The 115,343-nt window shown below is 68.5% G+C and carries 91 protein-coding genes (1 of these 91 running past the window's edge); 57 read left to right on the top strand and 34 right to left on the bottom strand.

Going from position 1 to position 115,343, the window contains the following annotated elements; translation table 11 throughout:
* A protein-coding gene (locus ACN469_RS24760; RefSeq protein WP_498771385.1) for a hypothetical protein crosses the window boundary here: on the bottom strand, nucleotides 1-1,087 show its 5' portion. Its footprint begins 224 nt before the window's first position; the window shows 1,087 of its 1,311 coding nt (coding positions 1-1,087); the start codon lies at nucleotides 1,085-1,087; its stop codon lies off the left edge, out of view.
* A gap of 636 nt (nucleotides 1,088-1,723) precedes the next feature.
* Here ACN469_RS24760 and ACN469_RS24755 point away from each other — a divergent pair.
* Nucleotides 1,724-3,526 carry an acyl-CoA dehydrogenase FadE gene (locus tag ACN469_RS24755; RefSeq protein WP_498771383.1) on the top strand — a complete coding sequence of 601 codons (1,803 nt, stop codon included), beginning with the start codon at nucleotides 1,724-1,726 and terminating at the stop codon, nucleotides 3,524-3,526.
* A 10-nt stretch (nucleotides 3,527-3,536) separates the two neighbouring features.
* Here ACN469_RS24755 and ACN469_RS24750 read toward each other — a convergent pair whose 3' ends face one another.
* Entirely contained in the window at nucleotides 3,537-4,244 is a 708-nt protein-coding gene (locus tag ACN469_RS24750; RefSeq protein ID WP_498771381.1) for a PilZ domain-containing protein, read from the bottom strand.
* Nucleotides 4,245-4,508: 264 nt separating this feature from the next.
* On the opposite strand from ACN469_RS24750, the gene mraZ reads away from it, so the two are divergent.
* The 18 genes from mraZ (at nucleotide 4,509) to ftsZ (ending at nucleotide 32,366) form a co-directional block, all read left to right on the top strand.
* Nucleotides 4,509-4,961: a division/cell wall cluster transcriptional repressor MraZ gene (mraZ, locus tag ACN469_RS24745; protein WP_498771379.1), complete on the top strand. Its 453-nt coding sequence runs from the start codon at nucleotides 4,509-4,511 to the stop codon at nucleotides 4,959-4,961.
* A gap of 46 nt (nucleotides 4,962-5,007) precedes the next feature.
* Nucleotides 5,008-5,394 carry an STAS domain-containing protein gene (locus tag ACN469_RS24740; RefSeq protein WP_498771377.1) on the top strand — a complete coding sequence of 129 codons (387 nt, stop codon included), beginning with the start codon at nucleotides 5,008-5,010 and terminating at the stop codon, nucleotides 5,392-5,394.
* Nucleotides 5,395-5,398: 4 nt separating this feature from the next.
* Nucleotides 5,399-6,313 (top strand): 16S rRNA (cytosine(1402)-N(4))-methyltransferase RsmH, encoded by a 915-nt coding sequence (gene rsmH, locus ACN469_RS24735; RefSeq protein ID WP_498771376.1) that lies wholly within the window; start codon nucleotides 5,399-5,401, stop codon nucleotides 6,311-6,313.
* Nucleotides 6,310-6,723, top strand: coding sequence for a cell division protein FtsL (ftsL, locus tag ACN469_RS24730; RefSeq protein ID WP_498771374.1), 414 nt, complete (start codon nucleotides 6,310-6,312; stop codon nucleotides 6,721-6,723). The genes rsmH and ftsL overlap by 4 nt, the downstream gene beginning before the upstream one ends.
* The gene (locus ACN469_RS24725; protein WP_498771372.1) at nucleotides 6,720-8,738 is read left to right on the top strand and encodes a penicillin-binding protein; all 2,019 of its coding nucleotides are present in this window, start codon (nucleotides 6,720-6,722) and stop codon (nucleotides 8,736-8,738) included. The genes ftsL and ACN469_RS24725 overlap by 4 nt, the downstream gene beginning before the upstream one ends.
* 51 nt (nucleotides 8,739-8,789) lie before the next feature.
* Entirely contained in the window at nucleotides 8,790-10,313 is a 1,524-nt protein-coding gene (locus ACN469_RS24720) for a UDP-N-acetylmuramoyl-L-alanyl-D-glutamate--2,6-diaminopimelate ligase (protein ID WP_498771370.1), read from the top strand.
* Nucleotides 10,314-10,345: 32 nt separating this feature from the next.
* Nucleotides 10,346-11,749, top strand: coding sequence for a UDP-N-acetylmuramoyl-tripeptide--D-alanyl-D-alanine ligase (locus ACN469_RS24715; RefSeq protein WP_498771368.1), 1,404 nt, complete (start codon nucleotides 10,346-10,348; stop codon nucleotides 11,747-11,749).
* Nucleotides 11,749-12,927 carry a phospho-N-acetylmuramoyl-pentapeptide-transferase gene (gene mraY, locus ACN469_RS24710; RefSeq protein WP_498771366.1) on the top strand — a complete coding sequence of 393 codons (1,179 nt, stop codon included), beginning with the start codon at nucleotides 11,749-11,751 and terminating at the stop codon, nucleotides 12,925-12,927. The genes ACN469_RS24715 and mraY overlap by 1 nt, the downstream gene beginning before the upstream one ends.
* A gap of 23 nt (nucleotides 12,928-12,950) precedes the next feature.
* Entirely contained in the window at nucleotides 12,951-14,318 is a 1,368-nt protein-coding gene (gene murD, locus ACN469_RS24705; RefSeq protein ID WP_498771364.1) for a UDP-N-acetylmuramoyl-L-alanine--D-glutamate ligase, read from the top strand.
* 4 nt (nucleotides 14,319-14,322) lie between these two features.
* Nucleotides 14,323-15,486, top strand: a complete 1,164-nt coding sequence (gene ftsW / locus ACN469_RS24700; RefSeq protein WP_498771362.1) for a putative lipid II flippase FtsW — start codon at nucleotides 14,323-14,325, stop codon at nucleotides 15,484-15,486.
* The gene (murG, locus tag ACN469_RS24695; RefSeq protein WP_498771361.1) at nucleotides 15,483-16,628 is read left to right on the top strand and encodes an undecaprenyldiphospho-muramoylpentapeptide beta-N-acetylglucosaminyltransferase; all 1,146 of its coding nucleotides are present in this window, start codon (nucleotides 15,483-15,485) and stop codon (nucleotides 16,626-16,628) included. The genes ftsW and murG overlap by 4 nt, the downstream gene beginning before the upstream one ends.
* A complete protein-coding gene (murC, locus tag ACN469_RS24690; protein ID WP_498771359.1) occupies nucleotides 16,625-18,043 on the top strand; it encodes a UDP-N-acetylmuramate--L-alanine ligase in 1,419 nt (472 codons plus the stop codon). Before murG ends, murC begins: the two co-directional genes overlap by 4 nt.
* Before the next feature lie 5 nt (nucleotides 18,044-18,048).
* The gene (gene murB, locus ACN469_RS24685) at nucleotides 18,049-18,984 is read left to right on the top strand and encodes a UDP-N-acetylmuramate dehydrogenase (RefSeq protein WP_498771357.1); all 936 of its coding nucleotides are present in this window, start codon (nucleotides 18,049-18,051) and stop codon (nucleotides 18,982-18,984) included.
* Nucleotides 18,981-19,937: a D-alanine--D-alanine ligase gene (locus tag ACN469_RS24680; RefSeq protein WP_253992829.1), complete on the top strand. Its 957-nt coding sequence runs from the start codon at nucleotides 18,981-18,983 to the stop codon at nucleotides 19,935-19,937. Before murB ends, ACN469_RS24680 begins: the two co-directional genes overlap by 4 nt.
* Nucleotides 19,938-20,075: 138 nt before the next feature.
* Nucleotides 20,076-20,930 carry a cell division protein FtsQ/DivIB gene (locus ACN469_RS24675; RefSeq protein ID WP_498771355.1) on the top strand — a complete coding sequence of 285 codons (855 nt, stop codon included), beginning with the start codon at nucleotides 20,076-20,078 and terminating at the stop codon, nucleotides 20,928-20,930.
* Nucleotides 20,931-20,974: 44 nt separating this feature from the next.
* The gene (ftsA, locus tag ACN469_RS24670; protein WP_141648320.1) at nucleotides 20,975-22,207 is read left to right on the top strand and encodes a cell division protein FtsA; all 1,233 of its coding nucleotides are present in this window, start codon (nucleotides 20,975-20,977) and stop codon (nucleotides 22,205-22,207) included.
* A 433-nt stretch (nucleotides 22,208-22,640) separates the two neighbouring features.
* On the top strand, nucleotides 22,641-30,704 hold the full coding sequence (gene agmC / locus ACN469_RS24665; RefSeq protein ID WP_498771353.1) for an adventurous gliding motility protein AgmC: 8,064 nt from the start codon (nucleotides 22,641-22,643) through the stop codon (nucleotides 30,702-30,704).
* Nucleotides 30,705-31,139: 435 nt separating this feature from the next.
* Complete coding sequence (gene ftsZ / locus ACN469_RS24660; RefSeq protein WP_498771351.1) at nucleotides 31,140-32,366, top strand: cell division protein FtsZ; 1,227 nt, start codon at nucleotides 31,140-31,142, stop codon at nucleotides 32,364-32,366.
* Nucleotides 32,367-32,390: 24 nt separating this feature from the next.
* Here ftsZ and ACN469_RS24655 read toward each other — a convergent pair whose 3' ends face one another.
* The gene (locus tag ACN469_RS24655) at nucleotides 32,391-32,738 is read right to left on the bottom strand and encodes a hypothetical protein (RefSeq protein ID WP_498771349.1); all 348 of its coding nucleotides are present in this window, start codon (nucleotides 32,736-32,738) and stop codon (nucleotides 32,391-32,393) included.
* 177 nt (nucleotides 32,739-32,915) lie between these two features.
* Between ACN469_RS24655 and ACN469_RS24650 the strand changes: the two genes are divergently transcribed.
* The 3 genes from ACN469_RS24650 to ACN469_RS24640 are packed head-to-tail and all read left to right on the top strand — an operon-like array spanning nucleotide 32,916 to nucleotide 35,293.
* A complete protein-coding gene (locus ACN469_RS24650; protein WP_498771347.1) occupies nucleotides 32,916-34,268 on the top strand; it encodes an acetyl-CoA carboxylase biotin carboxylase subunit in 1,353 nt (450 codons plus the stop codon).
* Nucleotides 34,269-34,310: 42 nt separating this feature from the next.
* A complete protein-coding gene (locus ACN469_RS24645) occupies nucleotides 34,311-34,523 on the top strand; it encodes a biotin/lipoyl-binding carrier protein (protein ID WP_141648351.1) in 213 nt (70 codons plus the stop codon).
* 5 nt (nucleotides 34,524-34,528) lie between these two features.
* Complete coding sequence (locus ACN469_RS24640) at nucleotides 34,529-35,293, top strand: enoyl-CoA hydratase/isomerase family protein (RefSeq protein WP_498771393.1); 765 nt, start codon at nucleotides 34,529-34,531, stop codon at nucleotides 35,291-35,293.
* A 30-nt stretch (nucleotides 35,294-35,323) separates the two neighbouring features.
* Here the strand turns inward: ACN469_RS24640 and ACN469_RS24635 are convergent, their stop codons facing one another.
* Entirely contained in the window at nucleotides 35,324-35,917 is a 594-nt protein-coding gene (locus ACN469_RS24635) for a response regulator (RefSeq protein WP_141648350.1), read from the bottom strand.
* Nucleotides 35,918-35,999: 82 nt separating this feature from the next.
* On the bottom strand, nucleotides 36,000-37,841 hold the full coding sequence (locus ACN469_RS24630; RefSeq protein ID WP_498771345.1) for an FHA domain-containing protein: 1,842 nt from the start codon (nucleotides 37,839-37,841) through the stop codon (nucleotides 36,000-36,002).
* 147 nt (nucleotides 37,842-37,988) lie between these two features.
* Here ACN469_RS24630 and ACN469_RS24625 point away from each other — a divergent pair, with 147 nt between their 5' ends.
* Complete coding sequence (locus tag ACN469_RS24625; protein WP_498771343.1) at nucleotides 37,989-39,551, top strand: rhomboid family intramembrane serine protease; 1,563 nt, start codon at nucleotides 37,989-37,991, stop codon at nucleotides 39,549-39,551.
* Nucleotides 39,552-39,610: 59 nt separating this feature from the next.
* Here ACN469_RS24625 and ACN469_RS24620 read toward each other — a convergent pair whose 3' ends face one another.
* The 3 genes from ACN469_RS24620 to ACN469_RS24610 form a co-directional block, all read right to left on the bottom strand.
* Entirely contained in the window at nucleotides 39,611-40,609 is a 999-nt protein-coding gene (locus ACN469_RS24620; protein WP_498771341.1) for an RNA ligase family protein, read from the bottom strand.
* A 120-nt stretch (nucleotides 40,610-40,729) separates the two neighbouring features.
* On the bottom strand, nucleotides 40,730-41,605 hold the full coding sequence (locus ACN469_RS24615; RefSeq protein WP_498771339.1) for a hypothetical protein: 876 nt from the start codon (nucleotides 41,603-41,605) through the stop codon (nucleotides 40,730-40,732).
* A 2-nt stretch (nucleotides 41,606-41,607) separates the two neighbouring features.
* Nucleotides 41,608-42,867, bottom strand: a complete 1,260-nt coding sequence (locus tag ACN469_RS24610) for a hypothetical protein (protein ID WP_498771337.1) — start codon at nucleotides 42,865-42,867, stop codon at nucleotides 41,608-41,610.
* Between the two features lie 237 nt (nucleotides 42,868-43,104).
* Between ACN469_RS24610 and ACN469_RS24605 the strand changes: the two genes are divergently transcribed.
* The 4 genes from ACN469_RS24605 (at nucleotide 43,105) to ACN469_RS24590 (ending at nucleotide 48,409) form a co-directional block, all read left to right on the top strand.
* Entirely contained in the window at nucleotides 43,105-45,414 is a 2,310-nt protein-coding gene (locus ACN469_RS24605) for an ArnT family glycosyltransferase (RefSeq protein ID WP_498771335.1), read from the top strand.
* Nucleotides 45,411-46,328 (top strand): ABC transporter ATP-binding protein, encoded by a 918-nt coding sequence (locus tag ACN469_RS24600; RefSeq protein WP_498771333.1) that lies wholly within the window; start codon nucleotides 45,411-45,413, stop codon nucleotides 46,326-46,328. The genes ACN469_RS24605 and ACN469_RS24600 overlap by 4 nt, the downstream gene beginning before the upstream one ends.
* 2 nt (nucleotides 46,329-46,330) lie before the next feature.
* The gene (locus ACN469_RS24595; protein ID WP_498771331.1) at nucleotides 46,331-47,131 is read left to right on the top strand and encodes an ABC transporter permease subunit; all 801 of its coding nucleotides are present in this window, start codon (nucleotides 46,331-46,333) and stop codon (nucleotides 47,129-47,131) included.
* Between the two features lie 228 nt (nucleotides 47,132-47,359).
* Nucleotides 47,360-48,409, top strand: a complete 1,050-nt coding sequence (locus tag ACN469_RS24590) for an SPFH domain-containing protein (RefSeq protein WP_498771329.1) — start codon at nucleotides 47,360-47,362, stop codon at nucleotides 48,407-48,409.
* 79 nt (nucleotides 48,410-48,488) lie between these two features.
* Here the strand turns inward: ACN469_RS24590 and ACN469_RS24585 are convergent, their stop codons facing one another.
* Complete coding sequence (locus tag ACN469_RS24585; RefSeq protein WP_498771327.1) at nucleotides 48,489-50,264, bottom strand: chromosome segregation protein SMC; 1,776 nt, start codon at nucleotides 50,262-50,264, stop codon at nucleotides 48,489-48,491.
* A gap of 30 nt (nucleotides 50,265-50,294) precedes the next feature.
* On the opposite strand from ACN469_RS24585, the gene epmA reads away from it, so the two are divergent.
* The 3 genes from epmA to ACN469_RS24570 are packed head-to-tail and all read left to right on the top strand — an operon-like array spanning nucleotide 50,295 to nucleotide 52,725.
* A complete protein-coding gene (gene epmA, locus ACN469_RS24580) occupies nucleotides 50,295-51,299 on the top strand; it encodes an EF-P lysine aminoacylase EpmA (protein ID WP_498771325.1) in 1,005 nt (334 codons plus the stop codon).
* A complete protein-coding gene (locus tag ACN469_RS24575; RefSeq protein WP_498771323.1) occupies nucleotides 51,296-52,039 on the top strand; it encodes a lysophospholipid acyltransferase family protein in 744 nt (247 codons plus the stop codon). Before epmA ends, ACN469_RS24575 begins: the two co-directional genes overlap by 4 nt.
* Nucleotides 52,036-52,725, top strand: coding sequence for an inorganic pyrophosphatase (locus ACN469_RS24570; RefSeq protein WP_498771321.1), 690 nt, complete (start codon nucleotides 52,036-52,038; stop codon nucleotides 52,723-52,725). The genes ACN469_RS24575 and ACN469_RS24570 overlap by 4 nt, the downstream gene beginning before the upstream one ends.
* 59 nt (nucleotides 52,726-52,784) lie before the next feature.
* Here ACN469_RS24570 and ACN469_RS24565 read toward each other — a convergent pair whose 3' ends face one another.
* Entirely contained in the window at nucleotides 52,785-53,855 is a 1,071-nt protein-coding gene (locus ACN469_RS24565) for a hypothetical protein (RefSeq protein ID WP_498771319.1), read from the bottom strand.
* 123 nt (nucleotides 53,856-53,978) lie between these two features.
* Here ACN469_RS24565 and ACN469_RS24560 point away from each other — a divergent pair, with 123 nt between their 5' ends.
* Nucleotides 53,979-54,491 carry a hypothetical protein gene (locus tag ACN469_RS24560; RefSeq protein WP_498771317.1) on the top strand — a complete coding sequence of 171 codons (513 nt, stop codon included), beginning with the start codon at nucleotides 53,979-53,981 and terminating at the stop codon, nucleotides 54,489-54,491.
* A gap of 12 nt (nucleotides 54,492-54,503) precedes the next feature.
* On the opposite strand, the gene ACN469_RS24555 is transcribed toward ACN469_RS24560, so the two are convergent.
* A complete protein-coding gene (locus ACN469_RS24555; RefSeq protein WP_498771315.1) occupies nucleotides 54,504-55,340 on the bottom strand; it encodes a TonB C-terminal domain-containing protein in 837 nt (278 codons plus the stop codon).
* 986 nt (nucleotides 55,341-56,326) lie between these two features.
* Between ACN469_RS24555 and ACN469_RS24550 the strand changes: the two genes are divergently transcribed.
* The 4 genes from ACN469_RS24550 to ACN469_RS24535 all read left to right on the top strand — a co-directional run bounded on the left by ACN469_RS24550 (nucleotide 56,327) and on the right by ACN469_RS24535 (nucleotide 64,038).
* Entirely contained in the window at nucleotides 56,327-57,772 is a 1,446-nt protein-coding gene (locus tag ACN469_RS24550; RefSeq protein ID WP_498771313.1) for a nicotinate phosphoribosyltransferase, read from the top strand.
* A gap of 24 nt (nucleotides 57,773-57,796) precedes the next feature.
* Nucleotides 57,797-58,768 carry a nicotinamidase gene (locus ACN469_RS24545; RefSeq protein WP_498771312.1) on the top strand — a complete coding sequence of 324 codons (972 nt, stop codon included), beginning with the start codon at nucleotides 57,797-57,799 and terminating at the stop codon, nucleotides 58,766-58,768.
* Nucleotides 58,769-58,875: 107 nt separating this feature from the next.
* The gene (locus tag ACN469_RS24540) at nucleotides 58,876-61,356 is read left to right on the top strand and encodes a type VI secretion system Vgr family protein (protein ID WP_498771310.1); all 2,481 of its coding nucleotides are present in this window, start codon (nucleotides 58,876-58,878) and stop codon (nucleotides 61,354-61,356) included.
* A gap of 24 nt (nucleotides 61,357-61,380) precedes the next feature.
* Nucleotides 61,381-64,038 carry a peptidoglycan-binding protein gene (locus tag ACN469_RS24535; RefSeq protein WP_498771308.1) on the top strand — a complete coding sequence of 886 codons (2,658 nt, stop codon included), beginning with the start codon at nucleotides 61,381-61,383 and terminating at the stop codon, nucleotides 64,036-64,038.
* A 24-nt stretch (nucleotides 64,039-64,062) separates the two neighbouring features.
* Here ACN469_RS24535 and ACN469_RS24530 read toward each other — a convergent pair whose 3' ends face one another.
* From ACN469_RS24530 to ACN469_RS24515, 4 genes are all read right to left on the bottom strand, one after another.
* Nucleotides 64,063-64,710: a hypothetical protein gene (locus tag ACN469_RS24530; RefSeq protein WP_498771306.1), complete on the bottom strand. Its 648-nt coding sequence runs from the start codon at nucleotides 64,708-64,710 to the stop codon at nucleotides 64,063-64,065.
* Between the two features lie 63 nt (nucleotides 64,711-64,773).
* Entirely contained in the window at nucleotides 64,774-65,892 is a 1,119-nt protein-coding gene (locus tag ACN469_RS24525) for a glycerate kinase (RefSeq protein WP_498771304.1), read from the bottom strand.
* Between the two features lie 238 nt (nucleotides 65,893-66,130).
* The gene (locus ACN469_RS24520; protein ID WP_498771302.1) at nucleotides 66,131-66,628 is read right to left on the bottom strand and encodes a YkgJ family cysteine cluster protein; all 498 of its coding nucleotides are present in this window, start codon (nucleotides 66,626-66,628) and stop codon (nucleotides 66,131-66,133) included.
* A 51-nt stretch (nucleotides 66,629-66,679) separates the two neighbouring features.
* The gene (locus ACN469_RS24515; protein ID WP_498771300.1) at nucleotides 66,680-67,987 is read right to left on the bottom strand and encodes a class I SAM-dependent rRNA methyltransferase; all 1,308 of its coding nucleotides are present in this window, start codon (nucleotides 67,985-67,987) and stop codon (nucleotides 66,680-66,682) included.
* Nucleotides 67,988-68,017: 30 nt separating this feature from the next.
* Here ACN469_RS24515 and ACN469_RS24510 point away from each other — a divergent pair, with 30 nt between their 5' ends.
* Both ACN469_RS24510 and ACN469_RS24505 read left to right on the top strand, forming a co-directional pair.
* Nucleotides 68,018-68,551 (top strand): hypothetical protein, encoded by a 534-nt coding sequence (locus tag ACN469_RS24510; protein ID WP_498771298.1) that lies wholly within the window; start codon nucleotides 68,018-68,020, stop codon nucleotides 68,549-68,551.
* A gap of 77 nt (nucleotides 68,552-68,628) precedes the next feature.
* Nucleotides 68,629-69,180: an FxsA family protein gene (locus ACN469_RS24505; protein WP_498771296.1), complete on the top strand. Its 552-nt coding sequence runs from the start codon at nucleotides 68,629-68,631 to the stop codon at nucleotides 69,178-69,180.
* 24 nt (nucleotides 69,181-69,204) lie between these two features.
* Here the strand turns inward: ACN469_RS24505 and ACN469_RS24500 are convergent, their stop codons facing one another.
* Nucleotides 69,205-70,311, bottom strand: coding sequence for an acyltransferase family protein (locus ACN469_RS24500; RefSeq protein WP_498771294.1), 1,107 nt, complete (start codon nucleotides 70,309-70,311; stop codon nucleotides 69,205-69,207).
* 119 nt (nucleotides 70,312-70,430) lie between these two features.
* Here ACN469_RS24500 and ACN469_RS24495 point away from each other — a divergent pair, with 119 nt between their 5' ends.
* The 11 genes from ACN469_RS24495 to ACN469_RS24445 all read left to right on the top strand — a co-directional run bounded on the left by ACN469_RS24495 (nucleotide 70,431) and on the right by ACN469_RS24445 (nucleotide 82,340).
* Nucleotides 70,431-71,300 (top strand): YfiM family protein, encoded by an 870-nt coding sequence (locus tag ACN469_RS24495; protein WP_498771292.1) that lies wholly within the window; start codon nucleotides 70,431-70,433, stop codon nucleotides 71,298-71,300.
* A 238-nt stretch (nucleotides 71,301-71,538) separates the two neighbouring features.
* Nucleotides 71,539-72,657 carry a cytochrome-c peroxidase gene (locus ACN469_RS24490; RefSeq protein WP_498771290.1) on the top strand — a complete coding sequence of 373 codons (1,119 nt, stop codon included), beginning with the start codon at nucleotides 71,539-71,541 and terminating at the stop codon, nucleotides 72,655-72,657.
* Nucleotides 72,658-72,698: 41 nt separating this feature from the next.
* Nucleotides 72,699-73,097: a hypothetical protein gene (locus ACN469_RS24485; protein WP_498771288.1), complete on the top strand. Its 399-nt coding sequence runs from the start codon at nucleotides 72,699-72,701 to the stop codon at nucleotides 73,095-73,097.
* A 402-nt stretch (nucleotides 73,098-73,499) separates the two neighbouring features.
* On the top strand, nucleotides 73,500-74,342 hold the full coding sequence (locus tag ACN469_RS24480) for a c-type cytochrome (protein WP_498771286.1): 843 nt from the start codon (nucleotides 73,500-73,502) through the stop codon (nucleotides 74,340-74,342).
* Nucleotides 74,339-74,971, top strand: a complete 633-nt coding sequence (locus ACN469_RS24475; protein WP_498771284.1) for a respiratory nitrate reductase subunit gamma — start codon at nucleotides 74,339-74,341, stop codon at nucleotides 74,969-74,971. Before ACN469_RS24480 ends, ACN469_RS24475 begins: the two co-directional genes overlap by 4 nt.
* Nucleotides 74,968-75,591, top strand: coding sequence for a cytochrome c3 family protein (locus tag ACN469_RS24470; RefSeq protein WP_498771282.1), 624 nt, complete (start codon nucleotides 74,968-74,970; stop codon nucleotides 75,589-75,591). Before ACN469_RS24475 ends, ACN469_RS24470 begins: the two co-directional genes overlap by 4 nt.
* Nucleotides 75,592-75,603: 12 nt before the next feature.
* Nucleotides 75,604-78,585 carry a TAT-variant-translocated molybdopterin oxidoreductase gene (locus tag ACN469_RS24465; RefSeq protein ID WP_498771280.1) on the top strand — a complete coding sequence of 994 codons (2,982 nt, stop codon included), beginning with the start codon at nucleotides 75,604-75,606 and terminating at the stop codon, nucleotides 78,583-78,585.
* On the top strand, nucleotides 78,582-80,063 hold the full coding sequence (gene nrfD, locus ACN469_RS24460; protein ID WP_498771278.1) for an NrfD/PsrC family molybdoenzyme membrane anchor subunit: 1,482 nt from the start codon (nucleotides 78,582-78,584) through the stop codon (nucleotides 80,061-80,063). The genes ACN469_RS24465 and nrfD overlap by 4 nt, the downstream gene beginning before the upstream one ends.
* Entirely contained in the window at nucleotides 80,060-80,581 is a 522-nt protein-coding gene (locus tag ACN469_RS24455; RefSeq protein ID WP_498771276.1) for a DUF3341 domain-containing protein, read from the top strand. Before nrfD ends, ACN469_RS24455 begins: the two co-directional genes overlap by 4 nt.
* The gene (locus ACN469_RS24450; protein WP_498771275.1) at nucleotides 80,578-81,147 is read left to right on the top strand and encodes a c-type cytochrome; all 570 of its coding nucleotides are present in this window, start codon (nucleotides 80,578-80,580) and stop codon (nucleotides 81,145-81,147) included. The genes ACN469_RS24455 and ACN469_RS24450 overlap by 4 nt, the downstream gene beginning before the upstream one ends.
* Nucleotides 81,144-82,340, top strand: coding sequence for a hypothetical protein (locus ACN469_RS24445; protein ID WP_498771273.1), 1,197 nt, complete (start codon nucleotides 81,144-81,146; stop codon nucleotides 82,338-82,340). Before ACN469_RS24450 ends, ACN469_RS24445 begins: the two co-directional genes overlap by 4 nt.
* 393 nt (nucleotides 82,341-82,733) lie before the next feature.
* On the opposite strand, the gene ACN469_RS24440 is transcribed toward ACN469_RS24445, so the two are convergent.
* From ACN469_RS24440 to ACN469_RS24415, 6 genes are all read right to left on the bottom strand, one after another.
* Entirely contained in the window at nucleotides 82,734-83,456 is a 723-nt protein-coding gene (locus ACN469_RS24440) for an immunity 52 family protein (protein ID WP_498771271.1), read from the bottom strand.
* 30 nt (nucleotides 83,457-83,486) lie between these two features.
* The gene (locus tag ACN469_RS24435) at nucleotides 83,487-84,746 is read right to left on the bottom strand and encodes a Tox-REase-5 domain-containing protein (protein WP_498771269.1); all 1,260 of its coding nucleotides are present in this window, start codon (nucleotides 84,744-84,746) and stop codon (nucleotides 83,487-83,489) included.
* A gap of 886 nt (nucleotides 84,747-85,632) precedes the next feature.
* Entirely contained in the window at nucleotides 85,633-86,556 is a 924-nt protein-coding gene (locus ACN469_RS24430) for a hypothetical protein (protein WP_498771267.1), read from the bottom strand.
* Between the two features lie 689 nt (nucleotides 86,557-87,245).
* Entirely contained in the window at nucleotides 87,246-88,616 is a 1,371-nt protein-coding gene (locus ACN469_RS24425) for a leucine-rich repeat domain-containing protein (RefSeq protein ID WP_498771265.1), read from the bottom strand.
* A 107-nt stretch (nucleotides 88,617-88,723) separates the two neighbouring features.
* Nucleotides 88,724-90,979, bottom strand: coding sequence for a di-heme oxidoredictase family protein (locus ACN469_RS24420; RefSeq protein WP_498771263.1), 2,256 nt, complete (start codon nucleotides 90,977-90,979; stop codon nucleotides 88,724-88,726).
* Between the two features lie 140 nt (nucleotides 90,980-91,119).
* Nucleotides 91,120-91,980, bottom strand: coding sequence for an SDR family NAD(P)-dependent oxidoreductase (locus tag ACN469_RS24415; protein WP_498771261.1), 861 nt, complete (start codon nucleotides 91,978-91,980; stop codon nucleotides 91,120-91,122).
* Nucleotides 91,981-92,034: 54 nt separating this feature from the next.
* Between ACN469_RS24415 and ACN469_RS24410 the strand changes: the two genes are divergently transcribed.
* Nucleotides 92,035-92,451, top strand: a complete 417-nt coding sequence (locus ACN469_RS24410; RefSeq protein WP_498771259.1) for a winged helix-turn-helix transcriptional regulator — start codon at nucleotides 92,035-92,037, stop codon at nucleotides 92,449-92,451.
* Nucleotides 92,452-92,485: 34 nt separating this feature from the next.
* On the opposite strand, the gene ACN469_RS24405 is transcribed toward ACN469_RS24410, so the two are convergent.
* A complete protein-coding gene (locus ACN469_RS24405; protein WP_498771257.1) occupies nucleotides 92,486-92,938 on the bottom strand; it encodes a GNAT family N-acetyltransferase in 453 nt (150 codons plus the stop codon).
* Nucleotides 92,939-93,173: 235 nt separating this feature from the next.
* The gene (locus ACN469_RS24400; RefSeq protein ID WP_498771255.1) at nucleotides 93,174-94,862 is read right to left on the bottom strand and encodes an FG-GAP-like repeat-containing protein; all 1,689 of its coding nucleotides are present in this window, start codon (nucleotides 94,860-94,862) and stop codon (nucleotides 93,174-93,176) included.
* Nucleotides 94,863-95,134: 272 nt separating this feature from the next.
* Between ACN469_RS24400 and ACN469_RS24395 the strand changes: the two genes are divergently transcribed.
* On the top strand, nucleotides 95,135-96,556 hold the full coding sequence (locus ACN469_RS24395; protein WP_498771253.1) for a right-handed parallel beta-helix repeat-containing protein: 1,422 nt from the start codon (nucleotides 95,135-95,137) through the stop codon (nucleotides 96,554-96,556).
* A gap of 159 nt (nucleotides 96,557-96,715) precedes the next feature.
* Entirely contained in the window at nucleotides 96,716-96,895 is a 180-nt protein-coding gene (locus ACN469_RS24390; RefSeq protein WP_498771251.1) for a hypothetical protein, read from the top strand.
* 90 nt (nucleotides 96,896-96,985) lie between these two features.
* Here the strand turns inward: ACN469_RS24390 and ACN469_RS24385 are convergent, their stop codons facing one another.
* The 3 genes from ACN469_RS24385 to ACN469_RS24375 all read right to left on the bottom strand — a co-directional run bounded on the left by ACN469_RS24385 (nucleotide 96,986) and on the right by ACN469_RS24375 (nucleotide 101,432).
* Nucleotides 96,986-97,513, bottom strand: a complete 528-nt coding sequence (locus ACN469_RS24385) for a hypothetical protein (RefSeq protein ID WP_498771249.1) — start codon at nucleotides 97,511-97,513, stop codon at nucleotides 96,986-96,988.
* Between the two features lie 424 nt (nucleotides 97,514-97,937).
* Nucleotides 97,938-100,820, bottom strand: coding sequence for an endo-1,C4-beta-glucanase (locus ACN469_RS24380; protein WP_498771247.1), 2,883 nt, complete (start codon nucleotides 100,818-100,820; stop codon nucleotides 97,938-97,940).
* Between the two features lie 183 nt (nucleotides 100,821-101,003).
* Nucleotides 101,004-101,432: a hypothetical protein gene (locus tag ACN469_RS24375; RefSeq protein ID WP_498771245.1), complete on the bottom strand. Its 429-nt coding sequence runs from the start codon at nucleotides 101,430-101,432 to the stop codon at nucleotides 101,004-101,006.
* Between the two features lie 790 nt (nucleotides 101,433-102,222).
* Here ACN469_RS24375 and ACN469_RS24370 point away from each other — a divergent pair.
* Together ACN469_RS24370 and ACN469_RS24365 are read left to right on the top strand one after the other, a co-directional pair.
* Nucleotides 102,223-103,974, top strand: coding sequence for a hypothetical protein (locus tag ACN469_RS24370; protein WP_498771243.1), 1,752 nt, complete (start codon nucleotides 102,223-102,225; stop codon nucleotides 103,972-103,974).
* 4 nt (nucleotides 103,975-103,978) lie between these two features.
* Nucleotides 103,979-104,212: a hypothetical protein gene (locus ACN469_RS24365; RefSeq protein ID WP_498771241.1), complete on the top strand. Its 234-nt coding sequence runs from the start codon at nucleotides 103,979-103,981 to the stop codon at nucleotides 104,210-104,212.
* 178 nt (nucleotides 104,213-104,390) lie between these two features.
* Here ACN469_RS24365 and ACN469_RS24360 read toward each other — a convergent pair whose 3' ends face one another.
* The 5 genes from ACN469_RS24360 to ACN469_RS24340 form a co-directional block, all read right to left on the bottom strand.
* Nucleotides 104,391-105,017, bottom strand: coding sequence for a hypothetical protein (locus ACN469_RS24360; RefSeq protein ID WP_498771239.1), 627 nt, complete (start codon nucleotides 105,015-105,017; stop codon nucleotides 104,391-104,393).
* Nucleotides 105,018-105,904: 887 nt separating this feature from the next.
* Complete coding sequence (locus ACN469_RS24355; RefSeq protein ID WP_498771238.1) at nucleotides 105,905-107,059, bottom strand: serine/threonine protein kinase; 1,155 nt, start codon at nucleotides 107,057-107,059, stop codon at nucleotides 105,905-105,907.
* A gap of 158 nt (nucleotides 107,060-107,217) precedes the next feature.
* Nucleotides 107,218-109,011 (bottom strand): serine/threonine protein kinase, encoded by a 1,794-nt coding sequence (locus ACN469_RS24350; RefSeq protein WP_498771236.1) that lies wholly within the window; start codon nucleotides 109,009-109,011, stop codon nucleotides 107,218-107,220.
* The gene (locus tag ACN469_RS24345) at nucleotides 109,008-109,883 is read right to left on the bottom strand and encodes a DUF2381 family protein (protein ID WP_498771235.1); all 876 of its coding nucleotides are present in this window, start codon (nucleotides 109,881-109,883) and stop codon (nucleotides 109,008-109,010) included. Before ACN469_RS24345 ends, ACN469_RS24350 begins: the two co-directional genes overlap by 4 nt.
* A 261-nt stretch (nucleotides 109,884-110,144) precedes the next feature.
* Complete coding sequence (locus tag ACN469_RS24340) at nucleotides 110,145-110,525, bottom strand: hypothetical protein (RefSeq protein WP_498771233.1); 381 nt, start codon at nucleotides 110,523-110,525, stop codon at nucleotides 110,145-110,147.
* Nucleotides 110,526-110,578: 53 nt separating this feature from the next.
* Between ACN469_RS24340 and ACN469_RS24335 the strand changes: the two genes are divergently transcribed.
* A complete protein-coding gene (locus ACN469_RS24335) occupies nucleotides 110,579-110,986 on the top strand; it encodes a helix-turn-helix domain-containing protein (protein ID WP_498771231.1) in 408 nt (135 codons plus the stop codon).
* A gap of 74 nt (nucleotides 110,987-111,060) precedes the next feature.
* On the opposite strand, the gene ACN469_RS24330 is transcribed toward ACN469_RS24335, so the two are convergent.
* Complete coding sequence (locus ACN469_RS24330; protein WP_498771229.1) at nucleotides 111,061-111,480, bottom strand: M91 family zinc metallopeptidase; 420 nt, start codon at nucleotides 111,478-111,480, stop codon at nucleotides 111,061-111,063.
* On the opposite strand from ACN469_RS24330, the gene ACN469_RS24325 reads away from it, so the two are divergent.
* Nucleotides 111,397-112,224: a DUF4328 domain-containing protein gene (locus tag ACN469_RS24325; RefSeq protein WP_498771227.1), complete on the top strand. Its 828-nt coding sequence runs from the start codon at nucleotides 111,397-111,399 to the stop codon at nucleotides 112,222-112,224. The two genes, ACN469_RS24330 and ACN469_RS24325, sit on opposite strands and share 84 nt — an antisense overlap.
* Nucleotides 112,225-112,372: 148 nt before the next feature.
* Here ACN469_RS24325 and ACN469_RS24320 read toward each other — a convergent pair whose 3' ends face one another.
* Nucleotides 112,373-113,059, bottom strand: a complete 687-nt coding sequence (locus ACN469_RS24320; RefSeq protein ID WP_498771225.1) for a DUF1906 domain-containing protein — start codon at nucleotides 113,057-113,059, stop codon at nucleotides 112,373-112,375.
* 732 nt (nucleotides 113,060-113,791) lie between these two features.
* Here ACN469_RS24320 and ACN469_RS24315 point away from each other — a divergent pair.
* Complete coding sequence (locus tag ACN469_RS24315; protein WP_498771223.1) at nucleotides 113,792-114,898, top strand: oxidoreductase; 1,107 nt, start codon at nucleotides 113,792-113,794, stop codon at nucleotides 114,896-114,898.
* 201 nt (nucleotides 114,899-115,099) lie between these two features.
* Nucleotides 115,100-115,343: SEC-C metal-binding domain-containing protein (locus tag ACN469_RS24310; protein ID WP_498771221.1), on the top strand; the 244-nt coding region annotated here is incomplete at its 3' end.

Genomic DNA, 115,343 nt, shown 5'->3' with positions numbered 1-115,343 from the left:
AGACGTTGGCGGCGCTCGACGGGTTGCCGGGCAGTGGGCCCAGGATGCCCAGGTCGGAGCTGCCCGCCTGATAGCCGCCGACGACGGTGACGCCGTCGTGCTCGTCCATGGCGACGCTGTCGATGTCGAAGCCGAAGTCATGCGCCCATCGCTCCTCGCCATCCAGCGTCCAGGCGGCGATGAACGCGTCCTGGTTGATGCCGAGGTTGCCGCTGGACGTGTGGCTCTGTCCGGCGAAGGTGAAGGTGAAGGCGTACGTGCCGACCATCACCACGCGGTTGCCATGGGTGGCGATGCCGAGGCCGAAGCCCAGCGCGCCGACCAGTCGCCGGCGCCAGAGCGGCTGTCCTCCGGGTGAGAGCTTGACGAGGTAGGGCTCCGAGGAAACCGTGGGACCCTGGGCATCGCCCGCCACGTAGAAGTTGCCGTCGCTGTCGGCGATGGCCGTCCGGCTGAAGCTCTGGGGGGTGTTCGCGTCGACGAAGCGCCACAGCCGGGTGCCCTCGGAGTTGTGCTTGAGAAAGGTGAGCCTGGGGCTGCCTTGTGACGTCACGGTGTAGCCAGCGATGCCGATGTTGCCATCGCGGTCAATCGCGAGCCCCTGGACGAAGATGTCCGTGGTGGGGATGGGACGCAGCCAGAGCAGGGTGCCGGTGGAGTCGAGCTTCACCAACTGGAATCCGTCGCTGAACAGACTGCCAGGACCGACGCCGAAGGTCGTGACGAGGATGACGATGTTGCCCTGGGCATCCACGACGTGACGAAAGCCGTAGAACCCGCTGATGACGCGGAGGACGGTCGGCGTGCCCAGAGCGTCATACCGGACGAGCGCGAGTGCCTGGGCTGTCGGACCCCCCGGTGCCTGGATGGGGCCCGCACCGACGTTGATGCTTCCGGTGAAGTTGATGAAGGAGACGACGCTTCCGTCCCTGCCGGAGGCAATCTGTCCGGCCTCTTCTCCGGGGCCGCTGAGCTGACGGGACCACGACAACTCTCCCACGAGAGGCTCGGCGGCGGTCGACCTCGCGCTCCCCGCGATGACGCCCACGACGCACAGCCACGACAACACCCGTGTTCCCATTCGCATGAACTCCCCCATTCACAGGAGCGGAAGAGGGCTCCTGATTGAAGTGAGGACGCATGGGTAGGCATTGTGAAAGGCGAGGGCCCGAGCCGGCGCGAGCGACTGTTCCTGGCGGCACAAACACGCGGGCTCGATAGCGGGGCAGACGTTTCCCCGCAGGGTTCTTCGCGAGGAGATGTGCTTGTGAGTGTGCTCTTTCTCCTCTGTCCCCGTGGCCAATGGAGACCGTGAGGCGGCGTCCCGAACATGGAACTGCCCTCAATCCAGAGGGCTCTCACCAAGGCACGTCCATGTTCACGAACTGGCTGCGAAACGCATATCCAGGTCTCCGCTGAGTCCAGTCCCTGTTGCTCGTCATGGCGGTGCCGTCGGACCGACGTCGACGCGCACCGCGAAGGTCTCGGGAGCCGAGGGCATGAGGCGAGTGTGCCCTCGGCGCTCGACAGCGACGGTTCCGCCCAGCGGAACGGTCGTGTGCCACCTCGGTCCCGCCTGGCGAAACCGCCGCGCTGAACCCGAGAGAAAAGGGCTGGCCTGCTCGCCACTCCTCCTATGATGCGGCGCTTCATAGCTTGCCAGGGATGGGCCGCGTGTCCGCTCGACGGAAGCGAGGCCCTCCGCACATCTGGGAGATCATCGATGGCCGCAGTCAACGAGCCCGCCGCGTCGAAGGAAATTCCCACCGGAGGGGCCTTTCTCTTCCAGGAGGTCGGCACCTCCCGCTTCGTCACGCCGGAGACCTTCACCGAGGAGCAACGCCTCTTCTTCCGGACGGCGCTCCAGTTCAGCCGGGAGCAGGTGCTGCCCCAGGCCGCTCGAATCGAACACAAGGACAACGCGCTCTTGCGCGAGCTGCTGCGCCACGCGGGCGAGCTGGGGCTGCTCAGCGTGGACATCCCCGAGGCCTACGGCGGCACCGGCCTGGACAAGACCACGTCGCTGCTGCTCGCGGAGGCGATGAGCCTCAACGGCTCCTGGTCCGTGACGTTCGGCGCGCACACGGGCATCGGCTCGCTGCCCATCGTCTGGTTTGGCAACGCCGCGCAGAAGGCGAAGTACCTGCCGAAGCTGGGCACCGGCGAGTGGGTGGCGGCGTACGCCCTCACGGAGCAGGGCAGCGGCAGTGACGCGCTGGGCGCGAAGACGAAGGCGGTGCGCTCGCCGGACGGCAAGCACTGGATTCTCAACGGCTCCAAGCTCTACATCACCAACGCGGCCTTCGCGGACGTCTTCATCGTCTTCGCCAAGGTGGATGGCGACAAGTTCACCGGCTTCATCGTGGAGAAGGACACCCCGGGCCTCACGGTGGGACCGGAGGAGCACAAGATGGGCATCCGTGGCTCGTCCACATGCCCGCTCTACTTCGAGGACGCGCGCGTCCCCGCGGAGAACCTGCTGGGCGAGGTGGGCAAGGGCCACAAGATTGCCTTCAACATCCTCAACTACGGCCGGTTGAAGCTGGGCGCGGGCGTGCTCGGGGGCATGAAGCTCCAACTGGGCAACGCGCTGCGCTTCGTGCAGGAGCGCAAGCAGTTCGGCACGCCCATCGTCCGCTTCCCGCTGTCGCGCGAGAAGCTGGCGCGCATGGCCGCGCTCGTCTACGCGCTGGAGAGCATGACCTACCGCACGACGGGGCTCGTCGACGCGCGCCTCGCCGCCCGCGACAAGTCCGCCCCCGGCTACGAGGGGCATCTCCTGGCCGCCGTGGAGGAGTACGCCATCGAGTCCTCCATCATGAAGGTCTACGGCTCGGAGGCCCTGGGCCACGTGGTGGACGACGCGGTGCAGCTGCACGGCGGAGCGGGCTACATCGAGGAGTACCCCGTCGAGCGCGCCTACCGCGACGCGCGCATCAACCGCATCTTCGAAGGCACCAACGAAATCAACCGCATGCTCATCACCGGCATGCTCCTCAAGCGCGCGGTGAAGGGCGACCTGCCGCTGTTCGCCATGGCGGGCAACGTGGCGGAGGAGCTGGCGCGAGGCGAGAAGCCCCAGGCCCGGACCCACGACGCGCTGGCCCCGCAGGAGGTGGCCGCCGAGGTCGCCAAGCGCCTGGCGCTCCACGGCCTGCGCGTGGCGGCGGAGAAGTTCGGCCCGGAGCTGGAGCAGCACCAGGAGGTGCTCGCCGCGCTCTCCGACGTGGTGATGGACGCCTTCGCCCTGGACTCGCTGGTGACGCGCACCCGGCAGGCCGCGGCGGGTGGAACGTTGGATCCGGTGCGGCTGGCGCTGGTGCGCCTGTTCGCGTTCGACAGCATCCCCCGCTCCTACGACAGGACGCGCCGCGCGCTGTGCGCGACGCTCCAGGGGGACGCGCTGGACAAGGAGCTGAAGCGGCTGGCCACGCTGGACGTCTTCACGCCCTACAACCCCGCGGAGCTGCGCGAGACGGTGGTGGCCGCCATCGAGTCCGCCGGCGGCTACCCCTTCACGGAGTAGCGAAGCGCCGTCACGGCATCCGCGTCACGGCGTCCATTCCAAAGCTCACCCGCGCCTTCCAGGGCGCGGGGGGCAGTGACTCCAGCGCGAGCAGCGCGTCCAGCCGCTGCTGCATGGGCGCCCGCAGCCGGCCGAAGGTCGCGCCGAAGCCCGGCGTCGCCTCGGTGGCGTTCTTCCGGGGCACCGACGACGTCCACACCACCTCGCCGTGCAAGAGCAGCGACCCTTCCGTCAGGTCCATCTCCAGCAGGAAGGGCGTGCCCACCCGGACATGGCGGGGCAGGGTGGGCGCCAGCACCTCCAGCCCCACGCCGCCGCGAGAGATATCCCGGACGAGGAACGTCGGCGACAGGGGCGTGGCCTCCACCGCGCGCAGGTGCAGCGGGAGCCGGGGGAAGCGCCGCAGCCCCTCCTGCTCCTGGGCGGCGAAGATCCGCTGGAGCACGGCGTCCAGCGCGGTGCGGTCCTCGCTGGCCCCGTAGCGCACGGTGACCAGGTAGTTGCGCTCCTCGCGGGGCTCCACCTGCACCACCTCGCCCAGCACCTCCACGGGCCGTGGCACACCTCCGGCATGCAGCTCGAAAGTGAAGCGGGTTCCCAACGGGAGACTGCGACGCGTCTGGAGCGTGGCGCCACCTTGACCCACGCTGCGCGTGTATTCCCCCACCAGGGACTGCGGGCTCTTGTAGGCCACCTTCAGTCGCACGTTCGTGTTCACGCACCCGTCACTCTGCGCCCTTCCAGGAGGGAGCTCAAGTTTGCCCCCTCCCCACGGGTAGGGCGCCGCGACGCGCCAAACACCTGACCTTCCAGGTGTGACGGGTTGTCTGGATGTCGGGAACCCACTGGCGGCGTGTTCCAACCTGTTGCGCTTTCTTGACCCCCCCTGGGGGGCCGCGTATGAATGCCGCCCGGTAGTGGCAAGAAGTGGGAAGGAGTGGAGCTTCATCCCCTGAAGGGCTGAAAAGGTGGATCGTCCCCCGTGTTCCGAGGCGTCTATGAGCACCAGATCGACGCGAAGGGGCGGACCAGCCTCCCGGCGAAGCTCCGGGAGACCTTGGTGGGGGCCTATGACGAGCGGCTCATCATCACCACGGCCCTGGACCGGTGCCTCCACGCCTACCCGGTGCGGGAGTGGGAGGCGCTCGAGGCGTCCCTCGCGCGGCGCAATCCGATGGAGCCCGGGGTGAAGACGCTGATGCGCCTGTACGTGGCCAGCGCTCAGGAGTGCCCGTTGGACCGGCTGGGGCGGCTGCTGATTCCGCCGTCGCTCAGGACGTACGCGGGGCTGGAGAAGGACGTGGTGTGGGCGGGGATGGTGAAGGTGATCGAACTTTGGAGCCGCGAGGGTTGGGCGAAGGCCCAGGAAGAGGCCCGGCAGGAAGCGGCCTCCGCGGACGTGATGAAGGTGCTTTCCGAGCTGCGGCACCCATAGCTGGAAAGTCGACAGAAGGCCGGAGTCCCGAGAGGGTGGCACGCGTATGAATCAGGTTCTGGAGGTTCGGCGGAGGGCGGCGAGCGCGCTGGCGGGGGCCGACCGCGTGGAGACGCTCATGCTGGAGGGCGAGCTGAGCGAGCAGGACCTGCTGAAGCTGTGCGACGAGCTCACCCAGCGCATGCACCGGGGCCTGCGTCAGGTGGTGTTGGACCTGTCCGAGGTCGGCCACCTCAACTACCGGGGCGTCAAGCCGCTGATGGCCCGGGCCGAGGCGTTCCGCCGCACGGGTGGTGACTTGAAGCTGTCCGGACTGTCGCCGTACCTGGCCGCCATCTTCCGGGCGGCGGGCGCGCACGACGCGTTCGAAATCTACCCGCACATGAACGACGCCCGCGCCGCTTTCAGCCTCGCGCGGGCTCCCTTCGTCTGACCGCGTGGGGGACTTGGACTTCCAGCATCAGACCGTCCTTCTGCGTGAAGCGGTGGAGCTGCTGCGAGCCGGAGCGGGCAAGGTGATCATCGACGGCACACTGGGGGGTGGTGGCCACACGGAGGCGCTCCTGGCTCAGGGCGCGTCCGTGGTGGGCGTGGACCGCGACCCGGTGGCGCTCGCCGCCGCCTCCGCCCGCCTGGGGCCCAACCCCCGCTTCCAGGGCCGCTCCGGCAACTTCGCGGACCTGACCCGCGTGGCCGCGGAGCTGCTCCCGGTGGACGGCGTGCTGGTGGACCTGGGGGTCTCTTCCCCTCAGCTCGACGTGGCCGAGCGCGGCTTCTCCTTCATGAAGGAGGGCCCGCTGGACATGCGCATGGGCCCGGACGGCCCCACCGCCGCGGAGCTCATCGCGTCCACGGACGAGTCAGAGCTGGCGCTCATCCTGAAGGAGTACGGCGAGGAGCCCTTCGCCCGGCCCATCGCCCGCGAGCTCAAGCGCGCGCTGCCCACGCGCACGCTGGAGGCCGCCGAAGTGGTGAAGCGCGCGGTGCCTCGCAAGGCGTGGCCCACGCGGATCCACGTCGCCACCCGGACCTTCCAGGCGCTGCGCATGGCGGTGAATCAGGAGCTGGAGGCGCTGGACTCGCTCCTGGCCGCGCTGCCCGCGCTGCTCAAGGTGGGTGGCCGCGCCGCGGTCATCTCCTTCCACTCGCTGGAGGACCGCAAGGTGAAGGAAGGCTTTCGCACGCTGGAGGGCCGCTGCACCTGTCCTCCGGGCCTTCCCATCTGCGTCTGCGCCAGCGTGGGCAACTTCATCGTGGTGACGAAGAAGGCCGTGGCCGCCTCGGAGCAAGAGGTGGCGGCCAACCCCCGCTCTCGAAGCGCGCACCTGCGCGTGGTGGAGAAAGTGCGATGAGCAAGGCGTCGTCCTCCCAGCGTGGCTCCGTGTCGTTGACGGGGGTGTTGTTGCACCTCCTGCCCGCCGTCCTCCTGTTCTCCCTCTTCGCTGGCGTGGGCATGCTCCACGTCACCAGCCGGGTGATGGTGGTGGACATGGGCTACCGGCTGTCCCGCGCGGAGGCGGAGAGCCGCTCGCTCACGCGGGAGAATGACCGGCTCAAGCTGGAGCTGGCCACGCTCAAGGCGCCGGGCCGGCTGGAGCGCGTGGCGCGCGAGCAGCTGGGCATGACGATGCCCGCCGGCAGCGCGGTGGTGTCGCTGTCCGCGGAGAAGCCGTCTCGAGGCAGCGCTTCCGCGTCCGCCCCGTCCCCGTCGCAAGACAAGCCTGGCGTACGCGTGGCGGGCCGTGGAGGCTCGGGCCGGTGAGGGATTTCAAGGCGACACGGGCCCCGGAGTCCAACGCGAAGGGACTGAAGCTGCGCGTGCAGCTGCTGTTCAGCCTCTTCCTGTTGCTCCTGGGTGTCGCCTTCGGTCGGGCCGTGCAGTTGCAGGTCTTCGAGCAGGAGAAGCTGCGCGGAATGGCGCAGGACCAGTACGTCCGCCAGATTGAGATTCCCGCCCGCCGGGGCGACATCTTCGACCGGCGCGGCACGCCCCTGGCCCAGAGCGTGGAGGTGGACTCCATCTGGGTGGATCCATCGATGCTGCCCGACGTGCGTCAGGCCGCTCGCTCGCTGGCCAAGGCGCTGAAGGTGGACGCGGACGAGCTGGGCGCCAGGCTGGCGCGCTCCAAGCGCTTCGCCTGGGTGAAGCGTCAGGCCAAGCCCCAGGAAGTCGCCGCCGTGAAGGCGCTGGGCCTGCCCGGCATGGGCTTCACCAAGGAGCCCAAGCGCTTCTATCCGCAGCGCGAGCTGGGGGCCCACGTCGTGGGCATGGTGGGCATGGACGGCAAGGGCCTGGAGGGCCTGGAGCTGGCCTTCGAGGACGAGCTGTCCGGGCAGAACTCCCGCATGTCGGGCTTCCGCGACGCCAAGGGCCGCAAGCTGCTGGTGCAGGGCGTGTTGGATCCGCTGGAGCGCCAGGGCGCCGCCGTCACGCTGACCCTGGACCGTCATCTCCAGTACGTGGCGGAGAAGTCGCTGGCCAAGGCGGTGGAGGAGGCCAAGGGCATCGCCGGCATGGTGGTGGCGTTGGATCCGAAGACGGGGGAGCTGCTGGCGCTGGCCAACCACCCCCGCTTCAACCCCAACACCCCGGAGAGCATCACTCGCGGAGCGGTGCGCAACCGCGGAGCGCTGGACACCTTCGAGCCCGGCTCCACCACCAAGCCCTTCGTGGTGGCCACGGCGCTGGAAGAGAAGTCCGTCACCGAGGAGAGCGTCTTCTTCTGTGAGAACGGCGCCTGGCGCGTGGGCCGCCACACCATCAACGATACGCACTCCTACGGGTGGCTGGCGCCCCGGGGCATCCTCCAGGTCTCCTCCAACATCTGCATGGCGAAAATCGCCCAGGTGCTGGGACGCGAGAAGATGGTGGCCGGCTACCATGCCTTCGGCTTCGCCGAGCGCACGGGGCTGGCCCTGCCGGGCGAGGGGCGGGGCGTCATCCCCTTCCCGAAGGCGGAAGTCTCCCTGGCGACCCAGTCCTTCGGGCAGGGTATGACGGCCACCGCCGTGCAGATTGCGGCGGCCTATGGTGCGCTGGCCAACGATGGCGTGCTGATGCGGCCCTACCTCGTGTCGAAGGTGGTGGACCCGGATGGGGTGGTGCTGCTTGAGAATCGCCCCACCGAGGTCCGCCGGGCGGTTTCCGCGAAGGTGGCCAATCAGGTGGTGAGCATGCTCGAAAGCGTGGTGGTCAAGGGAGGCACCGCGCCCAAGGCCGCCATGGAGGAGTACCGGGTGGCTGGCAAGACCGGAACGGCCCAGAAGGCGGATCCGGTGGCTCGGGGCTACTCGGACAAGCGGATTGCGTCCTTTGTCGGCATGGTGCCGGCCGAGGATCCGCGCATTGTCATCCTCGTGGTGGTGGACGAACCCAAGACAGACGTGTACGGGGGGCTCGTGGCTGCCCCTGCTTTCAAGGAAATTGCGACCGCTGCCATGGCCCACCTGGCCGTGCCCCCGTCTCGGACGGTGGCACCCGGGGTGGCCGTGGCCGCCGCATCCCCCGTGCCTGTCGCGGCGAAGCCGGTGGCGAAGGCCACCGAGCCCGCTCGGCCGGCGTTGGAGGAGGCGGTTTCGGAGAGCCCTGAGCCCGGCACGGTGCGTGTGCCGGACGTCCAGGGTGCCGGAGGTCGCGAGGCCGTGGTGAAACTGCTCGCCGCGGCGCTCGAGCCACAAGTACTGGGCAGTGGTCGTGTGGTGTCTCAAACCCCCGCCGCCGGCTCGCTGGTGGAGAAGGGGGCCCGGGTGACGCTGGAGCTCGCGACGCGGCAATGAGGCCGCGCTCGTTCCAGGCCCCGCGCTTGCAATGCGTGTGAAGGGGAAGAGATGAAGCTGACGGATGTCCTCGCAGGGTGTGGTGCCGAGCAGACCTCGGGTGGTCGTTCCGCGGTCGACGTCACCGGTGTGACCCAGGACTCGCGGCATGTGAAGCCTGGCGACTTGTTCATCGCCATTCCCGGCACCAAGGAGGATGGTGCCCAGTTCATCGGGGAGGCCGTGTCACGCGGAGCCGTGGCGGTGGTCTCCGAGAAGCCGGTGCCCTCCTCGCAGGTGCCCTTCTTCAAGGTGGGCAGCGCGCGCAAGGCGCTGGCCCTCATCGCCGCGAACTTCCATGGCCGGCCGGCCGACAAGCTGACGTTGCTGGCTGTCACCGGCACCAATGGGAAGACGACGACGTCGTTCCTGCTGGAGGCAATGAGCGCGGCGGCCTACGTGTCCACGGGTGTCATCGGCACCCTGGGCTACAAGTTCGGGGGCAAGACGGTGGAGACGGCCAACACGACGCCGGATCCGCTGGAGCTGCACCGCATCTTCCGGGAGATGGTGGACGCGGGTGTGGAGACGGTGGTGATGGAGGTGTCCAGCCACGCGCTCGCGCAGGAGCGCGTGCACGGGTTGACCTTCAAGGCCGCGGGCTTCAGCAACCTGAGCCGCGACCACCTCGACTACCACAAGGACATGGAGGACTACTTCCAGGCGAAGCGGAAGCTCTTCGCGGAGAACCTGTCCGCCACGGGCGTGGCCGTGGTGAATGGCGACGACACGTACGCCAGCCGCATCTACAACGAGCAGCGCGGTCAGAAGCGCATGGCGTGGAAGTTCAGCCGCGCGGGCAGCGGTGAGATTTCCGCCTCGGACGTCACCTTCACGCTGGCCGGCATCACTGGCACGCTGAAGACGCCCTCGGGTGACATCGCGCTGAAGAGCAAGCTGCTGGGGCCCCACAACCTGGAGAACATCCTCCTGGCGGTGGGCATCGGCATCGGCGCGGGCTTCTCGCGCAGCGACGTGAAGGTCGGCATCGAGCGGATGACGCCCGTGGCTGGCCGCATGGAGCGCGTGGAGAACTACGGCCCCGCCGGGGCTCCGGCCGTGTTCGTGGACTACGCGCACACCGACGACGCGCTCAAGCGCGCGCTGGAGGCCGCCCGTGCGATGGCCAAGGGCCGTGTCATCACGGTCTTCGGCTGCGGAGGCGACCGGGACAAGGGCAAGCGTCCGCTGATGGGCGCGGTGGCGGCGGAGTCCGCGGACCTGACGGTCATCACCAGCGACAACCCGCGCACGGAGGACCCGGAGGAGATCATCAGCCAGGTGACGTCGGGCGTGGAGAAGGGCGGCCTGCGCCGCATCTCCGCGAACAAGGCGAAGTCGGGCGAGAAGGGCTACCTCGTGGAGGCGGACCGTCGCACCGCCATCGAGCAGGCCATTGCACTGGCGGGCGCGGACGACGTCGTCCTCATCGCTGGCAAGGGCCACGAGACCTACCAGCAGGTGGGCAAGGAGAAGCTCAGCTTCGATGACCGCCAGGCCGCCGCCAAGGCGCTGGCGAGCCGCACCGCCGGCTGAGAAGGCTCGCGGACGGGACGCCCCACACCCCTATGGCAGCTCGATTCAGCGACGAAGAGGTGGTGCAGGCGACGGGGGCGACCCGGCTCGGAAGTCCCGGGCCGGCCGCCTTCGAGGCCGTCTGCACCGACACGAGGTCACTCACCCTGGGGTGCCTCTTCGTGGCGCTGGTGGGTGAGCGCTTCGACGCCCACGCCTTCGTGGACGTCGCGGCGAAGGGTGGGGCGTCCGGCGCGGTGGTGGGGCGGGGCCGTGCCCTGCCCGCGCTGCCGGAGGGCTTCACGCTCTACGAGGTCGACGACACGCTGATGGCGTTGGGGGCCCTGGGCCGCCACCACCGTCAGCGCTTCCGCATCCCCATCTGCGCGGTGGGCGGCTCCAACGGGAAGACGACCACCAAGGAGATGGTGGGCGCCATCCTGGCCACGCGCGGGCCGGCGCTGAAGACGGAAGGCAACTTCAACAACGAAGTGGGCGTCCCCCTGACGCTGTTCCGGCTGGAGCCCCAGCACGTGGCGGCGGTCATCGAGGTGGGGATGAACCGGCCCGGCGAAATCCAGCGGCTCACCCGCGTGGTGCGGCCGGACGCGGGCGTCATCACCGTCGTCCAACCCGAGCACCTGGAGGGGCTGGGCAGCCTCCAGGGCGTGGCGGACGCGGAAGGGGAGCTGTTCCAGGAGATGGGGCATGGGACCACGATTGTGGTCAACGCGGACGACGCGCTCATCCCCGCGCAAGCCGAGCGCAGCGAAGCGAACCGGCTGACCTTCGGCCGCGCGGACGGCGCGGACGTGCGGCTGATGTCGGTGGAGACGAAGGGCCGGGACGGCATGGTGGCCACGGTGCGCCACCTGGGCCGCGAGTGGCCGGTGCGGCTGAGCTTCATCGGGCCGCACAACGCGCAGAACGCGACGGCGGCCTTCGCGGTGGCGCTGGCGCTGGGCTACACGGCGGAGGAGTGCGTGAAGGGGCTGGAGGCGGCGAAGCCGTACGCGCGGCGCCTCAACGTGGTGGATGGGCGGGGTGGCGTGACGGTGATTGACGACTGCTACAACGCGAACCCCGCCTCCATGGACGCGGCGCTGGAGACGCTGGGCACGCTGGTGACGCCCGGGGGCCGCGCGGTGGCGGTGCTGGGCGACATGCTGGAGCTGGGGCCGGGCGAGCTCGAGGAGCACGCGCGGCTGGGCGGGCAGGTCGCGAGCAAGGCGGCGCTGGTGGCCTTCTTCGGCCCGCGCTCGGCAGAGGGTTTCAAGCACGCGGGGCTGGGCGAGTCCGCGGCGCATTTCACGGAGGTGGAGCCCCTGGTGGCGTGGTTGACGCCGAGGCTTCGCCCCCACGACGTGGTGCTGGTGAAGGCGAGCCGCGGAATGCGGCTGGAGCGGGTGGTGGCCGCATTGACGGGCACGCCCGCGTCCTCCGGAGGAAACCACTAGTGCTGTATCTGCTCTACGAGCTCATCCAGAACACGGAAGCGGGGCGGGTTCTCAACTTCCTGCGCTACCCCACCTTCCGCATCATCGCCGCCGGGGTCTTCGCGCTCGTGCTGGGCATGTTGATTGGGCCGCGCCTCATCGCGAGGCTGCGCCTGAAGCAGCACGGACAGAGCAACGTCCGCGAGGACACGCCGGACTCGCACCAGAAGAAGAAGGGCACGCCCACCATGGGTGGCGCGCTCATCCTCATCTGCATCGCGGCGGGCACGCTGCTGTTCGCGGACCTGAAGAGCCGCGCCGTCTGGGTGGTGCTGCTGCTGACGTTCGGCTACGGCTTCATCGGCTTCCTGGACGACTGGCTCAAGCTGTCCAAGCGCAACTCCAAGGGCCTGGCGGGGCGCAAGAAGATGGCGCTGCAGACCGTCTTCTTCCTCATCGCCGTCTTCGGCCTGCTGACGACGTGGACGCAGCCGGACGGCTCGTTCGGCCCCACGCTGCTCATCAACACGCGGCTGACGATGCCCTTCATCCCGTCCCACTGGTTCAACCTGGACCTGGGCTGGTTCTACGTCGTCTTCGCGTGGATCGTCATCGTGGGCACGTCCAACGCGGTGAACCTCACCGACGGCCTGGACGGGCTCGCGATTGTCCCCACCATCGTCTCCGCGATTACCTTCGCGGTGCTCTGCTACGTCGCGGGCACCACGCTGAGCATCGCGGACTCGGTGACGGCGGGTGGCACGACGAAGCTGGTGGCCACGCCGCTGTGGCAGTACCTGGGCATCCTCCAGGTGCCGGGCGGCGCGGAGCTGGCCGTGTTCTGCGCGGCCATCGTCGGCGCGGGCATCTCGTTCCTCTGGTTCAACACGTATCCGGCCTCCGTGTTCATGGGGGACATCGGCTCGCTGGCGCTGGGTGGCGCCCTGGGCGGGCTGGCGGTGCTGTCCAAGAACGAGGTGGTGTCCGCCATCATCCACGGCATCTTCTTCGCGGAGGCGCTGAGCGTGATGATTCAGGTGGCCTCCTTCAAGATGACCGGCAAGCGCGTGTTCAAGATGGCGCCGGTGCACCACCACTTCGAGCTCAAGGGCCTGGCCGAGCCGAAGATCATCGTCCGTTTCTGGATCGTCTCCATCCTCTGTGGTGGCGTGGCGCTCCTGTCGCTCAAGCTGCGCTGATTCTCCCGAGGGGTGGAACATCCATGACGTTCGCGCTGTCCGGGCAGAAGGTGCTGGTGTACGGGCTTGCGAAGAGCGGCGTGGCGGCGCTGCGCCTCTTGTCGCAGCGGGGCGCGAGCGTGACGGCGCTGGATGCCCGGAGCGAGGACGCGCTGGGCGATGTGGCCCGTGAAGTGAAAGCGCTGGGCGCAACGCTCGTCACCGACCCCGCGACGCCGGGCCTCCTGGAGTCGCAGGCGCTGGTGGTGGTGAGCCCGGGCGTGCCGCTGGCGCTGCCGGAGCTGCGCGCCGCCGCCGCCGCGGGCGTGCCCATCTGGGGCGAGGTGGAGCTGGCGTGGCGCTTCCTGGAGTCGGTGCCGCTGTTCGGAATCACGGGCACCAACGGGAAGAGCACCACCACGGCGCTCACCGGAGAGCTGTTCCTCCAGGGCAGGAAGCGCACCTTCGTCGGTGGCAACCTGGGCCGGCCCTTCAGCGAGGCCGCGCTGTCACCGGGTGACTGGGACGCGCTGGTGGTGGAGCTGTCCAGCTTCCAGCTCGAGAGCATCCAGACGCTGCGCCCGCGCGGCGCCGCCATCCTCAACCTCACGGCGGACCACATCGACCGGTACGCGGACCATGGCGCGTACGGCGAGGCCAAGGCCCGCATCTTCCACCACCAGCGAGAGGGTGACTTCGCGGTGGTGAACGCGGACGACGCGGACGTGCTCGCGCTGGCGCGCCAGGCGCGCGTGCCCGTGTACGGCTTCAGCGTCACGGGCAAGCCGGTGGTGGACGCGCCGAAGCTGGCGGGGCTCGCGGTGGCGGAGGAGGGCGGCTTCCGGCTGGACTTCCAGGGCGAGAAGTACCGGCTGAACAACCGCGCGCTGCGAGGCGCCCACAACGCGCAGAACGCGATGGCGGCGACGCTGCTGGCGCGGCTGGGCGGCGTGTCGGTCGAGGCGGTGCAGGCGGGACTGGACAGCTACCCGGGCCTGCCGCACCGGCTGGAGAGCGTGCGGGTGCTGGACGGGGTGGAGTGGGTGAACGACTCGAAGGCCACGAACGTGGACTCCGTGCTCGTGGCGCTGCACGCGTTCCAGGACGGGCTGTGGCTGATTGCCGGTGGCAAGGGCAAGGGCGCGCCGTACACGCCCATGGTGGAAGCGGGACGGGGCAAGGTGAAGGGCGTGCTGACCATCGGCGCGGACGCGGAGCTGCTTGCCCGGGCGTACGAGGGGCAGGCGGCGGTGCATGCGTGCGGCACGCTGGCGGCGGCGGTGGCGAAGGCGCGTGAGCTGTCGAAGGCGGGTGACACGGTGCTGCTGTCGCCCGCATGTGCGTCGTACGATCAGTTCAAGAACTTCGAGGACCGGGGCGATAGTTTCAAGCGCCTGGTCGGAGCGCTGTGACGGCATGAAGACCTCTCCTCCGTCGAACGCTCCCGTGCGGTTCGACCCCATCCTCCTGTGCGCCGTGCTCGGCCTCGTGACGATGGGCCTGGTGATGGTGTACTCGGCGAGCGCGGTGCTGGCGCAGGACAAGCTCGGCGACAGCCTCTACTTCTTCAAGCGGCAGGTCACCGCGGCCGGGCTGGGCCTGGTGGTGATGGCCGTGGCGATGAAGGTGGGCTGGCGCAAGCTGGCGCGCTTCGCCTATCCGCTGCTGCTCGCGGCGATTGTGCTGCTGGTGCTGGTGGCCATTCCCGGTATCGGCTCCACGGCGGGTGGCGCGCGGCGCTGGATTCGGTTGCCGGGCTTCAGCCTCCAGCCTGCCGAGGTCGCCAAGTTCGCGTGGGTCGTCTACCTGTCCTACTCGCTGGCGAAGAAGCGCGAGAAGGTGGCGACGTTCTCCGTGGGCTTCGTCCCGCACCTGGCGCTGTGCGGCATCCTGGTGATGCTTTGCATGCTCCAGCCCGACTTTGGCAGCAGCGTGCTGCTGGTGTTCATGTTGTTCGTGCTGCTGTTCGCCGCGGGCGCGAAGCTGAGCTACCTGGTCGGCTCCATCCTGCTCGCGCTGCCCCTGGCGTACGTGGCGATTGCCTCCAGCCCGTACCGCATGAAGCGCATCCTGGCCTTCCTGGACCCGTGGGCGCACCGGCACGACGTGGGCTATCAGGTCGCCGAGTCGCTCATGTCCATCGGCTCTGGTGGCGTGGTGGGCCTGGGGCTGGGCGACGGCCGGCAGAAGCTCTTCTTCCTGCCGGAAGCGCACACCGACTTCATCTTCTCCATCCTCGGTGAGGAGACGGGGCTGATTGGCGTGGGCGTGCTCGTGTCGCTCTACGCCCTCGTCCTGTGGCGCGGCGTGCGCGCGAGCCTGGCGGCGGGGGAGACGTTCGGCACGTACCTGGGGCTGGGCTTCACCTCCATCATCGCCTTCCAGGCCACGGTGAACATGTGCGTGGCCATGGGGCTGCTCCCGACGAAGGGACTGACGCTGCCGTTCGTCTCGTACGGTGGCACGTCGCTGGTGGTGCTGATGGGCGCGGCGGGCGTGCTGCTGTCGCTGAGCGCCAGTGCGCAGGGAGCGCCTCGGAGCGCGCGTGCGGGTTCGGACTTGAGGGAGGTGGCGGCGTGAAGGTGCTCATCGCGGGGGGCGGCACCGGTGGTCATCTCTTCCCGGGCATCGCCCTGGCGGAAGAGGTGGTGACGCGTCACCACGCCAACGAAGTCGTCTTCGTGGGGACGGAGCGGGGCCTGGAGGCGCGCGTCGTTCCGCGCGAGGGTTATCCGCTGGAGCTGGTGAAGGTGCAGGGCCTGAAGGGCAAGGGCTTCTTCTCCCTGCTCAAGGCGCTCTTCGCGCTGCCGCTGGCCTTCATCGAGTCGTTCCGCATCCTCGCCCGGCAGAAGCCGGACGTGGTGGTGGGCGTGGGCGGCTACGCGAGCGGGCCCGTCGTCCTGGCCGCGTGGCTGATGGGCATCCCCACCGCCATCCAGGAGCAGAACGCGCTGCCGGGCCTCACCAACAAGCTCCTGGGCAAGGTGGTGCGCGTGGTCTTCATCGCCTTCGATGAAGCGCGGCGCTTCTTCCCGGAGAAGAAGGTGCAGCTCATCGGCAACCCCATCCGCCGCAAGCTGATGGACAACTACCTGCGCAGCCATGTGGCGCACGAGAACTTCTCGGTGCTCGTCTTCGGCGGCAGCCTGGGCGCGCGCGGCATCAACCAGCGGATGTTGGAGGCGCTCGACTCGCTGGGCGACTTGAAGGAAGGCCTGCGCTTCGTGCACCAGACGGGGAAGAACGACCTGGAGATGGTGCGCAAGGGCTACGCGGACAAGGGCTTTCACGCGGACGTGGTGGAGTTCATCGACGACATGTCGAGCGCGTACGCGATGGCGGACCTGGTCATCTGTCGCGCCGGTGCCACCACGCTGGCGGAGCTGACCGTCTGCAAGAAGGCGAGCATCCTGATTCCCTTCCCGCATGCGACGGATGACCACCAGACGGTGAACGCGCGGGCGCTGGTGGACGCGGGCGCGGCGTTGATGTTCCAGGAGTCGGAGCTGTCGGGCGCGAAGCTGGCGGAGACGCTGCGGGCGCTGAAGTCGGAGCCCGGGCGGCTCAAGGGCATGGAGAAGAAGGCGGCGCTGCTGGGCCGTCCCGAGGCGGCGAAGGAGCTGGCCGACGTGTGTGTGGACCTGATGGTGCAGACCTGGGGCCCCACGGGCCGCGAGCGTCCCACCCCCGAGGCGAAGACGGCACCCAGGAGCAAGTCGTGACGAAGAACAAGCCCCCCAGCCTCTTCAAGACGCGGCACGCCGCGCAGGTGCACTTCGTGGGCATCGGCGGCATCGGCATGAGCGGCATCGCCGAGGTGCTCATCAACCTGGGCTACCGGGTGTCCGGCTCCGACTTGAAGGAGAGCGACATCACCCGACGCCTGACGCGCATGGGCGCCACCATCTTTGAGGGGCACAAGGCGCAGAACCTGGTCCAAGCCGACGTGGTGGTGATTTCGTCCGCGGTGCGCAAGGACAACCCGGAGGTCGTCACCGCGCGCCAGCGGAAGATTCCCGTCATCCCCCGCGCGGAGATGCTCGCGGAGCTGATGCGGCTGAAGTACTCCGTCGCGGTGGCGGGCAGCCACGGCAAGACGACGACGACGTCCATGGTGGCCACCGTGCTGAGCGCGGCGGGCCTGGACCCGACGGCGGTGGTGGGCGGCAAGGTGAACGTGCTCGACTCCAACGCCAAGCTCGGCAAGAGCGAGCTCATGGTGGTGGAGGCGGACGAGAGCGACGGCAGCTTCCTCAAGCTGCACCCGTCCATCGCCATCGTCACCAACATCGACCCCGAGCATATGGACCACTACGGCTCGCTGGAAGTGCTCCAGACGGCCTTCGTGGAGTTCTGCAACCGGGTGCCCTTCTACGGCCTCAACGTGCTGTGCCTGGACAACCCCAACGTCCAGGCGCTGTTGCCGCGCATCGAGAAGCGCTTCGTCACCTACGGCAGTTCGCACATGGCGGACTACCGACTGGAGAGCATCGCCCTGGACGGCTTCACGACGACGTTCCATGCGTTCCGCCGCGAGGAGGACCTGGGCGAGTTCCGCGTGCGCATGGTGGGCGCGCACAACGCCTTCAACGCGCTGGCCGTCATCGCCGTGGCGGAGGAGATGGACATCCCGCTGGAGACGGTGCGCACCGCGCTGGCCGAGTTCGGCGGCGTGCAGCGGCGCTTCACCGTGAAGGGCGAGGCCAAGGGCATCACCGTGGTGGACGACTACGCGCACCACCCCACGGAGGTGCTGGCCACGCTGGCGGGCGCCCGGCGCGCCTTCGGTCGCCGCGTGGTGGTGGCCTTCCAGCCGCACCGCTACACGCGCACGCACGACTTGCTGAAGGAGTTCACCACGTCGTTCAACGACGCGGACGTGCTCTTCGTCACCAATGTCTACGCGGCCGGCGAGGAGCCCATTCCGGGCGCCACCGGTGACGCGCTGGCAGAGGCCATCCGCGCGCACGGCCACCGCGACGTGACGTTCGTCCCCAAGCGCACGGACCTGCCGGCGGCGCTCTTGCCCCGGCTGCGCGAGGGAGACCTGGTGCTGACGCTCGGCGCGGGTGACATCACCCACGTGGGGCCCGACCTGCTCGGCCTGCTAGGCAACGCGGCTCTGACGAAGGGCTAGCCGACATGGTGGAAGCAGGCGTGAAGACGGCGCTGGCGGCTCGCGTGGAGCGACTGCCGGACTGCGAAGTGAAGGCCGGCGAGCCGCTGGCTCCGCTCATCAGCGTCCGGGTGGGCGGCGCGGCGGAGGCGCTGGTGCGTCCGCGCACGCCCGATGCGCTCGTCGCCTTGCTGAAGCTCGCGCGGGACGAGAGCGCTCCCGTGACCATTCTCGGCGGTGGCGCCAATACGCTGGTGGGTGACGGTGGGGTGCCCGGTGTCACGGTGAAGCTGCCAGGGGACCTGTTCCCCGAGCTCATCGAAGTGGGGCCCGAGGACGGGCTCGTCACCCTGGGCGCGGGCGCGGCCATCGTGAAGCTCGTCAACGTGATGCGTGGCCAGGGCCTGGTGGGCGCGGAGTTCCTCGCGGGCATCCCCGGGACGCTGGGTGGCGCGGTGGCGATGAACGCGGGCACCAAGAACGGCGAGGCCTTCCGGGTCATCGAGGCGGTGGAGATCGCCTCGCCCGACGGGGTGGGGTGGCTGAAGAAGGCGCAGATACCGCATGCGTACCGGCACTCGGAGCTTCCTCCTGGGGGCGTGGTGACGCGGGTGCGCTTCCGGCTGCCCAAGGGCGATGTCGCCGCCTCCAAGGTCGCCATGGACGCGGACCTGGGCTACCGCAAGCGGACGCAGCCGTTGAGCCAGCCCAACTTCGGCAGCGTCTTCACCAATCCCCCCGGAGACCATGCCGGGCGGCTGATTGAGCTCGTGAGCCTCAAGGGGCACACGCTGGGGCGGGCTCAGATTTCGACGCTGCACGCCAACTGGATTGTCAACCTGGGCGGGGCGACTGCCCGGGACGTGCTGGGGCTCATCACGCTGATGCGGACGCGTGTACATGAGCACTCCGGTGTCGATATGAAACCCGAAGTCAAACGCGTGGGAGAGTTCCTGCCATGACAGCGAATCGCGGCGCCTTCTCGAAGGACGAGCTCAAGAACAAGCGCGTGGGTGTGCTGTATGGCGGGCTGTCGTCCGAGCGCGAGGTGTCCCTGCGCACGGGAGCCGCCGTGGCGGGCGCGCTGCGCTCGCTGGGCTACGACGTGGTGGACATCGACGTGGGCAAGGACCTGCCCGCGCGCCTCATCGCGGAGAAGGTGGATGTGGCGTGGCTGGCGGTGCACGGCCGCTACGGCGAGGACGGCAGCCTCCAGGGACTGCTGGAGTCCATGTTCATCCCGTACACGGGCAGTGGCGTGCTCGCGTCGGCGATGGCCATGGACAAGGTCTACGCCAAGCTCGTCTTCATCGCGCAGGGCATCCCCACGCCCGCATACCGCGCCTTCGCCGACGAGGCGTCCGCGCTGGCGGCGGGGGACTCGCTGGGGTTTGGCTTCCCGGTGGTGGTGAAGCCCAGCCGCGAGGGCAGCAGCGTGGGCGTGCACATCTGCAAGGCTCGCGCGGACTACGACGCCGCCGTGAAGGACGCCGCGAAGTACGCGGGCACCCTCCTGGTGGAGCAGTTCGTCAAGGGAAGAGAAGTGCAGGGTGGAGTGCTGGACGATGAGGCGCTGGGTGTCATCGAGGTCCGCGCCGCCCGCGAGTTCTACGACTACGATGCCAAGTACAAGGCGGGCACGGGAACGCAGTACCTCTTCCCCGCACCCCTGCCTCCGGATCAGTATGCACGGGTCAACGAGGTGTGCCTGGGCGCGCACCGGGCCCTGGGCTGTGCGGGGGCTTCGCGCTCGGACGTCATCGTCACCGACGGAGGCGATGTGTTCTTGCTGGAAACCAACACGCTGCCGGGCATGACGGCCACCAGCCTCCTGCCCAAGATTGCCGCGGGACGTGGTATCGACTTCCCGGCCCTGTGCGAGCGCCTGTTGCAAGGCGCATGTCTCAAGGCCTGAAACAGCCTTCCCCCTCGTCGAATCCCCCTCGAAGTCCCGGCCTCTCGTGAGGCTGGGGCGCTACAGCGACGTCGCTGTAGCCAAAAACTGGCGTGGAGATCCATCCGCGCGCAGCATGGGTCCCAGCGTTCCCACACCATGGCCTTCGGTCGAAGCAAAAATCGCCGCCGTCAAGACACTGCCCAGCGAAATGAGGCCGTGAAGGGCGCCGTGCGCTCGCAGGGGCCGGGCGTGGTGAAGGTGGTGGCGCTGACGCTGGTGACGGGGTTGTTGGTGTGGGGCGGGGTGGAATTGCGCCGGTGGGCGCTGGTGTCGCCCCGGTTCGAGTTGGCGGCGGTGTCCTTCACCGGACTTCAGCGCGCATCGCGCGTGGAGCTGCTGCGCCTGGCGGCTTTGACGAAGGGTCAGAACCTCTGGGCGTTGGAGGTAGGGGCGTTGGAGCGAGCCATGCTTCAGCACCCGTGGGTGAAGAAGGTGGAAGTGACGCGGCGCTTCCCGAACCGCGTCTCCGTGGAGGTGTCCGAGCACGTCCCGGAGGCGCTGGCGGTGATGGGGGAGCTGTACGTGCTGGACGAAGAGGGCGAGCCCTTCAAGCGGGTGACGCCGGGGGACGGGCTGGATTTGCCGCTCGTCACCGGGGTGGACCGCGAGGGCTACGTGACGGACCCCGCCGTGGCGCGCCAGCGGTTCCAGGCGGCGCTCGAGGTGGCGCGGGCGTACGCGAAGGAGTCGCCGGGCAAGCCGGAGCGGTTGTCCGAGGTGCGGATGGATGGGCGGGACGTGACGCTGGTGGCCGCTTCCGGACAGGAAGTGCGCCTAGGCGAAGGAAATTCCGAGGTCAAGCTGCAGCGGATGGGCCGTGTCCGGCGCGAACTGGGCGCCAGGGGGCTTGCAGCGGAGATCATTCACCTGGATAACCGGGCCCGGCCCGGTTGGGTGGCGGTGAAGCTTTCGAGCCCCGTGTCCGAGAGGAACGGGAGCGCGAGGCAGTAAGAGGACGCCCCTTTCACGAGAGTGGGGGGCCTGGGAGGGTTGTCATGGCGAAGCAGAAGTCGGGGGAGATTATTGTCGGCCTCGACATCGGCACGACGAAGATTTGCGCCATCGTCGGGGAGCTGACCGACAGCGGTATCGACATCATCGGTATCGGGACGCATCCGTCGAAGGGGTTGCGCAAGGGCGTGGTGGTCAACATCGAGGCGACCGTCTCCTCCATCCGCCGCGCGATTGAAGAGGCGGAGCTGATGGCGGGCGCGGAGATCTCCCACGTCTACACGGGCATCGCCGGTGGCCACATCAAGGGCTTCAATTCCCAAGGCATCGTGGCGGTGAAGGACAAGGAGGTCCGCGAGGCGGACATCGCGCGCGTCATCGACGCGGCGAAGGCGGTGGCCATCCCCCTGGACCGGGAGGTCATCCACGTCCTGCCCCAGGAGTTCATCATCGATGACCAGGGCGGAATCAAAGAGCCCCTGGGCATGGCGGGCGTGCGCCTGGAGGCCAAGGTGCACATCGTCACGGGCGCCGTCTCCAGCGCGCAGAACATCGTCAAGTGCGCGAACCGGACGGGCCTGAATGTCTCCGACATCGTCCTGCAGCCGCTGGCGAGCGCCGAGGCGGTGCTGGGCGAGGACGAGAAGGAGCTGGGCGTGTGCCTCGTCGACATCGGCGGCGGCACCACGGACATCGCCATCTTCTCTGGCGGCTCCATCGTCCACACGGCGGTGATTGCGCTGGGCGGCAACAACCTCACCAGCGACATCGCCATCGGCCTGCGCACGCCGGCCCATGAGGCCGAGCGCATCAAGCAGAAGTACGGCTGCGCGCTGGCGTCGCTCATCAACAAGGACGACACGCTGGAGGTTCCGAGCGTGGGCGGCCGTCAGCCCCGCGTCCTCGGGCGGCAGATTCTGTGCGAAATCCTGGAGCCGCGCGTGGAGGAGATCTTCCAGCTCGTGCACCGTGAGATTCAGAAGTGCGGCTACGAGGACCTGCTGGCCTCGGGCGTGGTGATTACGGGCGGCTCGACGCTGCTGGCGGGCATGCCGGAGCTGGCCGAGGAAGTGCTCGGGCTGCCGGTGCGCCGGGGCATGCCGCGCGGCATCGGCGGGTTGGTGGACGTGGTGAAGAGCCCGATGTACGCGACGGGCGTGGGCCTCGTGGTCTACGGCGCCAAGCACCTGGACCGGCGCATGTTCCGCATCCGCGAAGAGAACGTGTACAAGAAGGTGAAGGGCCGCATGCGCGAGTGGCTTGAGGAAATCTTCTAGCGCTTCGACGGACGCAGCCGCGTCCTGGCGCCACGCGAAGGGGCTCTCCGGAAGGGGGGCCCCTTTTGCTTTGGCGGGGTGCGTTACGGTTCGGCCGGACGCTCATGGCCCGGGCTGACACGTCAACGCGGACCCGTCGCGTTGGGTTGACGGGTCAAAGCGAGCCCGCAGTGCTCTACCCGGGTGGGTCATTCGGTCCGGTTTCCAGAATCTGGATCCGTGATTCGGATCCGCCGCTCCGTCTCAGAGGGGGAAAGGGAGGGAACCCCCCTGGGCGTAGGTAGGACCAGAAGTGGACGGAGGGTGGCTCCTGGATTGCTATGTGCGATCTCCGCCGCCCGGGCCCCACTTCACTCCGCGCGGCCCCAGGCCTATGAAACCGAACCCACAATCTCCTACTTCGCTGGTCGAGTCGCGGCGCGTACGTGCTCGCTTGCCCGCCGTCGGCCTGCTGGCGCTCCTGTGTGCCGCGCTGGTGGCCCCCGCCGCCCATGCGTCCGCCGACAACTTCCACCTGGGTGACGGCTCGGATGGCGCGCTCACCGTCAACGCGGCTGGCACCATCGTCAATACCTATACACGGGTGACGGCGGCGGTTCCGGCGGGCCAGAACTTCGTCGCGGTTACCTCGTCGACGGGCTTCGCGGTGAACGACCTGGTGCTGGTGTACCAGTCGGCGGGCCTCACGGCGCCGGCCTCGGGCAGCCAGACGCCCATCGATTTGAACGCGGTCGCCAACGCGGCGGTGGGCCGGTGGCAGTTCGGGCGCGTGTCGGCGCTGACGGGGACGCGCCTCACCTTCACCGCGCCGCTCACAGTGAACTTCGAGGCCAGTAACACCAACTTTGCCACGCAGGCCATCCGCGTTCCCGAGTACTCGACGGTGACCGTCAACGCGGCGGGGAGCCTCGTAGCCAAGCCGTGGGATGGCACTACGGGTGGCGTGCTCATCTTCCTGGCCACGGGCGCGGTGACCAACGCGGGCTCCATCTCCGCGACCAACACGGGCTTCCGCGGCGGCATCTTCTGGAATGGCTCCGGGGATGGCTGCACCAACATCAACCAGACCTTTCCGGGCGGCGCGCCGAAGGGCGAGGGAGTGGTGCTGGGGAGCTTCGACAACTCGGCTCCCTTCACGGCGGGAACGACGGGTTACGGCAACATCGCCAACGGCGCGGGCGGCGGCATCTGCCACAACTCGGGTGGTGGTGGCGGCGGCAGCGCGGGCGCGGGTGGCAAGGGTGGTCGGACGTGGAGTGGCGATACCATTCCCTCCCGTGACGTGGGTGGTCTGGGCGGCACGCGCATGGACTTCAGCGCGGTGGACAAGCTGCTCTTCGGTGGCGGTGGCGGCGCGGGTCACAGCAACGACGACTTTGGAGGCGCGGGCAGCGCCGCGGGTGGCATCGTGTTCATTCGCGCGGCCTCGCTGGCTGGCGCGGGGACGATTTCATCCGATGGCGTGGCGGGAGGGAACGCTCGCGAAGACGCCAACGACGCGGCGGGCGGTGGTGGCGCGGGTGGAACGATTTATCTGCGCTTCACCGGCGCGCTGACCTGCGGCGCCAACCAGATGTCGGCGCGCGGCGGCAACGGCGGTAGCACGACCTTCGCGGAGCACGGTACGGGTGGTGGTGGTGGTGGTGGTCGCATCCTGCTCCAGGGCAATACCGTGAACTGCACCCCCGTCGTCCCGGGCGGTGCTCCTGGCACGCAGCCCACGGCCGGTGCTCCGGACGGCCTGACCTACGGCGCCATCGCGGGCAACCCCGGTGTTGTCACCGTGCTGGCGGGCCCCTTCGTGACGCCGACGGCCCCGGTGGTCGTGACGCCGGCCAACGGCTCCACCACCTCGAACGTGCGTCCTCCCATCACCGGCACGGCGCCCCCGAACTCCCAGGTCACCATCTCGGTGGACGGTGTGGTGCTGGGCACCGTCACGGCGGACGCCTTGGGCGGCTTCACGTACACGCCGACCATGGACCTGACGCCGGGCAACCACACGGTGAATGCCGTGTCCGTGCTGAACGGCGCGGTCAGCCCGGTCAGCAACACCAATACCTTCACGGTCACCAACGCGCTGCCTCCGCCGGTGGTCGTCACGCCGGCGAACAACGCGGTGCTCACGACGGCGCCGACGCAGATCACCGGCACGGCGTCGGGTGGTGCCACGTCCGTGGTGCTCACGATCAACGGCACGACGTACCCGGCGGTCGCGGTGACGGGCGGTAACTGGACGTTCCCGATTCCCTTCGCGGTGACGGACGGCGTCTACAACATCTCGGTTGTCTCGCAGGATGCGGCCCGTACGAGCACGGCCACGACGTCCACCTTCACGGTGGACACGAGCACGTTCGTCACCGTGACGACGCCGGCCGAGGGTGCGGTGCTGACCAACGGCGTGGTGACGTACACGGGGACGGGTGAGCCGGGCGCCACGGTGGTGGTGCGCGTCGATGGCGCGACTGTGGGCACGGTGACGGTGCCGGCGAATGGAAACTGGTCGGTGCCGGTGGCCGCGGCGCTGGCGGATGGGCCGCACTCGGTGACTGCGACGGCGACGGACGCCCGGAACAACACCGCGACGGACACCAACGCCTTCACGGTGGACACGAGCACGTTCGTCACCGTGACAACGCCGGCCGAGGGTGCGGTGCTGACCAACGGCGTGGTGACCTACTCGGGTACCGCGGAGCCGGGCTCCACGGTGGTGGTGCGTGTCGATGGCACCACGGTGGGCACGGTGACGGTGCCTGCGAACGGAATCTGGTCGGTCCCGGTGGCGGCGGCGCTGGCGGATGGGCCGCACTCGGTGACGGCGACGGCGACGGATGCCTTGAACCACACCGCGACGGACACGAATGCCTTCACGGTGGACACGGGCACGTTCGTGAACGTGACGACGCCGGCCGAAGGCGCGGTGCTGACGAACCGGATCGTGACGTACTCGGGTACGGGTGAGCCGGGCGCCACGGTGGTGGTGCGCGTCGATGGCGCCACGGTGGGCACGGTGACGGTGCCTGCGAATGGAATCTGGTCGGTGCCGGTGGCCGCGCCGCTGGCGGATGGACCGCACTCCGTGACGGCGACGGCGACGGATGCGCTGAACCACACCGCGACGGACACCAACACCTTCACGGTGGATGCGACGACGTCGGTGAGCATCACCACGCCGGCGGAAGGCTCGACCACGAGCAACCCGGTGGTGACGTATTCGGGTACGGGTGAGCCGGGCGCCACGGTGGTGGTGAGCGTCGATGGCACCACGGTGGGCACGGTGACGGTGCCCGCGAACGGCAACTGGTCCCTGCCGGTGGCGACGCCGCTGAGTGACGGGGCGCACACGGTGACGGCCACGGCGACGGACACGAATGGAAATACGGCGGCGGACACGAACGCCTTCACGGTGGACTCGGGCACGTCGGTGAGCATCACCACGCCGGCGGACGGTTCGACGGTGACCAACCCGGTCGTGACGTACTCGGGCACGGGTGAGCCGGGCGCCACCGTGACGGTGGTGGTGGACGGCACCACGGTGGGCACGGTGACGGTGCCGGCGAACGGCATCTGGTCCGTGCCCGTGGCGACGCCGCTGGGCGAGGGCGCCCACACGGTGACGGCCACGGCGGAAGACACGAATGGCAACACCGCCACGGACACGAACACCTTCACGGTGGATTCGCAGACGTCGGTGGTCATCACCACGCCGGCGGACGGCGCGGTGCTGGATGACGGCGTGGTGACCTACTCGGGCACCGCGGAGCCGGGCGCCACCGTGACGGTGGTGGTGGACGGCGTCACCGTGGACACGGTGACGGCTGGCCCTGGCGGCACCTGGTCCCTGCCAGTGGCGACGCCGCTGGGCGAGGGTCCTCACACGGTGACGGCCACGGCGACGGACACGAGTGGCAACACCGCGACCGACACGAACACCTTCACGGTGGACTCGCAGACGTCGGTGAGCATCACCACGCCCGCGGACGGCGCGGTGCTGGATGACGGCGTGGTGACCTACTCGGGCACCGGCGAGCCGGGCGCCACCGTGACGGTGGTGGTGGACGGCACCACGGTGGGTACGGTGACGGTGCCCGCGAACGGCAACTGGTCGGTGCCGGGCATCTCGACGCTGGGTGACGGACCGCACACGGTGACGGCCACGGCGACGGACGCGAATGGCAATACGGCGACGGACACGAACACCTTCACGGTGGACACGTCGACGAACGTGAACATCACCTCGCCGGCGGATGGCTCGACGGTGGGCGACCCGATGGTGACGTACTCGGGTACGGCGGAGCCGGGCGCCACGGTGACGGTGGTGGTGGATGGCACCACGGTGGGCACGGTGACGGTGCCGGCGAACGGCATCTGGTCGGTGCCGGGCAACTCGTCGCTGGGCGAAGGTCCTCACACGGTGACGGCCACGGCCGAGGACGCGCTCGGCAACACCGCCACGGACACGAACAACTTCACGGTGAACACGTCGACGAACGTGAACATCACCACTCCGGCGGATGGCTCGACGGTGAGCAACCCGGTGGTGACGTACTCGGGCACGGCGGAGCCGGGCGCCACGGTGACGGTGGTGGTGGATGGCACCACGGTGGGCTCGACGACGGCGGGTGCCGACGGCAGCTGGTCGGTGCCGGTGGCCACGACGCTGACGGACGGCTCGCACACGGTGACGGCCACCGCCGACGATGGCGAGGGCAACACCGCGTCGGACACGAACACCTTCACGGTGGACACGGCCACGACGGTGAGCATCACCACGCCCGCCGAGGGCGCGGTGCTGACCAATGGAGTGGTGACGTACGTGGGGACCGCGGAGCCGGGCGCCACCGTGACGGTCACGGTGGATGGCGTGCTGGTCGGCACGGTGACGGCGGCGGCGAACGGCTCCTGGTCGGTGCCGGTGGGCGCGACGCTGGCGGATGGGCCGCACTCGGTGACGGCCTCGGCGGAAGACACCGAGGGCAACACCGCGACGGACACCAACGCCTTCACGGTGGACGCGACGACGTCGGTGAGCATCACCACGCCGGCGGAGGGCTCCACGGTGACCAACCCGGTCGTGACGTACTCCGGTACGGCGGAGCCGGGCGCCACGGTGACGGTGGTGGTGGATGGCACCACGGTGGGCACGACGACGGCGGGGGCCGACGGCAGTTGGTCGGTGCCCGTGACGACGCCGCTGTTCGACGGGCCTCACACGGTGACGGCCACGGCGGAGGACGCGAGTGGCAACACCGCCACGGACACGAACACCTTCACGGTGGACTCCGTGCCGGACACGCGCATCACCGCGAGCCCGCCTGTGAATACCTCCAGCACCGACGCGGAGTTCAGCTTCAACTCCGTCACGGGAGACCCGCGTGACACCTTCGAGTGCTCGCTCGACGGCGCGGCCTTCACGCCCTGCACCAGCCCGATTGACTTCACCGGCCTGCCCGAGGGCACGCACACCTTCCAGGTGCGCGCGGTGGACGCGGACGGCGACGTGGACCCCACGCCCGCCAACTTCATCTGGTCCATTGGCCTGGACACGGACGGCGACGGCCTGACGGACACGGAGGAGATCGCGATCGGCACGGACCCGAACAACCCGGACACGGATGGCGACGGGGTGTCGGACGGCATCGAGGTGGAAGTGGGCGGGACGGATCCGCTCGACGACGACTCGGATGACGACGGTCTGATGGACGGCACCGAGGACAAGAACCACGACGGCATCGTCGACGCGGGCGAGACCGACCCGAACGAGGCGGACACGGACGGCGACGGCATCCAGGACGGCACGGAGCTGGGACGCACCGTGCCCGAGGGCTCGGACACCGACGCGACGGTCTTCATCCCCGATGCGGACCCGACCACCGTGACGAACCCCCTCAACGTGGACACGGACGGCGGCAGCGTGCGTGACGGCGTGGAGGACGCGAACCACAACGGCCGCATCGACCCGGGCGAGACGGACCCGAACCTGGCCGCGGACGACGTGGACTCCGACCTGGACGGCGTGAGCGACGAGCGCGAAATCGAGCTCGGCATGGATCCGCATGACGCCGACAGCGACGACGACGGCGTGCGTGACGGCGATGAGGCCCTCACCGACACGGATGGGGACGGCACCATCGACGCGTTGGATCCGGACAGCGACAACGACGGCATCAACGACGGTACGGAGCGCGGCGTGACGCGGGAGACGGCGCCTCCGGGCACCAACGTCGACTCGCCGAACTTCGTGCCGGACCTGGACCCGAGCACCACCACCGACCCGAGGAACCCGGACACGGATGGTGACGGCCTGAACGACGGCCGGGAGGACGCGGACCACAACGGCCGCGTGGACGCCACGGAGACCAACCCGAACGACGCCGACACGGACGACGATGGTCTGAACGACGGCGTGGAAGTCATGGGCTCCAACGCGACCAACCCCCTCAACCCGGACACGGACGGTGACGGCCTGAACGACGGCCGCGAGGACACCAACCACAACGGCGGCTTCGACAACGGCGAGACGGACCCGAACAACCGCGACACCGACTTCGGTGGTGCGAGCGACGGGGAAGAGGTCAACGGAGGCACCAACCCGCTGAACGGCGATGACGACTTCATCGTCGTGGGCCGTGGCTGCAGCACGGGCGGGGCGGGCACCTTCGCGCCGCTGGCGCTGCTGTTCCTGGCGCTGCCCTTGTTCGGTCGCCTCCGCCGCGTGGCGGGGCGCTCGTCGCGGGGCGTGGCGGCGGCCGTCACCGGAGGCCTGGTCCTCGCGGGGACGTTCGCGGCCCAGCCTGCCCACGCGCAGGTTGTGCGGCCCAGCGCCGTGTCGCAGTCCATCGACGTGCAGCGCTTCAAGCCGGGCCCGGGCGCCGAGGACATCCTCGGCATCCACAGCGCCCGCGTGCAGCGCCACCTGGGGTTGAACCTTGGCCTGTCGCTCAACTACGGGAGCAAGCCGCTCAACTTCCTGGACCCTCGCTCGGACCGGTTCATCACCGCGCTGGTGAGCCGTCAGCTGGGCATCGACCTGATGGGCGCGGTGGGTCTGTTCGACCGCTTCGAAATCGGCGTGATTCTGCCCGTGACGGTTCAGGGCTCGGACCCGGCGCCGCAGGTGGACTCGTCCTTCTCCCAGGGCGTGGGCGGCGGTGGCATCGGCGACCTGCGGCTGGTTCCGAAGGCGCGCCTGATTGATGGGGAGCGCTTCGGCCTGGCGCTGGCCGTGCCGGTGTCGCTTCCCACGGCGGGTGGCAACGACTTCCTCGGCAGCTCCGGGGTGAGCGTGCAGCCCAAGCTGGTGGCCGAGTACGGTGAGAAGGTCCGCTTCGCCGCCAACGTCGGCGTGGACATCCGCGAGAAGCAGGTGCTGCGCAACCTGACGGCGGGCAACGCGTTCACCTACGGCCTGGGCACGGAGATTCCCTTCACGCTGGGCCGGGTGCCGCTGTCGGCCGAGGCGACGGTGATTGGCGCCATCGGCCTGGAGGAGCAGGACTCCGAGGAGAGCCCGCTGGAGCTGCTGGCCGCGCTGAAGTACCGCGCGGTGAGCGGTTTCACGGCGCACCTGGGCGGTGGACCGGGCCTCACCCGGGGCTACGGCACGCCGGGCTACCGGCTGCTGGCGGGCTTCGGCTACAGCCCTCCGCCCGAGCCGAAGAAGGCGGCGCCTCCGCCGCCGGTGGACACGGACGGCGACGGCCTCTACGACCCGGACGACAAGTGCCCCACGCAGCCGGAGGACAAGGACGGCTTCGAGGACGCGGATGGCTGCCCGGACCCGGACAATGACCAGGACGGCATCCTCGACGGCGACGACAAGTGCGTGAACGAGCCGGAGACGAAGAACGGCTTCCAGGACGAGGACGGCTGCCCCGACGAGGCTCCTCCCGTGGACACGGACGGCGACGGCCTCTTTGACCCGGACGACAAGTGCCCGAACCAGCCCGAGGACAAGGATGGCTTCCAGGATGAGGATGGCTGCCCGGACCCGGACAACGACAGGGACGGCATCCCGGACGTCGCGGACAAGTGCCCCAACGAGCCCGAGGTCATCAACGGCGTCGCGGACGAGGACGGCTGCCCCGACAAGGGCAAGGTCAAGGTCCAGGTGGATGGCGAGCGCATCCTCATCCTGGAGAAGGTCTACTTCGCCACGGGCAAGGACATCATCCTCCCGCGCTCCTTCCCGCTGCTGAAGCAGGTGGCCGCGGTGCTGCGCGCCAACCCGCAGGTGGAGCTGCTGAAGGTGGAGGGCCACACGGATGACCAGGGCAACGACGCGTCCAACCTGGACCTGTCCAAGCGCCGCGCCGCCAACGTGCGCGCCTTCCTGGTGAAGGAGGGCATCGACGCCGGCCGCCTGGAGTCGCAGGGCTACGGCGAGACGAAGCCTGTCGACAGCAACAAGACGGCGAAGGGCCGCGAGAACAACCGCCGCGTGGAGTTCAACATCCTCCGCATCGGCAAGGTGGAAGTGGAGCGCGTGGCCCCCTGAGGTCGTCGCGCCGCCCCGGGCGCCCACCGTGGTGCCCCGGGGCTGACAGCCGAAGTCGTTGACGCGAGGGTGGTTCCGGGAACGGAGCCACCCTCGGTTTTTTGCGCGAGGGCCGTCCGCCACCCGGAGTCGGAGTCGCGTGACGCTCCGTGAAGACCTTCCACGTGTGTCGTGGAACGGGGGGAAAGGGGTGGCGGCAACGCGGGGAGACCTGCCAGGGTGAGCCGTCCAGCGCGAGTCAAGGGGCGAAGTAGACCCGCCACGCCGCGCTGCTTGCTTTCGGGGCCGCTGCGTAAGTCCGCGTCAGGACTCGGCGCAGTGCCATCCCGCTACATGTGCGTAGCGGAATACTTGCCAAAGATCCGGACTTGCTGATGATTGCGGAGGTTGGAGGCTTGCGCGCTGCATCGCGCGACGCCTGCCGAAAGGACCGCCATGGACCAGTTCGATCAGAACAAGCAGGCCGCCAAGATTCGGGTCGTCGGGGCGGGTGGGGCCGGCTGCAACGCGGTCAACACGATGATTCTGTCCAAACTGGACCGCGTCGACTTCATCGCGGCCAACACCGATATCCAGGCGCTGGCCGCCAGCAAGGCGCCCACGCGGCTGCAGCTGGGCCAGACGCTGACCAAGGGCCTGGGCGCTGGCGCCAACCCGGAGATGGGTCGCGAGGCCGCGCTCGAGTCGCGAGATCAGATTGCCGCGGTGCTCGAGGGCGCCGACATGGTCTTCGTCACGGCGGGCATGGGCGGCGGCACCGGCACGGGCGCGGCGCCCATCATCGCCGACATCGCCAAGAGCCTGGGTTGCCTCACGGTGGGCGTCGTCACCAAGCCCTTCCTCTTCGAGGGCAACAAGCGCCGCAAGCAGGCCGAGCAGGGCATCGTCGAGCTCAAGGCCGCGGTGGACACGCTCATCACCATTCCGAACCAGCGCCTGCTGTCGCTCTCCAACGGACCCATGCCGCTGCTGGAGACCTTCAAGCGCGCGGACGAGGTGCTGCTGAATGCCGTGCAGGGCATCAGCGACCTCATCCAGTACCACGGCTACATCAACGTCGACTTCGCCGACGTGAAGACCATCATGAGCGACAAGGGCCTGGCGCTCATGGGCACCGGCCACTCGTCGGGGGAGAAGCGCGCGCTCACCGCCATGCAGCAGGCCATCTCCAGCCCGCTGCTGGAGGACGTCTCCATCGACGGCGCCACGGGCCTGCTCATCAACATCACTGGCGGCCGGGACATGACGCTCCAGGAGGTCAACGAGGCGTTGACCCTGGTCCACGACGCGGCGGACAGCGAGGCGGAGATCATCTTCGGCTCGCTCATCGACGACCAGATTCAGGATGAGGTGAAGATCACCATCATCGCCACGGGTTTCGTGCACCGCGACGCGCCCAAGGTGCGCACGGTGACGCCGGTGGTTCAGGTCCCCCTGGCGCGGCCCGCGCAGCAGTCGGTGCTCATCCACAGCGCGCGCGAGGAAGTGGCCAGCCTGGTCCCCGCGAAGAGCGGCGCCTCCCGTCCGATGTCGACGGTGGACAACAGCAAGTCCGTCAGCAACCGGACGGCCGTGGTGAAGGACTCCGCGCTCCCGCTGGACGAGGACCAGTTCGACATCCCGACGTTCCTACGCCGCCAGGGGCAGACCGAGCTCCCGTAAGCCGCAGGGGCGGCGGGGGACGGCTCAGCGGGCGGGCAACCGCGCCACGCTGGCCTCGTCTCGGCCGGCCAGCTTGTCCGCTCGGGCGAAGAGCGTGTCCAGCTCCTCGTACAGTGCGTCGATGCGCTCCTGCTTGCGGGGCGCCGGAATCACGCCGCCGCCGGCCAGCTCCTCCAGCCGGGCACTGGCGCGCTGCAGCAACTGGAGCGCCTTGAGGAGCGACAGCCCTCGGCGCGTGCCTTCCTGGGTGAACAGGGTGCCGCTCTGCGTGAGGGCTTCGAGCGTGCCGCGGACGCTGCGGACGCGGTCCGACTGGCGGGTTCGGTAGAGGTCCAGCCGACGCGCGCGGCGAGCGCCATGGAGGTCGACCACGCCAACGCCAGTGCCTGAGGAAGAGGTGGGCTTCACGGTGTGGCAAGGTACGTCATGCCTTTGTAGAGCCGCAAATTTACTGGACTGTAGGGACCTGTTGCACGCCTGCTCGTGCCCTTGTCAGGGAGGGGGGCGGGGGTTAGGTTCGCCGCCCTTTCGCACACGAGGGCATGCGCCATGTTCCAGAAGTTGCTCATCGCCAACCGGGGTGAAATCGCGCGTCGGATTGGCGCGGCGGCCCGGCAGATGGGGCTCAAGACGGTGGCCGTGTACTCGGACCCGGACGCGGAGCTGCCGTTCGTGAAGGAAGCGGACGAGGCCGTGCGCATCGGCCCCGCTCCGGCGAAGGACAGCTACCTGAGCATCCCGGCGATTCTCGAGGCCGCGAAGCAGACGGGTGCCCAGGCCGTGCACCCCGGCTACGGGTTTCTGTCCGAAAACGGAGACTTCGCCCAGGCGTGCAAGGACGCGGGGCTCATCTTCGTGGGTCCGCCGCCGGAGGCCATGGCGCGGATGAAGGACAAGAGCCAGGCGCGCAAGCTGGTGTCCGCGGCGGGCGTCCCGGTGGTGCCCGGCAGCGAGGGCCTGGTGCCGGACGTGGCCACCGCGCTGGCCGAGGCGGAGCGCATCGGCTACCCCGTCTTGTGCAAGGCGGCGGGCGGCGGCGGCGGCATCGGCATGGCGGCGGCGAACAATCCCGCCGAGTTGGAGAAGGTGTTCCGCCAGTGCACGGACCGGGCGAAGTCCGCCTTCGGCCGTGAGGGCGTGTACCTGGAGCGCTACTTCCCCGCGCCGCGCCACATCGAGGTGCAGATTCTGGGGGACCACCACGGCCACCTCATCCACTGCCTGGAGCGCGAGTGCTCCATCCAGCGGCGCCACCAGAAGGTGGTGGAGGAGGCGCCGTCCGTGCTGTTCGCGGACGGGAAGAACGGGGAGCTGTCCCAGACGCTCTTCACGGCGGCCGTCACGGCGGCCAAGACGTTCGGCTATGCGAACGCGGGCACGGTGGAGTTCCTGTACTCGGACGGGCAGGTCTACTTCATCGAGATGAACGCGCGGCTCCAGGTGGAGCACCCGGTGACGGAGCTGACCACGGGGTTGGACCTCATCGGCTGGCAGCTGCGCATCGCCGCGGGCGAGCACCTCACGGTGAAGCAGGAGGACGTGGTGCGGCGCGGTGCGGCGCTGGAGTTCCGCATCTACGCGGAGGACCCGGTGAAGTTCTTCCCGTCGCCTGGGCCGCTGAAGGTGTTCCAGCCTCCCACGGGCGAGGGTGTCCGGTTGGATGCGGGCTACGCCGAGGGCAACACCGTCACGCCGAACTACGACCCGCTCATCGCCAAGCTCATCATCTCTGGCGCCACGCGCGCGGAGGCGATTGAGCGCGCGGTGACGGCGCTCCAGTCGTTCCGCATCGAAGGCATCAAGACGAACATCCCGCTCCACCTGCGAATCGTTCAGGATGCGGCCTTCAAGGCCGGCGAGCTGGATACGCATTTCCTGGAGCATCACGCGAAGCCGGCGTAGTGGCAGGCTCCTGTTTCATCACCCCTGCGGAGGAACGGACTCATGGCGGACGTTGCGGCGCATATCACTGGCACCGTGTGGAAGATCGAGGTGCAGGTCGGCCAGCAAGTCAAAGAGGGCGACACGCTGGTCATCCTCGAGTCCATGAAGATGGAGATGCCGGTGGAGACGACCGAGGCCGGCACCGTGAAGGAGATTCGCTGCAAGGAGGCTCAGTCCGTCAACGAGGGTGATGTCCTCGTGGTGCTCGGCTAGTCGTGGTGGAGCCCTCGGTGGAGGTGGAAGACCGCGAGGGCGGCGTACGGGTGTTGACGCTGTCCAACCTGGCTCGGCGCAACGCGCTGAATGACGCGATGCTGGCCCGGTTGGACGCGGCGCTGGAGCCGGCTCCGCACGTGCGAGTGCTGCTGGTGCGAGGCGCGGGCGGCACTTTCTGTGCGGGCTATGACTTGACGCACCTGGGGCCACCGGGTGCGGATGGGCGCCTGCCGGATGACGCGCTGGTGGAGTGCCTGCTCAAACTGGAGCACCACCCGGTGCCCAGCGTGGCGCTGGTGCAGGGCGCGGCGGTGGGCGCGGGCTTCGACCTGGCGGCCTCGTGCGACTTCCGGGTGGGCGCTCCGGACACCGTCTTCCTCATGCCTCCGGCGAAGCTGGGCATCGTCTACTCGCCGGAAGGCCTGGCGCGAGCGACGCGGCTGGTGGGCCTGTCCCGGGCGAAGCAGCTCTTCCTCACGGCGCGCAAGCTGGATGCGCGTGAGGCGCTGGACTGGGGACTGCTCGACGTGTGCGAGGAGGACGCGGAGGCTCGGGCCTTCGCGCTGTGCGCGACGCTGGCGGGTCATGCGCCTGGCGCGGTGTCGGGGATGAAGGAGTCGTTCGGACTGCTGTCGCGGGCGCCACTGGGTGACGCGGAGCAGGCGAGGCTGAGAGGGCTTCGCGCGACGGCGTTCGGTAGCGAGGATGCGAAGGAAGGGCGTGCGGCCTTCCTGGAGAAGCGTCCGCCCCGCTTCACCGGCCGCTAGTCACGCGGCCGGCGAGGCGGTGTCGGGGCTTCAGGTGTCGCCGAACAGCTCGCCCATGCGCAGCTGCAGCGCCGAGGCAATCTTGTAGAGCGACGAGATGGACGCGGAGGATTCCGCGCGCTCAATCTGGGACAGCAGTGACACGGACAAGCCGGTGCGTCGCGCGAGCTGCTTGAGGGTGAGCTCTTGCGTCTTGCGCGCGTCGCGGATGGTGCGACCGATGGCGCGGTGCAGGTCCGCCTCCGGGTCCTGGGACAAGCCCTTCTTCTGGAGGGCGTTGCGGACCGCGGTGATGAACTGCTCCGGCTCCATGGGCTTCTTGACGTAGTCAGAAGCCTGGGCCTTCAGCGAGGCGACCGCCGTATCCACCGTGGGGTACGCGGTGGCGACGATGACGGCAACATCCGTATCGTACTTGCGGATCAGCTCCAGCACCTCGGTCCCCGACATCTGCGGCATCATCATGTCGAGGATGACGAGGTGGAAGTCGGAACCGCGGAGGATCTCCACCGTCTGCGTGGGGTCCGTCGTGGTCACGACCTCGTAGCCTTCGCGGGTCAGCACCAGCTTGAGGTAGTCGCAGTTGTCCTGCTCGTCATCAACCACCAGGATGCGAATCTGCACAGCGTCTCCTCGCTGCAGGTGAACTTCGTCGTGCTGGGGCTCGGGGAGGGGGGGCGAGCTCGCACAGCCGATGGGGGATGGTTCAGCCTCCCTTGTCCTTCTTCTTCTTCAATTCTTCGTAGTTCTTCAGGAGTGCTTCGACGCCTGAGCGATAGGGATGGTCGGCTGGGGCGAGCTCCAGGAACCGCCGGTAGTGCGTCTCACCCTCTTCGCTCCGCTCAAGCCGCGCTTTAGATACGCCCAACATGAGTTCGCAATCGGGCTTCGCGGGGGTCAAACCCGAGCACTCTTCGGCAGCCGTCAGTGCCTCTCGGTATTTCTGACCTTTGATCAGTTTGCGTGCCTTGGTGACAAGCTCGTCAGCCTTCGCATCGCGCTCGGCAGCGGCAATCGCTTTGGGATCTTCCTTGCCGGAGGCCGGCACCGCCGCTGGAGGGGGCTTGGCCGCCACCTTGGCGTCCTCGATTTCCTTCAGCTTCGCGTCGAGCTGACCCTTCAGCTCCGCATGCCGCTCCATGAAGAGGCCGGTTGTCGCACTCGCATCGAGGGCTGCCTTCGCATTGTCGAGCTTGCCCGTGCCCAGCGCCTGCTCAGCCTTGTTGAGCTGAGTCTTGAAGGTCCGCTCGGCTTTGACCTCTTCCAAGAGCGTCTTCGCTCCAGGGGGGAACTTACCGTCAGCGTTGCGGGTCTTCTCCAGCACAGCCTCAGCACCCTCGAAGTCCGCAGCCGCGAACGCCGTACGGGCGTTAACGAGGTGTTCCTCAAGAGTCGGCTTCGGAGGCTCAGGCGGCTTCGAGGGCGCCGTCTCCGGAGGCGGAGTCGCCCCAGCCTGCACCGTCGTCGGGACCTTGTTGTCCTCCGGCGGTTGAACGGGAGGCGCGGGCTGAGGCTCCACGGGCGGAGGCTCCACGGGCTGGGCCGGCTGAGCCACGATCGGCTCCGTAGGAGGAGGCGTCGTGCCAATTCCCAGTCCCTGCTGCTTGGACATCCAGAACGCGACGCCACCACCACCCAGCAGCAGGGCGATGAGCCCGGCCACCAGCGGCATCTTCGACATGCCGCCTTCGCTGGCCGGTGCGTCGTCGGCGTCGCCGGTATCCCCCGCGGCAATGAAGCGCAGCTTGACGTGACCCAGCTCGACGATGTCGCCGCTGTTCAGCGTGGCCTGGGCGTAGCTCTCGCCGTTGACCGTCATCCCGTTGGCGGACTGCATGTCGATGACACGCCACTCGCCCGTCGCCTCACGCACCAGCTTGGCGTGGGTCCGCGATAGCGAGCGATGGTCCAACGTGATGTCGTTGTCGTCCGTCCGCCCGATGCGCAGCTCAGTCCGGATGCACGCGAACTCCTGACCGCGGAGCTCGTCCGGCGTCAGCACCATCAGCCGGGGCGCATCCTTTGTATCGATGTCCTCCAGCTTCCGGGGCCGGTCGGCCTCCACCTGGTCAAGCCGGATGATGGAGGTCGAGTTCCGGCGCTTGTCCGCGGAGGCTTGGGACGGAGGCGTGTGGTCGTGCTCTTCGCCGTCTCCAGGGGCCTCCTCTTCGCTCTCCGAGCGTTCAGGCTCCTCGGGCTCGGCTTCCTGCCGGCGTGTAGGTACCTTGGTGGTGATGGGGCCTACGGCATTGGCGGCGCCTTCGGCCTGGAGAGCCAGGTCGTAGTCGCCGATCTGGATCAGGTCGCCCTCACTGAGGGGCGACTGACCCGCGATACGCTCGCCGTTGATCCGGGTGCCGTTATAGCTACCCAGGTCCTCCACCACGACATGGCCGTTCAACCGCACCAGTCGTGCGTGACGTCGAGACACGTTTCGTTCGGTCAGGCGGATGGTGTTTCCCTCCTGACGTCCGATGGTGATCTCGTCGCGCACGAAGGGAACAACGGTCTTGCGCCCCTCGTCGTCTTCGATGATGAGCTTCAGCACGGGTCCGATCCGCGTACAGTCATAGCAGAACGGCCTTTCAACGCACAAGTCATGCATCCCCCTCAAATGACAGGGCTTTCTCCCCAGGAGGGCGGGGAGCCGGGGTTGTTGTCCATCGGTCAATCGGCCGACCAAGGGAGCGCTCGGGTGTTTCCCTGGGTCACCGTGGTCCTCGCGGGCCTCCTGGTGGCTGTCCACGGGGTCCTCGCCGCCCTGGGGCCTGTCGACGTGGATGCGCTGGTGCGCTGGGGCGCCAAGGCGGGCCCGCTGGTGCTGGAGGCGGGACAGGTCTGGCGGCTCTTGTCGGCCAACCTGCTGCACCGGGACGCGCTGCACCTGGCGCTCAACGTCATCGTGCTGGTGGCTGCGGGCACCGCACTCGAACGGGCCTGCCGACGCCGCGACTATGTCGCGCTGTTGATCTCCACCGCGCTGACCACGATGGCGAGCTCGCTTGCCTGGTCTGGCGCGGTGAGCGTGGGCGCCTCCGGGCTCGTCTATGGATGCATGGGCGCGTTGCTGGTGTTGGGCCGGCGTCACCGTTCTCGCCCGGGTTTCCGAGTGCGTTGGCTATCCGGAGAGAGCGCGCTTCCCACGGTGCTCGTGTTCCTCTGGCTGGGCTGGACATCCGTGGGCGTGGACAACGCCGGGCACCTGGGTGGACTGGTGACGGGCTTGCTGGCGGGAGCGTTCCTGGATCCGCGCGATTCGGACCGCGCCGCGCGGACAGGCGTGGCGCGGCCGCTGGTGGGAGTGGGGGCGGCGCTGCTCGTCGCGGGGCTGGTGGTGATGGAGCGCTCCGGCTGGCGCGTGGAGCGGGATGATGGTTTCGGCGTCGCGGTGGCGATGCCCGAAGGCTGGCGGGGCGAAGTGGACGGGCAGGGGCGGCGCACGTTCTCCAATGGGCTGCCGGGACTGGGGCGCGCCACGTTCTCCGCCGAGGCCATCGAGGCGGGTGAGTCGGTGGATGGCCTGTCGCACGCGCGGCACTTCCATGAAGAGACGCTGCCGCTCGGCGTGCCCGGGCCCGAGGGCCGGACGCTGTCGGTGCAGGGGCCCTCGCGGACGCTGGTGGGCGGACGTGTCGCGCAGCGCCTGCGCGCGCAGTTGGAGGGGCCCGATGGCGGGCGCCATCTGCTCGCCTTCTTCGTGCCTCGGGGAGAGTGGGTCTACCGCCTCGTCTTCACGTGGCCCGCGCAGTGGCCCGCCTATCAGGACGTCGTGGCACGGATGGTCGCGGAGCTGAGGTTCGACGAGCCCTCGGTGCTGCGCGAGGCGCGAGGGCGGGCGCTGCTGTCTCCCGGCGCGCCCGGACCGCAGCGGGAGCTGGGTGCGGTGTTGCGACGACTGGGGTTGTCGCGAGAGGCAGTCACTCCGCTCGCGGAGGCGGTGCGCCTGTCACCCGCGCACGTAGGGGCTCGGGTGGAGCTGGCGCGCGCGCTGCTCGACGCCGGTCGCGTGGAGGAGGGGTGTCACGCCGCGGACGAGGCCCAGCTCTACGGGCCTTCGGACACGGGAGCACTGGAGGCGGGCGTGAGGTGCGAGTTGTCCCGAGGCGCGCTGACTCGGGCGCTGGAGCGACTGGAAGAAGCGCGCCGCGTGGACCCGCAGGATGCGCGCCTGCGGGCCGCCGAGGCCGCGTTGAGGACGGTGCTGGAGGCGTCTCCGTCCTCCGTGCACCGGGAGACCTCGGGTCCAACGCCGCGCTGACGCGTTGGCTCCGAGGCCTCGCTCCTGAAGCAGCGGGCCCGTGGTGGGCACGCCCGGCTTCAGTCCTCGTCCTTGAGCAGGAAGTCGTTGTTGATGACCTTGAACGACAGCCGGCCGCTCAGCGTGGGCGAGTGCCGCTCGACGAGCGGACGGATGACGATGCCCTCCTTGCGGTTCTTCGTGCCCGGGTAGAGGCCCTGAGCGAGCTGCAGGTAGTGCTCCAGGCCGTGGTCGAACGTCCGCGCGGCCTCCCCCGTGACGAGGTGCTCCACCGGCACCGTGCGCAGCCCATGCTTCGCGCAGAACGCGATGAAGTCCTCGTGGCCCAGGAACTGTCCCGTCCGGGTGTCATGAACGCTGAACACGAACAGGTCCACCTCGGTGAGCCCCAGGCGGTTCTTCTGGATGCCGGGGCCGCACAGCTCTCCCTGGATGGCGAAGCCCGGTGGCAACGCGGTGTCCAGCGAGTACCGCTTCGCCACGGTCCACGCCCGGTTCGTTCCGGGTCGCAGCGACCAGTTCCGGGAGCACGCCACCAGCGGCCCTTCGAGCGGCCTGAAGTACGTCGCGGAGGTGCCGTCCAGCTTCATCGTCACGAAGAAGTCGTGGCCGCGAAGCTCGTCGAGCACGCCGAGCGCCGACTGCAGGCGGATTTCATCCGTCCTCGGCACCTCGATCGGGAAGGGCCCGGCCACGTCGCTGCCCTCGGGCGGCGCCGGCTCGTACTTCACGACGCCCAGGCTGTCGCGCACGTCCGTGCCCTCGGGGGGCACCAAGCCCTCCAGGATGGACGTGGGAAGCGCGAGCCCCTGGGACAGCACGCCCCGCAGTCGCGCGGTCTTCACGCGAAAGCTCCGGGCCCTGAGGAACTCCGCCCAGGGCGCGCCCTCGGGAAGCTGGCTGTCGATTTCGAAGAAGATGCACGCGTCACCGGGGGCGAACTCGCCCTTCCTCACCACCGCGTCCCAGCCCATCACCCGTGCCTTCAGGATGTTGTCGGCTCCAGGGATGTCCTCCAGGTGGTCGATGCGCTGAATCGAGACGAGCTTTCTCTCCATGACGGCACCTCCTTCCTCGCCACCGACGAGGGCCGGGGCTTCCCAGCGACGCCCTGGAATGCCCCGGCTGACGGTACCTCGATACCAGGGAACGAACCCCGGGCGTGAGGCACGGCGGACTCACCAGCGCGCGCTGAAGGCACGGACCACCAGGCCCACGCCGAGCGTCCACTCGTCACGGCGAGCGAGGCCCGCGTCACCCAGGACGTAGCCGCCGGAGAGCCGCAGCGCCACGGGCTGGTCCGCCACGGCGAGGAACACGCGCTCCAGCGAGGCGTCGGCGCGAGCGCGGAAGTCCGTGCCGCCCTCGAGGCCGAAGGTCCACCCCGCGAGTCCCGACGCGCGCAGGGCCCACAGTCCATCGTCGCTCTCCAGGCCCAGGTCGAACATCAGCGAAGTGAAGGGAGACAACGCGTGCTCGGTGGTGTCTCCCGCGTGGCGCAGCGTGTGGCTCGCCACCGGTCCGAAGCCGAGCCAGGTGCGTCCCGTCTCCGAGCGCAGCGGGTCCACCAGGAGGCCCATGCGTCCCGTCTCCAAGGTCCACCCCGAGCCTTCCCACTCGCGTCGCTCCAGGTGCGCCGCGCGCATCGCCACCGTCACGTCGAAAGGGAAGGGGATGCGCACCGGGCGCGCCGTGGGAATGAGGATGAAGCCTTCCTCCAGATGACGACGCAGCAAGCCGTCATAGGCAGTGATGCCCCAGCCGCGCCGCTCGCCGTCCCACAGGTCCACGCCAAGGAGTCGGTGGTTGGTGAACCAGGGCGTGCCCTTGCTGCGGCTGGTGCGCCCGGTGCGGAGGCGCACGCTCGAGTGCAGCGTCAGCGCGCCCACGCCGTCGCGCATCGCCGCGCCCGTGCCCACCACCCAGCCGTCCCCCGGGTTGAAGCAGGTGGGGAACTGCTCGCCCCGCGAGTCCGTGGGAAGACACGGGTCCGAGGACGGGGGGCCCGCGCCTGGCGACGAGGCCAGGAGCAATGCGAGTCCAAGCGCGAGCACGGTCAATCCCGGGCCTTCTCGGCGATGGGTGCGGAGCGGCGTGCGGGTGCCCACAGCGAGAAGCGCAGGCCCGCCGAGGCGGACCACTCCCAGCGCTCCGGCAGGAAGGCGATGTCGTTGCGCCACGTCCCTCGCGCATCCGCGACAAGGCTCAGCGGCTGGTCGTTGATGGCCAGCAGGATGAGCTCATAGCCGGCGGAGAGCCTGAGCCGCTCGGGCCTGAGCGGACGGCCCTCCACGGCGCGCGACAGGAGCACCTTCTCCGCCTCCACCCCGAAGCGCAGGTGGTGGAACCCATCCCTGTCCAACGTCAGATTGCCTTCGAGCGCCGCGCCGGGCACCAGCGTGCTGATGCCGTTCTCGTAGTCGCGCTCCGCGGACGGGCCCGCGCGCACGCGCACGTACGACACCATGTCGCGCGAGTGCCACAGGTCCAGGGTGGCGTGCAGGGTGCCCCACGTAAGGAACCCACCCCGAGCCTCTCCGCGCTCCAGGTCCTCCACGTGCAGCGCCTCCAGCCACACGCCCAGGTTGATGCTGACGTCGTACCGGCGCGGCTCGCCGAAGAAGGTGGTTATCCGGAAGAGCGGCTCATCGCGCTCGACGCTGAAGTCGTAGCGCATCATCGTGAAGTCGACGGAGGGTTCTCCGAGTGAGAGCTCCGTCTCCAGGAAGTGCAGCCGGTGCAGCCGCTTGCGCTCGGCCACTTCCAGCGCGATGCCGAAGTCCAGGCGCACGCGGTCCTCGCGCGCCTCGTCGTCGGGCCAGAGCGGACTCCACGCGCCGCCCAACCAGACGCGCCGGTGCAGGTCGAAGTTGAACTGCATCACTCGACCGCGCTCGTCGCGGTACCAGCCCGGCGGCGCGTCGGCGATGGACGGCTCCAGTCGATAGGTGTGCAGCTCCGCGTTCGGGACAGGCGCGGCCTCCTCGGGGACGCAGGCTCGGACCCGCTCTAGGAAGCGCTCCGTCTCCTGACCGTCGGCGTCCAGCTCGTGGCCCGGAGTGACGAGACACCGATGCGCGGTGAAGTCGCACTGCGCGCGCCACAGCCCCGAGGGCACGGTCGGCGTGGACGGCAGTGTGAGGCACAGCACGGGGCGGTCCGCGTCCTGGAAGGGCAGCGGCACGGCGGGCGGCTGAAGGATGGGTGCGGCGACCTCCGTGGAGGCGACCTGGGTGGGGGCGACCTCAGCGGGCGGACCGCCTTCAACCTGCCCCAGGAGCAGGGCACAACCCAACGTCACCGCTGATACGAGCATGGAGCCTCCGAAGCTGGACGGGGGCGGGCAATACAAGGCCCGTGCCCCCGCTCCCCCAGCGGGCTCCCTCCATGTGGGCCTCCCACCTCCGTGCAGGCTCCTGCACAATGGCGCGCACGCTGCCTCACGCTGTGCCTCCAGAGGAGGTCGACCGGCGGGGGTGGCGGGGATATAAGGCCGCGTCCTGCCCGTGGTGCGCAGGCAACCGCCCGAAACGACTCAAGGAGCCCTTCACCCGTGGCGAGCGACGGCGAACAGCAGGAGCAGCAGCGAGAGCAGACCTTCGCCGAGGCCATTCTCGGCAAGGAGACCTTCTCCGCGCGGTGGATGCAGCGGTGGGTTTCGCTCTCGGCGACGACCCGGACGGTGTTGTCCACGGCCTTCTTCGCGGGGCTGCTCTTCCTGCCCTACCTGGGCGCGGTGGGGCTGTGGGACTGCTGGGAGACCCACTACGGCGAAGTGGCGCGGATGATGATCGTCCGCCGCGACTACCTGTATCCCTTCTGGGAGAACGCGTGGTTCTTCTCCAAGCCGCCGCTGACCATGTGGATGCAGGCGCTGGGCATGCAGGTGGTGGGAACGGTGCGCTCGGGAGGCCAGCTCGGGCTGTACACCGAGTGGGGCATGCGCGTGCCCTTCGTGGCGCTGAGCATCACCGCCGTGACGCTCTTGTCCCTGGCTGTGTCGCGCGTGGTGAGCCGCCGCGCGGGCCTGGCCACCGGCTTCGTCCTGGCCACCATGCCGCTGTACTTCCTGCTCACCCGGCAGACGGTGACGGACACGCCGTTCGTCACCACGTTCGTCTGCGCGATGGCGTGCGCGCTCATCGGCCAGTTGGATGACACGACGAAGCACCGCGCCGCGTGGTGGTACGGCTTCTATTTCTTCGCGGGCCTGTCCACGCTGGCCAAGGGCCTGTTGGGCGTGGGCCTTCCCGCCGTCATCCTCGTGCTCTACGCGGGCCTGGCCGTCATGCCCTGGGACGGGCCGAGCCTGGATGCGCACCTGCGCTGGCTGACCGACGGAGGCTTCCGCAAGGACGTGCGCGAGGGCCGCCAGCCCATGCCGGTGCTGTGGGCGCAGATGCACAAGATGCACCTGGGCACGGGCATCCTCGTCTTCTTCGCGGTGGCCGCGCCCTGGTACGTGGTGATGTCCCTCTTCAAGAGCGTGGACGACGAGGGCAAGCTCTTCTGGTACCGCTTCTTCGTCCACGACCACCTCAACCGCCTCACCGCGGGCGTGCACACCACCACGCCGGGTGGCACGTTCATCTACTTCATCGAGCAGGGTGGCTTCGGCATCTTCCCCTGGGTGGCCCTGCTGCCCGGCGCCTTCGCCATCGTCGCGAAGCTGAAGCTGCGCTCGGAGAAGAAGGCGGACCACCTGGCCATCATCGCCGTGGTGTGGGTCGCCTTCTCCTTCTGGCTGCTGGCCTCCAGCGCCACCAAGTTCCACCACTACGTCTTCCCTGTCCTGCCCGGCCTCGCGGTCCTCATCGCGCTGTTCATCGACCGGCTGTGGGAAGAGGGCATCTCCGCGCACGCGGTGAGCCTCATCTTCGGCCTCGTCCTCTTCGTCCTCGTCGGCAAGGACCTGGCGGAGAACCCGAAGAACTTCACCGACCTGTTCGTCTACAACTACGACCGGCCCTATCCGCAGGAGCTCGTCACCAAGCCCATCGCGTTCTTCTCGCGCGCGCTCTGGACCGGCGACCTCGTCACGCTGGTGCTGCTCGCCTTCGGCGTCTACCTGTCGTTCGAGGCCTTCTCGCCCAAGACGCGGGAGAAGGTGACTCCGGGTTCTCGCGCGGTGGCGCTGCTCATGCTGCTGGCCGGCGTGGCCACGCTGGCCGCGGTGGCGTCCGGCGCGAAGGTGTCCGCGACGGGGCTGGTGGGCGTGGCGGTGGCGGTGGTGGGCGGCTTCCTCGGGTGGCAGTCGCTGCGTCCGAACACGGAAGGTCGCGTGTCGCTCCAGGCGCTGGCCGCGGTGCTCGCGCTGGCGGGCGTGGTGCTGGCGGTGCGCGGCTTCAAGAATCCCGCGGGTGAGGACTCCCTGCTGCGCTCGCTGTCGGAGCCCGTCAACGTCAAGGGCGCGCTGGGCTTCGTCTTCGCGGTGGCGGGCGCCATGGCCGTCGTGGCCACGCTGATGCGGGCGCGGGTGATGCTGTTCGGCACCTTCTGGGTGCTGGCCGCTGGCTTCGCCCTCTGGTTCAACTGGAACCACTGGGTGGACCTGTCCCACCACTGGACGCAGCGCGACCTCTTCTGGCGCTACTACTCGCAGCGTCAGGAGGGTGAGCCCATCGTCGCGTACCTGATGAACTGGCGCGGCGAGACGCTCTACTCCAGCAACACCGTGGAGCAGTATCGCAGCGGTGACTACAACGCGAAGCTGCGCTCGCTCGTCGCGCGGCCCGGTCGCGAGTGGGTGCTCGCCGAGCAGAAGATGCTCTCCTCCCTGCGCAGCGCGGTGGGCGCGGACAAGGTCGTCACCCCGGTGGACAAGGACATCAACAACAAGTTCGTCCTGGTGACCATCGATTGAGCGGCATCGACGTCCGGGGACTGGGCAAGCGCTTCGGCGAACGCGTCGCCGTGGAGGGGCTCACCTTCCACGTGCGGCCTGGAGAGGTGTTTGGCCTGCTGGGCCCCAACGGCGCCGGGAAGACGACGACGGTGCGCATGCTCACCGGCCTGTTGCTCCCCACCGAGGGCGAGGCCGTGGTGTGGGGCCACCGCGTGGACCGCGACGGCGAGGGGCTCCGCAAGGTGGTGGGGCTGCTCACCGAACAGCCCGGCCTCTACGAGCGGCTCACCGCCCGGGAGAACCTGCGCTTCTTCATGAAGCTGCACGAACTGGACGAGTCCAAGGCCTGGCCGCGCACGCAGCACTACCTGGAGCGCTTCGGGCTGGGCGGTCGCGAGGAGGAGCCCGTGGGCGGCTTCTCCAAGGGCATGCGCCAGAAGCTCGCCATCGTCCGCACGCTGGTGCACGACCCGCGCGTCATCTTCCTGGACGAGCCCACCAGCGGCCTGGACCCCGAGTCCGCGCGCACGGTGCGCGACGCGGTGGCGGAGCTGGCGTCGGAAGGGCGCACGATTGTCCTGTGCTCGCACAACCTCTCGGAGGTGGAGCGGCTGTGCGAGCGCGTCGCGGTGGTGAAGCGGCGGCTGCTCCTGATGGGGCCGGTGCGGGAGCTGCGGCGCTCCGGGCAGGCGCTGGACGTGCGGGTGGATGGCGAGGCGGAGCGCTTCCGCGTCGCGCTGGCGGCGCTGCCCTTCGCGCCCAACGTGCTGGCCGAGGGCATGCGGCTGCGCGTCATGCTGGAGGACGAGGCCCACGCGCCGGACGTGCTGGCGTGCCTGGTGGGCGCGGGCGCGCGCGTGCACAGCGCGGTGCCGGCGCAGCGTCCCCTGGAAGAGGTGTACCTGGACCTGCTTCGTGAAGAGGGCGTCTAGCCATGGCATTCCGTCCGCGTCGAGCCCTGGCCGTGTTCTGGAAGGACTTCCTGGACCTGCGCAAGAACGTGGGGCTGCTCGTCTCCATGGCGGTGCTGCCGGCCGTCATGGTGCTGGTGCCCATCGTCGTCGTGTGGACGTACGTCAACACCCCCAACAGAGCGGACCTGCGCAGCGTGGCGCAGTTCTATGACCCCACGCTGCCGTTGGGCGCGAGCGCCGCGCGCTTCCTCATCGACAAGACGCTCACCGACTGGTTCGGCCTGTTCCTCGTCATGCCCGTCTTCGTGCCCATCCTCATCGCCTCGCAGAGCGTCGCGGGCGAGAAGGAGCGGCGCACGCTGGAGCCGCTGCTCGCCTCGCCGGTGACGGCCGCGGAGCTGGTGGCGGGCAAGAGCCTGGCGGCGCTGGTGCCCGCCGTGGTGATTACCTGGGTGGCCTTCATCTTCTTCTGCGTGGGCGTGGACATCGTCGCGTGGCCGCTGGTGCAGGGGCCGCTGATGCCCAACGCCCTGTGGACCTTCGGCGTGCTGGTGATTGCCCCGCTGTTCGCCTTCTTCGGCAACGGCGTCGCGGTGCTCATCTCCGCGCGGGTGAGCGAGGCCCGCATGGCGCAGCAGATTTCCGCACTCGTCGTCCTGCCGCTCGTCGGCATGGTGGGCGGGCAGGTGGCGGGCGTCCTGAAGGCCGGGCTGGGCTTCTACGCGCTCCAGGGGGCGGTGGTGCTGGTGCTGGACGCGGTGCTCCTCGTCGCCAGCATCCGCCTGCTGGACCGCGAGCGCCTGGTCAGCCGCTGGGGCTGACCCTCCCCTGGGGCTCCCCAGCGGGGCTCCCCCGTTCACTGGAGGCGGGCCGAGGCCGCCCGGAGGGCGAGCGGCTAGGCAATGGCCAGTGAAACTGGCATCTTCCGGGGAGGGCTGACGGGCGGAAAGCGGGCACGCTTTCGTCGCGGACGCCATGTTCTTAGAGAGGGTCGGGTGGGGGCGCGGATTTGCCGGCCGCCATGGCGGCCACGGAGGCGCTGACTAGCAATGGGTATCTTCGACACCATCAAGGGTGAGGCGAAGCGCAACTTCATCGCTCGCGCGGACACGGCGAAGGGGGAGATCATCTACAAGTATCCGGAGAACAACATCCGGATGCTCACCCAGCTGACCGTCGACGCGGACGAGGTCGCGCTCTTCGTCAAGGACGGCAAGGTCGAGGGCAAGCTGGGGCCCGGCCGTCACCAGCTCGACTCGAACAACATCCCGTTCCTGTCGAGCCTCCTGGAGAAGTTCACGGGCGGCAACCTCTTCGTCGCCGAGGTCTTCTTCGTCTCCGTCCGCGAGTTCGCGGGCGTGAAGTTCGGCGGGCCCATTGGCGATGCGCGAGACCCGGAGACGGGTCTGGGCATCGGCACCATGGTCTACGGCGACTTCTCCATCCGCGTGACGGACCCGGAGAAGCTCGTGGTGGGCCTGGTGGGCATGGGCCGCACCAGCAACGAGGAGCTGCTGGGCTGGTTCAAGAACCAGGTGCTCAAGGTCACCAAGGACCGCATCGCCGAGCTGCTGGTCAAGAAGCGCTGGCCGCTGCTCGACGTGACGAGCGGTGCGTACACCGAGGAGATCGAGACCGAGGTCATCAGTGGAATGAAGCCCCACGTGGACAGCTACGGCCTCACCGTGGTGCGTCTGGGCAACTTCCACGTCAGCATCAAGGAGGAGGACGAGGCGACGCTGAAGAAGCTGTCGAAGGACGTCGCCTACTCGCGGCTGGCCGGTGGCTTTCAGCAGTATGCGCAGGGCCAGGCGATGCTGGGCGCGGCCGAGGGCATGGCCAAGGGCGGCGACGGCGGCGGCTCCGGCAACGCGCTGGGCGGCATGGGCATGGGCATGGGTTTCGGCATGGCCCAGCAGTTCATGAACCAGCAGGGCCAGCAGCAGCAGCGTCCTGCGGAGCCCGCGCAGCAGGCGGCTCCCGCCGACACGCGCAGCCCCGCGCAGCGCCTGAAGGAAATCAAGGAGCTGAAGGACGCGGGCGTCCTCTCCGACGAGGAGTACAACGCCAAGCGCGCGGAGCTGATGAAGCTCCTGTAGTCCTTGGCTGACGGGGACTCAGCTCCCCGTCGCACCGTCAGGGCCTCCGTCCCCATGTGGGCGGAGGCCCTTCGTGTTTCTAGCGACCGTCGCCGGTGCCCGCCTTGGGCGGCAGCGTGGGGCCCTGCGGCGTCCCCTGCGGCGCGGAGAACTCCTCCAGCCCCGGAGGCGGCGCGGGCTGGGTGAAGCCCTCCAGGCCGGGGGCCGCGGGGAGGATGCTGTCCTCCACGCCCTCCAGGTTCAGCCGGATGGGCACCTGCAGCGTGGTGCCCAGGCGCAGCAGCAGCACGTCAGGCTCGATTCCCTTCTCGCCGATGGCCTCGGCCACCTCGCGCGCGGACAGCCCGTTGCCCTTGGCCCACAGGGCCTTGAGGAACTCGCCCGACTGCGGCGCGTGCCACCACGCGGGGCCGAAGCGCGCCTTGAGCTGCGCCTGGAGCTGGCCCGCCAGGAACCACGCGCGGAAGCTGTCCGCGGACTGGAAGAAGTCCTCCTGGTCCACCAGGTAGCGCGCGGTGTCCTCGTCCGTCATCGGGATGTCGTCCGTGCGCGACATCACCTGTCGGTACAGCTCCTTCGGGTCCACCTCCACGCGCCGGTGCAATTCCAACTGGTAGAGGAGCCGGCCCGCCGCGTGGCGGATGAGGTACAGCTTGTGCGCGCTGGAGGCCGCCAGGAACTGCGCGCGCTGGTCTCCGCTGACGCCCGCGTGCTCCTCCAGCCACACCGGGTCCTCCAGCAGGTCCTCGAACAGCGACGAGTACGCCTCGCCCACCGTGGGGTTGCCCAGCCGCGCCAGCTCGAAGCGCGTCTCCTTCGTGAAGGCCGAATGCAGCGTGTGCCCGAACTCGTGCAGCACGCGCGCCTGATGCAGCGCGCCCGAGCCCGGCTTGAAGGACAGCCGCACGTCGTCCGGCACGCGCACCGCCAACGCCAGCGGCCGGGTGTTCTTGCGCGGCAGCTCCCTCGCGTCGATTTGAACGTTCTTCAGCTCGGCCAGGTCCAAGCTCATCCCCGACAGGGTGCCGTGCGCCTTGAGCAGGGACTCGCCCTTGGGGAAGGCGTCCTCCACTTCGCGCGAGCGGAACAACCGGGGGATGTCCGCGCGGGTGATGTCCTTGAAGGGCAGGCCCAGCTCACGCTGCGCGAGTCGCTCCATCACCAGCCGGTACGGCGCCTGCGTGGCCTGGAGAATCTCCTCCGCCAGCACGCTCAACTTGCCCAGGTCCGCCTGCCGCAGCTCGCTGCCGAAGGCCTCGTACGAGGGGAAGCCCAGCTCCTTCACCAGCTCCTCGGCGCGCTCCTCCTTGCGGCGCAGCGTCTGGTTGAGTCGCTCCAAGAGAGGCGTCACCGCCGCGTAGAGCGCCTTGCGCCGCGTCGCGCTCCGCTCGTTGGCCAGGAGCCGCTCCAAGTCCCGGTAGCGCAGCTCCTTGCCGTCCAAGGTGAAGGTGAGGGACGCCTCCAGGTTGGCGGACGCGTCGTTGTACTCGGCCAGCGCGTGAGACAGGTACTCGCCGGCGAAGTGCGAGTGCAGTGCGGTGAGGGCGCGCACCTCGCGCGGGTCCTGCGTGAGCTGCCGCAGCCGGTCCACCTTGCGGATGTTGTCGAGCGTGAAGAGGTCCTCCTGCCCCGAGTACGTCCCGGAGACGTCCACGTGGCGGCCCTCTGTCCAGAACACCCAGACGAGCCGGTGCTGCGCCTCCAGCAGCGTCTCCGCGCGAGAGGCCAGCGCGCGCACGTCCGTCGTCAGGCGCTGCTCCTCCGTGGGGGGCAGCCGGGAGTCCGCGGGAGGGCCCTTGGGGCAGGCGCTCAGAAGGCAGGCCAGGGCGAGGAGGAGGGGAATCCTTGGGTGCATGTCGGGCCTCATGTTACTTCCGCCTCGCCCATGCCCAACCTTTCTCAATGGCGGGCCGCCCGGGGACGCCAGGCCCTCTACTCCGCCCTTCGACGTTTCTTCGTCGCCGAGGGGTATCTGGAGGTGGAGACGCCCCTGCTCATCCCCACGCCCGGAATGGAGCCGCACATCAACGCCTTCGAGGCGGGCTTCATCCCCGAGACGGACGTCGGCTCCGCTCGCACCCTCTATCTGCACACCAGCCCCGAGTACGCGATGAAGCGACTGCTCGCCGACGGGGCCGGCCCGCTGTTCCAGCTCTGCAAGGTGTTCCGGAACGGCGAGGTCTCCGGCACGCACAATCCGGAATTCACGATGCTGGAGTTCTACCGGCCCCAGGCGGACTACCACGCCATCATGAAGGACCTGGAAGGCGCGCTCGCGGAGGCCGGGCGCTCCGCGACGGAGGGTGAGCCCGGCGCCGACCCTGCCTTCTTCACGCGCACGCCGTACGAGCGCCTCACGGTGCGCGACGCCGTGCTGCGGGCGACGGGCGTGGACATCCTCGTGCACTCGGACGGGCCCTCGCTCAAGCGCGCCGCCGAGGCCGCGGGCGTCCGGACGGGCGACGCGGAGAGCTTCGACGACGTCTTCTTCCACCTCTTCCTGCAGCGGGTGGAGCTGGGCCTGGGCCACGAGCGGCCCACGTTCCTCATCGAGTACCCGGCGTCCATGGCGGCGCTCTCTCGCTTGAAGCCTGGGGACTCCGCCGTGGCGGAGCGGGTGGAGCTGTACGCGAAGGGCCTGGAGCTGGCGAACGGGTTCTCCGAGCTCACGGACGCGGCCGAGCAACGGGCGAGACTGCTGGAAGAACAGGACCTCAGGCGCAAGCTGGGGCGTTCCGTGTATCCTCTGGATGAGCGGTTCCTTGACGCAGTAGGTCGAATGCCGCCCTCGGCGGGTATCGCCGTGGGGCTCGACAGAATCCTGATGCTGCTGCTCGGGGTCCAGCGCATCTCGGACGTGCTCCTGTTCCCCGCTCACGAGTTCGTGTGATTCGAGACATCGTCCGGACAGCGTTCGCGGGTGTTTCAGCGGTGGGCCTGACGGGGGTGTTCTCCTCGGTCATCTCCGCGTTGTCGGTAGGCGGTGCGCACGGGGAGGCGGACAAGGCCCTGCGGCTCTGGGCGCGGGGCGTGCTGGCGTCAGCGGGCGTACGTCACGAGGCGGTGGGGCTGGAGCACATTCCCACGGAAGGGCACGTCGTCTTCGTGTGCAACCACCAGTCGCACTACGACGCGCCGCTGAACATGGCGTACGTGGAGACGCACACGCGCTTCGTGGCGAAGGCGGAGCTGTTCAAGATTCCGGTGTTCGGCGCGGCGCTGCGGCGGGCAGGCAACATCCCCGTGGCGCGCAGCGGTGGCAGTGAAGACAGGGCCCGGTTGGAGGAGGCGGTGACGGCGCTGCGTGAGCGGGTGAGCGTGCTGTTCTATGCCGAGGGCACGCGCAGCGAGGACGGACGGCTGCGGCCGTTCAAGAAGGGGGCCGCGACGCTCGCCATCCAGGCGGGCGTGCCAGTAGTGCCCATGGCGGTGTCGGGGACGCGGCTCATCCTTCCCAAGGGAGGACGGGCGGTGCAGTGGGGCCAGCGCGTGGCGCTGGTGGTGGGCAAGCCCATCCCCACGCAGGGCCTGACGATTGAAGACCGCGACGAGCTCACGCGCGAGCTGGAGGACGCGGTCGCGCAACTCTACTCCGAGGCGTGCAGGCGCTCGGGAGACGTACCCACATGAAGAAGTCAGCACCTCAGAAGTCGTTCGCGGCTCATCCCTGGCACGGCATCACCCCTGGGAACGAGTCTCCTGAAATCGTCACCGCCTATATCGAAATCGTCCCCACGGACGCGGTGAAGTACGAGCTGGACAAGGAGTCGGGCATCCTGAAGTTGGATCGGCCGCAGCGGTTCAGCAGCCAGTGCCCGACGCTCTACGGCTTCATTCCCCAGACGTACTGCGACGAGCTGGTGGCGAAGCGCTGCGCCGAGCGCACGGGCGTGAAGGGCATCAAAGGCGACGGAGACCCCATCGACATCTGCGTGCTGACGGAGAAGGTCGTCAGCAACGGCAACCTCCTGGTGCGCGCGGTGCCCATCGGTGGCTTCCGGATGATCGACGGCGACGAGGCGGATGACAAAATCATCGCGGTGCTCGAGTCCGACCTCGTCTACGGCGAGCTGCAGCACATCGCCCAGCTCCCGCGTCCGCTGCTGGACCGCCTCAAGCACTACTTCCTCACCTACAAGCAGATTCCCGGTGAGGGGAAGCGCAGCGTCGAAATCGCGGAGGTCTACGACAGGCCGGAGGCGATGGAGGTCATCCGCCGCAGCATGAAGGACTACGACCGCGTCTATGGGCAGTCCCCGTCGACGCCGGTGCGCAGCCGCACGCGGCGCCCTGCTCGGAAGTCTCGCGCTTCCTGACGCTGAAGCCTCGCGCGGAGCGGGAGTGAGTCCCGCTCCGCGTCGTCAGGCGTCGCCGCTCAGGGCTGGTTCGGGTCCGTGCCGATGCCCTTGAACGGGTTGAAGGTGTACGTCGTGGAGAACTGCGACGACGGGCTGAAGTAGTAGGCCGCGAGCTTCGCCGGGTCGTTCGCGATTTCGCCGCGGAGGATGGGGCCGTCGTTCTGGTCATCCCAGCCCCACGGCGAGTTGGCGGAGTTCGTGCCGCAGTTGCCCGCGACCAGGCCGCAGCCGCCGCTGGTGTCTCCCCGGAACGTCCCGTACGAGGAGAACAGCGTGGTGAGCTCGCGACGCGGCCAGAGTCCCTCCGAGCCGTAGATGTCCACCAGCTTGTAGCGCACGTCGGAGTCCGTGGCGGACGAGGGCTGCTCGGCGAGCGAGAGGGACGGGAAGTACTTCACTCCGTCACCGACGATGTCATACGCGGGCCACGCCTTGAGGCCATGGCCCTTGGCCTCCTGCGCGGTGATGGGGTGGAGCTGTCCCTCGAACGAGGCCAGCGACAGCGTGCCGTCGAGCGACTCCGAGCCCGAGCTGAGCGGACTGCCCGAGGGCACGAACGAGAAGAAGTCCTTGTGCGCCACCGTCACCGCGCCCACGAGCGAGCCGTACTCGCTGCCGTCGCGCTGGACGACGAGCAGCACGCCCTCGCCGTCGTTCTCGTGCTCGGTGTCGAAGATGCTGTCGGACCAGTCGCGCGGGTGGAAGAACGTGTAGAGCAGGTACCAGTGCGTGCTCGTCTCCACCACGGACTGATATGCGTGCGCGGAGAGCACTCGCGAGCCGGTGTTGTCCCAGTTGTTCGTCCCGCTCCAGTCCCCGTCGAAGTCCACGCGGGTGAGGAAGTCGGACTTGCCGCTGAGCGAGTGCGAGCCCGTCACATCCACGTCCTGGTAGTGGATGGGTGCCCACCGCTTCGTGAGGGCCGCGCGCGCCGCCGTGGAGCCCACGCCGTTGAGCAGCGCCCGCTGCGCCTCTCCGAACGGGTCGTCTTCCGAGTAGCCCTCCCCGCAGCCAGGCAGCAACGCGAGGGTCGACGCGACGACAGTGAGGACGAGGACATCGGAAACACGACGGAGGAGGGGCGTCATGCGGGCCTGCCTTTCAAGAGGCAGACACTCAATGTCATCCCGGATTGTTTGTGAAGTCAGTGTTTCGTGAAAAACGAGTTAAGCCCGAGTCACCTGGTGGTTCCAGGGGGGAGGTCCGTCGGGATGAGCATGCGTTCATGGTGGGTGCTGTCGATGCTGGGGCTGTCGTCGTTCGCTGGGGCGGAGGTGCCCCAGGAAGGGGTGTCCTCGCGGCCCCTGGAGCGGCGGGCGAAGTCGTATGTCGATGCGGTGAGCTACTTCCAGTCGGAGGCGGAGTTCCAGGCGTGGTTCGAGCTCCGTGCCCACTTGAAACAGAACTTCGACGACATCTGTGGCGACACGTTCTGTGAGGGGGATTACGCCAACATCGAGTCCATCGTCTTCCGTTGCTCGGTGGAGACGCGGACGGGGGTCATCGGTCAGTGCCTCTGGGTGTTCGGTGGGAGCGCCGAGGACATCGATGCGCGCACGGGTGTCATCACCACGCAGACGCGGACGTGGGCCTGCACGAGTCCGCTGGCGCGCGGCACCACGATGGCTGCGTTGCTGACGGCGCTCGCGGGGCCGGAGCCGCTCTACGCCCCGTTGCCGAAGACGCAAAAGACGCTCTACGACGGGCTGGTGGACTGTCTCTAGCCTGGCGACGTTCTAGCGAAGCTCGACGAGGCGCACGCGTTTGTAGATGCGCTTGTCCAGGGGCAGACGGGTGTCGATGAAGCCGAGGGCCTCGTCGAATTCGAAGGTGAAGGTGGGGATGGGCGGGCTGATGGAGATGATCAGCTCGAACTCCCAGAGGCTGACGAGTCGCTCGCGGCTCCCCACGGCTTCGGCGGGCGGCGGAGGGAGCTTCTCCGCGGCGGCGCGCACGTCCTTCACGGCCTCCTGGTCGACCTCGGGCTGGTGGCTGGGGTCCACGAGCACCACGTCGAGCAGGCGCCCGTGGCGGTCCTGGACGACGCGGATGAGGGCTCGGCGCGTGGAGCGGAACCCCTCGCGCATCTTCTCGCGCAACTCGCTGCGCATGCGCAGGGCCGGGTCTCCCACCGTGCTGACCGGACGGCGCTTGTCATCCAAGGGCTGGTTGTTCGCGACGAACGCGCCCGAGGAGCCGTAGTTCGAGGCGCGCTCGCTCCAGGCGCGGCCATAGGCGCGACTGCGCTCCATGCCCATGTCGAGGTAGCCCTGGAGGCCGTGCTCCTTCACGGAGCGGTCCGCGTCCCATACGGCCACGAGCTTCTTGCCGAGCTGGCTGAAGTAGGGATGCACGAGCCCTCGGTCCACCTTGCCGCGTCCCACGCTCTCCGAGACGAGGTCCTCCACGAGCGCCTGGGGCGTGGGGGCTTTGCGCGCGTCCCGGATGCCGACGTCTGGCGCCGTGGTGGTGGTGTCTCCGCGGCGCATCGGCGGCGACTGGGTCCGCGCGGCCAGGAGCAGTCCCGTGCCAGGGGACTCCGTGAGCCGCGCGGTGTCCGAGGCTCGCGCCACGGCCTCGGGGGCGTGCGCGAAGTCCGTGAGTGCCGAGGAGGCGGGGGCTGCTCGCGGAACATCGTCGGCCAGACGCAGAGTCGCTCGGGGGAGGTCGCTCGCGGGATTGAGTGACTCCTGTGTGCGAGCTTGTTTCGTGGCGACGGCCGTATCGGCCACGGCCAGCGGGCTGTCTGCTCGACGCGGGGAGGTATCGGCGCTGCTGCCGTCTGCTGGGCGCGGCTCACGCGTTGCCGAAGCGGAGGTATCGGCTCGGATGCTGTCTGTGGGGCGCGGCTCCGTGGACGCGGAGGTATCGGCTCGGATGCTGTCTGCTGGGCGGGGCTCAGGCGTGGCCGGAGCGGACGTATCGGTGCTGCTGCCGTCTGCTGGGCGCGACTCACGCGTGGCCGAAGCGGACGTATCGGCTCGCGGGCTTTCTGCTGGACGCGGCGCACGCGTGGTCGAAGCGGACGTGTCTGCTCGCGGACCGACTGATGGACGCGGTGCATGCGCTGAGGCCGAGGACGTATCGGGCGGTGAGCCGTGCTGCGCGTTCTCTCGTCCTGTCTCCTGCGTGGCGGGCTCCCTTGGTAGCGGCTTGCCGTGGCCAGTCCGCGCGTCGGCCCGTGCCTCGCGAGGCGGGCGGGGTGCGGACGATTCCGTGCCGCTCTCGGACCTGGGCGTCGGCCCGTCACGCGGAGCGCGTTCAGGCGCGGACACGGTCGCCGACGGCACCTCCACCTCCACCCATTGCAGCGCGGCGGGACGAGCAGGAGGCGCGGCCGGCCGGGGCGCCTGAGGCAATCCATCGACGAGCAGCCACAGCAGCCCGTGCACGGCCACACTGGCGGCGAGCGCGGGAAGCAGGCGTCGGGAGGGGGCCGGCGACATGGCCCCTGCTTTTAATCGCGTCGACAAGGCATGCCCGGGAAAGCGAGCCAGAAGGGTAGGAAACCCATCATGCCGCGCGTAGTCTCAAGAAACACCGGAGGAAGGCACCCAGGATGGCGACCTCGCTGCTCGCGACGGATGGCTACAAGTTCAGCATGGCGGAGGCCGGCTGGCCGTTGCGCCGGGAGACGTTCTATTACTCACACCGCAAGGGCGGTCTCCAGGTCATGCCCCTGGACCTCGCGGCCTACGTGCGCGCGCTCCTCCCCGAGCCCACGCCGGAGGACTACGACTTTCTCGCGCGCTACGACTACGAGATGGGCGTGGGCTTCAAGGCGGCCATCCTCCGCAAGGAGAAGCTCTCCGTCCGCGCCATTCCGCGCGGCTCGGTCTTCTTCCCGCGCGAGCCCATCCTCACCCTCACCGGCCCCTCCGCCCTCGTCTCCTGGGTGGAGCCGCTGCTGCTCCAGCTCAACTTCCGCATCCAGGTCGCCACCCAGGCCCTGATGGACCGGGACGTGCTGGCCCGCGCGCTCGCCCGCGTCACCTGCGAGGAGCAGAAGACCATCGCCCTGGAGACGCTCGACGCGGTGGGCGTCAAGCCGGTGCCCATCACCGTCGACTCGGAGGGCTATGCCCAGCGCGTGCGCGCCACCGTCAAGGAACTCGTCGACATCGTGGAGGACCCCGCGCGCATCTTCGAGGTGGGCCTGCGCGCGGCGACCTGTCTGGGGCAGCACGACATCGCCCTGCGCGCCTGCAAGGACGTGGGCGTGACACGCACCAGCAACGTGGAGGGCGCGCGCTCGCTGGGGATGATGCCGGTGGGCACCATGGGGCATGAGCACATCCAGCGCTACGGCTCGGATGATGCCGCGTTCCGCGCCATGCGCGAGCGCCGTCCCCAGCGCTCCAGCTACCTGCTGGACACCTTCGACACGCTCACCTCGGGCATCCCCGCCGCCTTCCAGCTCATCCGCGAGGACCCGGGCTCCGGCGACTCCATCCGCTTCGACTCCGGCAACAAGAAGCTCCAGTACCTCTACGCCGTGACGCGCGCGCGCGACATGGGCATCCGCCCCGTCAACATCCTCGAGGACGGCCTGGACGCGGAGGCCACGCGCGAGTTCGAGGAGCTGCGGCGCCAGGTGGGTTGGGATCCGAGCGCGCAGTTCTACGGCTACGGCGGGCACATCGTCGCGCGCACCATGGACTGCCCCTTCACGCGCGACAGGGTGGCGGCCATCTACAAGCTGTCGCAGACGGGCCCCCAGCCGGTGATGAAGTTCGGCAACGAGCTGGCCGAGGGCAAGCAGAGCATCCCCGGCACGCCGGTCCTCTTCCGCCGTCGTCACGGCTCCGGCCCCATCGGCCTCGTGGGCCAGGAAGGCGAGTCGGCGCCGGAGGGCTACTTCCCGCTCATGGAGGCCGAGCCGGAGACGCCGTCCCTGGTGGGCGCGCTGGAGGAGAGCGCGGAGCCCGCGAAGATTGCCCAGACTCCCGCTACGAAGGCGCTCGTCGAGGAGCTGACGCGCCGTCACTTCCCCAAGGGCCGCTGACACAGGCCCACCCTGGAGGACCTCATGTCCCTGCCTATTCCCCGCTTCCACGACGATGCTCGCGCCGGTCAGCTCTACCTGGAGCGCACCGCCGAGGTCGCCGACGAGGCCCGGCGCCATGTCTCCGAGCACGGCCTGCGCCCCGCGCGCGAGGACCGGGTGCGCATCGCCGCCTTCGGCATCGACGTGCAGGTGGCCTTCTGTACGCCCGGCGCCAGCCTCTTCGTCCCCGGCGCCGTCGAGGACACCCAGCGCACGCTGCGCTGGCTCTACTCGCACCTGGACCGGGTGACGGAGCTGGTGTTCTCCCTCGACACCCACCGCATCTTCCAAATCTTCCATCCCGCGTGGTGGAAGGACGCGGAGGGCCGGCACCCCGCACCGATGACGCAGGTCTCCGCGGCGGACGTCCGTTCGGGCCGCTGGCGGGCCACGCGCTTTCCGGAGGAGAGCCTGGAGTACTGCGAGCGTCTGGAGGAGCGGGCGCGCTACGTGCTCACCATCTGGCCGTACCATGCGCTGCTCGGGGGCATGAGCCACGCGCTGGCGCCGGCGTTCTACGAGGCGAGCGTGTTCCACGCCCTGACGCGGGACACGGCCACCCACTTCGAGCTCAAGGGCGAGCACCCGCTGACAGAGAACTACTCCGTGCTCATGCCCGAGGTGACGGAGGTGAAGGGGCAGCGTGTGGGCGAATTCAACACGCGCCTCTTCGAGCGGTTGATGACGTTTGATCGCCTCTACGTCTTCGGTCAGGCCAAGTCCCACTGCGTCCTGTCCACGCTGCGCGACCTCCGGGAGCACATTGAACGGACGGACCGCTCGAAGATGGGGCGGGTGCACATCCTGGTGGACGCGATGAGCCCGGTGCCCGCGCCGCCCCTGGAGCCGCTTCCGCCATCGCTGGACTTCCCTCGACTGGCGGACGAGGCCATCGAGGAGCTGCGGCGGGCGGGGATGCGGGTGGTGCGCACCACGGAACCGCTGGACGTTTGAGCCAGACTTCTGGCGCGGGGTGTGCGCCAGGGTTCACGCGGTGTGGTAGAATTCCGCCTCCGTCCCCGGCCCGCCGTTGATGGCTTGCCGCTGCTGAAGGGGGAGTCATGTCACGACAGAGCTCACCGGCGTTCTCGCTGAAGGTCGGCCCCCATGGCCCGGACGGGCTGGGCGTGTCGGGAGTCTCCGGCTCCGAGGGCCTCAGTCGGTTGTTCGACTTCCGTGTGGACTTCTTCACGGTGGAGGGCGAGCCGCTCGACGTCGCGGAGCTGGTGGGACAGGACGCGCTGGTGACGTTCTCGGTGCGGGACTTCGCCGCACGGCACGTGCACGGCTGGGTGCGCGAGGTGGAAGCCCTGGGGATGAAGACGGGGCGCCGGCGCTACCGGGCGCACGTGGTGCCGCGACTGTGGCGACTGACCCAGTCCCACAAGAGCCGCATCTTCCAGGAGAAGACCGTCCCCGACATCCTCAAGGCGGTGCTGAAGGAGAACGGCATCGAGGTGCGCGCGGCCCTGTCCGCCACCTACGCGCCGCGTGAGTACTGCGTGCAGTACCGCGAGTCGGACTTCGCCTTCCTCAGCCGGCTGATGGAGTGGGAGGGCATCTTCTACTTCTTCGAGCACACCGAGGACGGGCACACGCTGGTGCTGGGCGACAAGCCGAGCGCCCATGCGCCGCTGCCGCAGGGCAAGGCGCTGCCGCTGCGTCCCAGCCTGGGCAAGGCGGTGGTGGAGGAGGAGTACCTCTCCGCGCTGGAGGTGGTGCACCGGCTGCGCCCGGGCGCCGTGCACCTGAAGGACTACGACTTCGAGAAGCCCGCCCTGGATGTCTCCGGAAAGACGGAGGCCAAGGAGGGCGTGACGGCGCTGGAGCTGTACGACTATCCCGCCGGCTACGTGACACCGGGCGTGGGCAAGTCCACGTCGAACGTGCGCGTGGAGGAGGCCACCGTGGGTGGCCGGACGCTCGCGGGTGACAGCGTGGCGCCTCGGCTGACGCCGGGGTTCCTGATGGAAGTGGAGCTGTCCGAGGATGACGCCTTCCAGGGGGAGTACCTGGTCACCGACGTGGTGCACTCGGGTCTTCAACCGGACGTCACGGCGGGCAGCGAGTCGCTCCAGGGGCTCTACCGCAACCAGTTCCAGCTCCTCCCCAAGGAGGTGCCCTTCCGGCCGCGCCGCAAGACATCGCCGCCGCGCATCGCGGGTCTGCAGACGGCCACGGTGGTGGGGCCCTCCGGCGAGGAGATCCACACCGACGCGCACGGCCGGGTGAAGGTCCAGTTCCACTGGGACCGCGAGGGCAAGAAGGACGAGAAGGCCTCCTGCTGGGTGCGCGTGGGGCAGCCGTGGGGTGGTCCGGCATGGGGTGACGTGTGGCTGCCGCGCATCGGCCAGGAGGTGGTGGTGCGCTTCCTGGAGGGTGACCCGGACCGACCGCTGATCGCGGGCGCCGTCTACAACGGCTCCAACATGGCGCCGTACCCGCTGCCGGACGAGAAGACGAAGAGCACTCGCAAGAGCGCGTCGAGCCCCGGCAGCAACGGCTTCAACGAGGTGCGCGTCGAGGACTCCACGGGCGCCGAGGAGATCTTCACCCACGCGCAGAAGGATGAAGACCTGCTCACGGAGAACAACAAGGACCAGCAGGTGGGCGGGTACGAGGCGCTGCTGGTGAAGAAGGACCGCAAGCGCACGGTGGACGGCTTCCAGACGTTGCTGGTGAAGAAGCACGACGTGTCGATGGTGGAGGGCAACCAGTCGCTGCTGGTGCAGAAGAACCGCGAGAGCGCCACGCTCGGGAGCCACGACGAGGAGGTCGATGGCAACCAGGTGATGACGGTGGGCGGCAACCTCTTCGTGGATGTCTCCAAGGCCTCGTCGGAGATGGTGGGCGCGGCGAAGGCCACCACGATTGGCGGGGCGCTGGCGGTGTCCGTCGCGCTGGCGCTGAACGAGGCGACCGGTGGTGTGAAGTCGATTCAGGTGGGCGGCGCGCACGTCGAGAACGTGATGGGCCACCGCAGCGAGACGGTGTCGGAGAAGACCGAGCGGAAGATTGGCACCGACTGGAAGACCGAGGTGAAGGGCGGCACCACCGTGACGGTGGGCAAGGACTTGAAGGAAGAGGTGAAGGGCCTGTTCCAGCTTCACATCAAGGAGGAGACGACCTTGATGGCGAAGACGTACTCGCTCAAGTCCGACAAGCTCTCCGTCATCGTCAACGGGAACCTGGCGTTGCAGGTGGAGAAGTCCGGCAACGTGAAGCTCATCGCCAAGACGCTCACGCTGGATGGCTCCGAGGTGAAGATCAAGGGCGCCAAGGTGAAGATGGAGGCGGCGGGTTCGGCGAAGAGCGAGTCCATCACCCTCAAGGAGATTGGAAAGCTGCCGCCGGCCGAGTCGGGCTCCATGAAGCTCAAGATGAAGAGCCGGAGCGGCGGGTCCGTGGAGGGGCGCGAGTTCGAGCTCAAGCTGCCGGATGGCAGTGTCCGCAAGGGCACGCTGGACGGGCAGGGTGGCGCGAAGCTCGAGAAGCTGCCTGAGGGTGAGTCGGTGCTGTCGTTCCCGAAACCGCAGGGCTGATTCGCTGGAAGGACCCAACGCGCGATGAGCACACGGCACAAGGTCAAGCAGGGCGAGTGGCTGTCGAAGATTTCTCGGCAGTATGGGTTCGCCAAGTGGCAGGAGCTCTGGGACCACCCTGACAACGCGCCCCTGCGCGCGAAGCGGGCGAATGCGTTCTGCCTCCAGCCGGGTGACGAGGTGGTCATCCCGGAGCTGCCGGGACTCAAGGTCTCCACGGGCTCCAGCTACAGCTTGCAGGGCGGAGACCCGCCGGACCGCATCCGCCTGGGCATGCGACGGGCGAACGCGCCGCTGGGGCTCAAGCGCTACGAGCTGAAGCTGGGCGAGAAGCTCTTGAAGGGGACGCTCACCTTCCAGGGGCTCCTGGACCAGCCGCTGCCGCCGGAGGCCACGGAGGCCACGCTCAAGGTCTGGACCTCCGAGGAGCCCGAGCTGGCGTGTGAGTGGAAGTTGAAGCTGGGCTACCTGGACCCGCTGGACGCGCTCAGTGGCGTGCAGGCGCGGCTGGCGAACCTGGGTTGGTACAACGGGCCCATCAACAACGAGCTGACGGAGGCCACCCGCACGGCGCTGGCCAGCTTTCAGTTGGCCCTGCTCCTGCCTCCCACGGGAGAGCTGAGCAAGGAGACGCTGGAGAGCCTCGAGGAGAGGCACGAGCAGAACGGTGGCACGGAGGTCATGCCCCCGTCGTTCGGGTCGGATGCGGACGAGGAGGAGGAGCTTCAGGAGGGTGGGGGCTCACCGGGTGGTGGGGCTTCGGCGGGAGAGGGAGCAGCTCCGCCTCCGGCGACGGGCTCGGCGACTGCGAGTCCCGGGGGCACGGGCGGCTCGGGCACGACGACCACCGCGAGCACTCCGGGAACCACGGGCACGGGCGGCTCGGGCACGACGACCGCCGCGTCGCAGCAGACGGGCGCGGGGGCCACCACGACGGGCGGCGCGGCGACAGGTGGCACGGCTGCCTCCGCCACCGCTCAGCAGAGCGCCACCGCGGTGGACACGCACCGCTATGGTGGCTTCGTTCTTCAGCGCAGAGACCGCGACGACCAGCACCGCTGGGGTGGCGCGGTGCAGCCGGTCGCCCAGGGCAACAACGGCGCACCCACCCTGGTCGCTCCAGGCACGGGCACCGCGGGCAATGCCCTCACGGCGCCCACCCACGTGCTCCGGCTCCAGCGCGACCTGCGCGAGCTGGGCTTCCTCATCGGCGGCACTCCTGACGGCGCCTTCGGTCTGAGCACCGAGTGGGCCGTGCGCGAGTTCCAGATCTACTCGAAGATGGAGAACGTCGCGCGGGAGGACACCGCCAACACGAGCACCAACTACGTGGAGCGGCTGTCCCAGGTGGCCAACTCCCAGGTCTATGACGGGGCGGTCAGCGGCTTCGTCAACGACGACACGGAGCAGCGCATCCGGCACTGGCTCGCCAATCGCTGGCGCTGCCCCGTCATCGTCCGCGCGATGAACGTGGCGAACGGCAACCCCACCACCGTCTTCCAGGACAACCTCTGGCGGCACGACGACTGCGCCAACACCGCGCCGCGCATCTACGTGCGAGACTTCTCCGGCTACTACACGCTGCCCACCGGCCGGAACGAGACGGACCTGCACGTGCTGGGCACGTACACCAACTACCCCAGCTACGGCGGCCCGGTGAGCATGCCCACCCGGCACACGTGGGCGACGTCGGAGCTGTTGCCCGCCAACTTCACGGGCGTGGCCGACTACAACTCGATGACGGCGTCCCAGCGCTCCACGTACAAGGTCGTCCGCGCCGCCGCGGAGCAGGAGAACCTGGGGTACTTCGACTCGCTCAACGCCTACGACAACGCCTTCATCTCACTGGGGCCGTGTCACTGGACGCTGGGCATCCTCTTCGCCGGAAGCCCCGAGCCCTCCGAGGGCGAGCTGTGCGGCTTCCTCTCCTATCTGCGCTCCAGCAACCAGGTCGCCTTCGAAGAGGCCATCGAGTTCTTCGGCCTGCGCATCGACGAGGACTGGAACGCGGGAGCCGGCAACGGCGCCACGCTCTACAGCAGCTCCGGCAAGAAGTACGCGGGCTGGCCCGCGCAGCAACTCGACGACGAGACGTGGGCTCGGATGGCGCAGACGGAGGCCGCGGGCAACTACTACAAGACGTATCACTGGTACTACCGTTTCCAGATGGCGGGACGGACCATCGAGGGCTTCCAGCGCGCCATGTGGAACGCGGCCCGCATCCGCCTGCGAGACATCCGCAACACGCCCTGGGGCACCGGCGTGGCCGACGTGGGCACGGGCGCCAACGCGCGTGCTCCGACCATCGGCGACGTGGCGACGTCCGAGAAGCTGATGGGCATCCTGCTGCGCTGGCACATCTTCCGGCCGGGCCATGTCGCCGGGCAGAACTCGGCGGGACAGCGGCTGCGCAATGCCTTCACCGCCGCGAAGGCGGCGAACGCCACGCTCAATTGGACCCAGGCCCCCAACCTGTGGACCAACGCGCATGAGACCGCCCTCATCACCCACATCCTCGCGGAAGCGTCGAGCGTGAATGACTCGGTGGACAACGTGGCGAACTGGCCGGGCTGGCTGGGGGGCACCGTCCAGACGACGAACCCGCGCAACTACCAGCTCGTGCTGCCCGCGGGCACCGTGCTGCTGTCGACGCGCAACTCGTTCAACTTCGACGTGCCCTGAGTCGCCGGGAGGCGGGGTCGCCCGTCAGGGCTTCTCCGTCTCCGTGGACGCGTCCTGGTAGGTGTCACCCTGGAAGCGCATCGTCACGCGCTTCACTGTGGGAGCGTCCAGGGTGCCGCCCTTCTCCCGGTGCACCACGTCGCGCCAGCCCTGGGTGCGTGTGTCCAGGGGCTTCAGCTCCAGCGTGTACTCGGGGCCCCAGACGGGGGCGTACCGGTCTCCACTGCAATGGATGTAGAGGGCCTGCATCGTGGCCCCATCGCTCCCCGCGTCCGTGGGGAAGATGACGTAGAGGTCCTGCTGGCCTCGGCCGTCCAGGTCCACCTCCGCCGCGCGCAGGGCCTTGCCGTAGCCGGGGTCCGGCTCCACCTGGACCGTGGGCTTCGCGCCCTTGCCCACCGTGGAGATGCGGAAGGTCTCGTCGCGCGAGCACGGGCCCGGTGAGGACGGCGCGCTGTTCGTCGTGGGCGCGGTGCTCCCCGGGCCCTTGCTCGCGCCTGGCGTGGCGGTTCCCTTTCCCGTCGTGGGAGAGGGCGGAGGCGCTTCACCGGAGGGGAGGGCGGCTCCCTCGCGGCTCAGGGGAGCGGAGGCGGTGGGGGCGGTTCGGAGTGAGCCCTCGGTGCAGGCGGTCGCAAGGCATGCTGCGGTAGCGGCGAGCAGGACGTGGCGCATGGCCGGGAAGTGTACCGCGCCTCTGGACAGGTCGCCGAGCGCGGCGAACCACAGCCAGAACTGTCAGCGACCGGACTTGAGTCGAGCGGCCGTCCAGCGCGCCACGGCTTCACAGAGCACCTCCGCCGCCGAGGCCCCCGGACGCGCCTGCGCGCTCAGGTCCACCACCGTGTGGAACAAGTCCAGCTCCAGCCCCTCGTCGCGTTGCACAGAGCCGGCGAACAGCTCCACCGGCGTGCCGTGCTCACGCGCCAACCGCGCCAGTCCACCCGGCCCCTTCCCCATGGACGTCTGCCGGTCGAAGCGCCCCTCGCCCGTGAGCACCACCTCCGCCAGCAACACGCGCCGCTCCAACCCCAACGCGCGCGACACCAGCTCATACCCGGGCACCAGCCGCGCTCTCGCGAGCACGGTCAGCCCGAAGCCGAAGCCTCCCGCCGCGCCCGTGCCGGGCCAGCCCGCCGCCAGGTCGCCCACCACGCTCGCGAAGTGCGCCAGCGCCGCCTCCAGCGCCTCCACCACCTCCGCGTCCGCGCCCTTCTGCGGACTGAACAGGCGCGCGGCGCCATCCGTCCCCAGCAGCGGCGACGTGACATCCGTGGCCCCCATCAGCTCGACCTGCCCGAGCCGGGGATGCCGTCCCGTCGAGTCCACCCGCGCCAGCGCCCCCAGCGCGCCACCACCGGGCGGCAGCGGGTTCCCATGCACATCCAGGAAGCGATAGCCCAGCGCCGTCAGCGCGCCCGTGCCTCCGTCCGTCGTGGCGCTTCCCCCCAGGCCGACGATGAGTCGCTCGCAGCCCGCTTCCAGCGCGGCGCGCATCAGCTCGCCCGTGCCGTACGTGGAGGCCCGCCGCGCGTTGCTGGGACTCGGCTCCATCCGCGTCAGCCCGGACGCCGCCGCCATCTCCACCACCGCCGTGCGACCATCCTCCAGCAAGGCCCAGGCGGCCTCCACAGGCTGGCCCAGCGGACCATGCACCTGGCGCACGCGGCGCTCGCCTCGCGTGCCCGACAGCAGCGCATCCACCGTGCCGGGTCCTCCATCCGCGAGCGGCGCGACATCCAGCACCACCTCCGGCGAAACCTCCCGCACGCCCTTGGCCATCGCCTCGGCGGCCTCCGTGGCCGTGAGGGTTCCCTTGTATTCCTGCGGTGCGACGAGCCAACGCGGTGCAATCACGGCAGGGACACCCGACCTTTCATCGGGTGGCCTCGATGACCCGTCGCTCCGCTCGTACGCCCTCTCCGCAAGCCCACGCCTCCGCAGCCGATTGACGATGCAATCATTGCCCCGTCAGCGCACGAGTTCACGCTGATACATGCGCTCTTGTTTTCGGAACTCCCCGAATTGCAGCGTTGCCTTGAATCCAAGAGCCGGATTCAGTGCAGACCGTGGCGCTGCGGTACGAGAGGACCCGTCAGGGTGTCTGTCCGGACGCCGCCAGCGTAAGGGCTTCCTCGTGCCACTCCAGCAGCGGACGCGGGGCCTTCAGCGTCGCGTCCCTGCTCTGGGACACGCGCTCCAAGCGCTCCAGCAGCGCGCCCACTGTCTCCGCGGGCTGGCGCGAGGGGCCTCGAATGCGCTCGCAGAAGAAGGTGCGGCAGCCGAACGGGCGGTCCGCGTACACCGTGCAGCGCTTGCCCGCCGCATCCAGGTAGGGACACCCGCCATCCGCGCGAGGCGAGGGCAGGGGACGGCCCTTCGTCAGCAGCTCCCACTCGGGCAGCCACAGCCAGGGCTGACGTCCGGTGCGAGCGAGCTGGCAGCACTCGCCGCTGGCCTGACATGAGAAGGGGGCGTAGGCGGTGTCCGCCTGCCGGTAGATGGCGCGCACTTCCTTCAGTGCGCGCTCCTTCTCGCGAGTGCCCCCTGTCGTGGGAGCGTCCTCGCCTTCGTCCCAGTCCCGGGTCCGCATGGTCCGTGCCGTTGTCTCACGCCACGGGTGCGCGGGTCGATGCGCGGCGCCTCACAGCGCGCGCAGCACGTAACACTTCAGGTAGCGGGTTTCCCGCAGGTTGAGCAGCACGGGGTGGTCCTTGCCGGCGCCACGTCGCTCGATGATCTGCATGCGGCGGCGCGCGTCCGCGGCGGCCGAGGCGAGCATGTCCTCGAACGCCTGCTCGTCCACGTGGTACGTGCAGCTCGCGGTGATGAGGATGCCGCCGGGCCGCAACAGCTGCATGGCGCGGAGGTTGATCTCCTTGTAGCCGCGCACCGCGGCGGCGATGGCGTCCTTGTTCTTCGCGAAGGACGGCGGGTCCAGGACGATGGTGTCGAACTTGCGACCCTCGTCCACCGCGTCGCGCAGGAAGTCGAAGGCGTTGGCCACCACGACGTTCAGGTTGGTGAGCTTGTTGGCGGCGGCGTTGTCGCGAAGCTGGGCCGAGGCCAGCTCCGAGATCTCCACCGCCGTCACGCTCTGCGCCCGCGTGGCGAGCTGGAGCGCGAAGCCACCCACGTACGAGAAGCAGTCCAGCGCCTCGCCATGCGCGTACTGCGCGGCCACGACGTGGTTCTCCCGCTGGTCCAGGAACGCGCCCGTCTTCTGGCCCTCGAGCAGGTCCGCGCGCACGCGCACCAGTCCCTCGTCGAAGGAGACGGGGCCGGGCAACTCGCCGCGCAGCAGTCCCTTCTCCGGCGTCAGGCCTTCCAGGTGGCGCACGCTCACGTCCGAGCGGTTGACGATGCCTTTCGGCTTGAACTGCTCCTGCAGCAGGTCCGCGATGAGCGTCTTGCGCTGCTCCATGGCGGGCACCAGGAACTGGACGCTGAGGTAGTCGCCGTAGCGGTCCACCACGAGGCCCGGAATCCCGTCCGCCTCGCCGTGCATCAGCCGGTACGTCGTCTCACCCGGGAGCGCGCGGGTGCGCAGGGCCTGCGCGGCCAGCAGGCGCTGACGGAAGAAGTCGTCGTCCACGGCGATGTCGTCGAAGCTGAGCCAGCGCAGCGAAATCTTCGACTGGCGCGAATAGAACGCCTTGCCGATGAACCAGCCGCGCCCGTCCACCACGCGCACCACCTCGCCACCGACGAGGCCCGGGTCGCCGTTGAGGTCCGCGCGATAAATCCACGGGTGCCCCGCCTGCCAGCGGTCCACGCCCCGGCGCACCAGGGAGACCTGGGGCAGTCCGTCCGGGCCAATCTCGGGGGAGGTCCGGTCAGGATGGACCTTTTCGGGACGGTGGTGGGGACGGCCACGGCCCGCGCCGTGGGGCGGGGAGGAGGGCCTGCCACCGCGAGGGGGGCCAGAAGGGGGCTTGGAAGAGGTGGGCATGGCGATTCGCGGCGTATACTCGCAACCCGCGTGAGATACGAGTTGCTCCTACAGACGATGACGCCGGGCACGCCTTACGAGGCGGCGCGGGTGGATGACCTCCTCTCGGAGAAGCGGGTGACCGTCCGTCCGGATGGAAACCGCCTCTGGCACTTCCAGAACGGAGACGTGGAGGTGGGAGTGCTGCGCGAGGGCGGGCGGGTCGTGGCCACCGAGCTGCGAATCCCCTTGGCCGAGCGCTCGGACCTGGTGCGCGAGGTGGTGGTCGAGGCCGCCCGGCTGGCCTCCAAGGCGGGGGCCCGGCTCGTGGACCCGCAGCTGGGCCGCTCGTTGGTGGCTTCCGACGAAGGCATGGTGGCGGACCAGTACATGCGCACGGTGCGCTACGCGGGCGGCTCCTCCGGGGCGTCCGAGACGATGGGCTCCGCGACGTACACGCCGCTGACGACGGAAGGGCCCAGGGGCTTCCAGCCGGGCGCGAAGTTCTTCCTCATCGCCATTGGCGCCTTCGTCTTCTTGTACATGCTCGTCAGCTCGATGCTGGGGAGCCTCGGCGGATGGTAGGCCGGGCGGGCGGGGAGGCGCCTCCTGGCCCGCGGGGTTGTCCGGCGCGAGGGAGCGCTCGGCGTTAGATTGCGGGGGTGTTCAAGTACTTCCTGCTCGCGCTCATCGTTCCCTTCGTGGAGCTGTACCTGCTGGTCGTCATTGGCCGCGAGGTGGGCTTCATGCCGACGCTGGCCCTGGTGCTGCTGACGGGCGTGGTGGGCTCCTGGCTCGCCCGTCGTGAGGGCGGCAGGGTGATGCGCCGCTGGCGAGACGCCCTGGCCCGAAAGCAGGTCCCCGAGGAGGGGCTGTTCAGCGGCGCGCTGGTGATGCTCGGCGGCGTGCTGCTGGTGATTCCCGGCGTCATCACCGACGTGGTGGGTCTGTCGCTGCTGCTGCCCCCCGTGAGGCACTTCGTGACGGCGCGCCTGCGCCGCGCCGTGGAGCGCCGCATGCGCGACGGCTCGCTGCGCGTCACCACCCTCGGTGGCATGGGCTTTCCAGGGCCGTTTCCCGACGAGACTGTCTCGCGGACTCCGTTCCCCGAGGCGTGGACGGAGGACGCCGCGAGCCCGTCCGCGCGCATGCGCTCCGGTGCGTCCAAGTCCGAGGTGGACGCGGAGTTCACCGAGGACGAGCCGCGACACTGACGCCGCGCGCGGCCTCGCGGAGCTTCAGGCCCGAGGGCTCATCCGCGTGCTGCTGCCGAGGCTGGCCTTGAGCGTGGTGGAGCCCGCGCGCCAGGGGCGGGCCTGGTCCAGCAGCCAGCGGCCGAGCCGGGCCACGCCAGCGCAGGTCAGCAGCAGGGCCAGTCCCACACCCACCGCGGCGGGGACCCCGAGGATGGGGCCCACGTGGCCGGAGAGGCCGCCGATATCCGCCCACCCGTACACGATGGGCAGGTGCAGCACGTAGACCCACAGCGACAGCCGGCCGAGCGGCGCCAGGAGCCCGCTGAGCCGGACGGGGGCCAGGTTCACCACGCCGAGGACGAAGAGTCCCTGACCCACGCGATAGGCCACCAGCCACGCGCTGGCGGGGCCCCAGTCGGCGGTCGTCAGGCGCGTGAGCCCGAGCAGCCCCGCGCCCAGCGCGAGCAGCGCCAGCCCCTGTGGCCAGCCCGGCTTCAAGAGGTGCAGCGCATAGGCGGCGAAGGCGCCCGCGAAGAAGAAGCCCGCCCAGGGGAAGAAGGGGAAGCGACTGCCCTCGCCACTGCCCAGGAACTGCTGCACCGGCATGGGCAGCCCCACGCCCAGCCGCCACATCGTCGCGCTCGCCAGGGGAATCGCCACGGCCAGGGTGAGCAGGACGAGCGGACGGCCTCCGCGCGCGGGCACGAGCGCGAGCAGCACCGAGCCCAGGAGCAGCGCGAAGCCGATGCACTGGAGCGCATCGAAGGCGAAGACGCGCGACAGCATGGCGTCCGTCCAGCCCAGGTCATGCACCACCGGCCAGCCGGGCCAGTGCAGGAAGTAGCCCAGGAACAACAGCAACAGAGAGCGGCGGATGCGGCGACCGAGTGTGTCGCGCGCTGCGTTGGGCTTGGTGCCCAGGGCGGCGATGACGGCCCAGCCACTCACCAGGAGGAAGAGGGGCGCGGTGATTCCGCGAAAGGTCCAGTAGTGCTGCACCCAGGGCAGTTGGCGAGCCTCGGGTGAGAGCAGCGCGTCCAGCGTATGTCCCAGCACCATGGCGAGGACCGCGAGGCCGCGAGCACCATCGAGCCCGGGGTGCCGGGTCGATTGCTGCTGGAAGGTGAACGAGGGACCGAGTCGTTTCACGCGACCTGGAGCATAGGACGACCCAGGGGCCGCGTCTCGAAAACGCGCGATTGCGGGAGGCCGCTTCCACACTCCGGGCGGGCCACCTGGACGGTCCGTGGGGTGCTACATCCCTGGGCATGCGGACCTCCTCTCTGAGCCTGCTCGCCCCGCTGCTGCTCCTGTCCACCACGCCATCGACGGCGAGGGCCGCGTCCGGAGATGACTGGCTGGGCCCCGACAAGCCGAAGCACTTCGCGGCGTGCTTCGTCCTGGCGGGCGTGGGCTACGGCGCCGGTGCGCTCCTCTTCGAGCCGCCCGAGGCGCGCCTCCTGACGGGCGCTGGACTGGCGCTCGGGGTGGGAGTGGGCAAGGAGTTGTACGACCTGGGGCGTGGGACGACCTTCTCGCTCAAGGACCTGGCGTGGGACGCGGCGGGGACGGCGACAGGGCTGGGCGTGGCGTGGCTCGTCGACCGGCTCGTCTTCGGGCCTCCCGCGCGCGCGGCGTCCGACGCGTCTCTACGACGGGATGTTCCGCTCGTCGTGTTCGTCCCCGGTGCGCTCGGGGGCGGGCTCGGAGGCGGGCTCGGACGACAGGAGGTCCTCGTCGGGACGCGCGCGCGCTTCGATGAGTCGCAGCAGCTTCTCGCGCTCCATGAGCGGATCCACCGTCATCAGGGCGCTGCCTTGTCGCGGGTCTCCGCCGGTGACGAGCACGGTGACCTGTCCTCGAGGGCACTGCCGCAAGCAGCCGGTGGGCATGACGTGGACGGTGTCGGAGAGCCCTCGCTCGCTCAGCGAGCGTTGGAGCCAGCGGGGCAACTCGATGCCACCGGACCTGGCGCCGCGGCGCATCAGGCACTTGCGACAGACGAGCACGTCGACGTCCTCGCGCGTCTCGTCCGTCTCTCCAGCGCGTTCATCCCGCATCCATCCTCCTCGTCGTCTTCGGGGCCAGGCACGTCGACCTCGCGGCACACCGCGGATGCGCCGCTGCGAGGGCGCTGAGCGGAGGTCGGCGGGTGCCCTGGCGAAGGCAAAGTTCCGTCTTCAGGAGGTAGCCGCTGGCCCGTGGCCGCGCAGCCCAGGCCCGCATGTCCGTGGAGCAGGGGAGCGGAGGGGCGGCTGCCGTCGCCGAGGCTGATGGACGCTGAAAGGGGACGTGGGGTGCGTCATCAAGACGCGGGCAACATGGCGGAGCGGGACTGCTAGCGTGCCGCTCCGGTCCACGCCCCTGGAGTGCCTCATGTCGCGCAACCGGTTCCTGACGCTGCTCACGTTGACCTCGCTCGGCGCGGGTGGGCTCACGGCGTGCGAGCGGAAGCAGGAGGTCGCGTCGGCGCCCACGCCTCCGGTGGAGCAGGCCGCCACGCCGAAGCCGCGCGCGCCGAAGCCGCTGACGCCCGACCAGCTCGCGCACTTCTTCCGCCCGTTTCCTCCGGCGAAGGACGCGAAGCCCGCGCCCAAGGACACCGAGGCGCAGGTGGCGCTGGGCCGCATGCTCTTCTTCGAGCCGCGCCTGTCGAAGAACCACGACGTCTCCTGCAACACCTGCCACGGCCTGGACACCTACGGCGTGGACAACAAGGCGCTGTCGGACGGGCACCGGGGGCAGAAGGGCACGCGCAACTCGCCCACCGTCTACAACGCGGCGGGGCACATCGCGCAGTTCTGGGACGGCCGCGCCGACACGCTGGAGGCGCAGGCCTCCGGTCCCATCCTGAACCCGGTGGAGATGGCCATGCCCGACGAGCGGCGCGTGGTGGCCACGCTCTCCTCCATCCCTGAGTACGTCACGCGCTTCCGTGAGGCATTTCCCGGAGAGAAGAAGTCGGTGTCGCTGACGAACGCCGCGCGCGCCATCGCCGCCTTCGAGCGAGGGCTCACGACGACGTCGCGCTTCGACCGCTTCCTGGCGGGAGAGCACGCCGCGCTCAACGAGCCGGAGCTGCGCGGGCTCCAGCTCTTCGCCCTCACGGGCTGCACCACGTGCCACAACGGCCCGGCGGTGGGGGGCATGTCGTTCCAGAAGCTCGGGCTGCTGGAGGACTACCCGGGGCTGACGGACGCGGGGCGGTTCGACGCGACGAAGAACGAGGACGACCGGGGCAAGTTCCGGGTGCCCACGCTGCGGGACATCGACCGGACGGGGCCGTACCTGCACGACGGCAGCGTGAAGGACCTGCCGACGATGGTGCGGCTGATGGCGAAGCACCAGCTGGCGCGGACGCTGACGGACGGGGAGGTGGATGACCTGGTGGCCTTCCTCCAGAGCCTCACGGGCGAGCTGCCGCCCCGGGAGCACATCGCCGCGCCGCCGCTTCCCCCCAGCACGAAGAAGACGCCCGAGCCGGATCCGTCTTGAAACGTGCGTCCCACCCCGTGCGTTGATAAACCGCGAGCCCCATGGACCGAATGTTCTTCTACGCCCACTCAGGGCTTCGCTATCTGGTGCTGCTCGCGGGCGTGCTGGCCATCGCCTACTTCGCCTACGGGTTCGCCACGAAGCGCCCGTTCGACAAGGGCGGGCGCATCCTCGGCGCTTCCTTCGCGGGGCTGCTGCACCTCCAGGTGCTGCTCGGCATCCTCGTGCTGGTGACGCGCTTCTACTACCCGGCCCTCATCGGCCACATCGTGTTGATGGTGCTGGCGGCCGTCGTCGCGCAGGTGCTCCTCTCGGTGAACCGCCGTCGTGCGCAGCCGGGCTACGCGCTGCCGCTGGCGGGCGTGGGGCTCGCCATCGTGTTCATCATCGGTGGCATCATGGCCATCGGCCGCGGCGTGTTCACCACCACCGCGATGTGAGCTGTGCCGCGCGGGTGGAGCAGCTCGCTCCCCGCGCGGCTTCGTGTAGCCCGTAAAGTCACCGCTGGAGAGTCCGCGGTGCGCTCAGCGTCGAGCAGGGCTGCGCTTCAGCCCCTCCTGCGCGGTAGCGCGAGCCCCTTCCTGTTCTTGGGGCTCGTGAGGTCTCGCGCTGGGCCGGGCACGCCATCGTGATGGCTGCGAGGACCTGCTCCTGCTCGCCTTCGTGCCCTGGCAAACGCTGCGTCCGCTCGCGCCGCGCGGCGCAAATGCTGCGCTCCCTTCTCACGATTTCCGGCGCTCCATGAGGTCGTGAGCTGGTGAGCTCCCTGGCCTCCTGGTTGCACTGAGTCCGCGTGTGCCGAGCAATGAGCTCGGCTTCCCCGTGAGGAGGGGCACGCAGCAATGCGGACACGTGTGCTGGGAGGACGGCCGCCTCAGGAGCGAACGCTCGTCCCCATCATTCCGCTCCTGGCCGTGCTGGCCGCGCCGACCGCGCTGGCGCAGGCGTCTCGACAGGGTGCGCAGCTCTTCACCCAGCGCTGCGCCACCTGCCACTCCGTGGGCGAGGGTGACCGGATTGGCCCGGACCTGCACGGAGTGCTGGAGCGTCGCGATGAGGCGTGGCTCACCCGCTTCATCAAGAGCCCGGGCTCGCTCATCGACACGGGAGACCCCGTCGCGGGCGAGCTGCTCACGAAGTTCAACGGCGTGCGCATGCCGGACCAGGCGCTGTCCGACGCGGAGCGCGCCAGCCTCTTCGCCTACTTCCGGGAGTGCACTCAAAAGGGGAAGGGCGGCTGCAAGCCCTCGCCCGCGGAGAAGATGGGCACGGACGCCACGCCGGAGGAAGTCGCACGGGGCCGTCGCCTCTTCGAGGGCACCGAGCCGCTGACCAACGGAGGCGCCGCCTGTATCGGCTGCCATGACGTGCGCGGCCTGGGCCTCGCTGGTGGCGGCACGCTGGGGCCCAACCTCACCTTCGCCTTCGCGCGCCTGGGCGAGAAGGGGATGCGGCCTGCGCTCGTGAAGCTGGAGGGGCCGATGATGGGCGCGCTGTACGCGAAGGCGCCGCTCGTCGAGGAGGAGCAGTACGCCCTCAAGGCCTACCTCGCGGACGCCTCGCGGGATGGCAGCCGTCCGCGCGCGGACCGCGACTTCTTCTACCTGGGCGTCGTTGGCCTGGTCGCGGCGCTGGGCTTCATCGGAGTGGTCTTCACCACGCCGTCCGCGCGAGGTCACTCGTGAGCGACTCCGTCCTCTTCTCCTTCTTTCCGTACCTGGCGGCGGGCATCGCGCTCGCGGGCATCATCCGCAGGCTGACCCTGCGTGAGACGCCCGCGCCGAACTCCCCCTGGACGCCAGCGGGACGGGCCGTGCTGGCGGGAGCGGCCGTCGTCGCGCTCAACCACCTGCTGGGCTTCGCGGCGCCGCGTGCGATGCAGGCCTTCAACGCCTCGCCGTCGCGGCTGTTCGCGCTGGAGTCGGTGAGCCTCATCGGCGCGTTGCTGCTGGGCTGGGGGCTGTTCTCGCTGACCCTGCGCCGGGCGCGCGAGGGCCAGTGGGGCTCGGCGGTCGCCCTGGGGCTGGTGTTCGCCCACGTGCTCACGGGCGTGTACGTGGCGGTGTCGTTGCGCTGGAGCTCCGCCTGGTACGTGCATGTGACGGTGCCGTACCTGCGCTCGGTGCTGGCCGTGCAGCCGGACTCGACGCTGATTCAGAGCGCGCCGCTCGTCTTCCAGGTCCACCTGCTCGCGGGCTTCGCCCTACTGGCGCTGGCTCCCTTCTTCCGGATGAGCCAGGTGCCGGCGCCAGTGCATGCGCCCGAGTCTGTCGAGCCTGGGCTGCTCGCCACGCCTCGCGAGGAGACGCCATGAGCCACGTTTCCTTCCGTGCCCTGGGGTACGTCGGTGCGCTCTGCGCGCTGAGCCTGGGTGGATGCAGTGGGCCGGTGAACAACCAGCAGGGCCACATGCCCGCGCAGCCGGTGGCCTTCTCCCACGCCGTCCACGCGGGCCAGTACGAACTCGATTGTCAGTACTGTCACGTGGGCGCCGAGCGCAGTCGCCACGCGGGAGTGCCCTCCGCCAGCGTGTGCATGAACTGCCACACGCAAGTGAAGAAGGACTCGCCGGAGATCCAGAAGGTGGCGGCGGCGGTGGCGTCGAATGCGCCCATCGCGTGGGTGCGGGTCCACCACCTGCCGGACCACGCCTTCTTCAACCACGCGAGCCACGTCACCGCGGGCCTGAAGTGCCAGACGTGCCACGGCCAGGTCCAGGAGATGGTGCGCGTGGAGCAGGTGGAGCCCATGACCATGGGCTGGTGCCTGGACTGTCACCGCAAGATGTCGGCGGAAGGCCTGTCCGCGCCGACGCCGTCCGCACCGCGCGCGGGAGAGCTGCTGGCCCTCACCTCCGGCACGCCCCTTCCCGAGCCATCGAAATCCCCCCGCATCCTCCGGCCGCCCTCGGATTGCTCGGGCTGCCACCGCTGAGGACCTCTCGCCATGTCCGACCCCCTTCCCAAGTACTGGCAGAGCCTGGCCGAGCAGGCCACCGACGCCGCGTGGCTCGAGCAGTCGCGCGACGAGTTCGCCGAGGAGCTCCCGGTGGGCGTCGCCGCCACGCCACCGGACGCGAGCAGCCGTCGCGACTTCTTCAAGATGATGGGCCTGAGCGCCGCGGCGGCCATGGTGGCGTGCCAGCGCGCTCCGGTGCAGAAGCTCATCCCCTACGTGTCCCGGCCGGACGAGGTCATTCCGGGCACCGCGCTCTGGTACGCCTCCACCTGCGAGGGCTGCTCCGCCCGCTGCGGGCTGCTGTTGAAGACGCGCGATGGACGTCCCATCAAGGTGGAGGGCAACGACGAGCACCCCGTGTCGCGCGGCGGCGTGTGCGCGGTGGGGCAGGCCTCCGTGCTCTCGCTCTACGACGCGAGCCGCGCCCGCTTCCCTTCACGCGACAGCCATCGAGTGCCCTGGACGGACCTGGACGCGGAGGTGAAGGCCGGGCTGCTCAAGGTGGCCGAGGAGGGCAAGTCCATCCGGCTGGTGCTGCCGTGGGTGATGGGGCCCACGGCCGAGGCCGGAGTGAAGCGCTTCCTGGCCGCGCACCCGCTGTCGCGCACCGTGCGCTACGAGCCGCTGGGCGAGCTCGCCGCCATCGGTGATGCCTGGCGCCTCACGCACGGCGCGCGAGTGGTGCCCGACTACCGCTTCGACCGGGCCCGGGTCATCGCCAGCTTCGGCGCCGACTTCCTGGGCACGTGGGTGTCGCCGGTGGCCTTCACGCGCCAGTACACCGAAGCGCGAGACGCGGCCGGGCGACGGTCGATGGCGCGGCACTACCAGATTGAACCGGTGATGACGCTCACGGGAGCCGCCGCCGACCGGCGCTTCGCGGTAGCGCCCTCCGAGGTGACGCTCGTTCTGGGCGACGTGGTGCGCCGGCTCGCGGTGAAGGCCGGGCGTGCTGTCCCGGGGCTCAAGGAGCTGCCTGCCTCGCGACTGGAGCCGGCCGCGCTGGACGAGCTGGCCGATGCCCTGTGGTCGCACCGCACGGAGTCGCTGGTGGTGTGTGGTGGTGACGAGGTGGCGGCGCAGGTGCTGGCCGCGACCGCGAACGTGTTGCTCGGCAACGAAGGCACCACGGTGCTGCCCACCGAGGGCGTGGCGCTGGACGAGCAGGCCCTGTCCTACGGCGAGCTGCTGACCGAGCTGGGCGCGGGCGGAGTGGGCGCGGTGCTTTTCCTCGGCGTCAACCCCGCCCATTCGGACCCGCGCGGAGCGGCCCTGGGGGCCCTGCTCAAGGCCGTACGGCTCACCGTGTCGCTCAATGACCGGATGGACGAGACGGCCATCTTGTCGCGGCTTCATGCCCCGGCCTCCACGCCGCTGGAGTCGTGGGGAGACGCGGAGCCGCGTCGAGGCGTGCTCTCGCTGCGCCAGCCCGCGGTGGCGCCGCTGCACGACACCCGGGACGCGGTGGAGTCGTTGCTGAAGTGGGCGGACGCCCCCGTGTCGCACCATGACTTCCTGCGAGCCCGGTGGGAGGTGGAGGTCTTCCCGCATGTCACTCAGGTGGGGACGTCCTTCGGTGCCTTCTGGGACGACGCGGTCCGCCGAGGTGTCGTGACGCTGCCTCCGGCTCCCACGGTGCCGCTGTCCTTCCGCGAGGAGGGACTGGCGAAGGTGCTGGGCGCGGTGGCCCGTCCGTCCGTGGAGTGGGAGCTGGTGCTGTTCCCCTCGGTGGCGCTGCGCGACGGCGCGCCCGCGAACAATGCCTGGCTGCACGAGGTGCCGGACCCCATCACCAAGGCCACCTGGGGCAACCCCGCGCTCATCGCGCCCTCGCGAGCGAAGGAGCTGGGCCTGCGCGACGGAGACGTGGTGCGGGTGCGTGTGGGCGGCGAGTCGCTGTCCCTGCCCGTGCTGGTGCAGGCGGGGACGCACCCGTCCGTGCTCGGTGTGGCGGTGGGCTACGGCAGGACGAGGGCGGGGCGCATCGGCGACGGCGTGGGAACGAATGTCTTCCCGCTGGCGGCGGTGGTGGAGGGGCGCGTGCGGCGCTCGGTGCCAGGAGCGACGGTGGTGGGCACGGGCGAGAAGCAGAAGCTGGCGCTCACGCAGACGCACTCGCGACTGGAGGGCCGGCCGCACGTGCGCGAGGCGGAGCTGGCCGCGTTCCTGGCGAACCCGCGCGCGGGCAACGAGGCGCACGGCGGGCATGGCGGCAACGGAGCGCACCCGCTCTCCATCTGGTCCGGCCATGAGTACAAGGGCCACCGGTGGGCGCTGGCGGTGGACCTGAGCGCGTGCACGGGCTGCTCGGCGTGCGTGGTGTCGTGCCAGGCGGAGAACAACATCCCCAGCGTGGGGCGCGACGAGGTGCTGCGGCAGCGCGAGATGCACTGGATGCGCATCGACCGTTACTACCAGGGCGACGAGGCGAACCCGCAGGTGGTGCACCAGCCGATGATGTGCCAGCACTGCGAGAACGCGCCGTGCGAGACGGTGTGCCCGGTGCTCGCGACGGTGCACTCCAGCGAGGGGCTCAACCAGCAGGTCTACAACCGCTGCGTGGGCACTCGCTACTGCGCGAACAACTGCCCTACCAAGGTGCGCCGCTTCAACTGGTTCGACTATCCGCACGACGAGCCGCTGGAGCGGATGGTGCTCAACCCGGACGTGGTGGTGCGCAGCCGGGGCGTCATGGAGAAGTGCTCGCTCTGCGTGCAACGTGTCCAGGAGGGCAAGGCGGCGGCGGCTCGCGAGGGCCGCGCGCTGAAGGACGGCGACATCCAGACGGCCTGTCAGCAGAGCTGCCCCGCGAAGGCCATCCACTTCGGGGACGTGAATGACCCGAGCAGCCGCGTGGCGAAGCTGGCGAAGGACGGGCGCGCGTTCCGGCTGCTGGAGGAGCTGAACATCGGGCCGTCCATCACCTACCTCACGAAGATCCGGAACACCGGGTCGGGAAGCGGAACATGAGCCAACAGCACCTGTCCCCGCTGCGCGTGCCGCTGGTCACCGAGCCGCGCACCCTGGGCCAGCTCACCGAGGAGATCTGCGCGCCCATGGAGCGTGCGCCCACGTGGAAGTGGTGGGCGGCATTCGCGATAGCGGTGTCCGTGTTGGGCACGGGCGCGGGAATCGTCGCGTACCAGGTGGGCACTGGCATCGGCGTATGGGGATTGAACAAGACCATCGGCTGGGCCTTCGACATCACCAACTTCGTGTTCTGGGTAGGCATTGGCCACGCGGGCACGCTCATCTCCGCCATCCTCTTCCTCTTCCGGCAGAAGTGGCGCACCAGCATCAACCGCGCGGCGGAGGCGATGACGCTGTTCGCGGTCATGTGCGCGGCGCTCTTCCCCGTCATCCACATGGGCCGGCCGTGGCTGGCCTTCTGGGTGCTGCCATATCCCAATACACGCGGCAGCCTCTGGGTGAACTTCCGCTCGCCGCTCTTGTGGGACGTGTTCGCCATCTCCACGTACTTCACGGTGTCGGCGGTGTTCTGGTACGTGGGCCTGATTCCGGACCTGGCCACCGTGCGTGACAGGCTGAAGGCGGGCGTGAAGAAGGCCGTCTTCAAGGTGCTGTCGCTGGGGTGGACGGGCTCGCACCGGACGTGGAGCCGTTACGAGACGGTGTACCTGCTGCTCGCGGGACTGGCGACGCCGCTGGTGCTCAGCGTGCACACCATCGTCTCGATGGACTTCGCCACGTCGGTGATTCCCGGATGGCACACCACCATCTTCCCGCCGTACTTCGTGGCCGGCGCGGTGTTCAGCGGCTTCGCGATGGTGCTGACGCTGATGATCATCACCCGCGTGGTGCTGGGCTACGAGCACCTGATTACGCTGCGCCACCTGGAGAACATGACGAAGGTCATCATCGTCACCGGGGGCATCGTCTCGTTGGCGTACGCGACGGAGTTCTTCATCGCCTGGTACTCGGGTAATCCGTACGAGCGCTTCGCTTTCATGAACCGCGCCTTCGGGCCCTACGCGTGGGCCTATTGGATCATGGTGACGTGCAACGTGGTGTCGCCGCACCTGTTCTGGTTCAAGAAGATTCGTACGTCGCCCGCGGCCATCTTCGCCCTGTCGTTGGTCATCAACGTGGGCATGTGGTTCGAGCGCTTCGTCATCATCGTCACCAGCCTGCACCGTGACTTCCTGCCCAGCAGCTGGTCCATGTACACGCCGACGATGGTGGAGGTGGGGACCTTCATCGGGACGTTCGGCCTCTTCTTCACCCTGTTCCTGCTCTTCGTCCGCGTGCTGCCCATCATCTCCATCGGCGAGGTGAAGAGCGTCCTGGGCTTCGCCAGGGGCCCTCACGAGCACGCAGAGGCGCATCCCCCCACGCATGTCCCCGCGCGGGACGTGTCGGCGGAGCCCTCGTCGCCCCGCCTCAACCCGCCGCTGGCCATCGCCACCCGGAAGGACGTCCCCGTATGAGCGCCCCGGTCCTCATCGGCTATTTCGAGCACGAGGCGCAGGTCCTCGACGCGACCCGCGCGGTGCGCGAGGCGGGACATGACTTGCGTGACGTGTACACACCCTACGCGGTGCACGGCCTGGATGACGCGATGGGGCTCAAGCCCAGTCGGCTCACGTGGGTGTGCTTCGGGGCGGGGCTCTTGGGCTGCACGCTGGCCCTGTCGCTGCAGATCTACACCAGCGTGGTGAGCTGGCCGCTCAACGTGGGAGGCAAGCCGTTCAACTCGTTCCCTGCCTTCATCCCGGTGACGTTCGAGCTGACGGTGTTGTTCGCCGCGTTGAGCACGGTGGCGGCGTTCCTGGTGCGGGCCCGGCTGTTTCCGGGGAACAAGCGCCAGACGTTGCCCCGCGTGACGGATGACCGGTTCGCCATCGTCATCGCGCCGCGCCAGTCCCCGGAGTCGCTGGAGGCGGCCGAGGACCTGCTGCGCCGTCATGGCGCGGTGGCCACGGACTTGAAGGAGGTGGGGCCGTGAGGAGGACCTGGGTGGGACTGGCGGCGCTGGGCCTGGCCGTCGGGGGCTGTGAGCAGGACGAGACACGGCCGAACTTCGAGTACGCGCCGGACATGGTGGCCTCGGTGCCCTATGACAGCTTCGCGCCCAACCCGAACACAGGGGACGGCAAGACGCTGCTGACTCCGGCGAAGGGCACGGTGCCTCGGGGCCACCTGCCGCTGCACCTGGCAGCCGGCCCGGAGGCAGCCGAGCGCGCGGGGAGCGAGTTGCTCAATCCGTATCCTTCGTCGCCCGAGGTGGTGGCGCGAGGCCAGACGGCGTTCCAGTGCTACTGCGCGCCGTGCCATGGCTCGGGAGGGTTGGGGGATGGCCCGGTGACGGCGCGCTTCCCGATGCCGCCCTCGCTGCTGGCGGAGCACGCGGTGGGGCTTCCGGATGGACGCATCTTCCACATCATCACCCATGGGCAGGGATTGATGCCGGCCCACGGCTCGCAGGTGGCGCCGGAGGACCGGTGGAAGCTGGTCCACTATCTCCGCACGCTCCAGAACCCCGCGCGCACGGCGCGCAAGGAGACGCCATGAGCGCCCCCGTCGAAGCAGCCGCCACCGAATCGCGGGGTGGCTTCGCCGTCTCGCCCGTCTTCCATCGCGCCGCGCAGGTGGCGGCGGGGGCGGGGTTGGGGGTGCTCGTGCTGGGGCTGGTGCAGGCCCCGGAGCGTGCGCTGACCAGCCTGTTGACGAGCGGCTTCTATTTCCTGTGCCTGGGATTGGGCGGAGCGGTGTTCCTCGCGCTGATGTATGTGGCGAACGCGGGGTGGTTCACCGTCTTCAAGCGCATCCCAGAGGCGTTCGCGTCCTATGTGCCCTGGGGCGCTGCGACGATGCTGGCACTGCTGCCGTTCGTCACGACGCTGTACCCCTGGGCGAAGCCGGGGGTGATGGAGACGGACCACCTGCTGCATGAGAAGGCGGCCTTCCTCAACGTTCCCTTCTTCGCGATTCGGATGGGGGTGATGTTGGCGGTGTGGGTGGGCTTCACGTGGATGTTGCGGCGCAACTCGCTGCGGCAGGACGTGGAGCACGGCGAGCCGTTGACCCGGAAGAACGTGACGGTGTCGGCGGTGTTCCTGGTGCTCTTCTCGCTGACCTTCTGTCTGGCGGCGTTCGATTGGCTGATGAGCCTGGAGCCGCACTGGTTCAGCACCATCTACGCGCTCTACAACGTGGCGGGGCTCTTGAGCTCCAGCGTGTGTGCAATCACCGTGGTGGCGGTGCTGCTGCACCGGGCGGGGGCGCTGCCTCGGCTCAACTCCAGCCATCTGCATGACCTGGGCAAGCTGATGTTCGGGTTCGCCACGCTATGGGCATACCTCTGGTTCTCGCAGTTCATGCTCATCTGGTACGCGAACATTCCGGAGGAAACGGTCTACTTCATCGCGCGCATGCACGGCGGTTGGGAGGTGCCGTTCTACGCGAATGTGGTGTTGAACTGGGCGCTGCCGTTCGTGTTGTTGTTGCCGCGTCCCGCGAAGATGAACCCGAACCACCTGCTGCGCGTGGCGGGAGTGCTGCTGGTGGGGCGCTGGTTGGATTTGCAGTTGATGGTGGCGCCTGTGCACCAGCCGGAGGGGTTGACGGTGGGGGTGTATGAGCTGGCGGGGTTGGTTGGGGTGGGGGCGCTGTTCACGCTGGCGGTGACTCGGGCGGTGAGGACTTCGCCGATGTTGCCCGTGGGAGACCCGTACCTGGTTGAGAGCCTGCACCACCACACCTGACGCACGACACGAGAGAATCAAGTCCGTGGCAGTGGGACGCGGTCCAACTCCTCGATACGCTGTTGCTGGCGTGGGGAAATGCAGGGGAACGGCCGCGGGGTGAAAAGAAAAAGGCTCGAAAACCCCTGAGGATTACGAGCCCTTTCCAGTGGAGGCGGAGCGAATCGAACCCTCGTCTGGACGGCGCGAAGACCCAGCAGAATCGCGCCCTTACCTCGTAACCGTCCGGAACAACTCAACTTCGTTATCCCTCCGCGTCCCCTGTCGTCCCGCCATGTTCCAGCGCGTTCCGCAGGTTCATGCGACATACGCACAACATGGTGGGGCCTGCCAGCGCAAGGCTCCAGGAGGAGTAGAGGGGCCGAGCGACGAACGACTCGGTCCCTCGTATTCCTACGGTTGGGCTTGGAGCGGCTTCAACATCTCCGCTCGGTCCAGCAGATCATGCACCCGCTCGGCCAAAGCCACATGCTCCGGATTGCTCACAGTGAAGCGCTCGGGGGTCAGGACAATCAGCGTGCCCTTGTCCCCCACTGACTCTACACGCACCGGAGCGGGAAGGGGCGGCACCGTGCCTCGATGTTGCGCGAGGTACGTCACCCACCCAGGAAGGACAGCAAAGGGGATGCCCTTGTCGACCATCTGAAGATGGGAAGACGACATGCCGACAGCCGAGTCGGGCTCCCACGCAATAGCCATGCTCCGCACAAGATGAGAGACGACTTTTGAAGTCAAAACGCGTTCGGCATTTGGTCCCTGGCTTGGAAGGTCGAACACACAACTGTTGCACACCACGTCTGTAAACCCGCCACACGTCACGTTGAAGGAGCTTCCGTCATGGTCATCGTGCGCACCGTTCCAAGCGCTGAAGCGGAATCCCAGATCCTCGAACACACGATCCCGGCCTCGGCGGACAATCTCTTCCAGCGAAGTGCGAGACGGTTCGATTGGACGCTTGAGCGCGTCCTTGCGCGACTTGCCTTGCTGGAACCAGTTGGAGAATGACGAATCAACCTCCCGGAGGGTGGAGAAGAATGCCTCTGCACGTCGGGCGCACTCCTCCGCAGTCTCCTTTCGTGCCCCCCAGTATGCTCCGGCAAAGTACGTCTCACTCATGGTGTAGGCCCTGTGGCATTGGCACCATACCTATTGGGCTGCGACATGGACCACGTCGATGCCATAGATTTTCTCTTTCTGGAACAGCAGTCGGATGGCTTCGGCCGTCTTCTCCTCTGCGATGAGCCACCGGATCGAAGCTCCAGTTCCCTTCGCGGCTCGAAGCTGCCTCCGCGCCTGCTCAACGAGACTCTTGGCTCCCGACATTTCAAACCAGATTTTCGGCTTGAGGTTGTCGAGGAACTTGTTCGCATAGCCCGGTCCCTTCGCCTCCAGCAGCACGCGCTTCTCGTACCCATCGAACTTCACTCCTCCGCTGTCTCTGCCGACTCCTCCGACCCAGTATGCCTCGTCGGAAGTGTGGCCCGTGATTTGTTCCTGGTAGCGCCGCGCACGGGGGGACATGGACTCCTTGGCTGGCGCCCACTGTCCGGGCCCTTTGGAAGGTCCCCCCTGCTTCGCCGCCGTGCCCGCCCGATGGAGGATGATGGCCGCGCCAGGCCCACCGCTCAGTACCGCCGCCGCTCGCCCCACCGGCACCGCGACGCGCCCCATGACGAGCGCGCCTTGGGCAGATAGCGACAGCACTGGCACCTCGGCCGTCACAAACGTCGCACCTTGCAGTGTGCGGGTTGCGGCAGACGCTGTGCCCCATGTGGCGATGAGGTTCGTCACCAGCTTGGAGACGGCCTGCACCTGCTCGCCGCGTGTCAAGTACTGGAAGCTCTCCAGGTACTCAGGCGACGAGGCCAGCAGCGCCGCCACGGCGGCAGGCATCTGTCGCAGCGCCGCGAGGTTGTCTGCTGGGGACGTGGAGAGGAACTGCCCCACCGCCATCGCCAGCCCGACGAACGCCTCTTCAGCTCCGTCCAGCGTGCGGCTCACGTAGTCGGCATCGTCGTGGACGTCCGCGAAGGCGCCGCCTCTCGTCTCCTCCAGCCGTGCGTTCAACTGCCGGAAGACACCGCCCTTGCCCGAGTAGAAGACACCCAGCTCGAAATGGCTCGCCCGAAAGGCACCGTCCTTCCACTCCACGACGCCCACGCGCTGCTGGGTCTGCCCGCTGCGCACCCACGCGAGGCAACCGTCAGGACGGAGGACCGCCAGTTGCGTGAAGCGCTCCACACGCCGCACCAGCTCGGCGCGCGGCACTTCGCCCGTGGCTAGCACCTCGCGCAGCATGAAGCCCACCGCGACTCGTGCCGGGAACTGCCCCAGCGTCACGTCCTTGCCCGTCAGTGCCTCCAACAGTCGCGCGGCGTGTGTCGGCGTGAGCGAACTGCCAGCCACGGGACGCGCGTCGCGGTCCGCAATCCCCGCGTCACGAAGCAGCGCGTCGAACGCATCGCTCCTCTGTCCTCGGGAGTGCCGAGCCTCCGTGCCCCCTTCCCCGAGGAGTGAGGAGCGATGAAGGAGCGTGCCCCTGCGAGTCGAGGGTTCAACTCCAGCGCATCCCGTGGCGAAGAAAACGGCGCACAGCATCCAGAGACCAGCACGCATTCTTCACCCCCATGCCTCGCTCCAAGGAAGGCAAGTGGGGTGAATGCTGGCATTCCTGTCTGACAAGACGACGGGGAACCGACTGCGCGGCGAGGAAATGCGAGACACTACAACCACATGAAGAGAGTGCCGCACAGGTCACCCTGGTAGTCCCGCCTCGGGAAAGCCCCATAGGGGAACACCGCCGTAGCCCCAAACCGTGCCTTGCAGCTCGAAAGGCGCTCCCTCAGGCAGGAACGGAGGCGGTGCTGGAGGAGGAGAGCCCTGCCTTTGGTGCGACGGTGGAGGAGCCCAGGAAGGAGCGCACCCCCTGTTTGGACTGGGCCGGGCTGGTGCGCAGGACGTTCTCCCTGGATGTGTTCGCGTGCTTGAGGTGTGGAGGCAGGGGGCGGGTGTTGGTGTACGTGAAGGGCGCAGGAGGGGTGAGAGCGATGCTGGAGCACCTGGGGTTGCCCAGAAAGCGGCAGGGCAGGCGTGTGTCTGCTGGAGATGAAGGGCTTCTGCGCCGGCTCGGCGTGCGTGGGCTCAGCGTCAGCATCCCTCACCTCCCCCTCTGCTCCCGCCCGCTACGCCCAAGAGGGCTCCTGTCCTTCCTATTCTCCCACCGCCAGCCTCGGAAGAGGGGAAGTCCGTCCGGACCGTCACGGCGAGGCGGTGGTCCCGAAGCCCGCCTCAATCACACACAGTAGTACGTCGGCGCCAGCTCCAGGACGCGCTGCTCGGCCATGGGGGAGAGCGCGCGCAGGCGTGAGAGGAAGAGGGGCGCCTTCATCCCCATTCCGATGAACCCCCAGACATACGAACGCTCCTGGGACTCGGCCAGGTGCTGGTGTTCCTCCGGGGTGAACGCGCGCCCCACCGCCTTCTCCAGCGTCTGGATATCCAACGCGAGCTGGGCGTTCAACGTCCCCCGCAGCGCCTGGAGCAGCTCCGCGTACTCCGTGAGGGCCGCGTCCAGGGTGTCAGGCTCCCGGGCGAGGATCTTCTGCGCCTCCAGGAAGTCCAGCCGGGTGTGCTGCGCCTCTTCGAGCCAGTGGTGCTTGAGCAGGTCGCAGAACAGCGGATCCAACGTCTCGGTCTTGTTTCCCCGGATTGTCTCCAGATAGTGCTGCTGCGTCATCAGCTCCAGGTGCAGGTTGAAGATAAGCACCCCCAGGTTCGACTTCGCCATGATGGCCCGCGCCACTTCGACGTGGTTGTCGAGCAGGGCGGGGACGACCTTGAACCCCCGGGCGAACGCGCTGGTGAAGCGCGCGAAGAGTTGCTGGTGCTTCAGCTCCTCCTCTGTGAAGCGCAGGAGCGCGCGCATGTGCGTCGCGTTCCCGTGCAACTCCAGCCCGGCGCGCTGCGAGGCCAGGGCCACCGCGTACTCCTCCAGGAACAGGAACAGGTGCGCATAGCTGTTGGAGCGGATGTGATTCAGCATCAGCCGCTCCTCGGCGTTCAGGAAGGGAATGGCCTCCGCGCCCGTCAGCTCATTCGAGAGGAACCGACGACTGAAATCCAGGACGGTGTCTTTGGGCAACAGCTCATCAAGACGCCAGGACACCTTCTCCGAACTCTGGATACAGGATTGATACTCAGTGGTTTGATTCAGCATTTGAAAATAGAACAATTCTCTCCATGGGAAGTCAAGCATTGTCGACATGGAAGGCTTTGCCGCGAGGCGTCGGCCTTTTTGATGCCGAGATGCCCCTCCGGAGGCTCGTTCAATTGTCTATGTGCAACGTGATTCCTCACCGCTTCTCATCCAGCAAGGGCACGGCGGGCGCCTCCCGGACCGACGCGAGGGGCCACTTCACCGCGAGGCCCCGCCAGGGCTCGGACCAGCGAGGCGCACGCGCACGACACCATCTGGGTCGGGAGGGCCCCAGCGTGAACGTGGCCCATGACGGAGCCACCATCGAGCACGAGGTGACCCATGCGCTCCTGGCGCCCTTCCGCCCACGGAGCCCCTGGCGGCTCGATGCCGTCGGGACCGATGGCTCGCCTGGCGCCATCGACGAAGGGCTCACCGACTATTTCGCCGCCTCCATCACGGGAGCCCCTTTCGTCGGCGAGCATGCCGTGCGAGACGCTGCGGCCTGGCGCTCGCGACACATCCACACCCTGGCCCGATGCCTCGAGGCGATCGTGGGCCAGCGTCATACCGACTCCCTCATCCTGTCCTCCGCGCTCTGGGCCCTCCGCGAGCCCGCCGCGGTGCGCGGAAACGAGTGCGAAGCTACGGCTCGCCGCGGAGGGAGCCGGCGGCCCCTGACGCCTGACGGAGCAGCTCCGGATCGCGATTCAACGCTCCCGGACCGAGCCAGTCAGCGAATACTCCTGGGTCCGGAATCCCGCACCGAAGCGGCCGACGAGCCTGGCCATGTGTTCGGGCGAAACAGCTGACGTGACGACTTCTGTCAGGCGCGGCATGCCCTTCGCGCTCACGAGCGCGGCGATGACAGCATCCAGATCGGTTCCCTCGACCTCCTCATCCTGACTCATGGCCGTTGCGTCGAAGTCGAGGTGTAGCTCGGTGAGGTTGGGCAAGTCGGCGCGGCCGAGGCTGTCCGCGGTCGTGTGGTTGACCTCCAGACGGAGCTCGCGCAGGCGCGGCAGGCGCCGAGCGACGAGACCTTGCTGCGACGCCGTGAGCTCGTTGCTCAGGGTCAGGGACTCGAGTGCGCCAAGAAGCTGAGACCGTCCAAACCCGGTGAGGGTCGTGCTCGAAAGATTGCAGCTCCGTAGGCGCAGGTGGCGCAGCGCGGTCAGGTAGGGAGACGCGATGAGGGACGCGAGCTCGTCATCCTCGACTCTCCAGAGAACGAGGTGCTCGACGGTCGTCATGCGTGCCGAGCCGGCGACGATCGCGGCGGCTCCTGGGACGTCGCCCAGACCGAGATGCGCGACGGCCAGGCGCGGCGACGTGATGAGCGCCGAGAAGCCGGGGCCAGGCAAGGCCGAGTCGCCGGCATCGTCGAAGCCGAGACAGCCCTCGAGCTCGAGCCCACGAAGGCGAGACAGGCTCGCGGCCCGGGCCAGGGCGTGGCAGCCCTCTTCGCCGATCTCGGAACGTGCGAGGTCCAAGCAGGCCAACGCGGGCAGGTCGAACAGACGACTCAGCCCCGCCGGGCCGATGCCGACGCGGGGGAGCGCGAGGCTCTCCAGACGCTCGAGACCGGCATCAGCGAGAAGGTCGGCCAGATCATCACCCACGGGGATGTCACCATCCTGGGCGTCGGGCATCGCGAGGCCGAAGCGGCGCAAGTGGGGCATCTTGCGCCGAGCCAGCGGCTCGTATGCCTCGACCGTGTGGAGCCCGGCGGCCAGCTCGAGTTCGTCCAGGTGATGCAGGAGCGGTGACGCAAGCACCTCGGCTACCCCCGTGACACCGAGCCAGTCGCAGTCGATGCGCAGCTCGGAGATGGCCCGTAGCCGAGAACACCGGGTGAAGGCGGGCACCAGGTCCTCGGACCCGAAACGCTCGTTGAGCCAGGCGCGATGGAGGTCGAGCCAGGACTCGGCGACTTCCCTCTGGATACCGCGAGCCACGCGGCCAGCCAGGACTTCGTCGAGTCGAACGAGCCCCACCACGGACAGACGCGACTCGACGGGGACGTCATCGCGGATCAGCTGCCGCGCGGCGAGCTCAAGGGGCCAGGGCCGTTGGAGCATGGTCGGAAAAGTATTGCCGAATCTGGCGCGGCGGCAAGTACGGCCCGCGGATTCGGGGCCGTGCTGGGAGCAGCGCCGGGCCGAACCGGGCGCCCGAGCTCATCGACTTAGAGAGACTGCAGGAACTCGAGCAATGCCGTCCGCTGGGGGACGCTCAGCGCGCGGAAGGACTCCTTGGAGGACTCGGCCTCCCCACCGTGCCACAGGATGGCCTCGGAGAGGCTGCGCGCACGACCGTCATGCAGATAGGCCTCCCCGCCGCTGACGCCGACCGTCAAGCCAATGCCCCAGAGAGGTGGCGTGCGCCACTCCGCTCCCGTGGCCCCCTCCTCCGGGAGGTTGTCCGCAAGCCCTGGTCCCATGTCATGCAGCAGCATGTCGGTGTAGGGGTGAATCACCTGGCTCCGCAGCTCGGCGTACGGATGATACGGGCCGGTCGTCAACGTCGAGACGTGGCACCGGGCACAGCCCATGCTGTTGAAGAGGCCTTCCCCCTGAAGCGCCTGGGGGGCATTGAGATTGCGGCGCGCGGGGACCCCGAGCAGGGCGATGTAGCGCACCATCCTATCCAGGTCCGCATCCGCCAACTCGGTGCTTGCACTCGCACACGTCTGCTCCGAGCCGCAATCCGGTACGGGGAAGACAGAGGTGGTGACCCCCATATCGACACTGAGCGCGTTCGCAATCTGCTGCCTGAGCCTCGCCTTGCCCGCCTTCCAGCCGAAACGCCCGGTGCGCGGCTGGCCTGTCTGTGGGTCGACCACCATCTGCATGCGCCCGGAGATGCCGTCGCCATTGGCATCGTTGGCATCGGCGAGGCTGGCAATCGTGCCCTCATCGAGAGCCTCCAGCAGGCCCAACCCGACCAGGGGCGGCGTGATGCGGGCCGAATGGTGCGTGGGAACGGGACCCGTGAAGCTGTAGAGGGGGCGCCGCAGTTGATAGCCCGTGCCATCTCCGAACGCGCCACTCGTCACCGTCCAACCCGAGATGCTCACGTTGCCCTCGGGGCTTCCGATGGTGCTCTGCGGTTGAAGGACCCACCCCAGTGCCGGATGCGCCGTCACGGAGGAACCGACTGCTCCCACCCTGACGGTATAGCGGAGGGGAGGCGAGAGGACGACGTGGCCATGGGGGTTCCCTCCACTGGGGCCACCGCCGCCCACCGTGAAGCTCACCGAGGACGTGGTGCTCAGTCCCCCCGTGGAGTTGCCAATGGTGAAGTGGTACTGGACGACCGTACCCGCCGCGATGTTGTTGAGCAGATGGATGTTCGCGTTGGAGCTGTCATGCGCCATCCGGAAGCTCTGCTGGGAGCCGCCGTTGAGCCGGTAGTGAAGGTCCGCCCAGGGGGCGTCATTCACATAGAACCGCAAGGCATACACGGACGTCGCCGGGTCGGGAGGCAGCGCGCGGCCATTGTTGAGGTGGCAGGCAACGCAGGTGCGCGCGATATATGCGGGCCCGAGCTTGTTCTGCTGCACGGTGAAGCTCGGGTTGCCAGCCTCCGAGTGGGAGCCATCGCCGAAGTCGGTGTGATGCAGGCGCCGCCCCTCGACGAACGGCTGGGCGTTCCCGGGCGCCATGTTCGTCGCCATCTGCTTGAACAGGTGCACCGGCTCGTTCGAGTAGTTGTAGCCGAGCGTCGTGCGTCCCCCCAGCCAGGCTGTCTCGGGCAGGGGGAACGAGTCCAGGTTCGAGCCCCTTGCTTCCCAGGGCACCATGCCGCCCTGGCCCACGATGTAGAGGAACGCTGTCCCGTAATAGTTGGCGCGTCCCACGACGGGAGGGAGCATGAAGGGGCTGAATTCAATCTCCATGCGGTCGCCCAGCTGGATCCGTCGGTTCTCCTTCGCATTGTAGTTGAGGGTGGCCGTGTAGTGCAGCGGGTCCACCTGCGTCATGTCCACGTTGAACCAATATTGAGAGAGCACTGCCTGGCCTTGGTAGAACGCGCGGAAGTCTGGCGTGTCCAAGGCTCGAAGTGAGGTGACGTTGACGGTGATATCGGTGCCACCCTTGGCAACCCTGTCGATGATCTCGATGCCGTGGGTGCGGTATTCGAAGTACAGCGGCAGGTAGTGCTCGTAGCTCTGGAACTGCGCTTCACGGGCGTGGCGATCTCTCGACCGGTCTCCGAGACGGGTGATGAGCGCCGTCGGCGTATCCACCACGACCGCGGGCTCGAGCGGGGTGCTGGAATCGAAGAGCGGGACCACCGAGGCCAAGGACGCCGGTATGGAAGACGGGGCGGGCTGTGCTCCATCGCGATGGACCTGGGGCGCGTCCCCGCAAGCGCCGCTGAACACCCCCAGGATGGCCAGACTCCAAGCCGCCACTCGTGCGATGGAAGGTTCTCTCATGCTCTTGACTCTATCTCACTGAAAGCGGAAATAACCTGAATTCCGGCTTGGCTTTCCGCGCACAGGACATGCGTGTGAAATGAGACAGTCGAGCAACCAGCACCGACAAAGACATGCAGTTCGCATCATGCGATTCGCAATCACGGCGCTTCATCCGCGGGCGCGGCCCCTCCCTTCCGGGCCGCGGACGCGACAAACGCGAGCACCTCGGGTGCCAGCGCCGAGAGCGGGAGCCGAGCGGGCTTGCCGCGGTTCACGAAGGCGCCGCTCGGTGCACGCTGCCTGCCGAGCGCGGCGTCGAGGACTCGGCGCGCGCCCTTCTTCGGATGACCGAACAAGAACGGAACGACCCAGACGAGCCAGCTGGGCATACCCCGGCCGCGCGTCATCGACGTGTCGTTCGGGCCGGGGCAGACACTCGCCAGCGTGACGCCGTCTTTGGCGAGCGTGGGGGCGAGCGCGTACGTCCACAGCGCGAGCGCCAGCTTCGACTCCGCGTACGTCCCGAGCAGCTTCCGGAAGACCCTCGGCGCAACGAGGTCGGGCAGGTCGAGCCGCTTCACCTGGAGCAGCGCGTTCGATGCGACGTTGAGGATCATCCCGTCCGTGCTGGCGGCAACGAGCGGGGAGAGCGCCGTCGTGACGAGGTAGGGCGCGAGCACGTTCACCTCGAAGTGCACGTCCCGGCCACTCGGAGCCGCGCGCGGGGCATCGAGGCTGACGCCCGCGTTGTTGACGACGAGGTCGATCACTCGCTCGTCGCGCTGGATTGTCGCCAAGGTCTCGTCGAGCGTCGCGCGGTCCATCAGATCGCCGCGATGGACTCGAAGCCGGCCGTCGCGTTTCGCTTGCTCCACGAGCGCCGCGTCTGCCTCATCGGCGCCCACCACGTCCGAGCGGTTCAGCGCGATGGCTCGCCAACCGTCGCGCAAGAGCTGCAGCAGGAGCTCGTAGCCGACACCCGAGCTCGCTCCTGTCACTACGGCGGTCCTCGTCTCCATGCGCCTCTCCATTCTTCGAACTGACAATGGTCAGGTATCGAATAGAGACCTAGTATGCAGAAGCGACCAAATCCACAAGGAGGCACTTTCGTGAAACCAGGTACCCTCGACCTGCCCGCTGACGTCTGCCGCGCGGTCGGCGACGTGCTCGGCCGCATCGGCGACAAGTGGGCGGTGTTGATCATCCGCATGCTCACGGAGCGATCGATGCGATTCAATGAGCTGCGTCGTGCCATCCCGGCGGTCTCACAGAAGATGCTGACGACCACGCTGCGCAACCTCGAGCGCGACGGCTATCTCACGCGCAGCGTGACACCGACGGCGCCGCCCCGCGTCGACTATGCGCTCACGGCGCTCGGCCGCGACGTCATGGTGCCGATGAACCAGCTCGCCGAGTGGGCGCTCGCGCACCGCGGCCATGTCGAACGCGCGCGGAAGAAGTTCGACGCGGCGGCCACTCCTTCGCGCTGAGCGGGCCTTGGACATCCAGGTGATGGTCGCCGCGTTACGTCGAACCAAGCCTCATGAGGACTTCGGCGACTCCATCCTGGTGATGGGGGGCCTCGTCGATGATGGTGTGGAAGCCACACTTCTCGAGGACGCGGATCGACGCGAGGTTGTGGATCGCGACCCACGCATGAAGCGGCCGGATGGGCTCGACCACGAGAAACTCAGAGAGGGCCCGAGTGGCGATGCCCTTGCCCCAATGCTCGCGACCTATCCAATAGCCGATGAGGCGCTTGCCGTCCTGTTCCCAACCGCCGATGTACCCAACGACCACGCCACCCAGGACGATGGTGCGGGTGGTGTTCTCGGGGCGGAGAACGTTGGTGCGCCAGTGGGTCATGAACGCATCGCGCTCCCGCGATGGAAATGCGGCCATGCGCAGCGCTTCTGGGTCGCGCTGGTGTTCGAAGAGGATGGGAAGGTCCTCATCCGTGACGTTGCGGAGGAACATTCTGAAGAGGCTCCGTCCAGTCTGCGCCGCGAGGGAGGTCGCGAGGCGAGTGACAGAAGGGTTCTATCTGGGTCGGGCATGACGAAGCGCGAAAATCTGGACCGGCCTCGCGTGGGCTGGACAGGGCGGACCGCGACACACGCGGAGCGCGCGAGCGATACGCGTCTCCACTGATGACATTGGGCGGGGGCAGCCCGGGGCACGGGCGCGGTGCCGTGCCCCGGAGGAGAGACGGCTAGAGCGCGCCGTTCGTGTACGTCTTGCCCAGGAACACCTGCGTGCCCACGACGTTGGAGCCGAGCAGATCCACCTTGCCGTCGTTGTCGACGTCACCCAGGTAGCGGGGGGCCCCAGGGAACCAGGTGCCGCTGGCGACGGTGAAGTTCTTCAACACCGCCTTGGCGGGGAGGAAGCCCGTGCCCGTCGAGAACGAAACCCAGACATGGTCATGGCCGAACCCGATGATGTCCGCCCGGCCGTCTGCGTTGAGGTCGCCCAGGTGGCGAGGATAGGTCGTCGACGAGCTCCATCCGCCCACGCTCATGTCCGCGCCGTAGTCGGCGAGCCACGGCGAGGGCGCGGCGAAGGACGCCGTCGTCGCGGTGGACGTCGACAGCGCCACGATGACGCCCCACTCGGAGAACCCCACGAGGTCCGCCTTGCCATCGCCATTCACGTCCGCGACCCGGCGCGGGTGGCGCGCCCCATCCCAGCCGCCCAGCAACGGCGCGTTTCCAAAGGCCGCCAGGGCCAGCACCGGGGCAGCGAATTGTGTGCTCGCGGTGCAGAGCGCCCCCGTGCACTGGGACAGCGAGACCACCGTTCCGGCGTCATTGAAGCCGATGATGTCGGCCCTGCCGTCGCCATTCACATCGGCCACCATCCGAGGCGTGGAGCTCGCATCCGGCCAGCTCGGGTTGAGACTGTTGAAGCCGACGAAGGCGATGGCACCCGTCGCGAAGGCCGTGCCCGTCGAGTAGGACAGTCCGACGCCTGCGCCCCAGAACGAGATGAGGTCGGCCCGTCCGTCCGCGTTGACGTCGCCCACGGTTCGAGGCTGCGAGAAGCCCGGCGGCGTGTCCGTTCCGTAGTCCGTGCTCCACGCCTGGGATGCGAGGAAGAGTCGCTGGGCGGCGTCCACCTTCGCGACCCGTACACCGTCGTCGCGGAAGAAGACCATCTCGTTCTTCCCATCTCCGTCCACGTCAGCGATGTGACGCAGGTCGTACTCGAGAGAGAGGACGCTCAGGGTCGCGAACTCCTGCGACCAGCGCCGGGGGCCATACACGCTGGCCACGCCCACCTTGTCGAAGGCGCTCAGGGCCTCCGAAAGGTTGCCGTTGACGTTGCATCCGTCCATCGACTGCATGAGGGACGCCGGGTCATACCAGGTGAAGTTCGTGCCGAGGTTGATGGTCGAATTGCACGGCGCCACTGCGTCAGCCCGGTGCTGTTCGTGATTGAAGCCGAGGGTATGGCCCAGCTCATGGGATGCGAGGTATTGCAGCCGGCCGAGCCGGTAGGGGTAGGTGGTCTTCGGGACGGCGATATGGAGCGAGACGCCCTCTCCCGGAAGACGCAGCGCGCCCATCCCCAGGTATGCCGAACCTCCGCCTGGATCATCCGTGGCCGCCTCCAACTCGACACGGATGAACTTGTCCGTGCCGGTGGTGGGGCACGTGCTGGTCCAGGCGAACTTGACCAGGGACTCGAACTCCCAGGTGCGAGCCACCGATTCACGGATGAGCTGCTTCTCCGTGTCGAAGCCGGGCGTCACCCAGCAGATGGGGATCACTGGATTGGAGAGGGGCCAGAGCGTGACTCCGTTCTGGGAGTAGAGCGCGTCCGATGCTTCCGCGACCTCCTGCTCCTGAGACTGTACGTCAACCTCTCCAGCGCAGCCCGTGAGGACTGCTCCTGACACCGCAAGCCAACCTGCGCGCTGACGCCACGACACGAGGGTCTCCCGAAATGCCCCGGAAGGTGGAGCTGGGCATTCCTCCTTTCCATACGGAGGGACCCGCTCAATCGGGGCGTCGGAATCGCGTCGGCGCGTGTGCGGCGCGGCATCGAGCAGTCGACGGTAGTCCTCGCTCGGCGCTGATGACCTTGCCGTGCTGAATCGGGAAGGCTCCATGGGCCCACGGCCCCCGTGACGCGCTAGACTCCAAGGCCCCCTCGCTTGGAGTTCCCTGGATGAGAACAACCCTCCTCGTCGTCCTCCTCCTGCCGCTGTCAGGCGCCGCCGCCACGAAGAGCGTAACCACCGTGGCGGAGCTGCAATCCGCGCTGTCGTCAGCGAAGGCCGGCGACGAAATCGTGCTCGCGGATGGAACCTACACAGTGAACGCGAACCTGAACTGCGCGGCGGAGGGCACCGACGCCCAGCCCATCACCGTGCGCGCGGCGAACCGTCATGCGGCGCTCATCCGCTTCAACGCCACCGAGGGCTTCAAGGTCTCGGGTCGCGCCTGGGTCTTCGACGGGCTCACCATCGAGGGCATCTGTGACAGGGATCAGGACTGCGAGCACGCCTTCCACGTCACCGGCCACGCGGAGGGCTTCGTCCTGCGCAACAGCCGCGTGCGCGACTTCAACGCCCAGCTCAAGGTCAACGCGACGAAGAACACCAGCGACGTCTTCGAGATGCCACACCGCGGGCTCATCGAGCGCAACGAAATCTACGACACGCGCCCGCGCGCGACAGGGACGCCCGTCACCAAGCTCAACATCGACACGGGCGACGACTGGGTGGTCCGCGACAACGAGCTGCACGACTTCTCCAAGCAGGGAGGCATCGCCTACGGCGCCTTCATGAAGAGCGGCGGCAAGCGGGGGCTCTTCGAGCGCAATCGCGTCTTCTGCGCGAGGGACCAGCCGGCCTCGGACACGCGAATCGGCCTGTCCTTCGGCGGCGGGGGAACGGGGGCGGCGTTCTGTGCGCCAGCCTTCGACGCGACGGTGCCATGTGACCCCGAGCACTCGGATGGCATCCTCCGGAACAACATCGTCGCCAACTGCTCGGATGTCGCCGTCTACCTGAACCGGGCCGCGCGCACGCAGGTGCTCTTCAACACCTTCATCGGCACGACCGGCGTGGACTTCCGCTTCCCGTCCTCCACCGGCGAAGCCCACGGCAACGTGTTGTCGTCCGTCATCCGGGGACGCGACTCCGGCAGCTTCACCGCGGGCACGAACCTGACGAATGTGGCCATGGGCACCTGGACGTCCTGGTATGTCGCGCCGGTTCAGGGCGACTTGACGCTGAAGGGCCCGGTGACGCAGCTCGTGGGCGCCGCCGCCGCCAGGAGCAACGTCACCGATGATTTCTGCAAGCGGCCACGGCCCACCACCGGGCCCTCGACACTGGGGGCGCTGGAGCACTCGCTCGGCGACTGCCAGCCCGTCACGCAACAGCCTGATGCCGGCCTTCCCGATGCGGGAGCTCCGGACGCGGGAAGCGGACCCCCAGACGCGGGCACGAACACGGACGCGGGCACGAACACGGACTCCCCCAAAGACAGCGGAGGCTGCGGCGCCAGCCCGGGCCTGTGGCCCTTGCTCCTCGTGCTGTTGCTGCCGCTGAACCTGCGGCGCCGCCCCACCGTTCGCCGCTGAACCCCCGCCACTCTCGGCGACGACCGCTGTCAGACGCGAGCAGGGCTGGCCCATGAGTTCCCGGGCCTCTCGCAGACGGCGCGGCGCCATGCCAACGGCTCCATCACCACCGGCGCTCCGGAGCACTGGACGCTGGAGGGCTGGAACGGCAGCGCCTGGGTGACGGCGGACACGCGCGGCAACCAGACGGGCTGGGCCGGCCCTGACCGCCGCGAGTTCGCCTTCGCTGCACCCGGCTCGTACAAGAAGTACCGGCTCAACGAGGGTCGGGTCGAACAGACGACTCAAGGGGAGCAGTCCGTCCCTTGCTCGCCGATGGTGGTGCGGGACACCGGATGAGTGGTGCCCGTCCGGGAGTGTCACCAGTCCGCCTGTCGGTCCATGCGCCTGTCGGGAATCAGCCGCACCCCCGCCGCCCGGCCCGCTTCGTCACAGCACCTTGGTGATGACGAGGGTGCTCGTGCCCACCAGCGACGTCATGCCCGCGGGCGCCAGGCACGCCGCGAGCTGCGTGCTGACGTACGCGTTGGTGAGGACGACGAGGTCTCCGGCGAACCGGCCCGAGTTCACCCGGCCGAGCGAGACGAAGATCTGCAGGTTGCCCGCGACGTTCACGCCGGTGCCCGTTACGGAGAAGGCCGACTGGCTCCCGTCGTTCCACGTCACGAGCAGCTCCGCCCCGCCGATGTTGGCCAGGCAGCTGTTGAAGTACGTGGCCTCCATGTCCATGACCCCCGAGGTGATGGTGGGCTCCGTCGAGGTGCACAGGTTGTAGTTCGTGTAGTTCGTGTAGTGCACGTTCGCGGGGACCAGCTTCAGCCCCGGCGTCCACGTCTGCTTCACTGCGCCCGCGCAGGTGATGTCCGTCAGCCCGAGCTGGGCGCTGGCGGGGGCTGCGTACACGAGCAGGGCGAAAAGCAACGCGGGGAGGCTGGACAGCAGGTTTCGCGGCGTCATGACGACTCCATGAGCAGGGCCTCGCCGGTGCATCCGGTGCGGCCACCCGAACGCCGGGCGGGGGCCCGTGTCGGAGGCTTGAAAGAGTGGGACCCCGCCGGATGACGCACCAGCCCGGCTCCTCGTCTCATGCGACTGTCGGAAACCCTATCCCCGCCAGCAAGCCAACGCGCGGCCCGCCCCCCCGCCTCAGCTCCGGAACGCCTCGCGCACGCCGTCGCGCCGCAGCGTGGTGAGCAGGAGGGGAGAGCGCGATTCTGGAGCACCTGAGGTTGTCCACCGGGAATGCGCACCTGGCCCCTGCGCGAGGGCCGCCCCAGAGCGCGTGGTGTTTCCCGGTGCATCGAGGTTCCATGTCGGGACGTGGTGCTTCCCGGGCACGGCGCGCGCGAATGCAAGCGCGCGCCGTGCCCGGAAGTGCGTCCTACCGCGTGACGGACGCAGGGGACGGGTGCACGAACTCGAGGGTCACCTGGCCATGTCCGCTCGCCGTGCAGACGTCGGAGGTGTTGGACGGCTTGGTGCCCGTGTTCCACGAGCCCCCGCCACCACCGACGCGGCCACCGCCACCGCCGGAGTAACCCCCGCCGCCGCCGGCGCCGTAGCAGCCATTGCCCGCGCCTCCACCGCCGTAGCCACCCGGGGCCGAGGCGCCGCAGGAGTTGCCCCCGCCACCGCTGGCGCCGTTCTGGAACGACGCGCCGCCCAGGCCGTAGTTGCCATCCGCGGCGCCGTTGCCGAGCCAGCCTCCACCGCCAGCGCCATAGGACGCGACGCGGGCACCGCCCTGTCCGCCGGCTCCGCCCGCGACGAAGCCGGAGACGTAGCCGGCGCTGACGGAGCCGGCCGAGCCCGCTTCGGTGAGGGCCCCCGGACGGCCGTTGACCGTCGCCCCCGCGCGCAGTCCGCCGCCTCCTCCGGCGATGAGCAGCGGCGTGTTGCCGGCGCCGACCACGAAGGAGCCACCGCCGCCGCCCGCGCTCAGCGCCGCCGCCGTGCCCTTCTGGCCGACGAGGATGCGCACGACGTCATCCTTCTGGAAGGTGAACTCACCGGAGATGCTGGCGCCGCAGCCGCCACGGGAGGAGGTGGCGTTGGTGGCGGTGGCTCCGCTCGCGCCGATGGCGGTGACGCGGTAGGTGCCTGTCGCGGGCGCCTTCCAGGTCTGGAGTTGGGGAGGCCCCGTGGGGCCCTGGTAGGTGATGCCATTCACGTGGTTCGTGAACTCGATTTTCTGCTCGAAGATGGCGAACGGGGAGAAGCCGCTCGTCACGCCGCAGACCTTGATGACGCTCACGGGCGGGTCGGCGTTGTAGTCGATGCCGCACTCCTCCTCGGTGGCGCAGCCGCAGGCGGCCAGGTCCGCCGCGCAATCGATGGCCGGCTCCGGCATGCCCGGGGGCGGAGGCAGCTCCTCCCAGGTGCCGGTCGCCGCGTCGTAGTGGTGGAGCCGGAGGAACGCCGACAAGCCATTGGCGCCGTGGAACTTGCGGCGGATGCACACCGTCGCCGTGCCTCCGTAGGGGTGGGAGGTGTCGATGTCGTAGTAGAGCGGAGGGCAGTCGATTCCCTCGGAACTGGACCCGTCCGCGCAGAAGGTCCTCAGGCCAGGGGGCGGTTGGGGCGCCAGGGGTGTCTCGACCACGGAGATGACGCCTCCGCTGGTGGTGCCATGGAAGGTCACGTTGACCTCCAGGTCTTCCGTGTCGATGGGCGTCGTGGACACGCCCGTGCCGGTGCCCACGGGCACGGGAGGCGCGAAGGTGATGGTCTGATGGGCGAACCTGACCGTGGTGCCGTCGACGGTGGCGTGGGCTCGCAAGGTATAGGTGCCCGGCTCGACGGCCAGGGTGACGGGGACGACGCTCGCGGGTTCCGACGCGCCGGATGCGATGGTGTTGGTGTAGTGCTTCAGATTGTGATGGCTGTCGAAGGTCTTCCCCATGAGGTCGACGTAGGCATTGCTCACGAGGATGGGGGGAGACTGGGGCGAAGGCTCCTTGACGTCGAAGTAGGCCTTGGACTTGACGAGTGTCACGTGCTCCGTCCCCAGGGAGACGGTGGCCCCGGACGTGACGGTCACCGGGCTCTCGCTGCCCTGGCCGGCATAAATGCGATACGTGACGACCTTGAGGATGTCCGACGGCTGGCTGGTGTCCTGGAGCGAGTATCGCAATTGCTCTCTCCGCCAGGTTCCGGGGTTGAGGTGGAAGACGAACTGGCCATTGTCGAGCTTGTGTCTCGCGGCGGAGCCGAAGGGGCTCCCGGCAGACAGCTCCCGCTTCAAGTACATGTCGGCCGACTGCACCGCGGTGGTGTCGTAGAACCCGTCCACCACGAGGGAGACGAGCCCCGTGCCCAGTGTCTCGATGAAGTCGAGTCGGGTTTCGGTGTCGGCGGTGAGGGTGACGAAGTGGCGCGCGCTGTCGGAGCTCTGCGTGGAGGTGCCGAAGTGGGTCCGGAGGGTCACCGCGTAGGTGCCTTCGGGGAGCTGGAGGGAATAGTCGCCGTTGGTGCTCACCTCTCGGGAGGCGTTGATTCCCGCCGTGGTAGGGGAGGCGCCTTGGTAGAGGACCTGGTGGTGGCTGATGTGGGCGGCGGGGGTGAGACGGATGGCGCCGACCAGCTGCCCCTGGCCCGAGACGTCGAAGGACCAGCTCAGGCTGGCGGTTTCGTGGTTCAACAGGTCGACAATCCGGGGATTGAGCGTGAGGTTCACGGGGGTTCCATCCGCGAGGCGCGCATAGGCAAACCCTTCCACGCGGATGGCTTCCGCGGGCAGGGTGGCCATCCAGGCGGAGTAGGGCGTGGCTTGCGGTGTCGGCAGGTCGTGCGTGCTGGAGGCGGAGTAGCTCCCCTGGCTGTCGGAGCCCGTCGCATGGAGGGAGACGTGGACGAGCTGGGCTCCGGTGAGGGAGACGTCGAACTGGATGCGCTTGGTGACGAGGGGGGTGAAATCCACCGGGGTGGGGCCCACCTGGTTGTCGACCAGGACGAACTGGGAGCGGTCGAATGTGACCGAGTTGTCCCCCGTCTCGTTGAGGAGGTCGGCCTGGAGTGTCACCTTGTAGTGGTGACCGCTCTCGACGAGGAGTGAGTAGGGCGACGTGAGGAAGGACTTGTAGGAGAAGAGCCCATCGTTCGACGAGGCGCTCACGGAGTAGTCGAGGAGCGTCTCGGACGTGAAGCCGACCTGACCCTTGATTTCAGCGGGGTTGAGGATGACCACGTCGGCGACGGACAGACCTGTCGCCATGACGATGGCCAACGCGAGGCACAACGAGAGCCTCCTGTTTCGTGCGCGCATGCTTCCACTCCTGGGGGACTTCGGGGATACCGAACCCGATGGAGGGGGCATCGGACGACGAGACGACGGCTGACGTGTTCTTGCGGCGCGGGGACTTGAGCAAGCCCACGCGTTCGCTGTCAACGGAAGGTGTGTCACCCTTTGGGTCAGAGGCGAGCACTGGGACAACCCACGCGGGCCCGCTCAGGGAGAATCGGCCGCGTGGGTGAGGGCCTTGCCGTCCTTGGGCGCGGTGAACCGCGCCTCCTGCCGTGTGAAGCGGGACTTCCTGATGGATGAGAAGTCGCCCTTCGTCCGGGAGAAGTCGAGGTCCATGACCACCTCGCCTCCCTTCACGAAGACGAGCAGGCACTCCATTTCAGGGACGTCCCTGGCGCCGGACCAATCAACGCCGAGCCACTTCCGGACCTCTTCCGCGCCCACGTAGGGCGTGAAGATGTGGAAGGTGTCCCAGTCGAAGTCCGTCACCTCCGTCAGGAGGAAGTCGCCCCCCGTCGCCGAGGCGGCCTGGATGCGCTGCTCCAGCTTCGTGGCGAGCGCCGCGCGTTCCTTGCCCCTGTTGCAGCCGCTCATCGCCACGCTGCAAGCGAGCCACATCGTCACCGCAATCACTGATGTGCCTGTCCATCTTCCGTGTCCGCGCATGCGCGACACTCTAGCGGTTTTGTCTGGCTAGAACCCCGGGAGAAGGGGGCGTGGGACAGGCCCCACGCGGGTACCCAGTGGCGGCATCTGGAAGGCGTCCCCGCGCTGGCTCATGCGGTGGAGCAGCGAGCTGCGTTTGACGTCACCCGGGGCGACGCGCTGCGGGGTTTCACCAAACACGCCCGACCTCTGGAAGGGGGCCTTCACATTCCCCGACGTGCCCCCAGGTGTCCGTCGTCTGCACGGTGTCGAGTTCGTCCGCTTCCAGGCGCAGGTGCGGGCCGGAGCCACTGCCCAGCGCCATGCGGTTGCCGCTGTGGCACGACGTCAGCCTCCCTAACCTCCCGCTCTGCTCCCACCTGCTATCCCCAATCGCGCTCCTGTCCTTCCTATGCGCCTTCGGCAAGCCCTCGCGGACATGACGCCTTCTGGACGGAGGTTTCGCGGCAGTACGCCCTTTCCCCTGTCCAGACGGAGGGCTTTCGTACAAGCCCAGACATCACGGGAGCTCCACGGAGACCCGGGTTGCCTTTTCTGGCAGCATCCTGGGCGTCCATGGGGGGTATTGATGAGTCCACGCATCGCCGGGCGCCGCGTCCATTCCGCTCCCGCAGCGAAACGCTCCGCTCCGGCGCGCGCCGCCGTCTCGCCGGCACGCCCCCAGAGGCCGCAGCCCCAGGCGCAGGCCCGTGCGCCGGGCCATGAGCGCCGGGACGCCTTCGAGGGCTCCTCGGCGCCCCGAAAGACCTCGGAGCTGGTGGATCGGCTTCGCTCGAATGCCACCTTCCGCCAGTTGCCACAGGAGACGCAGGCCCGACTGCTGGCCACCGCTCGGAAGCATGGGGAGTCGCCGGAGGCACGCTGCAACATCGTGGCCCTCGCGCTGAACAATAATCTGGAGCGGCTCGCGCCCCGTCAGCAACGCGAGGCCATCAAGACGCTGCGCGAGGGCATCAAGAACAAGGGTGTGGGCGCGGACCTGGCCGAGCTGGCCTCGGACAAGGACTTCCGGCGCCTCAACGGCAAGGACCAGCGGAACATCCTGGAGTCGGTGGCCGCCCAGCGAGGAGACAGCTCCGCACGGGATGCGCTGGTGGACCTGGGGTCGTCCAAGGGCTTTGGCAAGCTCAATGCCCCGATGCGCAAGCAGCTCATCGACGAGCTCGAGAAGCGGCGCAGCGGCAAGGCAGAGGCCCGCTTTGGAAAAGCCGCCCTGGAGCTGGCGGACAGCGCGAGCTTCCGGCGGTTGTCTCCCGATGTGCAGAGCCAGTGGGCAAAGGCCATCGCCCCCGGACGTCCTTCCAGCCAGGCGGCTCGCGACGCGCTCGTGGTGCTCGGTTCGAACCCGGAGCTCGCGAAGCTGCCGGCTGAAACCCAGCGCAAGGTGCTGGAGCATCTGCCCCCGCCCCAGGCGGGCCGCGAGGCCAGCGTCAATCACATCGACCGCCTCACGACGCTCGTGGACGGCGGCGCCTTCGCGATGCTGCGGCCGGAGTTGCAGGGCCTCATGCTCGATGCCATCCGCCCCGGACGGCTTGAGCCCGCGCACGAACTGACACTGGTGGAGCTGGGCTCCAGCAAGGGCTTCGCCGCCCTGTCTGCTCCGGAGCAGGACCGGCTCTTTCCCTACGTGTCGGGCACGAATCCGCTCTCCCGGCATGTCCAGGTGGGTCTGGGGAATCTGCTCCTGAGCAATGGCTTCCAGGCGGCGGATGCCACGGGGCAGGCCGACCAACTCCGAACCTTTCTGGGGGATCAACCCGCCGTCCCCTCTCACACTGCGTCGCTTGAGGGCAGCTTCCCGGTCCGCCCTTTCACCCTCACCGGTCCCACGGAGGTGCAGGGCCACGGCTTTCCCTCCGGGCGGGGGGACGCCCTCCGCTACGAGGTGGAAATCGAGGGACAGCGCATCCCGGTGTTCGTCGCGAAGGACCAGGATGCCAGCCGTGGCGCCTATCATTCGATTGACGAGGTGGCGAAGGGCCTCTCGACGCTGCCTCCCGCGAGCAGGGCGCTCGTCAAACAGGTGGATGTGGACGGCAAGCAGAACCCGGTCGATGCCTATTGGGAGCAGGTCTACGGGCAGCCCGGATTCCGCTCGTACATGACCGCGGGCGCCGCGGGCATCATCACCCTCTATCCCTCGCTGGGAAAGATGCAGCAGGAGGTGATGAACTCCTCACTGATCCACGAGACGGGACACACGCTGTCGCACCAGCACTGGGGTTCGGACTCGCAGGAGCCGGCCTGGAATGACTACCGTGCGGCCATCGCCAATGATGGGTTCGTGCCCTCCAACTACGCGCGCAACTCACCCGGTGAGGACTTCGCGGAGACGCTCGTGTTGTACGAGAAGGTCCACGGAACGCCTCAGGAGGCGGAAGTCCGCGCGCTGCTGCCTGGACGCTTCCGGCTCATCGACGAGCTTCGTTCCCGTCCACCTCCTGCGGCGCAAGCCCCCTTGCGCATGGCCGCCTCCCACTGGATGGCGGGTTCCTTCCGGGCGTGAAATCATGAGCAAACCCAAGCACCCTGGCTTCATCCGATACATCGACGGCAAGACCCAGCAGGAGGTCCGCCGCATGGACGTCTCCCAGGTTCCAGAGGCGCTCCAGTACGCGCAGGGCCCCAAGGGCTGGGTGCCCGTGGTGAAGGTCATCGCGCTGGAAGAGGGCAATCAGCGCACCCTGCGGGAGTATGGCCCCGAGGACGAGCTGCTGCGTTCGACCGTGCAGACGCGCCCGTAACGACCGGAGAGGATGGACGTGCTGGAACAGGGAGGCGGACCGGGAGCCAGGCCCGACCCCTTGGCCGCACGTCACGAAGCGCCATTGTCAACCACGGCTTGAGAGCCTGTTGGTTTCATGCGCGGAGTCATTGGCGGCCCTGAACCCTACTTTTCGAGGACGCCAGCCACCCCATCCGCTAGTTGATCAACTTCCCGGGGAGGAAGTAGAAGAGGTAGTTCGGGGTCCAGATGTAGATCACAAGCCCACGAATGAGATCGTCCCAGGTTTCGGCGCCAGGGGGCTTGCCTCCGATGAGGACCCTCGCCGGAACAGTGGGCCCGCCTTCCGGCCTCGTCACGGAGGCGGTCTCGAAGGTGGCGGCAACCCGAGCGACTTCCTGCCCCGCCTTGTCGAAGAACCCGACGCTCCCCGCGTACGTCCCCACGCGGATGTCGCTCGCCTTCGCCATGGCATTCAGGCGGTAGTAGCCCTTTGGGATAGTGGAGCCAGGAGCGTCCAGGTAGACGAAGGCCACATCGACGCCCTGGGCGTATTGCAAGGCGGAGATGTCCTCGAGGCCGACGACGGCGCCCGCCGAGACGACGAACAGGTCCGAGGTCGACGTCGAAATCAGACCCGGATGGATGGGGACTCCAGCCTCCTGGGCCGCCACGGAGAGGTCTCCCGGCAGGTCCGTACAGGCCAGGGACGACTCCGCGAGCGGCGACACGGAGGACCGCCTGGGCTCTGCGGCCCAGACGGAGTTCGAAGCAAGACACAGGACCGCGGCAAGCGCCGCGCACGCGAGCGACAGGATTTTCATGGACAGCTCCGATGGAGGACGACTGTGTTTGAAGGCACACCAACATCCCGGACACGTCAGCACAGGCCACGTGAGCTCACGCAAAGGCAGTCGTTCCCCTACTCGAGGGCCACCCGGTTGCACCGGACAGGCCCTCGCGGCGTGGAACCCCACCTCGAATCATCGCCAGGATGTCGAAGCCAACGTACGACGAGAGTCGTACTTTGTCAACGAGGCGCGCCACACCATCAATCACACATCGAAGTAGACGGACCTGGGCTGGGCGGGCGTGTGCCTGCTACCCCCTATCGCGCTCCTGTCCTTCCTCTGCGCGGAAACGACGTCCTTCTCCTTGATGACGTTGCCAGCTCTGACTTCTCGCGCGAGGTTCATGGGGGCATTCGAGTCCGAGAAAGAGGGGAGGCGCGGATGAGCCCCTTCAGCAGCATGCTCCGTGCATCTCCCGCATGTCATTGAGCCGCGGCCCCGCGGCCACCCCTCCGAATGGCCATGCAGGGCCCCCAGGACGGCGTCGGGAAGCGCTTCCCCCTGGACGCGGACGCGTCCTGGAGTGACGCGTGAGGCGGGCCTGCCCGGAGGACGCGCGTCGGGCTTCGTGCGGGCACGACTCTGGCCTGGTGCTTGCAATTATTTTCGCCCAGGACCTTCTGCCTTACCTGCTTCTGCACCCGCAGGAGGTCATCGATGAGCGGCGCGCGCTGAAGTACGGCTGAGGTGAATCAGGGACGACCCGAGGACTCCGTGGCGCAGCCCGCCGCCGCGCTGGTTACCCTATCTCCCTGAGTTCCCCCAGGTTCGTCATCCCGGCCCGCCCCATGCCGTGCCCAGGTGTGCCCTCTCAATCCATGCTGGAGGAGCACACTGGGGGCACATGGAGGCGCACGGCGTTAGTTCGTGCTGATTCGGTCCTGGGAAGACGGGAGGCCACGGGGGCGCCGGATGCCCAGCTCGACCATCACCTCGCGGGCTCGCCTGGCCATCTCGTGCAGCTCGGCGGATGCGTCCTCCCGGCCGTAGGCATCTCCCTCTCCGAGCCAGCGACGCAGGTCCGCCGCCAGTTCACGCGCCGACTGATAGCGAGCATCTGGATGGGGTTGGAGGAGCTTGCGGAGCACCAGGCCCAACCCCTGCGGAAGCTTCGCCGTCAACTCCTCCAGGTCAACCTGCGTGTAGGTCGCCGCGCGCCAGATGGCGTCCGCCACCAGGGGCTGGCTGCCCGCGAGCTGGGCTCGCTTGATGGCATGCCGGACACGCCTGCGCTGCCTGACCGACAACGAGGCCTTCACCTCTTCGGTCAGCGTGTCCGGGGCATCCAGGAGGTTTTTCCCCGTCGCGAGTTCAAGCAGGACGTTCCCCAACGCGAAGAGGTCCGAGCGCGCGTCCACGCGGCCCGTCAGGAGCATTTCCGGGGAGGAGTAGAACGCATCCCCATGCGGCCGATGCACCGTGGAAGAAACGCGGCCGGGCAGGTCCGACATGGCGAGCCCGAAGTCGGAGACCTGCACGTCGCCGTTCCAATCAACGAAGAGGTGCTCCACGTCGAGCGCCCGGTGGACGATGTTGAGGGGGCGCCCCTGCTCGTCCTGCGCCTCCTGGGCATGCTCCAGGGCCTCGGCGACGCGAGCCCCGACATGGAGTGCGAAGAGGGGAGAGAACCGGCCACCGCACTCCCCGGAGAGCGTCAACAGGGTGTTGATGCTGTGCCCCGACGGATGCTCGGTGATGACGTACCAGCAGCCCTCCGCCTTGTGCAGCCCGTGGACACGGAGGATGACCGGATGGTCGAGGTACGTTGCGAGGCGCACCTGCTCCTCCAGCTTCGCCCGCGCCCGCTTGACGCGAGGTGGCTCCAGCAACTGCGAAACGCTCGCGGCCTTGAGCAGCACCTTGCCTCGGATGCTTCCCTCCGAAGTGCGGCGCCGGGCGAGCAGGAGACTCAATCCGTGGTGGACCTCTCCCAGGTCTTCGCGGAACTCGTACTGGAAGCCGTCCCTCATGAAGAGGATTGCTCCGCGCGGGAGCCTGAACTCACTTGCCGACATGCTCGTTTCTCCTTCGCGCAGGCATCCTTGGCCAAACGCGTCGCGAGCGATGTTACCCGTGAGATGGGCAGCTGCGGAACGACCCTGGGAGGTCCTGTCGCGTCTGAAGAGGAGGGCGCCGGAATCGAACACCTACCCAACACGTCGCCCGGCGCCACTCAGGGCCAGCGGTCCACGACATAACCGGCGACCCGATTGGGCCCCTTCACCTTGCCGTCCTTGAACGCTTCGACACGCCCCTCCACCACGAAGCAGATGGGCTGCTCGTCCTGCCCCGGAAGCTTCACGCGGTCATAGCGGATGACGAGCGCTGGCCCATCCGCACGTCCCATCTTGTCGGAGAGGTAGTACGCCTTGCCGTAGAAGCGTGTCCCTTCAGGGGCGACCGCCGCTTGCCGGTCGGCTTCGATGCCCCACGGAACGACGCTCACCACCGCCGCGCCAGCCGTAAACCACACGTCTGCGTCATCGTCCTCGCTGTCGTCGAGTTTCAGGCTGAAGCGCTCATCGAACTTCCAGTGAAGCTGGTGCCGCATCGCCTCCTCTGCTCCAGCCGGACAGGTGAACGCCTCGGGCCGGATCTGGGCACTGGGACAACCCGCCGCCAGCGCCGCGACGAGCGACAGCGACGCGCACTCCACGGCGGCAACAGACTTCTTCGGGAGTCGGAGTGTGCGTCCTGGGGGCGGCGTTTCAGACGGTGGGGTCTTCACGGTTGAACCTTCTTTCTGTGCGTCGTCGATCTCCTGCGCCGAGGGAGCCACGGGAGAGAGAGCAGGGGAGGACATAGCAGGAGGGGCTGTCCTGGGCGGGGGGGATTGTGGGGGGCTGGGAGGGTGCAGGCCCTCGGCGATGCGCGGTTCAGCTGGGGACCCGGGGACCACCGCCGAGTAGCGCCAGAGGGCCGCCACAACGATGAGCACCACGACACCAAAGATGCCTGAGAACCACCTTCTCAATGAGCGCGGTCGCCCCTCCATGGCCACATGCCGTTTGAGGGGCTGGGGGGGCAGTGCCGCAGGTGTTGGCTCGCCTTGACGCTGTTCAGCGGGCGGATGGGCCGGCACGTCGTACTCAGCGGAACGCTCGGTGAGGAGATCCGCCAGTTCGCGGCGCAGCGCCTCCGTATCGACCGGACGCCGCTTGGGGTCCAGGGACACCAGATTCTCAATGAGATCGCTCACTGCCTCTGGAACCCGCGAATTCGCCAGTCGGGGCGACGGCGGTGGTAGGGCCGCGTTGTTCAAGTCGAAGCGCGGACGAAACCTCGTCGGTCTCGGGTCCGTCAGCAGCTCATGAAGCATGACGCCGACCGCGAAGATTTCGTCGGCGACCTGGAAGGCGTAGCGAGCCCGATGCTCGTCCTTGTGCTCGCGCAGGAACTCGAACTGCTCGGGCGCGCGATAGCGTTCCGTGCCCGGAGGCAAGCCCCCATCCGTCAGCTCTTCGGCGAGTGTGTAGGTCGCGCAACTGAAGTCGATGATGAAGGGCTCTCCGTCATTCTTCCGGATGAGCACGTTGGACAGCTTCAGGTCCCGATGAAGGACGCCCCGGCCGTGCATGTACGCCAGCGCACCGGTGAGCTTCTCGAAGACTCTGAGTATCTCGCGAACGGTCGGGTGCTTGCGCTCGGCCCATTCCGCGAGCGTCCAGCCATCCACGTAATCGAGCGCGAGGTAGAGGTTTCCGCTCTCCGCGAGTCCATGCCCTTGCGGCCGGACGATGTTCGGATGGTTCAGCATGAGCAGTGCCGTCAGCTCCCGCAGCGTCCGGGCATGGGTTTGCTTGGAGTCGCCGCTGGACTCCCGGTGCTGGGCCACCTTGATGGCGCGGTGCCTGCCGTTCTTTTCTCCCAGGAAGACGCACGCGAAGCCACCGTCGCCGAGGGCCTTGGAAACCTGCCACCCGTCAATCAACGAACCGGGCAGGGCGTGGCGCAATGTCGGGTTCATGGGGTTCCCCCCGAGCGAGGCTGTGGGAAGCGCACGTCCGGAATCGTGAGACGACGCCCCCCATCCCCAACCACCTCCAGGGTGAAGACGAGGTCCGACTTCGTCTCTGGTACTTCAACGACCGCAAGCACTTGCCTCTCCTTTCCCGCGGGGATTGCCCCCAGCGTCTGCGCTACGAGCCGTGCCCGCAGGGGTATGCCATCACGCCCCAGGAACGTTGCCTCTTGTGGTGTCCAGGCGGGGTGGTTGCGGCCGTTCTTGATCACCACGTCCATCAGGATCCACCCCGTGCCCCGGAAGGCTACGGCCGCTGGCGATGAAAGCCCTTGTGCGGCGTCTTTCACTCCGTTGCCGATGGTCGTCGTGACGCCCGTCTTGTCCACATAGCCGAGCAGCACGAAGTCCTCCGGCCTTGGCGCCGGGGCTTTTGCGGTGGGCTGGCAGGCCGCATTGGGTGGCTCCGGGCGCTGCACGTCGACCAGTGCGTCAACGTTGCTCGGGTCTGTCACGAGCACGAATGCGGCGCGGGTGGGCACTTGCCCGTCAGCGAAGAAGACTCCGAGCTCCTGGCGCTCGCCGTCGGCGAGATTGGCCACGGGCTGAACGATGATTGAGCGCTCGCCCGCATCCAGGACGCGAATCCGGGACTCGTCGAAGGTGAGGGTCCTCCGCTGGATCGGCGCGGAGAACAGGAACACCGTCCGGGTGTCCGCCGCGACATGGATGACGGGCAGCGGTTCGGCGGGCGTGCTGGCGATGGTCACGGAGCGCTTGCGGTCAACGCGCGCCCCCGTGGCCGGCTGGGCCTGCGCGGCAGCTCCCCACGCGAGCGCCAGCGTCAAGGGAAGAACCAATCTGAAGGGTTGGAGCAAGGATGCATGACCTCCCGGATGGGTAGGCTAACATCGCGGACGCTCGCGCAGTGGGGCTCTTTCCTACAGCGCGCCGCGGCCCATGCGGCCACCGGTACACGTCGCCAGCGTGCGCCGCGTACTTGCCGGTGGGCCGCTCGCCCCCGTCGGCGAGCAGGACAACACCGTGAACGCGTTGGTGTCCCGTGCCGCCTTCTCCTTGCCGCTGGAGACTCCAACCGACGCGGGCGCCCGTGAGGCACGCCCGCGTCACCGTCCCACTCAGGTCCTCACGACACCATCGAAGACGCCGAAGCCACCGGGGATGAAGAAGTCCTTCCCAGGCCGCAGTCCGTAGGCGTTGAGCACGGTCGCCGCGATGTCTTGCGACCGGGGCGCGCGCCGCACCCGCTCGCCGCCCTCCTCGATGAGGTCCACCGGCGCGCCCATGGGCGCGCCGTTCATCGTCTCGTCGTAGCCGCCCAGCATCTGGTTCCCCTGGATGCCGCCGCCCACGAGCAGGGCGCACGTCGTGGGGTCGATGTCCCGCCCCACCACCTGCGCGTGCAGGTGGCGCACGACGCAGCGGTCGAACGAACCCGAGGCGAGAATCATCTTGGCGAAGCCCAGCGGCCCCACCGTCCCGTCGCTCGTCTGTCCCAAGAGCGTGTGCGCCGGGGGAGGAAGTCGAGGAGCGATATTCGCACCCAGGAGACGTGGAGCTCCTCGCGCTGGCCTTCAACACCCAGGGCCGCGATATCCAGACGAACGCCGCGAGCGTGCGAGAGGCCCGGAGGCACGCCCTGCGTGTCCATGTCGAGCATCACCTCGCGGAGCCCTCGCTGAGCCCGGCGACGGTCGCCGCCCGTTTCCGCATGTCCACGCGCTACCTGCATGGGCTGTTCGCGGAGAGCGGTGAGAGCTTCATGCGCTGGGTCCTCTCGCGGCGCCTGGCTCGCTGCCGCAAGGTGCTCGAGGACCCGGAGCTGGACGCGCGGAGCATCGCGGACATCGCCTTCAGCTGGGGGTTCATGGACCTCACGCACTTCGGCCGCGCCTTCAAGAAGGCCTATGGCAGGACTCCCCGGGACTGGCGCTACGAACGAGCCCGACAGCGGTCGTGACCTCCGCCGAACCGGCGAGCCTGGCGACCCGACGGGCGCCACACCCTTCATGCAGACCCTCCCCGCGCGGGGACTCAGCCCTCGATGTCGCCGAGGATCTTCCCGATGGGGGACGGGGTGCCGAGCATCTTCTGGAAGCGGTTCCGGTTGTCGGAGCCCTCGTCGTAGATCTTGATGGCGTCGTTCGTCGGGTTGAAGCCGTTGGGCGTGCGGCCCGAGTAGTCATTGCGGCTCGGCAGGCCGTGCTCGGCGCGAATCAGGTTCTCCGTCGGCGCCCAGCCCGCGGGGGTGTGCGGCGTGGGCTTCAGGCCCACCGCCTCGAACTCCTCGGTCAGCATCGTGCGCCGGTTGAGGTTCGCCTTCATGTCGTCGGCGAACTCGGGGTAGCGCTTGAAGACGTCGGCGTTGGCGTGCTTGCTGGACTCGATGGAGCCCACCTGGAGGCCGTTGGAGGCGCGCCAGGCGTGGCACGATCCACGGTGGCCGTGGGACATGCGCGCCAGGAGGTGCCGGGGGTGTTGACGTTCTCACCTGTCGCGACAGCATGTGCCCAGCATCCGGACCAACCCGCGACACGAACATGCCCCCGCTGCGGGAGCTTTGCCTGTGAGCAGTGCCAGCAGCGTCATGCGGCCCTGTGCGCCTCTTGTCGCGCGAGGCTGATTCAGCGGGCCTTTCCCTCCGTGAGGCGGTGGGCGGTCGTCACGAACTGGGCCGTCGGCTTCCGCGCCGTCTCTGCGTTCCTGTCTGGTGACGCCATCGCTCTCCATGGCTCGTCGCTCTTTTTCTTGGGAATGGCCCAGCTTGTCGCGGAGCTGTTCGGCGTGGTCGGATTCCTGACGTGGCAGTACCGAGCGGTTCGTGTCGCGACCCAGCTCGGAGTCAGCCGGGCCTCGCCTCACTGGGCCCTCCTGTGCTGGTTCATCCCTGGGCTGAACCTCTTCAAGCCCTATCAGGTGCTCCGCGACCTCTGGCGCGACCTCGGAGGCGAATCGAGCCGGCTCCTCTTGATTCGCGCATGGTGGTGCCTGGGGTGGCTCTACCTGTCGTGGAGCCTGGGGCATGAGGTGCTCGTCAACGTGGGCGCAGTCGTAGACCTCAGCACCTCCGGCCAGCGATTCACCGAGTTCGTGTTCACCGCGATGCTCTTGCTCACCTCGGTGCTGTGCATCAGCGTCGTGAGGTGTGTCCAGCGACGCCTCGACCAGGTGAAAAGGGACCTCGTCGATGCACTGTGAACAGGGCTCCCTCGCGAGGCTGAAGCGCCGCGGAAGGGCATCCACCTGCGCGGCTCCGCGCTCATTTCGCTGCGAGCGTATTCACAGACTTGATGTGCGCCAGCTCACTGCCTCTTCGTTCCTTCTGCCGCGGCTGCCCGGAGGGGCCTCACTTGCACGGTGGCGCCTCGAGTGCCAGCCACTTCATGCTGTGGGGCGACGCATTGGCCAGGGTGACGTCGACGTCCACCCTCACCTCGACTCCCCAGAGTCTCCGGTTCAGGGGCAGGAGCTGGAGCAGCTGTGTTCCGGGCTCGGCGACAGGTGTCGCGAGAACGCCGCCCCAATAATGCTGGAATGGCAATGCCTCACGAAGTTGCTCCATGCTCAGGCGCGCGTCGTACCCGACGTAGAGACCCGGGACGTATCCCTTGCCCTGGGCGTCCACCGCGTCGTACCACGCGTGGCAATAGTCGATGATGTCCTGTCCGGCGGTGTCTTTCGCGATTCCTTCCAGGTCGCACCAGACATTGACTCCGAACGGAATGCCAAGCTGTTGTGCGTTGCGAAGAGCGGCCTGGCCATGGGCTGTTCCCAGCTCCCGTCGCGGACTCCAGCCCGGCTCGAGGACATGCTGGACAGGCACCAGGGCCAGTCCCGCTCCGATGATGGACGTGGCCTCCTGGGTGGAGAGGTCTCCGTCCTTCTGGGGTGTGCTCAGCGAGAGATAGCGACCGCAGAATCGATACCCGAGCGCGAACAGTTGCTGGGCATCGGCGCTGCTCAAAGGCGAGTCCGCGTCGACCCCCAACAATCCTGGCGGCGCGCTCTGGATGACTCCACTCAGTGTGCTCATGTTCATTCCTCGGGCTGGGTCCGCGTCCACGGGCTGACGCGGGTTGTGACCACCGGGGACCGTTTCTGTCCTCCGTGCGCTGTCAATGACTGTTGAAGGCAGGCATCTGTGAATGCGGCGTGGGCGACGTGATTCATCGCGCGCTCATCCGGTGAGCGGGCTCGCATGCTGGATGCGGACGGGGGACACCGCCCAACGACAGTCGCCCACGACCCACCTGGGCCCGCTCGAGACTCGCCTCCTCCACGGGGCGGTGGAGAGGCACGCGACTGCGCCCCTCGCGATTCTTGATGGAGCCCAGGCATCGCGGAGCCCCCACCCAGCCGGAGGCCGTGAGCAGGGGCGCAGTGCGGAGGTGCTGGCGCACGGCTTGAAGCTCTGCGGCGCGCGGGGCCTCTTTGGAGCGCGCTACCGCTCAGTAGGGGAATTCCACGAGTTCGAACTTGGTGGTGGCGAGGTCGACGAAGTTGAGGGAGTGATGTGACATTGGTCCAATGGGAATGTCCCCGGGGTCGCTCGGGTGCAGCCCGTGCTCTTGCCTCCGGTGTCGAGAACGGGATAGGGCGCGGCGGCATGTGAGAACGCCGTCTGTCGTTCGACAGGGAGTGCGCAGAGGTCGATGGCTGGTGCGCCGCTCGTCTCGGGTTGGAGGGACGGCGATGCGCGGACGGGAATGGCTATATCATCTTCCCTGACACAGGGGAGAGCTGGCGTGCTTCAATCCTCGTCTCCATGAGCGAGCCCACCACCCCTCCCGCGCCCCTCCGCGTCGCCCTGCTGGGCTATGGCTTCGCGGGCAAGTCCTTCCACGCCCCGCTGCTGCGCACGGTGGAGGGACTGACGTTGAGCATGGTGGCGTCCAGCCGGCCCGACGACGTCCATGCGGACCTGCCGGAAGTGGCGGTGATTCCGTCCGCGCTCGATGCGGCCACGCACCCGGACGTGGACGTCGTCGTGGTGGCGACGCCGAACGAGACGCACGTTCTGCTCGCGGAAGCCGCGCTTCGCGCTGGCAAGCACGTCGTCGTCGACAAGCCCTTCACCATCACCCTGGCCGAAGCACGCGCACTGGCCTCGCTTGCCCAGGCGCAGGGCAGGGTGCTCTCGGTGTTCCATAACCGTCGCTGGGACAGTGACTTCCTCGCGCTGAAGGCCCTGCTCGCGGACGGCACCCTGGGCCGCGTCACCCACGTCGAGTCTCGCTTCGACCGCTTCCGTCCCGAGGTCCGCCAGCGCTGGCGCGAGCAGCCTGTGCCCGGAGCGGGCATCTGGTTCGACCTGGGCCCCCACCTCGTCGACCAGGTCCTTCAGCTGTTCGGGCTGCCCGACACCGTGGTGGGGATGCTCGCGGCCCATCGGGACGGCGCGGCCGTGGACGACTGGTGTCAGGTGACCCTCGTCTATCCCCAGCGTCACGTCGTCCTCCAGGCCTCGATGCTCATCGCCGGAGGAATGCCGCGCTTCGCGGTACACGGCACCCGAGGCTCCTGGCTGAAGCACGGGATGGACTCGCAGGCGGACCGGCTCATCGCGGGTGAACTTCCGGGTGCGGCGGATTGGGGCGAGGACGCCTCGCCTGGGCGCTTCCTCGTCGGAAGCTCTGGAGAGGCCAGGGCGACGTCCACGCCCAAGGGTGACTATCGCCGGTATTACGCGGGCATCCGCGACGCCGTGCGAGGCACGGGGAGAAATCCCGTGACGCCCATCCAGGCGGTGGCCGTGGCCGCCGTGCTGGAGGCCGCGCTCCAATCATCACGAGAGGGCCGCGCATGCTCGCTCGACCTCACCTCGGAGGAACGAAGCGCCTTCGCTTTGGAGAAGGATGCGCCGCGCGGTTGACGGAGCGCGACTCGCCCGGTGGGTGGGGCTGGGACGCTGCGCGAGTCCACGCGGCCTCGAGTGACTGAGCGGACGCACCGGGCGCGCGAGCGTTGACTGGGCGGGGAGGGGTGTTGCCTGTTCGCCCCGACCCGTCCACCTCCTGCTACGGTGCGCGGCGGATTTCACCGCTCGCCCCCGCGAGCCGAGAGGCACATCTCCTTGAGCACGAAGAAGCCCGGCCGCAATGACCCGTGTCCCTGTGGCAGTGGCAAGAAGTACAAGGCCTGCCACGCCGCCGAAGACCGCTCGCGCGCCGCGCCCCCCTCCGCGGTCTCCACGCCGCTCGAAGAGGACTTCCGCGCCGCGATGGAGCTGCTCAAGAACCCGGACGTCGGCGACCTGTCCGCCGCGCTGGACCGCGTGGCCCGCCTGCTCGCGGAGTGGGGCCCCGCGCCCGGCCTGC

The organism is Corallococcus terminator (assembly GCF_049194865.1).
GTDB lineage: Bacteria > Myxococcota > Myxococcia > Myxococcales > Myxococcaceae > Myxococcus > Myxococcus terminator_A.
This window is presented reverse-complemented; position numbering and strand designations above follow the sequence as displayed.

Coding starts and splice junctions, on each gene's coding strand:
- ACN469_RS24755 (WP_498771383.1), top strand. CDS start 1,724: ATGGCCGCAGTCAACGAGCCCGCCGCGTCGAAGGAAATTCCCACCGGA.
- ACN469_RS24740 (WP_498771377.1), top strand. CDS start 5,008: ATGAATCAGGTTCTGGAGGTTCGGCGGAGGGCGGCGAGCGCGCTGGCG.
- ftsL (WP_498771374.1), top strand. CDS start 6,310: ATGAGCAAGGCGTCGTCCTCCCAGCGTGGCTCCGTGTCGTTGACGGGG.
- ACN469_RS24720 (WP_498771370.1), top strand. CDS start 8,790: ATGAAGCTGACGGATGTCCTCGCAGGGTGTGGTGCCGAGCAGACCTCG.
- ACN469_RS24715 (WP_498771368.1), top strand. CDS start 10,346: ATGGCAGCTCGATTCAGCGACGAAGAGGTGGTGCAGGCGACGGGGGCG.
- murD (WP_498771364.1), top strand. CDS start 12,951: ATGACGTTCGCGCTGTCCGGGCAGAAGGTGCTGGTGTACGGGCTTGCG.
- ftsW (WP_498771362.1), top strand. CDS start 14,323: ATGAAGACCTCTCCTCCGTCGAACGCTCCCGTGCGGTTCGACCCCATC.
- murB (WP_498771357.1), top strand. CDS start 18,049: ATGGTGGAAGCAGGCGTGAAGACGGCGCTGGCGGCTCGCGTGGAGCGA.
- ACN469_RS24680 (WP_253992829.1), top strand. CDS start 18,981: ATGACAGCGAATCGCGGCGCCTTCTCGAAGGACGAGCTCAAGAACAAG.
- ACN469_RS24675 (WP_498771355.1), top strand. CDS start 20,076: ATGGCCTTCGGTCGAAGCAAAAATCGCCGCCGTCAAGACACTGCCCAG.
- ftsA (WP_141648320.1), top strand. CDS start 20,975: ATGGCGAAGCAGAAGTCGGGGGAGATTATTGTCGGCCTCGACATCGGC.
- ftsZ (WP_498771351.1), top strand. CDS start 31,140: ATGGACCAGTTCGATCAGAACAAGCAGGCCGCCAAGATTCGGGTCGTC.
- ACN469_RS24650 (WP_498771347.1), top strand. CDS start 32,916: ATGTTCCAGAAGTTGCTCATCGCCAACCGGGGTGAAATCGCGCGTCGG.
- ACN469_RS24645 (WP_141648351.1), top strand. CDS start 34,311: ATGGCGGACGTTGCGGCGCATATCACTGGCACCGTGTGGAAGATCGAG.
- ACN469_RS24620 (WP_498771341.1), bottom strand. CDS start 40,609: ATGGAGAGAAAGCTCGTCTCGATTCAGCGCATCGACCACCTGGAGGAC.
- ACN469_RS24610 (WP_498771337.1), bottom strand. CDS start 42,867: ATGCTCGTATCAGCGGTGACGTTGGGTTGTGCCCTGCTCCTGGGGCAG.
- ACN469_RS24595 (WP_498771331.1), top strand. CDS start 46,331: ATGGCATTCCGTCCGCGTCGAGCCCTGGCCGTGTTCTGGAAGGACTTC.
- ACN469_RS24590 (WP_498771329.1), top strand. CDS start 47,360: ATGGGTATCTTCGACACCATCAAGGGTGAGGCGAAGCGCAACTTCATC.
- ACN469_RS24585 (WP_498771327.1), bottom strand. CDS start 50,264: ATGCACCCAAGGATTCCCCTCCTCCTCGCCCTGGCCTGCCTTCTGAGC.
- epmA (WP_498771325.1), top strand. CDS start 50,295: ATGCCCAACCTTTCTCAATGGCGGGCCGCCCGGGGACGCCAGGCCCTC.
- ACN469_RS24570 (WP_498771321.1), top strand. CDS start 52,036: ATGAAGAAGTCAGCACCTCAGAAGTCGTTCGCGGCTCATCCCTGGCAC.
- ACN469_RS24565 (WP_498771319.1), bottom strand. CDS start 53,855: ATGACGCCCCTCCTCCGTCGTGTTTCCGATGTCCTCGTCCTCACTGTC.
- ACN469_RS24560 (WP_498771317.1), top strand. CDS start 53,979: ATGAGCATGCGTTCATGGTGGGTGCTGTCGATGCTGGGGCTGTCGTCG.
- ACN469_RS24550 (WP_498771313.1), top strand. CDS start 56,327: ATGGCGACCTCGCTGCTCGCGACGGATGGCTACAAGTTCAGCATGGCG.
- ACN469_RS24545 (WP_498771312.1), top strand. CDS start 57,797: ATGTCCCTGCCTATTCCCCGCTTCCACGACGATGCTCGCGCCGGTCAG.
- ACN469_RS24540 (WP_498771310.1), top strand. CDS start 58,876: ATGTCACGACAGAGCTCACCGGCGTTCTCGCTGAAGGTCGGCCCCCAT.
- ACN469_RS24535 (WP_498771308.1), top strand. CDS start 61,381: ATGAGCACACGGCACAAGGTCAAGCAGGGCGAGTGGCTGTCGAAGATT.
- ACN469_RS24530 (WP_498771306.1), bottom strand. CDS start 64,710: ATGCGCCACGTCCTGCTCGCCGCTACCGCAGCATGCCTTGCGACCGCC.
- ACN469_RS24520 (WP_498771302.1), bottom strand. CDS start 66,628: ATGCGGACCCGGGACTGGGACGAAGGCGAGGACGCTCCCACGACAGGG.
- ACN469_RS24515 (WP_498771300.1), bottom strand. CDS start 67,987: ATGCCCACCTCTTCCAAGCCCCCTTCTGGCCCCCCTCGCGGTGGCAGG.
- ACN469_RS24495 (WP_498771292.1), top strand. CDS start 70,431: ATGCGGACCTCCTCTCTGAGCCTGCTCGCCCCGCTGCTGCTCCTGTCC.
- ACN469_RS24490 (WP_498771290.1), top strand. CDS start 71,539: ATGTCGCGCAACCGGTTCCTGACGCTGCTCACGTTGACCTCGCTCGGC.
- ACN469_RS24485 (WP_498771288.1), top strand. CDS start 72,699: ATGGACCGAATGTTCTTCTACGCCCACTCAGGGCTTCGCTATCTGGTG.
- ACN469_RS24480 (WP_498771286.1), top strand. CDS start 73,500: ATGCGGACACGTGTGCTGGGAGGACGGCCGCCTCAGGAGCGAACGCTC.
- ACN469_RS24470 (WP_498771282.1), top strand. CDS start 74,968: ATGAGCCACGTTTCCTTCCGTGCCCTGGGGTACGTCGGTGCGCTCTGC.
- ACN469_RS24465 (WP_498771280.1), top strand. CDS start 75,604: ATGTCCGACCCCCTTCCCAAGTACTGGCAGAGCCTGGCCGAGCAGGCC.
- nrfD (WP_498771278.1), top strand. CDS start 78,582: ATGAGCCAACAGCACCTGTCCCCGCTGCGCGTGCCGCTGGTCACCGAG.
- ACN469_RS24455 (WP_498771276.1), top strand. CDS start 80,060: ATGAGCGCCCCGGTCCTCATCGGCTATTTCGAGCACGAGGCGCAGGTC.
- ACN469_RS24445 (WP_498771273.1), top strand. CDS start 81,144: ATGAGCGCCCCCGTCGAAGCAGCCGCCACCGAATCGCGGGGTGGCTTC.
- ACN469_RS24440 (WP_498771271.1), bottom strand. CDS start 83,456: ATGAGTGAGACGTACTTTGCCGGAGCATACTGGGGGGCACGAAAGGAG.
- ACN469_RS24430 (WP_498771267.1), bottom strand. CDS start 86,556: ATGCTGAATCAAACCACTGAGTATCAATCCTGTATCCAGAGTTCGGAG.
- ACN469_RS24425 (WP_498771265.1), bottom strand. CDS start 88,616: ATGCTCCAACGGCCCTGGCCCCTTGAGCTCGCCGCGCGGCAGCTGATC.
- ACN469_RS24420 (WP_498771263.1), bottom strand. CDS start 90,979: ATGAGAGAACCTTCCATCGCACGAGTGGCGGCTTGGAGTCTGGCCATC.
- ACN469_RS24415 (WP_498771261.1), bottom strand. CDS start 91,980: ATGGAGACGAGGACCGCCGTAGTGACAGGAGCGAGCTCGGGTGTCGGC.
- ACN469_RS24410 (WP_498771259.1), top strand. CDS start 92,035: ATGCAGAAGCGACCAAATCCACAAGGAGGCACTTTCGTGAAACCAGGT.
- ACN469_RS24405 (WP_498771257.1), bottom strand. CDS start 92,938: ATGTTCCTCCGCAACGTCACGGATGAGGACCTTCCCATCCTCTTCGAA.
- ACN469_RS24395 (WP_498771253.1), top strand. CDS start 95,135: ATGAGAACAACCCTCCTCGTCGTCCTCCTCCTGCCGCTGTCAGGCGCC.
- ACN469_RS24385 (WP_498771249.1), bottom strand. CDS start 97,513: ATGACGCCGCGAAACCTGCTGTCCAGCCTCCCCGCGTTGCTTTTCGCC.
- ACN469_RS24380 (WP_498771247.1), bottom strand. CDS start 100,820: ATGCGCGCACGAAACAGGAGGCTCTCGTTGTGCCTCGCGTTGGCCATC.
- ACN469_RS24365 (WP_498771241.1), top strand. CDS start 103,979: ATGAGCAAACCCAAGCACCCTGGCTTCATCCGATACATCGACGGCAAG.
- ACN469_RS24360 (WP_498771239.1), bottom strand. CDS start 105,017: ATGAAAATCCTGTCGCTCGCGTGCGCGGCGCTTGCCGCGGTCCTGTGT.
- ACN469_RS24355 (WP_498771238.1), bottom strand. CDS start 107,059: ATGTCGGCAAGTGAGTTCAGGCTCCCGCGCGGAGCAATCCTCTTCATG.
- ACN469_RS24350 (WP_498771236.1), bottom strand. CDS start 109,011: ATGAACCCGACATTGCGCCACGCCCTGCCCGGTTCGTTGATTGACGGG.
- ACN469_RS24330 (WP_498771229.1), bottom strand. CDS start 111,480: ATGTCCCACGGCCACCGTGGATCGTGCCACGCCTGGCGCGCCTCCAAC.
- ACN469_RS24320 (WP_498771225.1), bottom strand. CDS start 113,059: ATGAGCACACTGAGTGGAGTCATCCAGAGCGCGCCGCCAGGATTGTTG.
- ACN469_RS24315 (WP_498771223.1), top strand. CDS start 113,792: ATGAGCGAGCCCACCACCCCTCCCGCGCCCCTCCGCGTCGCCCTGCTG.